Origin of the sequence: Bacillus sp. S14(2024) (assembly GCF_050473785.1) — a bacterium.
Classification (GTDB): domain Bacteria; phylum Bacillota; class Bacilli; order Bacillales; family Bacillaceae_G; genus Bacillus_A; species Bacillus_A yunxiaonensis.
In genome coordinates this window covers 2,287,149-2,402,491 of the sequence record NZ_JBFLUP010000006.1, presented here as the reverse complement: position 1 = coordinate 2,402,491, position 115,343 = coordinate 2,287,149, and the positions used below count along the sequence as shown (strand labels likewise).

Here is a 115,343-nt window from a genome sequence, read left to right as displayed (position 1 = left end):
CGTTAAGGTAGAATTACCAAAAGGAAGCACATTACCAGAAGTAGATGCAGAAGTTCAAAAAGTGGAACAAACTTTAAAAGAAAATCCAAAGGTAAAATCGTATTCTTCTAGCTTTGGTTCCACTATGACTCCTCAAAGTGATGATGTGTTCGACCAAGGAGGAGGATTTATTCAAAGTCCAAATGTCGCGAATCTCTCTGTTGCATTGAAAAATGATAAGGATGCAGATTCTGTTATTCAAAATTTGCAATCTCAATTGCCGCATCTTTCCGATAAAGTAGCCTATACCGTAACTAGTCAAAATATCTCTGGTGATGATTCACAAATGAAACTATTGCTGACTGGCGCAGACCAAGTTACACTCGATCAAACGGCTCAAAAGGTAAGAACGGAGTTAGCAAAAATACCTGGATTAAGCGTAGATGGAAAAGTAGATTTAACAAATGGATTACCTAAATATAAAGTAACTTTAAATCGTTCAGCTATTGAACAACAAGGTGTGAATGTTGCCGACATCCTAAAAGTAGTAAACAGATATATGGCACAAGCGAAGGATGCAACGATTACCATTGATCACAAGAACCTTCCAGTAGACGTATATTTAGATCAAATTGCTTCTGGACAGGATTCAAAGGTTCAAATCAATGCTTCGCCAAGTGATGTAATGACTTCATTAGGATCTGAAACGTTCCAAACGAAAAATGGAAATAGTGTAAGATTTGACCAGCTAGCAACGATTACAAAAGATGCATCTCCGTCTACAATCAGTGAGCGAGATGGCCAACCATTTTCTACCGTTACAGCTCAAATTACTTCAAATGACATTAACAAAGTTTCAGGCCAAGTAGATCAAACACTGCAAAACATGAAGCTTCCGAATGGTGTAAGTTATTCTATAGGTGGTATATCAGAACAAGTCAAACAAATGATTTTTGATATGTCCGTTGCTATAGCGTTCTCCATTTTGTTAGTGTTACTGATTATTTCATCAGTATTTAAAGGTTGGAGAGCTCCATTAGCTGTGCTACTCAGCATCCCTCTTGCCTTAAGTGGTGTCGTAGTTGCACTAGTGCTATTCGGCGGGGAGTGGAACTTAGCGGCCTTAATTGGGGTACTTATGTTGACGGGAATCGTGGTAACGAACGGAATTGTATTAATCGACAAAATCGAACGAAATCGAAAAGAAGGAATGCCTATTAAAGAGGCTGTTTTGAATGGTAGCCTTTCAAGGATTAGACCAATTTTAATGACAGCAGCAGCAACAATCCTTACTTTGTTACCACTTGCATTTTCTCATAATGCGGATACGGTTATTTCTCAAACATTAGGTATCGTGGTTATAGGAGGAATGGTAACATCAACAATTAACAGTTTTATTATCATTCCAATTATTTATGAGTGGCTTCATAAGAAGTCCGCTCAAAGTAAAATAGAAGTAACAAAGGATGTTAAACACTTATCCTAAACATTATAGAAATACTGTCAATAAAAATAGATTTTTTAAAAGAAAATTTTGTTCCTCTAATTTAAAGAAACAAAAGCCTCAAAAACTGTAGTTTTTGAGGCTTTTGTATTTTAAGAATGTAATATCACAAAGAGATGAAAGTACTGGAACACTCCATTGTGAATTTTTCTTGCAAACTATGAGAACTACTTCCTCTGTCATTCAATTCATTTACGATTGGTAAAAATGTAAAAAATTAACTTATCAGTATTTATAATGAATTTTAAAAAAAGACCGTCTCATTGACGATCTTTTTAAACTACATCTCCCGTTACTAACATAGACTTTTTTTGAAGGCCATCGGAACGCAGGCTGTACGCGACTACTTTCTTCTTGTATTGTCTGAACACATCAACGTGATCATCATAGCTGTATACAGAAAACCGAACATCCTTTTTTCCCCTCTTAGTATCAATTACAACTGGAGTCCCACTGCTCTGTGGGGGAAAGTAATATTTATCTAAAAATAACGCTTCGTTAAAATGAGTAATAACTTTAATTTTTTCTTCATTTTGTAAGCGTTTTCCGTCGAATGTTACAGTGACACTCGCATCATCAAGCGTTGGATGCAATTCAAATTTGCTGACAAATGAGTCTACAACAGAGGTTGGAATAGATGTCACTATTATTTTAATCAAACCAAAAATAATCAACGAAACTATAAACCAGGTCGTCATATTTTATCATCTCCGTTACGTTTTAAAATAATATCATTACATAACTAATATTACCATAGTGCAAATAGTTAAATTTTGTACATTATGTGAATTTTGATAAGGTTATGAGGGAATGTCAATGGTAAATCATGGTTACGCCTATGGCCTTTGATATTTTAGGCATCGTATACAATTGTTCTTTGCCACACTATCATGCAGCTTAATTAAAAAATGGAACCTCCCGCTTAAACTAAAATTAATCTTATATAATCTTAGTTTGGCTTGATGTGCATTTAGTGCTATCCCTATATAAAGTGTTTTCTACATAAAAAAGCTTGCATTCATTTCATGCAAGCGATCTGAGATTCCTTATAAAGTGAAACTTTCATCAGTGGGGATTTTCTTCATCCCCCACTGATTATTAGCCCTAACCAATCGGGCGCATGCTAGCAGTTTATCTCCCACCGAACATTCTAGCCACTGGAGATGGACAATGCTTTCACCGAATTTTGAAGCGGGAGTATTACTGCCCGTTAAGACGGGGTAAATTAGGCTATTTTTAATTGGTAACAATTTAACAATGCAAACTCCCTTTCAACCAAGGACGTTGCCGATAGAAACCAATCGGTATCTGGATTAGGCTCGTTTTTTCTTCTGAACTTATCTTATAAATTTCATCGCACACGTTAACATCGAACCCAAGAAGCGGGTGTCCTCCTAGCCCAAGGGCAGAAGCTGCTAACAATAATTTTTGTACAAGGATGCCTGCTTCCATCTGTTGAATGCGATATCCTCTATATCCAAGTGCTGTTTTGAGATGATTTTTATCCCCTACTACATGTAGACAAAGCGGCACTTGGAATAGATTCACATTGTGGAATGTCATCCCGCTTTGCAGTAAAAGTCGATAATCTCCAAGCTGTATTTGTCGTAATGTATGAGCATCACTGTCATAATGATAAACGCCGTTTGGGATACCTTCAACGCCAAATACACATACATACATTGAGACTCGGGTCATGCGTGCTTCGTACGTTTCATCCAAATCGTTTTGATAGGTAAAGGAAGCAGTTGCTTCATATAATAACTTAGTCAATTGTTCTTGATTTATTTTCCTAAAAGTAAAATCCATGTCCGGTGAAAATCGATTTTGGCACGCCGATGCTAAGTCGTAGGACATTCGCTTTATACGTGGAAGAACTAACGCTTGACCATCACGCATTTTATTTGTTTCACTCTTGATTTTTTGAAACAAACGTGTAGATTCAAGCATAGATGCTTCATTCATTTGAATCACCATCGGATACTCCGCAATCTTTCGTGATCGGACATAGTGATTATGATGAATAACTGGTAATTCTTCACATAATTGAGCAGCAGAGACTTCCTTATTTATAGCATCATCTTCATTATTAAACCGCGGGGTTACAGAATTTACCGATAGAGGGATAACTGCATACGCACTCTCCTCTTTTTCGGATAAACCAAGTAAATGATTGATGGCCCGGTCTAGAAATTGAAAATGCACGCTTGATGTGAATTCAAATTTTTTTGCCACTTCTAGCAATTGTCCTATTAACACGCCTGCATCCAATCCTTGCAGACGATAAGAAAAGTTATGGTATTTAAAGAAGTTTTTCCAAAACATTGTCGATACAAAAACAACACCAAAACAAGTGGATATGTCACAACTATTTCCAAGAGCCCGCGTTACATAGGAATCAAAATGACCTTCTCTTATTAACACTAAGCGGTGGTGTGCCACATCATAGTGATAAATCCCAACAGGCACATTTTCTGTCTTTAAATATATATACAATTCATTTGGATATAAGCCTCCACCCGAGGGAACAAATCTCCGATACGACTGCATAAAATTTATTTCTGGTGTTGGTAAGGTTGACTGACAGAATTGAGTAATCCCAAATACGTACCAGAGAAAATGACCGATTTCGCGAAGATTTGGTTCTGTTGATAATTCGAAATTTTCAAGTGTCAGTGTTACTTCTGAAGATAACGGAATTCCTGGTAAGCCCCGATAAAGCTTATATGAAAGTGGACCGTCTTCCCAATCCACCTCCCAAGTCGAAGATGTTGATTCGTCGGTGTTAAAATGTAAATTGTTTAAAAATGTCTCTAAACTCATCCTTCTCCCTCCTAATCATCACTTACGCAAACGGATGCGGATGTGGATTGAGTTGTTCAAACGTTAGCGCTTGCTTCGTATACCCAAGTTCCATTGGTACCCGTAATACTCTCTCTAGACCTGTTAAGCGCGTAAGATGGTGCCCAAATGTCATTGGCAACATTCCTGGAATGAGTACTTTCACACAATGTAATCCATTTCGCATTATTTCTGGTGTTGTCTGATCTACTACAATCACATCGAAGTTTAACTGGTGCAACAACTGAAGCATTTCTCTTAAATCATCTGTCAAATCCGCATGTCTCGTTTTCTGTTTGAATGCCTCAGCAAATATTTGTAACGGACAATTCTTATCTAGCAAAAACTGAAACCGTTCTTCTGCTTCTGGCAAACCGCATACCATAGGATGGTCAGGCATTTGCTTCACGAGGGAAGGATTATGGAACATCTGTACATATTTCTTACGATTCGCCTCAAATTCATTATCAAGCGTTAACATCATGCCAGCTAATTCATATATTGCACTTTTCGTTGCCCGTACCGGATCTAAATGAGCTCCAGCTGCACAGATAATATTTATTCCCTTCTCCTTTCTGTTTTTTGCCAGTGCCCAGATACTTGGAATTCCGTGCTCCATGGTCGAGTTAAACAAATGTATATCATATCCCCCTACTGCACGCACGCGTTCTATCATCAACTGCAACTCTTGATCATGGACAGAAGAAAGATCAAGACGCGGGAGAGGAAGCTGAGCATACCAAGTTAACAAAAATGAATCGCGCTCAATTATTTCCAAAATGCCATAAAAAATTGCTTCCTCTAAACTGCCACCCAATGCACAACCATTGGAAGTTTCATAAACAAAACCATCTCTACCGCCTAAACTATAATAAGCAAGTAGTTCTGGAACTAAAATTGGACGTTCTTGCAAAAATGAATAACCCCATACCCAATTCATTGGACGATCTGGATGAAACGGTTTAAATGGAAAATTAGGCTGCATATATTGTTCCTTTGCATGTACACCCACTTCAAGGGGATTAAGTGCTTGATGAGCTAAATTACGGAATGTGTCCTGAATAACTGTACGTTTCCCCCGAGGTTCTAGACCGCAATATCGTTCTAATCCTTCTAAAATAGCCGTTAATTCACTAGTTGCATATGAATGGGTACGGCCAGCTGTTACTTCATTTCCAAAGAGAAACGGAAGATTTACAGTTACCTCCGCAAATGGAGGTGTAAGGTTATACATTTTAGCATTTAAAAACCCAGTTTCATAATCTAGATAATCCTTGGCTAATACTTTACTAAGTTCAGAGATCGAACGACAACGATAATCATTTAAATTAATCTTCGGGCTTGATTGTAATGAAATCTCGGCTAAATTTGATGAATCATTAAGCAATTGACTACAATTCGAGCATAAAGGATGAGGTAGAAAAAAATGATATGAGCTTTTCAATGTTTGTAAATTAACGAAAAACATGTGACCTTCTGATCGTGCATGATCATCTTGCAAAATGCACCGTACTTCTTCTAACAAAATATGCGTCATCTGTAATAATCCATTCCTTGATGCCCATGTGTCTCGAGGCATTTCCTTTTTTGTTGTTAGGCTCTGTGATATCTTCCACATCTCTTTAGAATCATTTCCTGCGAAAGTACGGCGTATATCTGCACATTGGGAACACCCTGGTGTACCGGGACGAACTAGTGGACCTATTATTCCTTCTCCGAATGAAACGAAGGCTCGCAGCCAAGGAATATTCGTTGATTGAAGTATACGTTCTGCTTCTACATGAAAAGAAGGATTCCAAGTATCGTGTAATAGGAGAACTAAATCAGTTGTTGCGGGTATTTTTAGATCAAAGTCAGTGTGTTGATTGATTTCATATTGGACAGATAATTCTTCATATACGTGATTTGCCAATAGTCCCTCTCCAATAATTAAAATGGAGGTGCTCATTGGGATTCCTCCTCTCCCAATAATACTCCAAATATTCCTGCAAATTCCTCCTTCCAGACTGCTTCTAGCGTTATTTCAAATACACAGAGCCGTTTTCCGTTCTGTTTTAGTATCTGTTCAGCAGATTGTAATATTTCTAATTGTGTCTTGTCTTCGTAAGAAGAAATAACGAAATGCAATGGCGTTTTATCTGGTAATAAAACTGATGAAGACTCTAATGCTTGTGATGTAAGACAATCATCACAATTTTGTGCTTCTATAAGTGCCTGCTGTAATGCATTTCGCAGTGCAATAGTTATATCGAATCCTACACTTCCGTACCAACGATTATTCGTGCCGACCCATATAACAGGAAAATCGAAAATGGGTTCTCCAAAAGCGATTGTGGGTGTTCCTTGCAGAGTGGTAAGTGCTTGCAAATAAAAGCGGCAGCGCTCATCTTCTATTGCGTCTAATTCTACCCGAGAAATAGCAATATTTTGACTCATTTGTCTTTTATGAAATTCTTCATTCAAACACTTTTGTAATCCTCGTAAAACACATTCTGAAATTGTTTTTCCGGTTCCAATTCCTATAATCTTTTGTGAATCTGTCATAGTTTTCTTTATTTGCGGATGTTCGGAAAGTTTTGAAACAAGTAAGCTAGCCATTTGTGACATATAAGTCTCAACTCCGGCTAATCCAGCTTCGTACCTTGCTTCCATATGTGTTAAACCTGTACAAATCATATCTGGTAATAATTCAGCAGGCCCTTCTGACAGCGGATCAACTGCTTGAATACGACATTGAGCCAATGGCAGCTGTTTCAAGTCCCCTGCTTCCCAAATATGAAAAATCCCTGCTTCTTTTGATACAAGGTAATTCAAGTTCGGAATAGATTCATTCAATTCGTTTTTATTTGCGTTCTGTTTGATTCTCGTATGGAAATCCCGAACCCATTCAATTTCCATTTTCTCAGTTACTAAAGGATGAGGCAGAAATGAATGCCAGTTTCCTTCCAACGTTTCGGAATTTAGCAGAAAAAATTGATTCGTTTGGGTGGAGCTCGTTACATCTGTAACATTCTTAAACAGTTCAAATACAATTACATTTGCTAACATTGCTTCTGTTGTAGAAGAAAAAGTGTGTTCTTGAGAAGTTTTAGAAAATGCAGACTTGTGTATACGTCGCCAAGCTGATTCCCAGCAAGCATCACTTTCTGGGTGTACGAGTGGCCCGGCTAATCCGACTCCTTGCATATATATTGCGGGGATGAATATCTTTTTTTCTTCTTTACAAATGGAATGAAGAATTTTTAATTCCTCTATGTCTTCTTCTTGTGTTACATACAAAATTGTATGAAATGGCTGCAAAGCCCTTTTTAAAATATTTACTTTTTCTTTTTGCGGAAAAATTTCTTCGACCCTCACTTCGGGGTCTGTTTTTTGGGCATGTTCTATTAATTCTTTTATTCGTCTCTGATTGGTTGATACTGGATCAGTAATCATCATATGAAATTTCGGTAACCCAGATTCAAGTAATGCGGAAATAAGAGAAACAAAAAAAGAACCAGAGCCAACAACCAATACTTTCGTTTGGCGATAAGATTGAAAACGATATGCACCTGAAACGCCGAGGTTATCTAAAAATTCAATTTGAGATGCATATTTTTGGAGAATGTTTTCTGGTAATTGGTGTGGATGATCTTCACTTATATCTGTTGCAAATTCATTTTGGTACAGTATTTCTGCTATTTCAAATACTCGCTTTCGATACGGCTCAGATAAGCCATCTGTCAAATTTCCTAATGTGTATTCTCCATTGAACATTGGTATCAGTTTTTCAATCCATTGGTTGATAGATTTCCCTTCCATTCGGAAAGAACTGGCATTATTTCTAAAATACACTTCTCCTTTTGGATCAGAGAGAAAAAAAGTATCTCTTTTCATTTTCAAACGTGTAGAAGCGTTTAATTTTGTCATTGTACTCCTCCTTCTCTGTTCATTGTTCTTGAATAAGTGTGATAACTTCCGTCATAACAATTTTATGTATCCTATTTTTTCTTATGTCAAATGGAAAAGTGAAGAACAGTTCAAGAAAAGTGTTTCTGCAACAAAAATCATGTAGCAACACTTTTCTTGAAATAAAATTTCCGTTAACAAATCAATATTAAATAAACCAGAACAATGAGCATCCGAAGCAACCACCACAACCACCGCATCCAAAGCATCCAAATCCTCCGCAACGACCACATCCTCCGCAACGGCCACATCCTCCGCAACGACGAGTATAGTCCTCATCAATATAGTATGAATATGGAATTTGGCTATCCCAGTATACGACATTTCCAGTTTGATAATTATTCAGATTTAACGCTTGTAATTCATGTTGAAAATTATTCATTTCATAACCCCCCATGTAAATAATTAGCAAGCCATAATAAAAATACGTCCTGTAATAGGTAGGACAATAGTTTTTTGAATGCACTCTTCAACAAAGTATGACCTATAATTAGGTATTGTAACTTGTTCAAATGCCTAATTTGGGGTTATATAAAAATAATTCTAAGAGTGTGAATATAAAAATTTCCCGAAATAAAATAAGGAATATAAATATACCAATATCAAAAAACAAGTATACAGCAAATCGTTTGGAGTATTAGAGGGAGATTATAAAGGAATACATTTGTTTTCCTTGTCTGTACTTTTTCGAAAAACAAAAAAAACACAGCTTATGTGTGTTCTCAAGTCTATAATTTCATTAACAATGTTTTTATATCATATTGCTTTAAGCACCAATTATATTTATCTATAATCTGTTTAGAAACCGCAGCTAAATCTACTACTTCTTGAAATCCGTGTTTACTATAAAAAGGTTTTAAATGTTCATATGGAATACAATATACATTTTGAATTTGAAGTTTCAATTAAAAAATAGAAATTAAATAAAGCATACTCCGTCCCAGCAGAATCCGCCGCCACAACCACCACAACCACCACAGCCACCACAACCGCCACATCCAAAGCCAATGCATCCAAAACATCCAAAGCATCCGAATCCGCAGCGACCAAATCCTCCACAACGACCGAATCCTCCGCAACGACCGAATCCTCCGCAACGACCACATCCTCCGCAACGGCGAGTATAGTCCTCATCAATATAGTATGGATAAGGACTTTGGCTATCCCAGTATACGACATTTCCAGTATGATAATCATTCAAATTTAACGTTTGTAGTTCTTGTTGAAAATTATTCATTTTATAACCCCCATGTATTTTTTTAGCGAGCCATAATGAAAATACGTCCCGCAATAAGTAAGGCGATAGATTATTGTGAATGCACTCACCAACAAAATATGACCTACAATTAGGTATTGTAACTTGTTCAAATGCCTAATTTGGGGTTATGTAAAAACAATTCTAAGAGTGTAAATATAAAAATTTTCCGAAATAAAATAAGGAATATAAATATATCAGTATCGAGAAACAAGAATACAGCAAATCGTTTGGAGTATTAGAGGGAGATTATAAAGGAATACATTTGTTTTCCTTGTCTGTACTTTTTCGAAAAACAAAAAAACACAGCTTATGTGTGTTCTCAAGTCTATAATTTCATTAACAATGTTTTTATATCATACTGCTTTAAGCACCAATTATACTTATCTATAATCTGTTTAGGAACCGCAGCTAAATCTACTACTTCTTGAAATCCATGATTACTATAAAAAGGTTTTAAATGTTCAAATGGAATGCAATAAACATTTTGAATTTGAAGTTTCTGAGCTTCCTTAATAAGAAATGCAACGATACTATCAGCAATTTTATTTCCTCTATAGTCTTCTAACGTATATATTCCACCCATTTCAAAATTGTTTTCATCAAATTTTACTAACCTTCCTAAGCCGGCTTTTTGACCATTAAAATACGCAATTCCAATCTCTTCATTATCTAAATGTGATGGCGCAAAATTAACCTTTTTATATTGAAAATTAATCCATTGTAAATCATCTTGGCTCGCCTTTAGTATATATAGCATTGTGTTTACCTCCGAGATATAAAATCATTTCAAGCTACTTCCAATCATACATTTTAATACTGTATATACCCCAAAAGCGTATTGTACGCTTTTGGGGTGATTTTTTACTCTATATTTCGATTCATTGAATGATGTACTGTAATATCCTTTTTAACACTTTTAATCGGTAAAAACGTTCCAATACATGCAATACATGCACAACCAGCAAATACAAATGGTAATGTATGAACAGCTAAGAATGATAGTGTTCCGAAAATAGCAAGATCCAATATCGAATCTAGTATAGACAGTAACGAAATCGTTGTTGCTCGTACATGAGATGGAATAATGTCATTACTAAGCTGCGAATAAATCGGATATCGAATGGCACGTACAAACCGTAAAATAAAGAACGCTCCTAATACGATCCACAGTGTATTTCCATAAAACGTTGATAAAAGCAGCCCTAAAACAGCTAAACCACCTGTTACATTCATTAATACTATACGTGAGAATTTGCTAGTAAGCCATCCGATTGATATTGAAGAAAAGTATCCAAGGATGGCAGCTAAAGCGTACATAATACCAATTGCAAATACAGGAAGACCTGCGTTTGTAAATAATGGTTGGTTAAATGTATCATATACTGCACTTGCCGGAATGAACACAAGAGAGACGTTTAAAAACATAACGAGTAATTGTGGTGCTTTACGAATTACCTTTATTCCTTCGATTACTTGTGAAAAAGATTCTTCCCTGTAAGATGATAGTTTCTTTGGGCTTTTAATAAAAAATAATAAAACAAGTTCTATCAGATGAAATAATATTCCGAGTACAATTAAAATTGTAAATTGTTCTTCGCGTAAATCTTTAGCAAAATACGAACCGAAGATTACTGCGATTAACATTGAAATAAAGCCTGCGGATTGGATTTTCCCCATTACTTTATCCATTAAATGGTGCTCGTCTGTTTCCTTTAATGACTCATAAATTAACGCTTCGTCTGCACCAGAGAAAAATGTAACCGAAAAACCGTTCAATAAACTATATAGACAAAATAGCCATAGATTATCTGCAAATAATAAAATAGAAATACTAAACGTTTTTATGATAGAGCCTGTTAAGAATGACAACTTTGCACCGAATCGATCAGCAAAAATACCTGTTGGTAATTCTCCAACAAGTACAGCCCCACTCCAACACATGAGTACAACAAATATATTTGTTGCTGTTAAGCCTCTTTCCATATAAAAAAGTGTCATTACTGGTTGTAAAAAACTAATCGTCCCAAAAAATTGCACCCAAAATAAAATTTCAATGTTATGTGACGCGATTGTTCGTTTCTTCAAATGTTCTCCTACTTTCCACTATTCATTTTTTATGATGTTTTTCGGAAGTAGGAGTGTTATCTTGCGTTAGTTGATATTCACTCCTCTTCCTTCATTAGAAAATGTTTTTAGTGTTTTTTGCATGTTAATTCCTCCTTCAATATAGATAACTTTATTATAACAATATTCCCAATATTAAATAAACTGTTTTTTAATATTGAGAAGATTGTACGAATATGTAAAGTGGTATATAATAGAAATCAATAAATGATTATTTTAGGTATTCCTAAAATAAAGGAGCGATACATATGAAAATTACTATTTATTTTGGAAGCCATGAAGATCAAGATGTACGTACAATGGATTGTCATTTAGACGTCGAAGATGCAGAAGAAATTGTATCTATTTCTTAATATAAATATACATAATTTATAAGGGGAAATTACTCACCCCTTTTCTTAGTTAAGATGCCTTTTTGAGGCATCTTTTTATTTATCCCGCTATTCGTGGGCAGTAAGACTCCCATCTCAAGATTCAAGATAGGTGGCGATAACTGCTGGCATGCGCCCGATTGGTGAGAGCTTTCCATCAGTGGAGAAAACTCCTCCACTGATGGAAGTTTTACTTTATTTTTAAAGATAAAACATTTACTTTTTAACCAGTAAATAGTACAATATTAATATAAGAACAAATGTTCGTTTTATACTCCCTCTCCCCTATCGGATGGGTATTAGGAAGGATGGATTACATTGGCTCAAAATAAACGCAGAGGAAGAAAAAAGCATACTCCTACCATTTCAAATACAGGCTTTATTGGCTCTGTGTTTATCGATACATTGGAATTACAAAAAAAATCATATTATTTTTCCCGTAAACGACTACACATTGCACATCATGTATTAGATGGTCTTGTACAAGCAACAAGTTCTCTTTTTGCTGAACATAATGTTGCTGCTTATTTATCATGCGTGTATTTACATAAACAAAAGAAAATTGGTTTCGTTCTTTCTACGAAACCTTTTAAAGAGTCTGAAGGCATCGCTTATTTTAAAAATTACTTAATTGAAAAGAATTTTTACAATGGAAAGATAGAAGAAGTAGATTACCAAGAAATTTTTAATACTGGTTTTATTGGGGTTGTTTTTGCAGATTTATCTAGCATTGATCGCTTTAATTTTGAATTTGAAATGAGTCTTTTATCAAAGTTAATGAAAGACATGATTATTCCAGTTAAAGAGTTATTTTTACGTAATAAAATCCCAGCCTATATTTCTACGGTTGAATTGGAAGAACAAAATAAAATGGGATTTGTTTTATCTGTGAAGCCATACGATGAGCGTGCTGAAGCTGATTTGTATTTTGAGATGTATTTGAAAGAACGTGGTTTATATGTTGGTGATGAAGAAGAGGACATTGACAAGATTGTGATTCGACAAAAAGTTGAGATATTATAACAAAAAGGATGGCTAATATATTTTTAGCCATCCTTTTTGTTATAAACTATTTAAAGTTTTCATTTTCTAATACTACAACATCATCATTTGTAAGTCTTCCGGCTTGTTTCGTATATTCTACAAGCCTAATAATATTATTACAGGCTTGTTTTGCGCCGAAAACTAATAATGGTACACCAATAAAATCGATTTTTAATCTTCTTGAAAATAAACCACCAAATGTCATAGCGATTGGGACAGTTGGTGATGTATTAGAGAATACAATTTTTTCATGGTTTTGATATTTATCTTGTAATAGCACACTTAAATTTTTTAAAGCTGGAACGACAACTTTAGATGCACCGTGGCCAACCGTATAAACAGGATCTCCATTTTCATCTCGTCCATGAAAAATGATTTTCCCCATATCAGAGGTTTTTAATTTATTGAAATAATCAACATTTAATATTTCATCTTTCATAAGTTTTCGATCAGTCGGCAGCTTATTCAAATGGTACGCTGCTGCTAATGAAGTTGTATGTGTTCCGCCATAGTCAGTATAGATATAGATCATACTATCATCCTTTAAATTGATGTATATTATTACTAGTATGACCATTTATCTATATACTAAACTTTTTCCAAATAGTAGACACTGTATGTCAAATACAAATGCAAACAGAAACAAGAAAAATACACTACATGTAAATGGAATCTATTTAGGTGATAAGATAAAAGGATTTGGATAAGTAGGATTTGTGGCAGGATTTACAAGGAAAATGATGTACGTACAAGATATCAACGGACAATATATACAAAACCCATCTAAATCTTATAAATAGGTAAATATATCAGATATGGAATGTATCCACCACAATAACAATTGGTTGTTCTTACAAGTGAGTTAGGCTGTGCCTAATAAAAATTCATCCCTACCTTACCGCTGAGCTACTGCCCGTTACGCGTTTGAAGATGGGGATGAATTTCGAAAATATGTTAAACTCCGATTTTAAATAAAATCCAGTTTCAGATCACTCACATTGTGTGATCATACTTAGACAGCAACGGAATTCGTTTTGTTATTTTAGCATAAATCGTAAACAATAACTGTGCCAAAGGTTCTATTTTACTTGTATATTTAATAACTAAAGCGCTTGTTACGAAAGTTAAAACAGCTCCTCCTATAATATCTGCTGGGTAATGGACACCAACATATATACGTGAAATCCCAACCAATATAGCCCAAAGTAAAGCGATATTTTTCCAAGCTTCTCCACGTAAAAGCATTGTAAATGCGATAGAGAATACAAGTACAGCATGATCACTTACAAACGAAGAATCATTAGCGTGTGATACTAATTGGTGTACATGGTATGTGACAAATGGTCGTGGATGATAATATACTAAGTGAATCACAGCATTTACAAGTAATGCTATACCAAGAGAAAGAACCATATACAAAGCTGTATATTGCTTACGAATAGCGGCTTCTTTTTGCTTGTTGCTAAACCATAAAGAAAGCAGGAAAATAATTGCAACAAAGGGCGCGCTCTTTGTAATGAATATCATCCCTTTATCTAGAAAAGTAGACGACCCTGCCCAACTATTGATCCAGTGAAATATTGTGTAATTCATATCAGTTTCTCCTTACTTAATTAAACATGTTATTAATTATTGTTGATTTACACATTATACACTAGCTATATGAAATACGCTTTAATTTTTTCTCATCTTTTTCTCATTTTTCTTCTGTAGCTTAACAATTTTCATGCTAGTCTTTCTCTCCTATATAACAAAAGCGGAAGATATCGTATATATCTTCCGCTTTTGTTATATATTTTTTACACAATAAAACGATAAAGTAACCTTTGTTCCTACTTGTTCTTTACTGTCTATCATGATACGTCCATTGTATTTTTCAGTAAGGCGCTTTGCAATGGAAAGCCCTAATCCATTTCCACCTTGTTTCCGGCTTCTTGCTTTATCAACTCGATAAAAACGATTGAGTACATATGGTAAGTCAGATTCAGGTATGCCTACTCCATAATCTATAATGGTAATCTTAATTTTATCTTCTTCTACCTCACTTTTCAAACAAATTTGTTTTTCATGTTCTTTTGTATATTTTATAGCATTATCTAGTATGATGACTAAAATTTGTTCGAGATAAGAAGAAGGAATAGAAACATATGCATGATTCGCATGTAACTGTCTATTAAATTGAAAGTCAGCATGTAACAATTCGAAATTTTGTGTGACTTGTTCTATTACTGAATTTACATGTACAGGCTCTGCTGCAACAGGATATATTTGTTCAGATTCTGCTCGAGATAATTCTAATAACTCTGATACAAGCTTATTGAGACGATCTACTTCTTTTAAACTCGAATTTAGAGATTTTTGTAAGACATCAGGATCGTTTTTTCCCCAACGATTTAACATAGAGAGATGTCCTTGTATAATCGCAAGTGGTGTGCGTAATTCATGAGATGCATCTTCAACAAATTGCTTTTGTTGCGTGAAGGAAGTTTCTAAATTGTCCATTAACTCATTAAAGAGCAATCCAAGCTTGGCAAATTCATCGTTATTTTCACGAATCGGCACTCTTTCTTTTAAACCATTTGTCTTAATTTTATTCATCGTATCTGTAATGGCTTGAACACTTAATAAAAGTTGCTTTGCGAGAATTGTACCGCCTAAAAAGCTGAGTAATAATCCGCCGATACCAGCAGCTACCATAACGAGAAAAATCAGCTTCATTAAATGATCGAAAGCTTCGAAAGTTTGCCCAACTTCAATTGTGCCAGTAAATGTACGTGTTGTAATAGGCATACGCTGCACAAGTACATTATCTTCAAGATGCCTTGTCATAGAGGTTTCTGATTGATTGACATTCATTGGAACAACCCAGTTCGGATTAAAGTCACGGGAAACAGTGACAAGTACTTTTCCTTTTTCATCCAAAATTCGAATCATTTGATTTTTATCATTTATACTTGCAAGAAACTCTTTGCTATTTTCAATTGTATTTGCTGTGTGATTTGTATTCTCGTTATTGAAATAGGCTGCTATTTCTTTTACTTGCCTATCAATTTGTTTTTTTTCATAATTTAGCGTCCAATGGTCAATGATAACATACTGTAAAATATTGTATAAAAAGAACAAGATAAATAATAATGCACTTGACCATAGTGTTAATTTCCATTTTATAGGAAGATTTCGGATGTGTTTTTTTAATTGTTTCATCATCGCATCACGTATCCTACGCCTCTGACAGTTTGAATATAAGTTTCTTTGTCTTGGCTATTCAATTTATTACGTAAATAACGAACATATACGTCTACTATATTCGTCTCCACCACTGCATTGTATCCCCATACTTGCTCCAAAAGCATATCTCTTGTCAATACACGATTAATATTTTTCATAAACATCATCAGTAACTCGAATTCTTTATTTGTTAATTCAATGATCTCTTCTATTTTGTGCAACGTTCGAGATTCTACGTCGAGTTCTAAATCTTTAAATCTTAAAAGGAGTTTATTTTTATGTTCTTCTTTTTGATTCCGCCTTAAGATTACACGCATTCTTGCTAATAATTCTTCAATGGCAAAAGGCTTTGGTAAATAATCATCTGCACCGCTATCTAATCCAGTTACACGATCCATAATACTATCACGAGCTGTTAGCATTATAATAGGTGTCTCTTTTGTTGCACGTAATCGGCGACATACTTCTATTCCGTTAAGACCAGGAAGCATTAAATCAAGAAGAATAATGTCATAATTATGGTTAAGAGCAGTTTCTAATCCTTTTCGTCCATCATACACAACATCTACTGCATATCCTTCATATTTTAGTTCTAACTCTAAAAATTCTGCTAAACTTTCTTCATCTTCTATAATTAAAATTCGTTGCAATACTATCACTCCTATACGTAAAGGTGAATAAGTAATCCAATTCCAAATATAATGGCAACAATCTGGTGAGCTTTTCGATACTTTATATATTTTTTCTTGTCTTTTAGTTTGTGTAATAGAATCCCTGCTATCGCAACAAGAATTAATCCTATCAAGGTAAAAATTCCACTATAAATCCGAATCATATGACGGCTACCTACCATTAAAAAATATATACCATGACAAGTAGCAACTGAAAAAACTGCATATCCGATAAACATATGGTATTTCTTTAATAACATATAAAGTTCTTTTGTGTATTTTGCAACCGTTATTTTCCTTTTATGCAAATATAACCAAATATTACGAAATAACCATAAAGAGCCTGCTGCAATCGCTCCGTATTCTGCCAGAGAACCAAGATTTTTATTCAGACCTTTTAATACCATTTGATCTCCTACCATGAAATTCAACACTAATATTGTAACACTAAATGCAATAATACAAGACCCTATAATTTTTATAGATAAATGAAAAACTTGATTGAATAGACCTTTTGACATTTTCATCCCCTTCTCTCTGCACTTATGTAAAGTAATTGTTGATTTATATTTTAACCATAAAAAAAGAAAAGACCGTGAAAGAAAGATTAAAATTAGATGAGAAAGTGTATAATCAATAATTCCCTCCACTGCATACAGTTTTCATCAGATACTTTCCATGTGTGGGTTTTGGTATTATGACATATGACAATAAAATGCTGTCTATCCGTAGAAGAGGTATTTTTATGCAAAGCTGGTAGTTTGATTTGTCAAATAAAATAAGAGTAAAAGAATTTACCAATAGAAAAATAGATTCTTTTACCCTTATATAGATATTCACTTAAAATCACAAAACATTTTTTCTATTAAACAGATTGAGAAATTGGTAAATAAATTTCCACCGAGGTCCCTATTCCCACTTTACTTGTTATATGAATTCTTCCTTGATGACTTTCAATAATTTTATAGCTAATCATTAAACCAAGACCTGTTCCTTTTTCTTTCGTGCTATAAAAAGGTTCTCCGAGTTTTATAATTCTTTCTTCCGGAATCCCCATTCCCTCATCTGAAATACAAATCACTACCTCATTGTCGTTCATTTTTTTAGCAGTAATTATGATTTCCCCTCCATTTGGCATTGCTTCAATTGAATTTTGTAAAATGTTGATAAATACTTGCTTTAATTGATTTTCGCAACAATCAATATATAAGAAGTCAGGATATGTTTGGCATTCAATATTAATATTTGTCATAATTGCCTTTGTGTTAATTAATGACACAACATTTTCCAATATAAAACAAAGATTTTTCCTTTCGAAAGAAATAATCTCCGGTTTAGCGATTGATAAAAACTCATGAATGATAGATTCGATTCGCTCAATTTCAGAAATCATGAGTCGAAAATATTCTGTATCATGTCTTTCGCGAGTTTGTAATAATTGTATAAATCCTTTAATGACAGTTAGAGGGTTTCGCACTTCATGCGCAACTCCTGCAGCAAGTTGACCAACTGCGGCTAATGTATCTGATTTATTTAATAATTCCGCTGTCTTTTTCTTCTCTGTAATATCACGAACCATAACCATAACTTTATCTGTTAAAAGTGGCAAACATCTTGCCTCAAAAAAATAAGTACTATCATGCATTGGCAAGGAATACTCTACAATTTCCATAGAATATTTCTGTTGTATTTTTGCAATTGCTTCATGCAGCTCCCCAGCGACATCTGAAGGTAAAACATCTTGAAACTTTTTTCCCATAAATTGTTCGACAGGTACATAAAACTTTGATGGGCAGCCTGCTTTATAATCAACGATTGTTCCATCAAAATTTGTTAAAAAACATAAATCTGGAAGTGCTTTAAAGATTAATTCTAACTCTGAAGATTTTTCTATAAGTTCCTCTTCTACCTTTTTTCGATGCGTAATATCAATGCCAATTGCCCAATGGCTAAATCCAGGGACCGGGAACTCTTCTGATAGATTTGACCACACAATCGTTTTTTTATCACCGTTTTTACAAGTAAGCACCATTTCCCAACCCCGGAAGTTTTTACCTACCACAGAGAATTCATGTAGCTGTTGATTTCGGTATTCTTCATCGGGATAGAGTAATTCTAGTGCATGAGGATTTTTAACAATTTCAGTTGCGCTATAACCAGTTACTAGTTCACATTCTCTATTCCATACAACGAAAACACCTTCTTCATTACATGCATTAACTAAAACGGGCATGCTTTGTAAAATGGTATACAGATTATCAGCAGGTATTGATAGATTTTCCTTAAGTTGATGCAATTTACTAGTCATTAACGCTGCAAGAGATTTGAAATATATTGTGCAAGACTCAACATTATTTTTAGGAGAAAAAATGATGAAGGAACCAATAGCTTGTTCATTTATTATAATCGGAACATGAATTTTTATATGTAAATTTAAATCGATGGATTGTGTACCGTAATGAAATAATACCTCTCCATTACAATCAAGAAGCTGATGTGAAATATGTGTTAAAAGATAAAATTGTTCTGCTATTGTTTGTATTTCTTCAATATTAATAAGTTCCGTAAGCCGGTACATATTATACTCCCACCTCTACCTCAATAAATGTAATTTAAATGTATTTATATAAATTTTTTAATTATGTTTAATTTTTAATTTATTTAGCTTTTTTATTATACGAATTATATTCATTAAGGTACATAGAAAAAAAAAAGTTATTCAGAAATTTTTTGTTTTTCAATAGAATTGAGGAAGAAAGTGGATAAAAACAAAAAAAAGAGAACAAATTCCAACAAAAATTGTTCTCTTTTTCATCATTAACTATTTATATTATGTAAGACATAGCGGCGAAGAGCATAAGCAACACCGTGGTCATCATTTGAAAGTGTTTTATATCGACAAATTGCCTGGATTTCTTCTACCGCATTTCCCATTGCGATAGATACGTTAGCTTTCTCCATCATAGACATATCGTTTAAACCATCACCAATTGCAACAGTATGTTCCCTTAATATACCAAGATGGTTCGCTAACGTATATAAGCCATTTCCCTTTTGGGCGTGAATATGATTGATTTCAAGATTGTGCCAGTAAGATGCGGTAATTGATAATTCCTTATTATTGATGAATTGATCTTTCAATAACATTAAATTGTCCTTCTGATACGAGAATGGTAGTATTTTATGAATATGAATTTGCTTTGAAAATAGTGGTTTGCAACTTGCGATTTTATTGATTTCAGTATGCTGTAAATATAAAGCTGCTATATGCTTTAGTTCTTCTTTATCAGTAAGTAAATCAGATTCTATTATAAAATCCATCTCAAATTGAACCCTTGCTTCGCCATATTCTGGAACGTATACACCTTGATCGGTGTACAATTGATAAAACATATTTCTTTCTTCTAGGTAATCAACAATTTCTTTCGCATGTTCAGTTGCGATTGGATATCGTTGTAACATTTTGTTATTTGAATACAAAATTGCACCGTTTTCTGCAATGATAGGACAGTTTAAGTTTGCTTTTTGCAAAAGTTTTTGAACATCTATTATAGAGCGCCCTGTACAAATAGCTACAACATGTCCTTTTTTCTGACATTCCTTAATAGCGATAGCATTTTCTTCACTAATTACTTTTTTTGATGTAAGAAGAGTTCCGTCTAAATCAATTGCAATGAGTTTCATTCTATTCCCTGCTTTCATTTCTATATAACGATTGATATCGTTCTCATATCCGAGTGTATTTAACAACATCTTAGTTATAATTTATGAAACGCATTTCATGTCAAGGATTAAATGGTTTTTGTAATAAAATTATGAATATGTGCTAAATACATATTTATAATTTAAAAATCGTTAGAAAAGATATTTCTCTCGGCTATCAGAAAATAATCCATGTCTGTTTTGTTAAAATGAGGTTCATTTAAAGATATGAAACCCGTTATTTATTTGTTTTACAAAGTTGAATGGAACAACATATATAAGAAACAAGCAATATTACTTCAATGCAGTAATATTCTTTCTTGAAATAAAAAAATGTATAAAACTATGAATGAAAACGATATTTATTATCAATAATATAAATAATAAAAGGGTAACCCACATCATGGCTACCCCTAGAAAATTAAACTTCTGGTATAAAAGTTTTACAATCTGTTTCTTTACTATCAGATGCTTGTTTACCTGTATGACTTACTACATAAATAGCCTCTGCATTGCACTTATTCCCATTACCCCAGTACTTGCAGTTATTTACTTCACAAAGAACATCTTGAGCCATAGTATGACACCTCCTTTTTGTTTAGTATTAACAACCTAAAGGGGTGTCATACTATTTCATGTATATTCGGTTAGAAAGATAATGGTAATTCCTCTAATGATCTCATTAAATAATTACCACTCCACTTTATGTCCTCCCTTGTTCCTTTTATTTTAAGATTAGGCATTCGGTGTAATAAGGTAGGAATTGCAATTTTCGCTTCTAAACGTGCGAGCGGCGCACCAAGGCAGAAATGAATGCCATGTCCAAAAGAAAGATGACGGTTATTTTTTCTTGTAATATCAAAAACATCTGCGTTTGGAAATATCATTCCATCGCGATTGGCAGAGGCTAATGAAATGATAATCGCATCTTTTGGCTGAATCTTTTGACCATGTAATGTAAATGATTCCGCTGCCCAGCGCATAGTCGTTAATTCAACAGGGCTGTAAAAGCGTAATGATTCTTCAATTGCCGAATCAATTAAATCAGGATTTTGTCGCAGAAGCTGCAACTGATCAGGATGCTCAAGTAACGCTAACGTCATGTTTGTTATTAAATTGACAGTTGTTTCGTGTCCAGCAACGATAAGCAGCATAATCATCGAACTTAATTCTGGTGCACTTAATTTTGTTCCTTCGCTTTCTACTTGTATTAATGCACTTATTAAATCGTCTGAAGGATTTTCTCGTTTTGTATCTATTAAATATTGTAGATAGTGAACGAATTCACCTAGTTTTTTATCGACTTCAAGAATAGCTTCTGGCGTCTCTGGAGAATCAATGACTGCATGTGACCATATTCTAAATTTATCTCGATCTTCTTGAGGGATACCGAGCATCTCACTTATCACAATAATCGGCAGCGGGAAAGCATAATCGTTTACAAGGTTTATAGTGTGCTGGTGTTCTACTTTATCTAGTAAAGTATCAGCAATTGATTGGATACTATCTTTCAGTTGTAAAATCATCTGCGGAGTAAAAGCTTTTTGAACAAGGGATCTTAAGCGACTATGGTCAGGTGGATCAGAGTTTAGCATCTGTTTTCTCAAAAATTCTCCATTTTCTAGTGTAAAAGAGGCTTCAAATTCTTCTTTACTAAATACATTTTCAGCATTTTTCAGTAATCGTGCATCTTTCAAAAGACTCACTGCATCTTCATATCTTGTAATAAGCCAATTATGAGGATATACCTGATACACAGGATGAGATGCGCGTAACTCTTTGTAAATGTTATATGCTTCATGTTTAAATTTTGATGAAGTTAATTGTATTTCCGATAATGTATTACGATTCATTTCATTGCTTGAAGACATACTTCCAACCTCCATCTTTAGAAATATTTGGTGACCATAGCACCTAATGACCATTATAACGCATCGTTTTTTATAAAAGTTAAGAAAATTAAGACTAAATATTGCTTTTTATGTTGAAACAAAAACGGAGATGTTCATATATACATCCCTTGCTTATTGATTTATATAATGGACTACTCTAACTTTACTATGTTAGGTACATCTTCTCTATCATATTTTTTTGTATATGAATTCAGAAAATTACAATCGTACATTACTCTTTATATGAAAATAAAAAAAAGAGATGCCCACATATACATCCCCTTTCATTCGCTATCATTTTTCTTATTGTGCTAAGCGTACGCTATAAGACTGCATGGAATGTAAAGATCCTGTCACATGAAAAATCCCTTTTTGTATTAATGCTTTCAGGCGATATTCAATTTTATAGTATTTGCAAGGAAGGTTTATTACGGAAATCCTAGATAATATGGAGAAATGCAATGGAGAACAATGAGACAATTGTTTAAAGAATGGTAGATTTACATTTTCCTTCATTATTTTCTCATCAAAAACCAAGCTGGTTTATTTTTTGTCGTCCGATTCCCTTTCGCCATATAATAGAAAAAGATTTTATGTTCTATTAGTGGGAATAAAATTTTATTAAGCTCCCTACCGCCGATAATCCATAATGTTCCGCCGTGATTGCGTTTATCTAATATTTCAACATCTTGTGCTTTCAAATATGTCATAAGATCAAACTGCGTGGTTACTGCCTGCTCTTGCTGTGTATCTTGTTTTGATGTAGTCTCGCCTTTTTTATTTGTTAAGTATGAACCAAATAAAAACCAAGCTGGTTTATTTTTTGTCATACGATTGCCTCCTGCCACAAAGCGAAAAAATATGTTCTTTTCTTTTAATGGAAATAAAATTCCATTTAGCTCCCAGCCGCCAAGCACCCACAATGTACTTCCAGATTCACGTCTGTCAATTACATCTACACTGTATTTTTGAAGATATGTAACTAAGTCAAAAGTTGTGTCAGGTACTTGTTCTATTTTCTCTTCATTAGAAATAACAAATGGTGTTTCTTCTATTTTCTCTTCATTAAAAATAACAATTGGTGTTTCTTCTATTTTCTCTCCATTAGAAATTGCAATTGGTGTTTCTTCTATTTTCTCTCCATTAGAAATTGCAATTGGTGTTTCTTCTATTTTCTCTCCATTAGAAATTGCAATTGGTGTTTCTTCTATTTTCTCTTCATTAGAAATAACAATTAGTGTTTCTTCTTGTTTTATGACAGCGACATTGATTATCTCTTGGTGTTGCATCATTTGTACGAATATTTCTTGTATCGTTGTTTGAATGGATTTTCCGATCGTTTCTTCCACTGTCTTACTTAATAGTTCTGTTAATTCATCGCTACTAATTTCAGATGTCTTTTGTGGCATCTCTGGATCGCGATATTCCGGAGCTTTGAAGCTGAAATCGCCATATAACTCCATAAACCAAACTGCGATTTTAAAGACAGCACGATAGATTTGGATGGATTCTACGATACTACCATAATGCACATTATGAGCAGCTTTATTGCCGATATTATGAATTAAGCCAAAATAATTGCGGAACTTTTCATCTATAATTCCTTCATGAAATAGCTTATATATGCGCTCTATATACTTTATCTCATATCCACTTTGTAAATTTTCTTTATCCCAAATTTCATTTGCAACAGCTTCTCCAAATAGACGAGCTTTAACGATTGTTCCATGCGGATCATTATAAATGCTCTTTTCTATGCTATATGCAATATGAGCTAGGTTTGGATACTGCGGTTGCAAAAAGGCGAGTACATATTTTTCTTGCATGATGTCCTCCCTGTTATTAATGTATTTTTATTTATTTTACTATAAGATCGTTAATTATATATTTTGTCTTCATAAAAAATTTCGATATTTAATATACAATGAAAAAACCCGCATACCCCATTGATTATTACAGGGTATTACGGGTCTTTATAGTTGTACAAACATATTTTTTATGCATTATAACGATTTTTTCTTCGTTCGATTCTCGTTTGTCCTTGTATCGTTCCAGTATTGCTATGTTGTTCTGTTTGTGTTGTATGATAAGTTGGTGTTCTCTCTTCATAGTTTCGTTCATACGGACGAGTTTCTCTTTGTTTGGAAGATTTTTTACCGAACTTAAACATTTTAAATTTAATTCTTGGCAAACTTGGGATGCGAATTTTAAATGTAGGTCTCATTCGCTTCTTTTTTTGTTTAAATGCGCTTGATTTTTCTTGTCTATTATTACTGCTATCACGATGTAGTGCGTTTGCAAGTAATCCGCCAAGTAAGAAACCTGCCACTAAAATGACTAAATATAATCGTTCTGTTGTGAGTAAATTCATCATCCGTCCTAGAACGGCTAATGATTGTACTTGTTTCATATCCCACAACATTGTGCCCCATAATGCGAGTAATCCTAATGTAATTGCATACGTACGGAATCGGAATAAAAACGGGATCACAGCAATACATGCAGCAATTTTGGCATTCGCTACTAAAGAGCTGGTTGTTACGAATTGATTCCAAATGGTCAGTAAGAGTGTGATAAATGCCGTATAAGCTACCCAACTAAATATTCGTGAATGCATTTTTTTTGCATAATAACTTCCAAAACTAGTTAAAAACAATAATCCTCCCATAAATAATGATAATTGTAGAGGCATTTGTTTCATTATACCTGCAACTGGGAACAGGACACTGAGCACCATTAACAGTACATCAAGTTTTTTCACAATTCTCAATCCCTTTCAGCTTTCTTTCTAGCTTCTATATCATAATGGTATTTTTCTGTTTTGTATATGTACAACTAGTTAAACAATAACGTGTTTAAAAAATATCTTAATCCTACTCATACCAAAAAGTAAACAAAAAAACTCAATGATAATTGACAATAGATTACTATTTTTATATTAGGAAATGACAAATCCCACTTCTTCCAATTAGGCAGGATTTGTACATAATTGTATGTCAGGTTATAAAATATCTTTTCGATATAGATTGATTACGTCTTTTAAAGCTGCTGCTGCAGCTCCCTTTGGATTGGAAGCGCCGCCGATGGAAGAAACCGCTCCCATTGTATCCGTGTAAAAGGTAATGCCTTTTTCGGTTCCTATAACACTTGCTAGTGAATGGTTTGAATCTACTGCATGTGGTTGTACTTCAAGCCGCACTTCCCCATCATCGTCTGTATATGCTTTAGCTAGTAGTTTGAATTGTTTTCCTTGTTCTTTTGCTTTTTGTATATCTTGTTTTGATAGATTTTCTATCCCTTCAATGCTTATATCTTCAAGTGTATATTCTGTATGCAGTAAACTGTTCGATAGCAGCAATAACTTACAAGCACTATCCATTCCGCTTACATCTAATGAAGAATTTGTTTCAGCAATTCCTTTTTGCTGTGCTTGTTGCAACGCTTCTTCATATGAAGTGCTGTCTTCATGCATTTTCGTTAAAATATAATTTGTTGTACCGTTTAAAATGCCTTCAATACGTTCAATCTTGCATCCTGCTAAGCTGAATTGACCTATATCTAATGTAGGAAGAGCCGCTGCTGTTGCGCCGCTATAACGGATGCGAACATTTGCGAATCGAGCTGCTTCTTTTATTTCTTTCCATGAGGTAACAAGTGCCCCTTTTGAAATAGAAACAATATCCATTCCGTTTTCAATAGCTTGTAAAATATACTCCTTTCCTGGATTGCCGCTTTCGAGATTGGTTGGTGTAGATTCAATGAAAACATGACCATTCATTTTTTCGTTATGAACGGAATGTTGTTCTATATATTTATGTAAAGCTTCTGATCCCCCGCCTAGTTTAAGTAAAGTATCGATACAAAGCCCTTCTGGATGATATAATTTGAAATCACGTCCAATAATACCAACAAGGATTAACTCTAAACCGAATTCTTTTTGAATAAAGGATGATTTTTCATGAATGAGTTTTACAAATTCTTTTCCAACAGTGCCATATCCGGCAAGTATTAATTTTATCTGCATAGTATCCTCCGTAAATGTTTTCAATAGTTTATTAAACTCAATAAAGAGGATATACACTCTCACACCAAATGCATAATCCTCTTATTATTATAATATAGTTAATTTATCTTGTGTCTTCTGAAGTTTTCTTTTCCAATGATAAGTATAAAACAATTTGTGGTCCAATTGGTCCCATTCTACGGTGTCCTCTATCTTCAAATCCGACGGTTACATATAATTTTTGCGCAGGAATATTTCTTTCATTGACTGCTAACACAATTTCCTCTATGTTTGGAAAATATGTATATACATAATTCGGTAGTTGATATAATGCTTGTTTTGCATATCCTTTTCCCTGTTCTGTGTAATCGATTGAAAATGAAACAAGAAGTAAAGAATGTTCTTTATTTGTATATTCTTGTACACGATTACCAGATTGCAAAGCAAAAATACCGACTGGTTTGTCGTCAGCTAAAATGACGATAGGATTTCGGGTTGGATCTTGTTCTGCTTTTTTGAGTAATTCCATTGGATGAGATGTAAATTGCACTTGTTCTTCAGGTAAAGTAAACGCTTGTAATAATTCTTTAAATTCTTCCGTATATGGAACGAGTTGAATAGAATTATTCATTTGCATGACGTATATTCCTCCATTTACAAAAACATATGTTTTCTTTCATGCAAAATCATACAACATTTTCAGTAATAAATAAAATATTCAGTTTTTATTTTCGGAAAATAATCCCCGTGCTATAACACAGGGATTATTTTTTATCGTTTTAAATTTTGATTGGATTGATCAACTTGTTCTTGTTTTAGTTCATTTTGTTCACTTTTGTTTAATTGTTGATTATTTTCTTTAGTTGGATTGATCTGCTTTTTTTCAAATACATCATTTGGAACTTGTGGCATTACACGACCCACAATCGCTGCGAGTTCATCAAGAATGCCTTCACCAGCTTTTCCTTCTTTTATTCGTTTACCCATATCTTTTAAGCGTTGATACGTATCAATATCTGCTACAACGACTGCATTTGCTCCGAGTGGATCATGTTTTAAGCTTTCCGCTACTGAATATTTAATAGTCTCTACTCTAGAACGGTCTAGCTTTGCATTGACATCAATTCCAACAACTGCGTATTTGCCAAGTACAATTGCCGTCGCATCGTTTACACCCGGTACACTCGATGCTAGTTTTGTCAAGTGACCCGCTACTTTTTCATCTGATTTATATGTAACGTCTTGATTTGTTTCACTTTTTGTTCTAATTAATTTAGCATTCGACGTTGGACTTGGACTCGCTGCATTATCGTTCTTTTTTGTACTACAGCTTGCTAATAGAAGCAAACAGATACAAAAGTAAAAAATTTTTTTCAAAAGTGTCACTCCTATTCATTAATCAAAAACTTGTTCTACACTTTGTAATTTTTTCACTTTTTCTTCCATGCCATTATTGGCATTAATAAAGATTTGATATGTGTCTTTTCCAAGTGTTCCTAAAAATTCATAACATAGTACCTCTTTATGCAAGTCATTTACAATGACTGCTTCACGCTCTTCCATAACTTTTAAATTAGGATTGATTTTCTTCCGTGCATCCGCAACCGATAGTGTTGGTTTTGGAAATTTTAAATCTTTACGAGAAGCTAAATAGTCTTTTGCCGAAAAACCGACAATCGAACCGTCATCGAGCGCAATTTTCATTTGAATGGATTCTGGATATATACGCACGTTGTCCCGATTCGTTACGAATGTGAAAACACCGACAGAATCGTATTGAGAACTTTCATATAACTCCATGTTTTTAAATTTATTTTGTTTTAAAAAGGAAAGCCCCTTATCTCCTGCTTCTTTTAAGCCAATTTTTTGTTCTTTAATTTCCCGATTGTTGATAACCCAAATTGGAAAGCCGCCTTGTTCAGTAATGTCCATATTCGTTTCACTATTTGTCTTTGGATCCTTTACAGTAATGCTATAAAATTTTTCTTTTGCTCCCTTGCTGCTTTTTTCAACAGAAATGTTTTCAGATCCCCGTAAGCTAAGGAAAGATTTTGCGATATTTATTGCTTGGTCTTCCGAAATTTTTGGACCAGATATATGCGTCTCGCCTTTTTTTTCTTTTTCCAAACTTGTAAACGTTGGTCCAAAATGGCTTTGTGAGTAAGATTGACTGTTTTTTTCCACTGTTTTAAAGCCATCGATAATTGTGTTGTCAGCTGGATTATTATTAGAGGCAAGAGCTAGTTCAACATCCATCCAACGTAAGTTGTTTTTTAGGGCAAGATGCTGTACTTTGCGCAGTTCATCTTGAATATTTGCCGCATTATTATATAGCTGCTGGAGTGTATTATATTCTTGATCGTTTAATGGTTCTTTATCTAAATCGCGTATAGCTGTACGGTAACTGAAGTCTCCAATATTCGATAGAAATTCTTCTGTTTTATTAAACGGAAGCAATGTAAGCGGCAATTGGCCAATATCAGAGTGTGCCTGAGATGTGATGCGCCACACGTCAGCTAATGCAGGTGATAATGATGTTCGTGAATTCATTGCTAATGTTGTCCCGATTTTATCGTGTAATAAATCGACTTGATACGCTAAATCATGGAATGCCCGCTGGTAGTTATTTTCAGCATGAATTAATACCGCATTTTTCTCTTGGTGTTCTTTATACCCCCAATATCCTGTACCTACAACTCCAATTGTTAATAAAACGATAATGAGACCTCTAAACATATCTCATCCACCTCCTAACTATTTACAAAAAATGTGTCTTCCAATTTTTTTGATTTGCGGACGACCCCAAATCCATTTGCTTGTTGCTGTATCTGGATTAAAGTAATAAATCGCGCCTCCAGATGGATCCCATCCGTTAATCGCATCAAGTACAGCTTTTTTTGCTGTTTCATTTGGTGTTAAATTGATTTGTCCATCCGCAACAGCGGTAAAGGCACGAGGCTCATAAATCACACCTGCCACCGTATTTGGAAAAGACGGGCTGCTGACGCGATTTAAAATAACAGCTGCTACGGCAACTTGTCCGATATAAGGTTCACCGCGAGATTCTCCATATACAGCATTTGCCAATATTTTAATATCGTTTTGCGAATATCCATTTGGAACATTTGTACCTTTATTTGGCGCCGGTTTGTTATTTTGCTTATTTGCTGTGTTATTGGATTGTTTTTCGTATTTTGTAGCTTTAACGAGTTTTTGTTTTGTAGCTGGACCTGCAAGTCCGTCAACCGGTAACCCGAATTTTTCTTGGAAATTCCGAAGTGCCCAATAAGTGCCCCAACCAAAGACACCATCTACTTTTCCGTTGTAAAATCCAATATATTTGAGCCTCGATTGTAGTTCGGTTACATCTTCTCCAGAAGCTCCTCTTTGAATAACTTGATTGGAAAAAGCACCTACTTCCTTCTCATGGATACTACTTACTAACAAAGCAGTCGCCAATGTAACGAGTAAAAGCGGTACTTTGAAGAAAGCTTTACGACGCATAGTTCAACCTCCTTGAATATGACGATGATTTCAAGGTTATTTTTTGTAAATGATGCGGTTTTATGTAAGGAAGACAAAAAAAGGCAAATTCATATGAATTTGTTTAAGTGTAAACACTATGGAAAATGCTATAAAGTGAAACTTTAATCAGCGAGGGCCTACTGCCCAAAAGTAGCGAGATAAAGGAGCTTAGTATGAAACATTTACATACTCGTTTATTTATATGTATTGGGATTATTACAATAGCTTTACTTATATACAGACCTTTCTCCATCAGTCATGCGCAACCTCCATATGCAAAATGGGGAAAGCTTGCGGTGCAAAAGACAAAAGAAAAATATCCGCAAGCTGATATTATTGATTACCTTCATATTGGTAGACGTCCTAAAACAGTAAATATATCAGTAGAACAATTTAAGTTATGGTTAAGAGAAAACGGAAGAGAGTTCGGGGTATTTGTTGATGTAGAATTTGAAACAAAAACAGAAAAATTTTTAAACATTTATTTTAAAGAAACACCTAGATAAGAGAAAAGAAAATACTGTAACAGAAGAACAAATGTTAGATAGAAAAAGCAGGTTTGTTGTTTTACAATGCGATTCGTATGAAGTGAAACTTCCATCAATCGGCCCTTATTATCCAAAAGTAGCAGATAAAAAGGACGGGCAAAACCTGTCCTTTTTAGTACGTTTCTTGTAAATGTTTTACAAACATTTTAAGCGGCACTAAGCCTCGCTTTGGCATTTGACTACTAATGACTGCAACTAGCTCTAATTGAGGAACAATAATAATATATTGTCCGCCATATCCCATCGCAAAATATGTATGGTATGGCATATTGAAGTTGCTTGGATCTAATACCCACCAATGATAACCGTATGCTCCAATATGTTCGTATGTTGTAAATCTTTCTTGATGGGATTGCTCAATCCAGCTTAAAGATACAAGTTGCTGTCCGTTCCAATATCCATTTTGTAGACATAACAACCCGATTTTCAGCATGTCTTCTGCTTTCATTTTCATGCCAAAGCCGCCGACAAAAATTCCCTGTGGATCTTGCTGCCATTCATAGTCAGTAATATGTAAAGGATCAAATAGATGTATCTTTGCAAATTGTTCCGTCGTCATGTTAGTTGTCTTTTGTAAAATATAACTTAACAAATGTGAAGAACCTGAATTATAATTCATTTTTGTTCCGGGCTGATTCATCAAGGGCTTCTTTAAAATATAGTCTATCCAATGATCGGACTCAACAAAATCATTTGGGAAAACAACACCATTTCCAAATTCCTGCCATTCCTCACCCGTTGTCATCGTTAATAAATGGTATATAGTCAGATCTTGTTTTTCTTTCGGTATATTTGGAATCCACTCTACAATGGGTGTATGTATACTATGGATATAGCCTTTTTCAATTGCAATGCCAATTAGAATAGAGATAATACTTTTTGTTATCGAATTAATTTTATATACATTTTGTGCACATTGCTCTGTTTTATAATATTCTGTAACGATTTCACCCTTTTGATAAACGAGAAAAGCATTTACTTTCCTCTTCTTAAATGCATGTTCTAATTCTGGTAAGCTCAATAGAAACTCCTCCATTACTACTTATCGCTAATTTGACTATTATAACGGAATTTAAAATGAGAAACAAAAAAGAGTAGATTTTTTCTACTCTTTTTATATGTATTCATATGAGCGGTTTGTTTAAGGAAACGGCGGAATTTCAATTTAAAAATATGTAAATAAGCATAAAAGCTTTTTCATTGAGAAAACTTTTATGCTTATTGTTTAATCATTTATAGTTTTGTTCGAATAGTCCAAAGCTCTGGGAAAAACGATTGGTCCAGTACACGTTTTAAATAAGAAACGCCTGAAGAACCGCCAGTTCCCATTTTATGTCCAATAATACGTTCTACAGTTTTCATATGACGGAAACGCCACTGCTGCAGCCAATCTTCGATATCGATGAGCTTTTCAGCCAGTTGATACAAGTCCCAATATTTCTTCACATCTGAGTATACTTCTAACCACGCTGCTTCTACTGTTGCATCTGCTTCATATGGTTGCGTAATATCGCGCTGAAGCACACTTGGGTTAATTGGAAATCCTTCTTTTGCAAGTGTTTGGATTGCAACATCATATAAACTCGGCGTATGAAGTGCCTTATAAAGACGAGCGTGCAATTCTGCATCTTTTTCATAGATTTTCAGAACATGTGGCGTTTTATAACCAAGCGCAAATTCGATCATTCTATATTGATAAGATTGAAATCCGGATGCTTGACCGAGTGAATCACGAAATTCAATATATTCAGCTGGTGTGAGCGTGGCAAGAATATCCCATGATTGGATAATTTGCGATTGAATTTTTGAAACACGTGCAAGCATCTTAAAAGCAGGTGCAAGATTTTCATTTTTGATTGATTCAATAGCTGCTTCTATTTCATGTAAAATTAATTTCATCCAAAGCTCGCTCGCTTGATGAATCACAATGAATAACATTTCGTCATGATGATCAGAGAGTCGTTTTTGGCTTGATAGTAAACTATCTAATTGTAAATACTCTCCGTATGTCATGTTATTACGAAAATCTGTATGAATTCCTTTTTCGATAATTACTTTTTCATTTTCTTTCATATGTGGACATCCTCTCTATGCAGTGGCTCTTTTTATAATGGTTTTATAACAGCACGAACCGGGCTGCCGTCTGCATCTGTTAACAAAAGTGGCAGAGCGATAAGTTCGTAGTCTCCGTCTTGTACATTTTCTAAAACAACATTTTCTAAAATGTGAATGCCGTGTTTAAATAATTCATGGTGTGCTGCTAGCTCTTTATCATCAAGCGGATCAACAGATGGAACATCTACACCGATTAAGCGTACACCTTTTTCATGAAGATAGGGTGCAAGATCAGCACGTAAATACGGAATTGTTTCAGGAAATACGTGTGGATTTGTTTTTGATGAAGTTCGCAATAATAATCTACTTACCCCTTCTAAATCATGCATTTTTAACTCTTGTGCTCCGATGCTTTCATAACCTGTTACATCAATAATTCGAGCTGGGCCAATGTAGATGTTAACGTCAAGATCACTTACTTTTTTACCATCATTATCAAAGTGAAACGGTGCATCAATATGTGTACCCGTGTGAATGCTCATTGAAATTTTCCCAACATTAACAGATCCGCTCTGTTCTTTTGTCCATGACAATTCATAGGAAAAAGGCGTATCGCCCGGCCAAGTGGCAATATCATTGTTGAGAGGTTGAGAAATATCAATCCACTTGTTTTCTTTCATCCTTATGCCACAACCTCTCGTTTATTTTCAAATTGTTTATACTGCTCTTCCACCATAATCTTCTTCAAAATTTGTACGGCATTCCATACTTCCTCATACGTGTTGTATAAAGCGACAGGAGCTAAACGAATACCATTTGGTGCACGAAAATCAGGAATAATTCCATTTGCTTTTAGTGCTTTACAAATACGTGCTGCTTCTTTATGTTCTAAATAAATATGTCCGCCTCTTTTTTCATCTTCTAACGGATTACCAAGTGTAAAACCCATATCTGTTAATTCATGTTGTATTAGGTTTATCATATAGCGTGTAATATGAAGGGATTTTTGTCGTAATCGCTCCATGCCCGCTTCTTTAAAAATTTCTAAAGAACCGATAAGCGGTGCAACACTTAACACATGCGGTGTGCCAATTTGATATGCACCGGCATGCTCAGCTGGCGTAAGTTCGTGCTCCATATCAAACTGTTTATCTTTTCGGGAACTAAACCAGCCTGCTAATCCTGGTAAACGATTGAAATGCTTTTTATTCACGTACAGGCCGCCAACTCCACCTGGACCGGCATTTAAATATTTATAATTACACCAAACTGCAAAATCGACATCCCATTCTTGAAAGTGATGCGGAATAGAACCGATGGAATGACAAAGATCAAAGCCAATATGAATACCACGTTCATGTGCTTCTTTCGTAAGAAGCTTCATATCTAAAATTTGTCCGCTTCGATATAATACGGCCGGAAGTACAATGAGCGCAATATCTTCTGTCATTGCAGCAATAATATCTTCTTCATTTAACATTCTTCCATCTCTGCTTTTCACTTGAACGAGATGTTCGGCAGGATCTAGTCCTTTTAAACGAATTTGGCTTTGTAATGCATAAATATCGGATGGAAATGTTAATTCATCGGCAAGGATTTTTGTTTTCCCTTCCTTTGGTTCATAGAACGTAGCGACAACTTGATGTAAGTTTGTTGTCGTGGAACCGGTTACAATCACTTCTTCAGGTGAAGCGCCAATAAGGGGTGCGCTTAATTCTCCTAATTGCTCGGATAAGAAATACCATGGATATTGTCCTTCTGTCCAACCATCAATGCCGAATTGTTTCCATGAATCTAGCAATGTTAATAAAGACTGCTCAGCTCGTTTTGATAAAAGTCCAAGTGAGTTTCCATCTAAATAAATTGTTCCTTCTTTTTTATAAAACTCATGTTGAAACGATGCAAGTTCATCATAAAGGTCACATTGACGAGCATACTCGTAAGATGGTTCAAATGGTTTTGAATACATTCTATCACCTTCTCTTTAATTTTCTTTCAATTCTAATTAGTAAAAATATATCATTAAAACTGACATAGCGTCAATGACATAATGTCAGTTGACATTATATCATTGTTTCACCTAGAATTAAGTTAAATTTTCTGATATTTCAGTATGAAGGTGTGGTATATATGAGCAAAGATGTTTTCTCAGCTAGAAAACAGCGTTCACTTGAAACAAAAAAGAAACTATTATTAGCTGGTCGTGAAGTATTTATAGAACAAGGTTTTCAAAAAACAACAATTTCCCAGATTATAAAAAAAGCAGAAACGGGATATGGGACAGCTTACGTATACTTTAAAAATAAAGATGATTTACTTATTGTATTAATGGACGATGTGATGAACCAATTTTATACGATTGCAGAACGGAATTTTCAACCAGTAACGAAACAAGAAGCTCGTAGTATGATTCAGCAGCAAGTACATGCGTTTTTACAAATGGCGGAAATAGAAAGACAACTATTACAAGTTGTTGAAGAAGCGATTGGTGCTTCTGACGAAGTTCGGTACAGATGGAGTGCTATTCGAGAACGATTTATTGAACGAATTGTTCAAGATATTACGTATTCACAAAAAAGTGGTTTAGCACGGAAGGATTTAAATTGTTTTTTAGTAGCAAGAAGTTGGTTCTTTGCAAATGAAATGTTTTTATGGGAAATCGTTCGAAATGAACGAAATTTTTCTCTTGAAGATATTGTACATACATTAACGGAAATGTATATGGGTGGACTTTATTCATAAAAATTCATTTGTCCGTACAGTTTAGGTTATTTTAGGGAATACAAACATTTTAGTAGTATTTCCCTGGCAAGCGCATATTCTGACATATAAAAAGAAAATTCCCTAAAAATCTACTTTTTAATGTGAGGATATAAATATGTCTATTTAAATAATCTATTGAATTCCCCTTCCTCCTTTCGATATGATGAAATCAAACTGAATTTCGATAGAAAGTGAGAAACAAATGACAGAAAAAATCGCGATTATTACAGGTTCATCAAGCGGATTTGGGCTTCTTACATCATTAGAATTCGCTAAAAAAGGCTATCTTGTCATTGCTACGATGCGAAATATTGAAAAACAAACAGAATTAATTAAACAGGCTACATCGTTGCATATAGAACAAAATATAAAAATTCATCAGTTAGATGTAACTTCTAAAGAGTCTATTGATAAATTTACAGCTTTTATAAACACTCTTGGACGAGTAGATATTCTGATTAACAATGCGGGCTATGCAAGCGGTGGTTTTGTAGAGGAAATTCCAATGGAAGAATACCGTAAACAATTTGAGACAAACGTGTTTGGAGCTATCGCAGTAACAAAAGCTGTTCTTCCAATTATGAGAAGACAAAAACGAGGAAAAATTATTAATGTTAGTAGTATTAGCGGGAAAATGGGTTTCCCTGGTCTCTCCCCTTATGTTTCTTCTAAATATGCACTTGAAGGTTGGAGTGAATCTCTTCGTCTAGAAGTAAAACCGTTTGGGATCGAAGTTTCATTAATTGAGCCGGGATCATATAACACAAATATTTGGGAAATCGGACAAAAACTTGCGGAAGCTACTTCAGGATCTGAGTCCCCTTACAAAGAATACATGAAGAAAATTGAACAACATATTCATAACGGCAATGAGACTTTAGGAAATCCGAAAGATGTTGCTGAGAAAATAGTAGCTATTGCTGAATCGCAGCATTCAACTTTACGTTATCCAATTGGAAAAGGAGTAAAGTTAATGATTTTATTAAAGAATCTACTGCCGTGGAAATGGTGGGAGTTTCTCGTTTTAAAACGTTTTAAATAGTTTCAAAAAGAATACATAATCTTATCACTACTAAATTATAAAAAGTCATAAAAATAAGGGGTGATACATATTAGCCATGTATAATACGTATCGCCCTTTTAATTCTTGTTTTACATAGAATCAGATGCTTAAAAATGCCTTAAGAGTTAGAATAAACATTTCCCGAATAGTTTTATTCTAAAGACTCAATCTATTTTTTTGTATAAAATATTTTTTTATTTTCAGCAACTCCCCAAAGATAATGAAATAAATCTTCAAATGTCTTGTTTTGCTTTGTCCAATTCTCATTATATTTAATGATTTTATCAGAGGTTACCTTATTTTCCCTCCATACCTCACCGTTTGTATGTACATTTTGTGTAAATGCCTGCATTTTATCTATTGCCTGAACAAAACTTGCTTCCTTCGTTTCATTTGCTTCGTATTCATTCCAAAGTTCGTGAAATTCAACTTCTAAATCATCTGGCAATTCATTAAATAACTTTTTGATTGCCTCATCTTCTCGTTGTTTCTTATCTATTCTAGCCAAAGAATCGTGTGCATAGGTATCACCAGCATATATTTCACCAAGATCGTGTATTAATATTAATTTTAAAGTTCGTTCTAAATCAAGCTCCTCTTCTATTTCTTTATATAATAAAAGAGCAAACATACACATATGCCATGTATGTTCTGCATCATTTTCATGACGATTATTATTAGAAACTTTTGTTTTTCTTTCAATTGATTTGAACTGATCTATTATCCGTAAAAACTCTATTATTTGTCCAATTCTCTTTTCCATATTTGCTTATTCCCTTCTTCAAATACATTTTTAATCGGTATTAACGGTACAAATTAACTTTTCTAACACTTCCGCTACACCATCTTCATCATTAGAATTAGTAACGAAATACGCCATTTCTTTTAGTTCATGTATTGCATTTTCCATAGCGATTGGAAAACCGCATGCATGGAAAAGATCTAAATCGTTCCAATCATCACCAAATGCCATTATGTTGTTCATCGGAATATGATTTTGAACACAAATATCCATTATAGCTTGTTTCTTAGAAACATCTTTAGCCATAATTTGAATTAATGTTCCTGAATCGGTACATACAGTGCTTACTCTATGCTCAAATTGTTTATGTAATTTCTCATAATATGGATATTGCGTGATTAATAATTTTGAAGCCTTTATTATTTTCAAATCATCTAACGAAACTACAATTGGATTTACAACTGCGTTCATAGCTTTACTGTAATCTAACGTTTTATTGCTATACCACGTATCTTCTGATTCAATAGACAAACACGCTTCTGAATGATGAGCAATCACATATTCAATAATTTCATTTGTAACAGTCGATTCAATCGGATAATGTTGCCTGTACTCAGATGTGTTGTCAATGATTAAAGCACCGTTGTAATACACAATTGCTCCTATCTCTTGGAGCTCTTGAGGAAGAAAAGCTTTTACTGAACGCGGGGGTCTTGCTGTTGCAAAAATAACAGTTATTCCTTGTCTATAACATTCGAGTATAGCTTGTACATTTCGTTTAGATACTTCTTTTTTTGAATTTAGTAAAGTACCATCTAAGTCTAAAACAATCCCTTGAATATTTGAAATAAGATCCATGTGAACATCTCCTTGTCTGAAAATACTTTTTCATATTCTATATACGGCATAGAAATCCTCCCCTCTATTTACTTGAATCTAATAATAAAATAAATTATATTGACAAAAATATTATTTTATGTTATATTTAAATATTTTAGATTGACTAACTTTTAAGAGGCGTGATAAATTAACTTATGTAGTAATCAACTACAATCCAAACACCCGTAATAAGGAGGATTTAATCCATGAACATTTCAAATGGAGTAGCAATGCTTGAATTAAAAATACAAGGTTTCGTTTTGCATCCCACACTTATCTGGGACAATGAAACAGCTATTTTGATCGATACCGGTATGCCTGGACAGTTAGATCAAATTCGTACTGCTATGAATGATGCGGGGGTTCCTTTTGAAAAATTAAAAGCTGTCATTGTAACACACCAAGATTTAGATCATATAGGAAGCCTTCCTGAAATACTACAAGCGGCTACTAATCAAATCGATGTGTATGCACATGAACTTGATAAGCCATATATCGAGGGAATATTCCCGCTTATTAAAACAAATCCTGAGCATATGAATAAAGAAGCATGGGCATCTCTTCCTAAAGAAATGCAATTCTTATATAAGAATCCACCTAAATCGAAAGTAGATCATTCTTTAGAAGATGGACAATTGCTTCCTTATTGCGGAGGCATACAAGTAATTTATACACCTGGACATACTCCAGGGCATGTTAGTCTTTATTTAAAGAAAAGCAAAACTCTTGTTGCCGGTGATGCTATGATATGTGTGGATGGTTCTTTACAAGGACCTGTTCAGAGAACAACTTTAGACATGAATACAGCGCTTGCTTCTCTGCAGAAATATTTAAATTTTGATATCGAATCGGTCATTTGCTATCACGGAGGCATTTGTATAAATGCTCCAAAAGAACAAATTCAAAATCTTGCAGAGCGAGTTGAGTTATAAAACATGATAATTATGTATAAGATGTGTGACTTATTATACTTAAGAAAGTAGTATAATTGAAGTTTTAGATACAATACCTTCAAAGAAAAAGCCTCTTTAATTGAATCTTAAAGAGGCTTTTTCTATCCATTTAAACTTCCTACAAGGGGGGCATTTCTCTATAAATTAGGCTTATTGAGGAGCTTTTGCTTGAAGTAACTTCAGCCCCATACCAATAAAAATCATCCCTGTTATTTTATTTAGAACCATTCCTATCTTTTCGTTTCCTCTTAGTTTTTTTGTAACATAAGAAGAAAAATAAGCAATAAATAGACACCACAATAATCCAGTAATGGTAAACGTAAGTCCTAAAATAATAAAAGAGATAGGACTAGAAGCTTTTGTATTTATAAATTGCGGGAGAAAAGCAATGAAAAATAAAGCTACTTTTGGATTCGTAAGACTTGTCAAAAGTCCTTGTACATATATTTTTCTAATGTTTAGTTTGCTTGATACGTTAGCTTGAAAATTTACATTCGTTTTATCAACAATCATTCTAATCCCTAAATAGACTAGATAGATAACACCAATAATTTTAATAACATTAAACAATACAATAGATTTTGTAAGTATGATAGATAATCCAAAAGCAACTAACAATGTATGAACGAGCGAGCCAGTAATAATACCAAAAACAGAATAAACACCTGCTTTTCTGCCTTGTGAAATACTTCTTCCCACTATATACATTGTATCTGCACCAGGAATTAAATTTAAAAGAATTCCTGTAATTAAAAATACCTCATAATTTATTATTCCGTACATTTTGACACCTCTTTCTATTTTTTGGTGCCCTTATTCATAATAAAACAAATTTTATAAAAATAACAGATTTTCACACTGTATTTTATTCCTTTTCTTTCGCTATGATTCATAATACCGTTACACGACAAAATTTCTTGTAAATGTCAGCGGTAGTCAATTTTTCTTAACATATATTCTTACTAATTATAATAAAATGTACCATAATCCTATATAAAGGGAGGCATTATCTTTATGAATAGAGAATTTACAGGTAGAGGAAAACAGAAAACAGAAAATACATCTAGTATGGAAAATATACCTAGCACAAAAACTAATAAAGAAAACTTAACAGAAGCAGCTATAGTATCTGCAGGAAAATCACCATCGACGGTTCAGACACATGTGCATGAATTTGTTGCTAGTACTAAACTGGCAGAAGAAGGAAACGATAGGCATAATCATCGTTTTGCTGGATTTACAAGTGAAGTAATTCCAAAAGGAGATAATCATGTACATATAATAATGGTTAATACTGACTTTTTTAATCATCATCATAAAGTCGCAATAGAAACAGGCCCTGCCATCCCTGTTGCCGATGGAAAACATGTACACTATGTTAAAGGAACTACTACATTAGACGACGGACATGTCCATGAAATAGAATTTGCTACTTTAATTCAAAAACCTCTTATATAAAAAAAACGCTGATGATAAAAAGTCAGCGTTTTTTTTGTATCCTTGATACATGTAAAATCAACATAACGCGCGTTATGGGAAATACATATGGTTGCTCAATTAGCACTCGTTAACTTAATAACATCATTCATTCCCTTCATTTAATGAATCGTTTTGTTCATTTTTAGATCTCTTTAGTACAAATTTCTGTTATTGAAACCAACGAAAAAACTTCCATATAAGGAGCAAGAAAATCGTGTATCCGAAAAAGGAATACGAATGATGCCATGCTTCGCTATGAGTGAACCATCCTAATCGCTCCGCAAACCGCTCAGAAATGCTCATACAAAGTCCAATCAAAATAATAAATAAGATTTTTAAAAATGAAGGTAACATTCTTGCAATCCGTAAAAAGAACAATGTAAAGATTGGTAATATCAATAATGTAAACGCGACATTAATTGTAAATATATGCGGGAACGGTCTTACTGGAAAGTCATACATTTGTTTACTGACAAACAGTAAATCTAAATATGTTCCAATTAAACAAGAGAAAATGATAGTAGCCACAACAGCTTGAAGGTTACTCCTCCCCTTCTTCTTCTCGGAGCAGGACATTTTTTTTGACCAGTATGGCAAGTTCGATTTTTTCAAGCGTTTTGCAGTATTCATTATAAATCTTTCCATCTGCACTTTCTCCCTTATCGATTAAATAGTCCATGATGCGCCAGTCTTCAAACCAGTCTTCACTTTCCGCTTCTTCGTGATTAAGATCTTTCCATGCGTATATTAATCGCGGGCTATATAAACGATTTGCACCTTTTCTTAATTGGCAGTTCTTTATTCGACGCTCATAGAATTCACGAGAGAATGATTCGTTTACATCATAAAATAAATGTGGCCAGTAGTCTTTTCGTGAACCAGTATGTGGATGATCATGAGCCCAATTTATTACTCTTTGTAAAACGTCCTCATGTCGAAACAGCAGTGAGTATAATCGTTTTCCAAGCAAAATCCGCTCATGCAGTGAGGTGAAATGTTTCACCGTATCACCGAATAGTAATGTTTTTTGTTTGGTCTCATCTTTATAGAATGGAAAAAGAATATGATTAAAGCGAAAAAAATCATAAAGTTTGAATCCAATACTACTTAGTACGGTCTTTTTAAAATGGGGATTTTGAACAACCCTTTTTTCTAAATAGCTTTGTTCATTAATGACGGTAGCAATGGCTAATGTATAGTGGTCACCTGTGCTCCAGAAATAATTCCATATTGTTTCCATAAACGTTGATACATGGAGAAAAGGTAGAAGATAAAACAGGCTTTTAGATTTTTTCACACTTTGTTCGTATAACAAAAATTGTGGATACACATCCTGAAAGATTAACCAGTTTCCTCTTTCTAAAAAAGAATAGAAGGTAAATTGATCTTTTTCTGATAATAATCTTGTATATAACTCACCTTTTAAATCTGTCATATTCCAACCGCCATTACGTGATACCATATGTCCCAGCAATGCCCAGTGTATTTCAGGATATCGGAGGTAAAAGCGAAAATAAGCATGCGTTCGCGTCACATTATTTTTGTTGTGTTGTCTTGTTTGCTCTTTAATTTGATGAATTAGCACTGTTTCTTCTTCTGTTAACTTCCATGTTTTAACGGTAAGTTGCTTTTTTTCACTTTTTTTCTTTAATTCACTTTTCACATCTAAAAGAGAGTGCGGAATTGTCTTGGAAAAGTCGTTCCATTTCCTTTTCCGATCATTATGGCGCATTCCTCTCCCTCCCATTAACATAAATGTCCTTCTATTAAAGACGGATAGATTCTGGAGATACATATTAGATAATCAATTTTCTAATCTACTAATAAGGCTTTTTAAAAATATTTTAACAAAGCTACTATCAATATTTTATTACGAACGTTAAGAATACATGATGATTGTTTTTTCATTAACTTGATAACGATAGATACAAACCATATGTTAGGAAGAAAAGAAGGCAAGCATAAAATTATGCTTGCCTTCTTTTATATTCTTCTTTAAGAATACTATATATTTCTAAATCAACGATTCCTTTCCCAGACCATAAAGTAGCCTGCCTTAATAACCCTTCTTTTGTAAATCCATTTTTTAAAAGTACTTTTTTGGATAGGTCATTTTCAGGAATAACTTCTGCTTGAATTCTATTTATATGAACGTCCTCAAATAAAAATTTTACGATTGCATGAACCGCTTCAGATGCAATACCTTTTCCCCAGTATTCTTCAGCTAAAAAGTATCCGATTGTGACCATATTTACCTTCCGATTAAAATCCATTGCTTCAATGATTCCAACTAATGTATCAGTTTCGTTCTTTTGGAAAATCCCCCACTTAATTCTACTTTGTTTATTATAGTCTCTCTCAAAGTGTTGAATCATCTTACTTACCGTCTTCACATTATGTTTTGGTATAATTCCGCAGTATTTAAATACTTTATCGTTACTATAGATTACATATACGTCCTGTAAATGGGCATCTTCAATTTTCTTTAATATTAAATTTTGAGATTCTAAAACTGGAAATTCTTCGAAAACTATTTCTAGATCCATATTAATCTCCTTCTTCATATGTATTAAGCTCTATTTTGAAATATTTGATCGCTCGGATAAGTAGCTGGTAAAGTAGTCATATAATCCCAACTAATAATGGTCGCACTGTCTTTTCCATGCTGCTGATGTACATGCTGTAGTACTTTTTCGATTTGATCAGTTAGCTTAGTATTCTCTTTGTCTGCATAGAGATCATTATATAAGTTAAATGGATTTTCATAATAACGTTCCTCGCATTCTAATAGACCATCTGTTACCATTACAATACGATTATGTCCTGTACGTAACTCTCGAACTCCAGATGAATAACAAGGAACTGGTAACGAAAATGTATTGATGAAGCCAATCCATTCATAGAAATTTCGTTGGTTAAGGGTGTACTGGCCTAATTTATGTAATTCATCATGAAACAGATACACCAAACAGTCCCCGATTGATAGCCACCAGAGATAGTTTGCTTTTCGTACACAAATTAAGCAAGCCGTTTCTCCTTTAACACGCTGACAAGATTGTTTAAATGATTCAGAGCGAAAAACAGATAATATATGAGTTTCTACTGATTTAAATACTGTCTCTATCGGTTCAGCTAACAAGGCTTTTAAATTAGAAAATTCATTTTGTAGTGTTTGTACTAATAATGCTGTACTTTCCGCACTATAATGAGCATCTAAGATCATAGCAAGTTCCCAATCTTCATGTGCCCATACTAATACTCCGTCTTCGTTCTTTTTAGCACCAGCAGTTTTGTTTCCACCATATCTCCCGATTATTACATTGCTGCATTGATCAATTTTTACTTGATCAATACACATCTCTTCATTCCCTACCCACGAAAACTGTTGCGATTTATCCATTATATTCATATTCATTCACCAAATACATTTTAATCCTTTCACATAATTGTTTGATTTCTTTTTCTCTCCCTAGAGGTGCCCCTGGCCAAGTTGCAACTTTTGTTGGAGACCAAAATTCTTGTGGAGTATTCGGATAACGCGGGATAAGATGCAAATTCACCAGTTCCATTAAAAGAAAAGAATCCTGCTGGAAAATGTGACCCAGCTAGATTTCGGTTGTTAGGTAAAATAACTGTAAGTCCTGAACAAACATCTGTGTGTAAAATTGTTTTGTGACCGACGATTACACCTTCTACATCAGTAATTGCGTTACATGTTCCTGGTTTCAATTTTCCGATATTAATATCTAAATCTCTTAATCTTTTCCTTTGCATTACAAACCCCTTAAATAATATGTATTTTATATTTCAATATTGAAGAATATATAATATTTTCATTTTATTCCATTAATTGAGAAAATTCAATTTAAAAAAAGAGGTTATTGAACGAGAATGTTCCAACAACCTCTTTGCAGTATTAACCGATGATTCCGTCTACAATACCATATTTTTTTGCCTCTTCGGCGCTCATAAAATAATCCCGTTCCGTATCATTCGCTATCTTTTCAATAGGCTGCCCAGTTTTATCGGCAATGATTTGATTGATATGTTCTTTCAACTTCAAAATTCGTCTAGCGGAAATTTCAATTTCGGTTGCTTGCCCTTGCGTTCCGCCGAGTGGTTGATGAATCATAATTTCGCTATTTGGTAAAGCGAATCGTTTCCCTTCTGCCCCTGCCAGTAGCAATAATGCTCCAAATGAAGCCGCTAAACCGATACAAATGGTTTGTACATCCGGTTTAATATAATTCATCGTATCTAAAATCGCAAAGCCAGCAGAAGTAGAACCGCCAGGACTGTTTATATAAATAGATATGTCTTTCTCTGCATCTTCTGCTGCGAGGAATAACAACTGCGCAACAACACTGCTGGCGACTTGATCATTAATTTCTTGACCAATCATAATGATTCTATCCTTTAATAATCTTGAATAAATATCATACGAACGTTCTCCAAGTTTTGTTTGCTCTATAACATAAGGAATCGTATTCATGAAAAATCCCTCCACCATTTTAGTTTAAGCAGCACATGAGAAACAGTTGTAAAAAGATTTTTGGTGTAATAAAAGTAATGGTTGTTGTAGCGAAATTCGTGAAAAATATAGCGTTGGTACAAGTTTTACCAATAATTCAGGTGTTTGTTGCTGAATTGCTTTTACAAGTATTTCAGTTTCTTCTTCCATGTCTTTTGAAGGTACAAAGCGTTCCTCTTCTTTTATCGTTTTCAATTTATTCCGTGTTCGAAACAATGAAGCTTTTACTGCTCCTTCTGTCATAGAAGTAATGGCCGCGATATCAGCTAAGCTATATTCAAACACATCTTTTAATAAGAAAATGACAGTTTGCATTTCATTTAAACAAGATAGTATTGTTTCAATTAAAGCATATAATTCAGCAACGTTTGCATGCGGTTCATAAGAAGCTTCTTGAGTATTTTCTCTTTCACAAGTTTTTATTCGCATTTGATCCAGCCATTGATTACGAGCCACTTTGTATAACAACGTTAAACAAATACTTTGGTTCCATTCCTCATTCGTATATTTCTTCAATACTTTACATATCGTTTCTTGTGCGAGATCTTCTCCGTCCCATGTGCTTTGTGTTAAAAATGTACAATAACGCTTTAGTTCTGCATAATGTTTAACAATAACAGATTTATTTAATTGTTGAACATCCGAATCGGATTGTGAAATCAGCTTTCTTTTCGTATTCAAAGTGATCACTCCTTTTAAGCGCGCTTACTTAATAAACGATTTAACAAAGAAAAAAGTTACGGCATTTATAAATTTTTTATAATCATTTTTTCACTAATGGAACTTTGTATAGTCTTATGTTTACCTTATACATGACAAGGTGATAATTATGTTATTCATATTTTATATAAGGAGGAAATAAAATGCCAAAAATAACCGTTCCAGGAACAGGAACTTTTGAAGTAGAAGCGGGAACAAAATTAGTATTAGCACTAGAAGATAATGGTGTAAATATTCTTCACCGCTGCGGTGGAAAAGCAAAATGTACAACTTGTCGAGTGGAAATATTAGATGGTGATTTTTGTGAACCAAACAAGGTTGAAAAGCATGTATTTGCGGAGAAAGGTATAGAAGATCACTTACGTTTATCGTGCCAAGTGTATGTGAATGCAGATATGACAGTACGTCCTGTCTTAACAGCGGAGACTTCCGGAATGGATGTAGGGCCAAGACCAGCTGAATGATTTACGATGAGGAGGTACTATGTTGGATACAAAGCGCTTAGCTGGTGAATACGCTGTTGATTTCATAAAAGAAGGTATGACAATTGGGCTCGGTACGGGTTCAACTGTATATTGGACAATACAAAAATTAGGAGAACTTGCACGAGAAGGTCTAGCAATTCGTGGTGTACCTACTTCTAAACAAACAGAACAACTTGCAAAAGAGTTACAAATTCCTTTAGTGTCTTTATCTGAAGTAGATGAACTTGATTTGACTATTGATGGAGCAGATGAAATTAGTAATGATTTACAATTAACAAAAGGCGGCGGCGGTGCACTTCTTCGCGAAAAATTAGTCGCAACTGCATCAAAACAGCTTATTATCGTAGCAGATGAATCTAAATTAGTGTCCCGTTTAGGGGAATTTCCGTTGCCTGTTGAAGTTGTTCCTTTTGCAGCAGAGCATACAGCACAGAGAATCTGCACATTAGTAGGCTGTACAACTACTTTACGTCTTCAAAATAATAAACCTTACATAACAAACAATGGAAATTTCATTGTAGATTGTGCTTTTCCTGAGTTCATAGCAAACCCAATTGAAACACATCAACTTTTGAAAACATTAACAGGTGTGGTTGAGACAGGATTATTCATTAACATGGCTCATATAGTTGTTATTGGTAAAAGTAATGGTGTGAAAAAATTAATATCTCAGAACAAATAGATGTAGCCCTAAAGGTACTAGTATAAAGTACTTTTTTGAGCTACATCTTTTTAATTTCTGTTCTAGTTTGATTAAACATCTATCCTTTCTTCATACAATTCTCTTGGAATTTGTTGAATTAAAGGTGAACATGTCCCTGAATAAAAAATCCGTAAGTCATGTAGAGAACGAGTACATCCGACATATAACAATTTAGCATCTTGTTTTGTTTGTTTATAATGAGTTGCATCTACATCGATAAGTAGTACTGCGTCAAATTCTAATCCTTTTGCTAAATAAACAGGAACGACTGAAATGCCGCCTTCATATTTACTTTGATTGGCTTCTATTATATTTGTAGAAATACCAGCATCTGTGAGTTTTCCGTATATCTCACGGCACTCTTCCTCAGTTCGCCCAATGATAGCAATCGTTTTTACATGTTGTTCTTGCATGGTCTTTACAGTAGATAAAACAGATTGAAATTGATCATTTGTCGAGATCATTTTTACACTTTCACCGCTGCGAAAAACAGGATTGGCAAGCCCTACTGGAATATTGGCATTTTGAATGACTTCATTTGCAAAGTGAATAATTTCCTTTGTTGAGCGGTAACTTCTCGTTAATTCGTAGTACTGGGCATTTTGATTAAATACTTCTTGAAACTGTTGCCAATCATGAATACCTTGATATTCATGAATAGCTTGTGATAAATCACCTAAAATAGTAAAGGAATTTCCAAGTGTTATTTCTTTTAAGATGGAAAGTTGAAACGGAGAAAAGTCTTGTGCTTCATCAATCACAACATGATGAAATTTTTGCCCAGGTTTTATTCCCTCTAAATAGTGATGAATATAGATAAGCGGTGCTAAATCTTCTAGAGTAACCTCTTTTTTTCGGCAATTTTTTGCTGTTTCTTGTACAAGTTCAGCCGGCAACACACTTAAAATATCTTCTTGTTTCATTAACATACTGTAAAAGGATAGCGCATTCATCTTCGGCCAAAACTTTAAATAGCTATTAAGTCTTTGCGTTGCTTGTTTTTTTAGTTGCTTCCTTTTATTTGTGTCTGATATCATCTTGAGTTCCATCTCAATCCAACGTTTCATACGAGCAACAATCCGTTCTCTTCGCTTTCCTAACGGATAGTGTTTATATTCTGTTTCAAACCACTGCTTAATTACCTCTCCTTGTAATACTGAATAGTCCCAAGGCTCAAAATCTTTCGTTAGCACGATACTTTTTTCGTAGTTGCACAGACTCTGATTGATAAACACTTGAAAGTCCATGGACCCTTTTAATTTACCAGCCGCTATCTCATCTTTGTCCTTTTGAATAGCGAATGCTTGTTGTAATTGTTTATCAGTACTGTGTACAGAAACACTATTTTCTAAAGTATGTAATGCCCAATCTTGAAACGTAGTTTGATGAATATCACCAACACCAAGCTCTGGTAATACGCTGGATATATAATCAAGGAATATACTGTTAGGTGCAAAAACTATCATTTTCTCAGCGCGAAGCTGCTCGCGATATTGATAAATTAGAAAAGCAAGACGATGCAAGGCAATCGTTGTTTTTCCACTACCTGCAACACCTTGAATAATGAGAGGGACATTTTTTTCTGCACGGATAATTTCGTTTTGTTCTGATTGAATCGTTGAAACGATATCTTTTAACTTGTTATCTTTATTTTCTCCTAAGCGATAGAGAAGAAAATCATCCGCTAGTGATAGATCATCACTTCCTCTTACATATGTATCTACAACTCGTTCTAATGCTTGCTTTCGAATAGCAATGTTGCGTTTTAAATGAACAAGTCCTTCAACGATTCCTTCTGGAGAATCATAAAAAGCTACATCCTCTCCTCCAGTAAATGAATAAAACATACTTGCAACAGGCGCTCGCCAATCAACGACAATTGGTTGCTGCGTTTCTTCATCAGAAGCACCAACTTTACCAATATAGACAGGTTTTTGCTGTAGCTCTCCTTCTTCTTGAAAATCTAAGCGTCCAAAATAGGGCTCCTGACTGGCGATTCGAAGTCTTTGTCGGCTAGATTCTCGCATAGTTTCAAGCACTTGTTCTGTAAAGTTTTCTCCATGATAAACTGGAATATTCTCTAGCTTATCCAATTGGCGATTAATTTTCGAAAGCGTATTATTTAATTTCTCTAGCTCTTGTTCATATATTTCGTTCACGTCCGTAATTCCCTCCTATTCGTTGAAATTTTCAGTCGAATATTAATTCTATTAAAAATGAATCCTATAAGTCAAGTGTTTAGAGAGACTTTCTAAAAAAATCTATATTAACTCCTTAATCCACGCTGACGAAGGAAATTGTTCTTTTAGGGCACTCGTTAACCATAACTTTTGTTGTTCATTCATATATGGTATATATGCCTTAAAATCTTGTTCATCTTTTATTCTGCCCTCTTTTGCTTTAAAGAGCAGCTGCCATTCAGGGGCAATAAATTTACGTCCAAGTGCATCTTCATGAACAAAGTGCTTATAATCCATCCATATATTTTTATTTTTTCGAAATAAAACTTTGTCATTTTCCTTATCTGTTAATAATATCTCGATGAAATCTTGTTCTTTGTATAGATGTAAACCATATCTTGGAAGAGCTATATCTTCTAAGTTCAAACATGGAACGACTCGCCCCTCTTCGGGAATTGCTACATAAATGTCCCAATCAGAGAAATATGTAAAGATTTCTTCAGCATGTTCTCTAAAAATACAAATATCTATGTCTTCATGTGTTCTCGTTACTACTCCTATTCCTAAGTCAATAGCCCATCCCCCTGCAACAAACCACGGATGTTTGAAATTTTTCATGATTTCAACAATAAAGTTGAGTTGTTTCGCTTGAATCATAGTCATTCAACTCCTTCTTCTCACGATATTTTTAGTTTAAAATAAAATTCAATTGAAAAATTGTCTAAACCAAAAAGAATCATATAAGTGCTTTTGCAAAATCAAAAGGAGCTATTTTTCCGAGAATAGCTCCTTTTGAAAACCACTAAATTATTTTTCGGGAGTTTACTAATTCTGCACTCCTTTATGTTCAATAATGCGCTTCATCGCTTGAATTTGTCCTAAGTGATTTGCTTCATGCATTAATGAAAGACCGGCTAATTCTCCAAAGGTTCCAAGTCCCATAAATGGTTTTTCCAGCGTTTCATTTAACTGTTCAGCAGGAATTTGTTGAAGACGAACTAATTGATCTTTCAACTCTACGATGAGTTTATCTACAGTAGGTACATCTCCTTTCCAATCAGCCGGCTTTGTGCCGTTTCCAAATAACTCGATATAATTTGCAGGAAGATGCGTCGTTTTATGTGGAAAACCGAGCATAAACTGTTCAGTAACCGTTAATACATGGCCAATATGCCATTGGATCGTATTGTTAAAACCACCTGGCTGTACATTTGTTATTTCCTTCGAAAGTGATTCTACGTTTTTAATAAAATAACCTCTTGTCATCGCAAATTGTTTAAATATTAGTTTATTCATACCTTACGCCCCTTTCAAATCCCTTTTATTCATTAACGTATTAAAAATCTCGACAAATCAGAAGTGACATGAAATAAAGATCGATTATATTCTATACGAATCATTCATATCATGTAAAGCGGAATGACTTCATGCAAATTATCATTTGTTCATTTGTATTTAAGCATGAATCATAAAATAACTACACTAACTGTTTAATCCATTCTAGTGAAGGCATTTGCTTTTTTAAGTTGTTCTGATTAAATCATCGGCATGGTTTCTCTATCTATCTGTGTATATTTATGAAAAAAGGAGAGGGTTTTCCCTCTCCTTCCATTACCCATCCTTATATAATAATTTACGATAAGATACCCAATCACCTTCTACAACCTGATGCTGCAGCATATCTTGCTTTTGTGCTATATATACATAAGCTTCTAATATCTTTTCGTTTATATAGATAGCTTGTGTAATTCGATTGTATAGATCTTGTTCAGAGTCCCCTGTATATTCTTCTAATTTATCCAATTCTCTTAATACAGCATCTGTTACTTTATATACTTCCCCATATACTTTCTTATCCTTTGAATGAATCATCGCTGGATACCCTTCATTCGTATCAAATAATGAACCGTATGTCCAAGATTCGTTTGCAATACATATGGAATCTTGTAAAAAATGAGCGTTTGCTTCATTTTTTCGCAGCGTTCCATATACAAAAACATAATGCATATTCTCATCCCTCACTATCACTCTGTTATTTGTTCATTTGTAAATAAGCACGAATCATAAAATAACTAATATTATCCGGAAGCTGTTCTTTAATAGCTTTTAATCCACCTTCAGCTTGCTCTACTGCTGATGCAATCATAGATTCATATTCTTTCGGAACAAAGCTTGGCCAATCCACTTCCATTCCTTCTTCAAAACAACGAATTAAATGATTTTCTACAGTTTGCATGGACAGTTCGCGTACTTCAGCGATATGAGAAAGTGCATCTCCCTGTTTATACATTTCATATGTAACATGATGAGAATTTTTCATTGCCTTTTTCGATTGCTTTCGTTCTGTTATAACTTCTGTCGTAATCATCGCATCTATATCAGGATTCTGTTCGAGGAAATTTGTGATAACTTGTAAAAATATATTACCGTATTTCTCAAGTTTATGCTCACCTATACCTTTTACCTGTAGCATTTCTTCTCGTGTTTTTGGCAGTTTTGCGCACATATCTTGCAATGTTTGATCAGAGAAAATGACAAACGGTGGTACTCCTTCTCCTTGTGCAATTTCTTTACGCACATGACGTAACTCTTCGAATAGTGGATGATCTTTCACAATTTGTTTTGTTTCTATTCGTTCTTTTTGGAAAATAAGCTGGTTACCAAGTAGAACGTCTTTCCCTTTTGTTGTTACTTTTAATGTAGGATACGTCCCATGCTCAACTGCAATGAGTTCCTCTGATATCAAAAACTCAATAAATTCGCTAACGTCTTTCATGCTTCTGTTTGATAACAATCCATATGTCGGTAACGTATGGAAATTAAATTCGATTACCTTTTTATTTTTTGATCCAGTTAATACTTGCGCAATCATTTGCTTACCGAAACGCTGATTTGTTCGAATCATACAAGATAGTACCATTTGTGCTTCCTTTGTAACATCGACACTATTTCGATCGTCTGTACAATTGCCACAGCGACCGCAATCTTGTTTTGGTTCTTCGCCAAAATATTGTAAAATAAATGATTGCAAACAATTTTCTGTATGGCAGTAATCTGTCATATGTTGCAGTTTCTCTAGTTCATTAGAAAATCGAGAAGCTCCTGTTGACTGGTCAATTAAATATCGCTGTACTTGCACATCTTGCGGAGAATAAAGTAGGATACATTCACTATCTAAGCCATCACGTCCAGCACGTCCAGCTTCTTGATAGTAACTTTCCATATTTTTCGGAAGTTGATAATGAATCACGTATCGAATATTAGATTTATCAATTCCCATTCCAAATGCAGATGTTGCAATCATTACATTTACTTCATCTCGTAAAAAACGTTCTTGCTGTTCATTACGATCGTTATCATTCATACCAGCATGATAACGTGCTACAGAAACGTCTTCTTTATTTAGTTTTTCATAAAGTTGATCGACAACTTTACGTGTCGCTGCATAAATAATACCCGCTTCTTTTTTATTTTGACGAATATATCCTGACAAAAAGTCATCACGGTCTTGTCCTTTTACAACAGAAAACGATAAATTTTCTCGTTCAAAAGTCGTTATAATCGTATTATGTTCTGCTATTCCTAAAGTACTGCAAATATCTTGTCGTACTTGCGGCGTTGCTGTTGCAGTCAATGCAAGTACGATTGGCTGTACTGGAAGATAATCGAGTACACGATGAATATGTAAATAACTCGGACGAAAATCATGCCCCCACTGTGAAATACAGTGTGCTTCATCAATTGCAATTAACGGGATTTTCATATCAATCAGTTGATCAATAAAATCAATAGAATCAAGACGCTCCGGTGCAATATATAACAATTTATAATGTCCTTGTTTTGCCAGCTGAATGCGCTGATTGGCTTCGGTAATTGAAATAGAGCTATTAATATATGTAGCTGGAATTCCATTTTGCGTTAAAGTATCAACCTGATCTTTCATCAGTGAAATAAGCGGAGAAATAACTAATGTTGTGCCCTCTAATACGAGTGCTGGAATTTGATAACATAAAGATTTCCCGCCACCTGTTGGCATAATACAAACCGTATCTTTTCCATCTAATATATTTTTAATTGTTTCATCCTGCCCTCTACGGAATGACGAGTAGCCAAAATAGGAAGCTAAAAGTTCTTGTGCTTTTGTAAACAAAAAAGATTCACCTGCTTTTCTTAGTCTTTCATTTATTAGTATTATACCATTAGTCAAAAGTCATTGTACTCTCTACTTCTCTCCAACACTTCGCATGCTTACGAATAATTATTAACAACTCATGTAAAGCTAGAGAAAACCATTTTTAGCAATAATATTAATAAAAAAATGACTACTATCAAAATTATCATTCGCTATTTGATATGATTATTTCCATTGTTATCTACGTAATAACCATAATTTTTGAAAACAAATTACAGATTTTCCAAACGGTAAAGCCCATGCAGGACTTTAGTCCGCCTTTAGGCATGGAATGAAAGTGAGGTTGGATACGGAGTGGTCTTTTGACCATAAGGTTTGGGCTACTTCAAGTATCCAAAATATACACCTCACTATTTTTATGTCTTATCGTTGCAGTGTAATTAACAAACTAATACAATAAATGTATGAACGAATATAGAAGAACAAACACAACAGTATCTTTGATTCACTATCATTTTGTTTTTTGTCCTCGATACAGGAGAAAAATATTCCTTCGTGCTGATGTAGAGGAACGCTTCAAACAGTTGATACAAGAAATATGCGAGGAATTGGAAATCGTTATTCTTGCTTTAGAGTGCGACGAAGACCATACACATATGTTTTTAAACGCGCTACCAACATTTAGCCCTGCTGATATTATGGCAAAAATAAAAGGAGTGACTTCTAAAAAGTTGAGAGAGGAATTTCCCCATCTCGGGCACTTGCCAAGCCTATGGACACGTTCCTATTTTGTATCTACCGCAGGAAATGTATCAAGTGTAACGATTAAACGCTATGTTGAACAACAAAAAACAAGGGGGTAAAATTTATGTCGCAAACCATAACAGTGAAAGTCAAATTGCTTCCAACGACAGAACAGGCCTTCATTTTAAGGTCTATGGGGAAAGAGTATATCTCTACGATAAACATACTTGTTTCTGAAATGGTTGCGGAACAGAAAAGCACGAAAAAGACTACAAAAGATGTTCCTGCCAACCTTCCAAGTGCAGTTAAAAACCAAGCCATTAAAGATGCGAAAAGTGTGTTTCGAAAAGCGAAGAAAAGCAAATACACGATCATTCCTGTTCTCCAAAAGCCTGTTTGCGTATGGAATAACCAAAACTACTCGTTTGATTTCACTCACATCTATCTGCCTTTGGTGAAAGATGGAAAAGTAAAGAAAATACCTATTCGTGCATTGTTAGTGGATAAGTTAAATCGCAATTTCGATTTGTTAAAACATAAATTAGGTACACTTCGTATCACCCAAAAATCAAACAAATGGATTGCACAAATTTCTGTCACGATTCCTACAAGTGAGAAAGCAGGGACGAAAATAATGGGTGTTGATTTAGGTTTGAAAGTTCCTGCCGTCGCTGTAACTGATGATGGAAACACTCGTTTTTTTGGTAATGGCAGACAAAATAAATATGTCAGCCGTTCATGCAAGTCTCAGCGTAAAAAGTTAGGAAAATTAAAGAAGTTGAACGCTATTCGCAATCTTGATGATAAAGAACAACGATATATGCAAGACCATAAAGTAAGTCGTGCTATCGTACAATTTGCGGTAGAAAATAATATTTCTGTTATTCGCTTAGAACAGCTAACGAATATCAGACAGACGACAAGAACAAGTCGTAAAAACGAAAAGAATCTGCATACTTGGTCATTTTATCGTCTATCTCAATTCATTAAATACAAGGCAAATCTGCTTGGCATTCAAGTAGAGTATGTGAACCCTGCGTACACTTCACAAACGTGTCCTAGCTGTTCCAAAAAGAACAAAGCACAAGATAGAAAATATACATGTTCGTGCGGGTTTGAAACACATAGAGATAGAGTGGGTGCTATGAATATTCGATATGCACCTGTGGTTGATGGTAAAAGTCAATCAGCATAGGGAACTATATGTTCTGCCCTATGAGGGGTGATGGCACACCCTAAACTTGCACGTCAGCGATACCAGAAATGGACTTCGCCTATGGTAGTAAGAATCCCACTGACGTTAGTCAGCTTTCCACTTTAGTGGTGGGAGTGTCAAATTTAACATATATCGATATATGTTATTAGTATCTTTTTTATACCGCATTAATAGGCAGTAAGACCTCCACCTCAAAATTCAGCAAAGGCAAAGAATTTAGTTGAGAGATGTGCTGCCCGTAAAAGTCCGATTGTTGAGGGCTGATTAAAGTTTCACTTTATATTTATAGGAGGCAACATATTGATTAACGCAATAGGTATCGCTTTTATTCTTTCTAATAAGCCTGAAAAGAAGAAAAAAGTTTATCTCAATGATAGATTTGCACTAATAGACATTATTGAATCTAAAGATGTATATGATTCTGAAGGTAACCCACTAGTAGAGCTAACATGTAAATATAGCATTTATTTGGATGAAAAATACTATTGTAAATCTCTCGAAGACTATACTGGACAAGTATTCCCTTTCCTAAAGGAAAAAATCGGAAAAGGTCTTGTTAGAAATTTAAATTATTATTCTTCACGTATTGATATATACGATAAAAAACCACCGGTTAAAGAGATAAGAAATCTTATGAAGCAAGTAATAAACTATAACTAACAGTTATATATACAAAACATAAAACTGCTCTTCTTTTTATGGGAGGGCGTGAGCAACTAGCCGTGCGTAGGAGCGGTCAGGGCCTTTTTCTACCACATGCCATGTTTTAAACAAAAGGAGCAAGCGAGTGCAGGGCATATTGTATTCTGTATAGCAGTGACATATGTGTTGGAACATTAAAATGGATTTATACAGTTATGATCTTAATGATAAAATAAAGGGGTATCCCTAATGTCCCTTTATTTTTCAATAACTAATTATTAATCTTCCTCATAGATCAAATTCTTTTAACTTTTACTGAATCTCGTTATGATCTTCAACTGCCTTCTTCAGCCTCTGCAACATATATCCAATCCCTTTACAGCCTTCTAATGGATAAGAAATAATTTCTTCTGGGTATAACTTTGTCACTACTTTTTTATGCTTCTTGCCTGCAAGCAGAACAATTTCATCAAAGTCTAGCAAGTCTTTATCTATCATCTGTTTTTTTAGTTGTTCTATATTAATAATCTCACCACTTTTCGAATTAAAAGCAAGATCATAGTTTTCTTTTACTATATCGGTTGGCAGTAAAAATCCATGCTTTGCGGATAAAATAACCCAGTGTGTAAAAAATTGAGAAGCATACGCTTGGCACGCCTTTCCGAATGGACTAATGTACACTTCTTTTGCTTCTGTCGGCCCTATATCAGGGAACTTATCCCAAATCTTCTTTTTCCCACATGGAATTATGCATAGTCTTCTCATTGTTACCTTCTTACCTCTTTTCTCTTTCAATCCTAGATAATCTGCTTCATTTCTTCATTATTACTTTTAAATATGACATAGTAATTAGCAATAAAATCATAGCATTTTTCATTCACAGATGAAAACATCTGTTTTTTCTTTTCTTCCTACCTAATTTTCATGTTTCCTATATGAAACATGAAAGTAACAGACCTTAATATCCAAAATTTTATGCTTCCTAAAAACAAAAAAAAAAAACAAGCAGACTGTATATCAGCTTGTTCTTTCCTTTTCGTCCTATTCTTCTCTTATAGAGTTTGGAATGTTTCTGTTAAAACAGGAACGATTTGTTTTTTACGTGAAACAACACCTTTTAAAATAGCTGTGTTGTTTTCTAATGTTACGTTATATGCTTTCTCAACAACTTGTGCTGCTTGACCAATTGCAAGGCCAACAGAATCATTTGTTAAGATATCTGTTACAACGAATAAGAATAGGTCTAAACCTTTCTCTTCTACTACTGCAGAGATTACTTTTTCTAATTCTGCTTGGTGTACAAGAACATCATTTGTATCAACAGCGTTTACTTGTGCGATTTCAACTTTTGCATCTCCCATTTGGAATTCTTTTGCATCCAGGGAGATTAATTGCTCCATTGTTTTACCGCTTAAATCTGCACCCGCTTTTAACATTTCTAAGCCATAGCTTTCTGCATCTACACCAGCGATTTCCGCTAGTTCACGAGCTGCTGCTACGTCTTGATCTGTGCAAGTTGGAGATTTAAATAATAAAGAATCTGAAATGATTGCAGATAACATTAATCCTGCAACTTCCTTACGAATTGCAACGCCGTTTTCTTTGTACATTTTATTTAAAATTGTAGCTGTACAACCAACTGGCTCGCAACGGTAGTATAAAGGATCGCTTGTTTCAAAGTTAGCAATACGATGATGGTCGATTACTTCTAATACACGAACAGATTCGATATCATTAGCACTTTGTTGACGCTCGTTATGGTCAACTAAAATAACATTGTCCACTTCGTTTGCTACTGTCTCAACAAAACGCGGTCCTTCTACCTTAAAATGATCTAACGCAAATTGAGTTTCACCGCTGATTTCACCTAAACGTACAGGTTCAGCATTCATTCCTAATTCTTTTTTCAGCTCTGCATAAGCAATTGCAGAACAAATTGCATCTGTATCTGGGTTTTTATGCCCGAAAATAAGTACTTTTTCCATGATTTCCACCTCTTCATGAAAAGGATATCTTAAAGAAGCAAATATGACAATATTTTAAACACATTTTTTTATAAATAATTGCACTTTCTTCTAAACATTTCATTCTGAAACATAAAAAAGCAAAGGCATCTCCCTTTTCTTTTTCTCTTCCTTATAAAGTTTCTGTATAATTATTTGTCATTCTTTCTCTTGGATCTTTTGATAAAAATAGTACAATACCGAATAAAACTTTTATTACACCATCGGCAATTGCAACATACATAAATGAAAGATTAGAATCAATCAGTCCAAATAATGTGATTATGATTAATGGAATAGAAAGATAAATCATACTTTTCCCGTGAAGGATCGCGAATGGAATAAAATGAATACCTGTTGCAAGTAAAGCTCCCAGCCAAATCATACGATAGTCATTCGTTTCAAAATATCTTCCTGAAATTAATCCCATAAGAACAAATAAAAGAACTATTGATAGATTCCCAACTTTAGATTGAAATTTAGATAGCGGTCCAAATGAAAGCTTCTTTCTTACATATTTATTCCGTAAAATGAATAGAAAACCTGTAAAATAACCAGCCCCAAAAACTGCGGGATGAACTAAAAATTCCCCACCGACAATCGTGGCTATAACAATAACGACTCCAATCCATATTAACCATAAACCAGCGATTCTTTTATTTAAAAATTCTAACTTTCCTCCTTTCTCATAACCTAATTTCATTGCCAATTTCTCGAGCACTTCCATCATTCATTCCCCTTGCTAATTTTTATATAATTTCAATATAAAATTATATAGTTATTATATATTTTTCACCAGATATTTTTTAATTTGGCTATGTTTGAATACACAGTTGCCATAAAGCATATTTTCGAATATGTAAACTTATTTTATCTGTGAAAAGGAGGTTTACGTACATGCCCTATATAAAACTTGATAATGATGTGAATATATATTATGAAGATCAAGGTCAAGGAACGCCGATTATATTCGTACATGGGGTTTGGATGAGCAGTCGCTTTTTCCATAAACAACTTCCTTATTTTAGTGAAAACTACCGCGCAATTTCACTGGATTTGCGAAGTCATGGTCGTTCTTCCCACGTTCAATCTGGGCATACCATTGCAAACTATGCTCATGATTTACATGCCTTTATTGAAAAATTATCTCTTGAGAACGTTGTGTTAGTTGGCTGGTCTATGGGAGCATTTGTTGTTTGGGAATATTTGAAACAATTTGGAGAAAGTAATGTGAAAGCCTCTGTTATCGTAGATGAACTAGCTTCAGATTTTAAATGGCCTGATTTTTCAATTGGAGCATTCGATTTCTCTGATCTTATTCATATAATGCGAGAAATACAAATGGATCGAGTTGGTTTTTTGAGAGGATTTATTCCATTAATGTTCAAAAACCCTCTCTCTGAAGAGGATTTTGAGTGGATGTTAAAAGAAGTGACAACTATCCCAGAGTCTATAGCAAGCGCTATTTTATTTGACCAATCTGTCGTGGACTATCGAGATTATTTAAATCAAATTACCACTCCTACTCTACTTTGTTTCGGGAGAGAAGAAAAACTTATTCCTGTTGCAGCAGGTGAACATTTACACAAACATATTAAAAACTCTCAGCTGATAGTTTTTGAAGAGAGCTGTCACTGCCCTTTTTTAGAAGAAGCAGACCGTTTTAATAAAGTAGTAGAAACTTTCGTTCAGTCGTTAGATGACAATAATGCACCATGATTAATATGTTCCTTCGATTCGTTTTAAGCAATGAGCAAAAAACTCCTTCATTCTGAAGGAGTTTTTTATCTTTCAATGCTTCTGTCGGTGTAGTTCTTCCATACATTCCTGTACAAGTGTAACAGCTTGGCTCATTGCAGCTCCGCCAGCAAATGCAACTGCCACGCCGCACGCTTCTAGCACTTCCTTATCAGAGCATCCTTGATCAATACAACCTTTTGTATGATAAATTGAGCAATATTCATCTTGCATAGCTAAACTAATACCTAATGCAATTAACTGCTTTTCTCTTTTTGTTAACGTCCCTTCTTGGAAACAAGCTTGTGTAAAAACATTATAAGCTTCAGCAATTTCAGGAATTTGTTGTGTAAACTTTCCTAACCCTTCTTTATAATGTTGTAATGATTGGTATGTTGAACCTTGTTGTTGAAAATCCACTATATTCCCTCCATTTTTTCAATATGTACTACAACTTAGTATGCACGAAAAAAAAGATGGTATCCTAATTAATCATCATTTTTTTCGTGCATACTTTCTCTTATACGCATAAAAAATAGCTGTTGAGAATAGTTACATCTCAACAGCTATTTTTTATATTACTCATTTGAATGATTTAAATTTGCCAAAGCGATAATACCTTCTTCATCATGTAATTCAAGCTGTAATCTTGCTGCGAATGGATTAATATGATATTCCATATCAAGCCATAGGCGAAGTGCCTCGATTAAATTTGCCTGAATTAAAATTTGCTGACGACCATTTACTTCTACTTCAGCTGAGAAACCATAATCGTCATCATACATCAGTTCCACAAGAACTTGTTCTGGAGCAACTTGACGTTTTTGTGCAATATATACACAGAGTGCATTAATCAACTCTTGTTCGGGAATTTTTATCGTTTCCATGCTGCTTCTTCCACCTGTTTCTTACGTTGATTTTTAAAGTATTTGAATGCGCGAACCGCTAACATTACAATACCAGCCATTACAAGCATATTAACCATAAATGCTAATACAGAACCAAGAGCTCCCATGTTAGCAAATAAGCTACCCATTAATAAACCACCAATACCACCAAGTAAAAGACCTTTCATAAAGCTTCCTTTATTACTTTTTGGTGCTGTATTTGTTGCTTTTGTTTTTGAATCTGTCGTTTTATTTGCATTTACATTAGAATCTTTTTTCTTTAAATCCACTGTTGATTTTTGTGTTTGTCCTGAACTTGGAGTATAAGATTTTTTACCAGATTTGTAGGTTTTTGCATAAGCACTATCTACTGAACTACTAGCGGCGAAGACAAACATAAATGCAGTCAATATTGTTACGATTTTTTTAAACATATAATATTCATTCTCCTTCTACTATAAGTAATAATATCTATCCTTCTCTTAAAATATGAAAAGATAGTTGAATCTTAAAGTTAATTAAAAGGTTCTTATGAACTTATTATATGAACTTTCAAAAGAATAATCAAGGATTATTTCTTATAATTACTATATTCTTCAACCACAGGAAAAATCATGAGAATACAATTGACTTTATATAAAACAATACATAATATAAGTTCATAAGAACTTTTATATTATTGGAGGTGAAAAGATGGAAACATTTCATCTCACACGAAACGAAATGGCAATGCTCCTCCTATCTCTTAGAGGATGGAATACAAAAAAACCTCTTGCAATTTTACAAGAGGCCTGGGCAAAGTCACATAAAGAAGATATTGAGAGCGGTCAAAGTTTTACAGCCCTTATTACAACAGCACTAGCACCTATATTTGAAAAGCTTATTAAAGTAGAAGAAACGGATATTGGACTCTCTTTAAATGAAATTGTAGCTCTTGGAAATCAAATTGAAAACACTAACTTTTCTATTACGGCACTGCAAAATTGGGTGAAACGTGATATAAAAGAAATGATTGGTTCTCCGCAAAAAGGAAAAAAATATTCAATCGAACAAGCTGCCTTATTATTTATTGTAGAAGATTTAAAAACAGCGCTTGATTTTGAATCTATTCGAAAGTTATTAAAACTGATTGTGAATGATCCAGCAGATCGTACTGATGATTTAATTAATCCTGTTCAATTATATGTTTTTTACTCTTCTCTATTTGAAGAACTGAATCAACAAGGTTTCGCTCAATTCAATGCAACGAATACGATTCATACTATTGAACAAATCATTAAAGAAAAAGCTGATCAATTAGCAGCTAAAATTGAACATATAAACAAAGAACAACGCGAAGCAATTCGAAATGCAATTGTAATTGCAACATTATCTGTTCATACTGCTTATGTACAAAGATTAGCGAAGCGCTACGTATCAGCTACTTTGTTTTTACAACATTTAAATTTGAATTAAACTTCTATCCAGCCGCATATAACCAAAAACAAATGTTATCGGTTATATGCGGCTGGATTATTTGTTCGCCAAACTATGATACCGCTTATCATATATAGAATTGAAGCGACATAAAAAATAGTTCCAATGGTTAAAAAATCAACTAAATATCCTGTTAGAATAATAGCTATTCCTGCTCCTAAGGATGTCCATACGTGATATTTTCCGATTTCATAACCAGCCTCTTGACGTTCTACCTTTCGGGCAAGCGATGTTTTTTCTGCATTTTTCTGAATAGCTCCCAAACACCCCATCATAATTTGTAAAATATAAACATGCCAAACTTCTGTAGCAATTGGAAAACATAGCATCATAATAGCCATTGACCAAGAATATATGATTAAGAGCTTTCTATCACCGAATCGATCGGAGATTCTACCAATCAGAGGGTAAACAAGTGCTGATGTTAACGTAAATAAACCATATGCTCAGCCAAATTGTGAAAAACTATTTCCTACATTTCTAAGTAGTAATACATAGAAAGGAAATACCATACTTCCTGCCATCATAATGAGACTTTGTGAAACTACAAATCTTGTATATGTCATTGACCATACTCCTTATAAAATAGATTAACAAACCGTTCTTGTGGATCATACTCCCTCTTTTTTTGAAAGAATTCGTTTATACGGAAGTAGGCATCTTGTAATTGCTGTTTATCTGTATAAGGATAATATGGCAAATAATAGCTTCCATTATGTTGTAAAGTAACGTTTACCATCTTCTGTATCACTTTTTTCGTCTTTTGTATGTCTTCTTTAGAGCGTCCTTGATTGATAAGCAGTACAAGAGCAAACATATCCTCTTTCGCATATGACAAAACCGCGCTATCGTTTTTTTTCACATATCGAACAGTAATATTAAGAAGATTTAGTTCTTCCTGTTCTAATACCTTTCGCAAATCATCAATATACGAAGAAAAGTGATCAGCAGGAATAAAGTACTCTTGTAAAATTTCTGTATAATTCGGATTTTCATATTCCATGAATGCACTATCTGATCGCATTACATTGTTACGAGTTTTATAAGACCCATTCGTACGTTCAAAATATTTTTTTTGGATATTCCAAAACATCGTTTTTCCCCAATCACTGTACCTAGATAATCCAAGAAAAAACTTTGGCAGGGCAACATTTGTCTCTTCTTTTAAAGTACTATACCGCTCTCGCTTTTCTTGATTCGTAACGAAAACATAATTTGTCACATACATCTCACGTAAAAATGAATCTGGTGCGACAGAAATACGAGCTAAATGCATGCGCACCCCTTCATCACCTTCAACATGTTCCTTGAAATAGGAAACATATTGATCATAGTCTAACGTTTTCGTTCGTATTTGATACAGTTCATCTTCTGTTAACTTCAGCGTTACATCTAAGATGACTCCAAATAAACCATACCCTCCAATTACTAGAGAGAATAGTGCTGAGTTTTCATTTCTACTTACATTTTTAATTGTGCCGTCTGCCATTAACAAACGAAATGAATCAACTGTATCTATAAGTGCATCATGCCGAATATCCCTTCCGTGTACATTCGCACTTAAAGAACCACCAATAGTGAAGATGTTTTGTGACTGCATAACTTGAATGGAAAGGCCATATGGATTAATAACTTTTTGAATGTCATTCCACGTTGCACCGCTTTGCACTCTTATTCTTTTTTGTTTCGGATTGAACTCCAATATTTTATTATAATTTTTCATATCTAATACAGTACCATTCGGATAATATGTATGGCCGCCTTGAGTATGCTGCATCCCCGCAATAGAGAGTTTTTCATTTGAAGTATTTGCATCTCGAACTAATTTTTGGAGCTTCTTTTCATCTTCAACACTCTCTATTCGCTTAACCTTTGTAGGAAGTAATCGTCCTGAATCTGTTATAACAGGCTGAGTTAGTTGCTGCTTATACGTATGTACTGATACAGTTAGCAAGGTAATGTATATGGTTAAAGAAATTATTATTTTACCTTTTTTCAATTGATCCTCTCCTTTTAATAAGGGTGTAATATTACACTTTTGTTGAAATTATATCATTTGTTTTTAGGTAAATAAAGTAAAACTTTAGTCAGTTTGGGTTTTCTTCATCTCCCACTGACTATTAGCCCTCACCAACCGGGCTTTTACGGGCAGTTTATCTCCCCCCTAACTTCTTTAGAAAAGCGGAAGCGGCTTGCTCAGAATCGCAGGGCGAAACGACCGGAGATTCTAGCCGCTAGAGCCGGACAATGCCTTCACCGAATTTTGAGGTGGGAGTATTACTGCCCGTTAATGCGGGATAAAGCGATATTTTCATTAGTAGAGGTATCTTTTTTGTTTTCTTTAAATCTTTTAACCAATGAATAGTGGGATAAATAAAAAAATCGGCACTTTATCGTAAAGTACCAATTTCCTCAAAATACCTATTTCTTTCTTCAGTAAATTAAAATTATGCTCTTCTCCATACCGTACCTCTTTTTTCATACTCTAGTCTTCTTTCAACTAAATAAGCTACTTCAGAATTTACAAATCGTTCAATGAGCCATAGAGCTAAATCAATACCGGAAGTCACTCCTCTTGCTGTAATAATATCATGATCATCAACAATTCTAGCACTTAACACTTCACAACCGTATGATTCCATTTCATTTTTAGCAAGATGGTGCATAGTAGTTTTCCGTCCTGCTGTAACTCCTGAAACAGCCATTAACATTCCGCCCGTACAGACACCAGCGATAATAGCTCCCTGCTTATAAAATTTAGCGATCAATTCAGGCAATATACCTTTATCTGCTTCTATTCTTGCTCCCTTCTCCCCTCGATGGTTCCATCCGCCACCAGGTACGATTAAAATATCTGGACAATTGTTTTCACTAAGAAAATCATTCACTTCAACTGTTAAGCCATAAAAGCCAGTCACCGAATTCAAATTTAATGTAACCAGTTTCACATCGAAATTTGCTCCGAACTCATTCGCACGTTTTAATACCTCATATGGTCCTATGGCATCTAGTTCGTCAAACCCATCAAATAATACAATTCGAATATTCATCGTTGGCCCCCTAACTGTAAGCATCTGCACCACCCATATTAAATGAGTTAACAGAATAATAACATAATTTTTTCTCTATCAATGTTTATAAAAAAATGTTATTTACACTTTCACCGCAAAGGTTTGTAACATCAGCGATTCATTATTTTTGACGAACTCTTATACAGGATTTTAGTCAATCTATATCGAATTTCTAAAGGGCTTTATTTTTATAAGGAGGAATTTATCGTGATGAACTATTTTTCTATAATTAGTGATTTAGTGTTTATAGACCGCAAACATTTGTTTACAGAAACAGATATTATACTGTATCATCCTGGTCATTTCCCTGAATTGAACGAACTTGTTGCAAAACATTGCTCTCAAGAAGTTGTAAAATATATTTTCATTCCTTCTATTTTTAATACGTTTCTACAAGCGAATGAATTTGAATATCATAAAGAAATATTAATTCAATTAGGTGTTCCTCATGAGAAAATCCAAACGATTACAGGAGATTTTTCTAATGTAGAAGGTGTAATAAAAAGTGCGTTTAACATGATTAATAATCAAAAAGTAACGAATGTATTACTCGCTGGAAAAAGCTTTTTTTGTAGAAGATTTTTGTTACTCGCTTCACTATATGCTGCGGAAGATAAAAAATTGGATGTTCTTCCACTACAAGATTCACGACAAATTAATCGCGATACTTGGCACACAAGTGAAAAAGGAAGACAAAGAATCATGAATGAAATTAAACAATATAACGAAATTACCGAAAGACATTCTTTACTTTTTCACTCAAAATCTAACGCATAAAATTATTATGTAAACTAAATATAGGGGTCCCGCCTTATGCCTATCAAACTAATAGAACCGGCTGTCCCCAAAATAAAAATTTTATTATTTAACAGTTATTTATGAGAATTTAGCTCATTTTTTGTTTTGGGGAACAACCAATTTCTTAACTTGATGCTGATATGGCGCTACCCCTTATAGCGATCTTCCCTCCTTCAGAGACAGCTGCAATGGAGATGACTTTTGGTTTTTGATTCACAATGCACCTCCCCAAAAATGCTACATACCAAAATTACTACAATCCAAATAGATCTGCTGATTTAGGACAGGATTTCTTACATCGAAATGTATTTGAATTTAAAAAATGAATATCCTATATAGTTAGTTACCATAACATCACTTATAGGTAGTTACTCTATCTAGAAACCTAGAAAAGTCACTTCAGAAAAAATCTGAGGTGATTTTTCATTCACATAATCCGTATTATCTGAAGTTAATAAAGTATGTTACAATCTCTCCTTTAAGAACGTTTCCATAATATCCTTCTTGAATCTTTTATAATCAAACTGAAAAGCTACATTATGCGTTTTATAGCCTGGATTAGTCACAAAACGAAAGTCTGCAATGCTTTGACCAAATCCTTCTCCTTGATCAGGAATTACTTTAATGGGTACTCTTGAAAAGCTAACAGCCTCTTGATTCAGCAAATACCACACTGTTACAAAATCATGCATAGGACTTCCGCTTATACCGGGATTAGACTTGGAGTAGAAATTATAATAATAGTCTAACATAGGTTTGATGATAAGTCCTGCAAGATCCTGTGTATTCCGATGAAATGCATCGATTTGCTGGACCATTTCGGGTGTAATAATCGCATGTTGAGTTACATTTAACGGAATAATTGTTAAGTTCTTCGCATGCTGCAGAATTAAGTTTGCTGCATAAGGGTCCGCGTAAAAGTTAGCTTCAGCAACGGCAGTCACGTTACCTGGATAAAAAAAAGCTCCGCCCATGCAAATGCATTCCCTTACGTTCCGCATTGTTTCTAAATTTAATACAAAGGTCGTAGCTAACGAAGAAAGTCTTCCCAAATTGATAATTGTAAGATCTTCTAAATTTGAATGTATAATTTGATAAATATCATTTAAGGGATACACTGGATAAGAAATTTCAGGGGGAATGATAGGTCCTAATCCGACTTTTCCATGTACCTCAGGGAAATACTGAACCAATATACCTGTCAACGGTACAGAAGCACCAAGGAATACAGGTATCTCTTCTCTTCCCGCAATGTACTTCAAATAGTTAATATTTCTTATAGCATTCTCTCTTGATACATTTCCATAATCAGCGACAATCCCTACAAGTTGAATATCTTTACGAAAAAAGGTATACAGAATAGCAAACGCATCATCAATTCCCAAATCTGTAAACAGGAGAACCTTTTTTTGCATATATTTTCCTCCAAAATTTATAGAATCCTATTTTCACTAAGGACGTAGTGAGTTGGCCAGGCTTGTACGTATATATTTTATGTATTCCTAAAAAGTGAATTCTATTCATATGTAGTTATCATAGAACCACTTATTAGGATAAAAATGTAACTACCAAAATCTAAAAATAAGTCCAAAGTATTCTTTGCTTCTTTGGGCTCATTTTTATTCGTAAAGGTACACTTTTAACTCATTGCTACTAATTCCAATTGAGACTTTGATTTAGAGATAACTTTTGAGACACATTTCAAGCTATTTTCAACTTATCTTAGGTTGAATTACATTTGTCCCAAATACCCTCGCTTTTGAAATCGGATAAACCGCTTAGAGTTGTAAAATCAACGTTTTTTATGTCGAATTTTACTTAGCGTATATTTTCGTTAAAATGTGGACAGTATCCCATACCTATCAAGCTAATATTTTGAAGTAATCCAAAGCGAAAATTTTATCTTTCCACAATTGTCTATGAGAATTCAGCTCATTTTTTTATTTTGGGGAACAACAAAACAAAAAAATGAGCTGAATGGAGATGCATCAGGATCTCTTAAAGATACTTACACCATGAAAAATAAAACATTCGGTTATATTCTGGTAAGCAGCAAGGACCAAAACGTTGATCGGCAACTTAATGAAATGCTTGAATTGGGAATCAGTGAAAGGGATATTTTTATTGATAAAGAGAGTGGAAAAAACTTCGATCGACCTCAATATAAAGCATTAAAACAGTGTTTACGCGAAGGTGACTTGCTTTATATAAAATCTATTGACCGTTTTAGCCGTAATTCAAAGGAAATAAAAAAGGAATGGGAAATCATTACTTCGAAATAAAAGCTAACATTAAAGTAATTGACATACCATTGCTGGATACAACACAACATAAGGATACTTTGAAGGCATTTGTTTCTGATTTAGTAATACAGGTTCTTTCTTTTGTTGCTGAAAAAGAAAGAGAGGATAATAATAAAAGGCAACGGGCAGAAATTGAATCTGCAAAGGCAAAAGGTAAACATTTAGGTAGACCTAAAATAAACCTAGAATCATTAAATGAGAAACAAAAAGCAATTTTAAAAACAAATATACTCTTGAGTCTAGTTAATATTCTTAAGTTGATGGGCATGTGGTGCTACCTCTATACAGAAAAATTAACCCAAATATATCCAAATGGATTTAAGGGGCCTATGAATCTTTGTATAGATTTTTATATGTTATAGATATAAATACATTATCACTTATATAAAACCCTCTAAAAAAGGAATCTGAAAGGTCGTTTTTTAGAGAGTTTGGATATTTTTGTATATTAAAAGACTTATCTACATGATAAGTCTTTTAATATTTCATTGTATGCCGATCTAATTTTTCTCGAATTGCCGAAGTAATAAACTCCTCTATTGAAATTGTTTCTTCATTTACAATGTTTGAGATAGACTGATACTCAGATGAAGATAGTACAATGCTTTTTGTAACACTATTGCTGTCTAAGTAAATACTATTATTTGGACGTTTTGCTATTTTTCCTTCTATTATATATGGCATAAGAGAATCGACCCACTCTTGCTGAAATTGCATAGGAACTTGAATGAGTGATTGACGAATTTCAACAATCCAGAAATTGTGTTCTTCTGAAATCCGAAGATTTCGTGGTGATACATATTGTAATAAGAAATCAATTCGCTGAAAAATATCACTGCGTAAGTTGTGTGTTTTCAAAAAACGAAACTTCACAAATTTTTGATGATGACTCCTCGGTTTATCTGATAATTGATATGCTGGCAAAAAGCCACTTTCTTTCACATCTTGCAGTGTCATATCATTCCCGAATTCATCTGTTACTATAATGTTTCCCCTTTTAGGGATAGACGTTATACGCGCAATTGTATTTCCCTGTATAAATTTTTGAAATAAAACAACATTATATTTTCTAGAATATGTATAAAGAGCATTTGCGTCATCTAATCTTTCAACTAATTGTTTTACTCCTTCCTCTTGCACAAATTTTGTTTCTTTATTTCGATGTATTTGAATTGTATAGGATAATTCCCCTTCTTCAATCCATTTACATAATTGATACATACTAACATGAAATTGTTTACTTGCTTGGTTTAATGTGATTCCTTCTGTATGTAACTGCGATTGTAATACAGTAACCTCTTCTCTTCGAAACAAAAAACTGCCATCTAATCGCCATGTATCCTTATTAATTGGAGTTAATTTATTTTCTTTCATTAATTTTTTAAATGTGAAACTTGTAATACGTAAATACTCTTTTACCTCGTTTGTATCCATATATTGTTCGTATGTATGATCGTACATGTAAATAAATCCTTTCTATATAAAACTAAATAGACTTTAAAAGAAAAACATAACATAATGTAAATTTATTATATCACATATAAATACGAAACTATAATTATACTATAAACATACGTAAGTTCTTTTTATTTTAAAATTAACTTTTCTATTATTTCAATTAGACTCATAATATATAAAATTTATAAATCAATTTTAAATCTTAGAAAATGTGTGATTTTCTATAGTTGAGAATCAATGTTGTATTTTATATAAATACACTTTAAAATAAATTGTATATACATTTTATTTTTTTAAATTAATAATATATGTAAAATAAATAAGGATTTGATATAATATGGCATTTCATTTATTACCAATTAATAATCATAATTCGTTATTATACAATAAAAATAGTAAAGAAAAATTTGCAAATACTATTGCAATATGGAATGAAGATTTTTTAAAACAAGCTGAAGATCGAAAAGAGAAAAACGAGCGTGAGGATACATATTCATATGAAGATTTTTCTGATGAAGAGATTTTATATTATTATTTAAATCGGCAAACGCATTTTGATAAAGAAAAACGAGTAAAAGACACATCTCGTCTTCTTTATTCTAGAGATTTATCACAGTTTTATTTTTTTATTCGAGAACATATAGAATTTTTACAAATGGATGTGGAGAATTTCATTGAAGGTAAAGTATGGATAAATTTAAGAAAAAGACATATTCGTAATTATCAAAAGTGGCTTGCTGAAGACGCAATTTCTTATCAATCTAACGAAGCATATAAACCAGCAACGATAAGCCGAAAACTACGAATTACTCGGTCCTTTTTAAAATGGCTATATGAAATTGAATTTATTAAAGAGCCTGTATACATTGACATACTGAGTACAACAATAACGAAAAAACATAAACCAAGAAGAGAATTATCTTATGAAGAAGTAAAGCAATTACTGTCATATTATAAAAATAATCCTATCAATTATGCTCTGCTTTCAATATTAGCAACAACTGGACTACGTATTGCGGAGGTTGCACATGCGAAGTGGGAAGATTTAGAGTATGATACATTGCGTAATCGTTATTATTTATATGTAAATACGAAAGGTGATTCTGAACGAATTGTACCAATTAACAAAGCGGTATTTGAACGGATAATTGCTTTTCGAATCCGCCGCCGTTTGCCAACTGAGTTAGGAATTAAGCATGGCGGTACCATTTTTCAAACAAAAAATCATACAGCATATAAAGAAAATTATTTGTCTCAATATATCACCAAAATCATAAAAGAAACTAATTTATCATTTACAAAAAATGAAAAAATAACCCCTCACTTCTTTCGGCATTTTTATGTGCAGTATTTATATGATTATAAACAATTACCACCACATATCATTGCAGCAGCTGTTGGTCATAAAGATGATCGTACAACAAAAGAAAATTATTTGAAGCAGCGATTAATGAAAGACCATGATGCAGGAAATTTAATTTATGAGGATGAGTTTTAACTACAAAACAGGAAGAGCATATTTTGCGAGCTCTTCCTGTTTTGTAGTTTACAATAATTGAATTATATTAAACTATATCTATTTTGCTTACGTCCTTTTCCACTCTCTTTAATTATATATGATTTCATAACAAGCGTTGTTAAAGAATCTACTAATGTTTTATATGATAGATTTGATAAAACAAGTAAATCATTTGTATATAATATTCTATGTTTTTCTAATAGTAATAAAATGAGTCGTTCCGATGGTTTTAATGTCTCATCACTTTCAAGAATAAAATCAATATTTTTCATGAACATACACCCTTAAAATGAAATTTAAACGCCATTATATCAATATTTATTATGTTAAAATTATATAATAAATTCAATGTTTTGTCGTGGAAAGTCTTTATAAGTAGATACTATTATAATTATTTTTTTAATGAAGTTCTACTCTTTTATTTGTAAATCAAATGAAACTTCATATCCACAATCATTAATTCTAATTATGTTTCCTTTTTCTTGAATGTGTTCATTTCTTTAATAAGTTGATATCCTAAGCAGTGTTTTAATTTAGCTTTCATTATTGACTCACTTGTTTGTGCCTGCGCGAATATTTGTGGAAGATTAAAAATAAAGTGAAACTTCCATCAGTCGGGGGCTTACTGTCCGTTAGTGCGGGATAAATAAAAACATCGCGGTACGCTCTATTAAAATTTATTTCGATATTTTCTCATATAATATAGTAGTTTTATAATAATCATGTAAGGATTTGATAATAATGGTTTTCGGAATAAAAATAAAATGCCTCTTATTTTAAGAGACATTTTATTTTTACACTTCATTTAAGAAAAATATAGCTAATGTTCCTGGGCCAGCATGAGCTCCAACAGCTGCACCAATCGAATTTACTACAAATACTTTACATCCAAATTTTTCAGTAATCATTTCTGTTAGTATGTTTACACTTTCTAAATCATCACCGTGTGAAATTCCAATTGTTTGATTTTTAAGATCTTTCCCTCTTGTCTCCATAATATCTACTATACGCTGAAATACTTTCTTCCGGCCACGTATCTTTTCAAGTGGAATAAGTTTTCCATCTTCTACATTTAAAATAGGCTTAATATTTAACAAGCCACCTATAAATCCTGCTACTTTGCTTACTCGTCCACCGCGAACTAAATATTGTAAGTCTGCAACAGTAAATATGTGTTCCATATGTTTCGTCATGAAAGCAATACGGTTTAAAATTTCTTCTTTTGTTGCTCCATCTTTTGCCATCTTTGCAGCCTCTAATACTACAAGTCCTTGGCCAGTTGATGCACATTTTGTATCAATAATGTCTAATGAAAAATTAGGATACGCTTCTTTTACTTCTTCTCCTACAAGAACAGAAGATTGATACGTACCAGAAAGTTCAGAAGAAAAAGCTAAATAAATGCATGTTACATCTTGCTTTGCGTATGTAGTGAATACTTCTTGAATCGTTTCTAAAGAAGGTAATGATGTTTTATATACTTTCCCTTCTCTCATATTTCGAAGTAGGTCGATAGGATCTAACGTTACTCCATCAAGAAATTCATTCTCTTGCTCATCATATACACGAAGCGGAATCATCTCTATATCATAAGTTTGTAGTAATTCTTTTGATAAATCTGCCGCACTATCTGTAATGATTTTTATTGTCATTGTTCGTTAAACCTCAATTCTTTTTATAAATATACAAAAATACGATTAGTCCCATTTAAATTATATATGCATTGCATGGATTAAGAAAGCGAAAAATCTTATATAAAACATTTCTGTTATATTGTATTCATGAAGAAAAACAGCAATGAATTTTTTCTAATATAAATAAAAAAATGTTTTTTCATTTATAGCCATAATTACTATTTCATGTTTTTCATGAAAACCGTTATAATAATATATAGCCTCTTAGATTAAGAAATAAAGGAGAATAAAATATGTCTAAAATTAAAGTATATCAACCAAAAGAAGAACATGTAGATGCAGTAAAGAATATAATTGATGTTGAGGAATTAAACCCAACAGCTACTGATTTACAAAATTTATATGCATGTGTATTAGAAACTGAAGATATGTCTTTGCCTGAATCCTACATTGAAGAAGATATTTTAATCGACTCTGTTGAAGGTATGGTAAATGCTTCAACAAGTAAAATTAAAAACTTAGGCACATACGATGTAATTGAAGTACATAACAAAGGTAAAAAAATGCAAATTTTATTACTTGCAGATGAAGAATACGAAATTATTTCAGAATAATTTCAGTTTGTTAGTTAGGAGTCATTAAAATAAAAAGGCTCTCTTCATAAATAATATGAAAAGAGTCTTTTTTCGTTAATTTTCACTTACATTCTTTACTTCCTTCTTTGTATTACGGATGACCATCTTCTCATTTCCCATTAAGAATATAAATAGAAATGCTAAACCAGCTGGAACTAATGCCCACATGAATGTATGAACGATTGAGAAGATTAATACACTAAATAACAAACCAGCAACGACAAAACCAAGCTTACTACCTTTAGCAACCATATTATAGTCCTTCCTCTATATGATTATATTTGTTTATATTCTTTCACAAGTGATTGAGCTGCATTTTTATAACTTTCATGATATTCTACTACACTAATTTCACATCCTGGACCAATCGTAACATTGTTACCTCGAACAACATCAGCTTTTGTGTATTCAAGATAAATATCATCACCTTCAATTACACGAGTTTTAAGAAATCCTCCATGTTTTGAGAAAGGAAAGAAAGATGATTTTTTTCGAACTGTAATCTTCTCGCCTCCTATTTCTTCTACGTTGCTGTGCTCATATCTTAGAACAATATTAATTTTTCCAGCATTCAACATCCCTGTAATAGTGCAGCCCCCATTTAGATTAAAATTCTCTGCCTCTAAGTTTCCTTTCACATTCATTCCACCGGCTACATCAATTTCTTCACCTGTAAAATTCTCACCAATATCAAACGTTCCTCGCACTTTTGTACGTGTTACATCTGCCATACCGCCAACTTCAAGAGTACCGTAAACTTTTACATTTTCTGAATGCAAATCTTTACGAACTTTTGTTTCACCAAACACAGTTACTTGGCGTGTCTTTATATTCCCTTGAATCTCACTCGTTCCATACGTTTTAAACACATCACAATCAATATCATCTAAAATTGTTCCTTCTCCGCGAATCTTGACGTTATTGTAAACACCACCTGACGAATTACCTGAGCCATTTAAACTGAGATTATATTGTTCTTTCATGTAATCATCCTCTTCCTATTAAAAATTTAAATTTTTCTGCTTTCATTTACTTTGGCGTTTTTATCAATATTACAAACTCCAGTGTATTCAACAAGATTTATTTCACAATCTGGTCCAATCGTAACATTGTTACCACGAATGGTATGAATGTTTGTATGTTCAATGTTGATGTTATCGCCCTCTATAAGCTCTGCTTCCAAGCGAGGAGAAAACATTGTTTTGAAAAGCCAATTTAAACCTGATTTCTTATATCTTATGTTAATCGTTTGACCGCCTATTTCTTTTGCCTTACATTCTCCATGAATATCAATTTGAATTTCATCTGCACTCAATAATCCACCCACGATGAATTGTCCTTCTGATGTGAAGGTATCTACCTCACAATTACCATCAATAATAGCTTTACCACGAATGTTTATATCTTCACCTGATATATTTCCAGCAACTGTCCCTTTACCCGAAATTTTCATTTTCTTTACAGTTGCATCCTCATATATACTACCGCTTCCTTCAATACTCATATGTTGAGCATCTATTTTTCCATTTATCTTTCCTGAACCACTTATTTTTATTTTTTCAGCTTTCAAATCTCCATTTACATGACCAGAGCCATTACATTCAAAATCAATGCATTCTAAATCCCCATTTACAATTCCTCTTCCGTTTAATTGGACATTACGAAACTGCCCTCCGTTCGCTGTTCCATAACCATTAATTAATAAATCATTTGTTTTCACTACTATCCCTCCATCACAACAACTTCGTTTTTAATTCTTCTGTACAATTCATTAAAGGTAAACGAATCACAATTTTAGTACCCTGATCAAAATAAATATCCTCTACGCTCGAAAGTAAGAAACATGTTGAAACACCTAGTTTTCGAATGAAAATAAGTTCGCCATTTTTATTCTTCATCGTTTCATAGTGTTCATTTAACACATGTAACACCATTTTCCCTTCTTCAAGGCTAATCTCTCCAGACTGAAGAATTTTTTCTAAAATATAAACGAAAAGAATTTTTGAAAAACGAAATTCAGCTATTTCTTGATGTTGCTCTATAAAGAAACGTACAACTGGCTCTGAAGCAATCCCGCGTTGTATAATCCCTTCCTTACTTAAACTAATCTCAGTCACATTTGGTGAAAACATGTTTGCTAAATCATCAAGAGACAAATTCTCTTTCATCGTCTGAATTTTTTCGATTCTATCTAAAATTTTTTCTTTAGGAAAAAATGTCTCTTGGCCAGTAAATGTTGATTTTCGCACAAACCAATCTTCTGGTATTAAATTTTTTCTTTTCCACCTATAAAGCTGACCATAAGAGATTCCCGTAAGATCTAACAAATCTTTTTTCGAAATTAAGTCCTGATTCAAAGTTTTGCTCTCCCTTCTTTTTATTCAATGTAACATAACATTGTTACGCTGTAAAGGCGCATTATTCCATCTTTATGAAAAATAGAATAAAAATCAGCGCTATGCTTAGTACAGTTTTATCTAATCTATCTAAAAACCCATCATTTCATCGTATGACGCTTGAAGAAATGATGGGTTATGAGCACTTTGTTTCACTACCTTGTTACGTTATGTAAATATTTAAACCATATATGATAAAAATTAATCCAGCCCTGGGAGTTAATTGCTACATTTTGTATGCCCTCATGTGTATGTATCGTCATATAATTTCGATACAAAGGAATTATATGAATACACTCTAGCAGCTCTTCTTCCGTTTCCCCTAACAATTGCATACGCACACTCCGATTTTGTTCCTTAAATACATGTTTCAACTTCTCATTTAAATTGAAAGAGCTATGCTGATGGAGAAAACTATTTGTCGTTAGCAGTAAATATAGATAACTTAATTCAGCGTGTTCACTTATTGTAGCACTATCATGAATCAGATCAGCTTCTTGTATTGTTCGAAGTGTAAGAAGTTCATGTGCATCTAAAAAAGATAGTTCTATCTTAATTCCATACTTGGCACATTCCCTTTGAACCCAATGTGAATCCTCAACATGATCTTGATCTTGGAAGGTATATAAATATAATGTTTCTCCTCTATACCCACTTATTTCTAATAGCTCTTTAATTGAACTTTCTTTCTTTATTTCGATTGTTTTTCCTAATAACAGATTCGTTGCTACTTCTCCACGTTCACCTTTTAAATCGTTTAATATTTGCATGCCGTTGATAATTTGTTTTAAAGCTTGCCGAAAGGCTATATGTTGCATTGGACCTTGCTTTTTTGTATTGAGTGTAATGTATGTTACGTTCGCTTCTAATTGAGACGTTTCTTTTTGAACGCCCTTTCTATCATGGTGTAAAGAACCTAATAATACTTCATAACCACCATAACTACTTATATCTTGGGAATACCAAAGTTCAATACGATCAAGAAATGGGCGCTCGCGAAAATACAATGGATTTACTTCTAAAATAAGTAATGCATCATCATTTTTAACAAGTTTGAATGGACCTGTTCCATTTAATATGTATTGCTCATTCTCCTGTGATTCAGAAATAATAGAACAATGTTCCCCTCCTAAAATATGTAAAAATAATTCATTTTCTGTTTGTAAATGAATTTCAATTGTATATTCATCTACAATATGTATTTTTTCAATATCTTGTAGCATCCAGCGATAAGGATTGTCTTTTGTACTTAAAAAACGTTTGAACGTATACTTGACATCATGTGCAGTAAACGGTTTTTGATTATGAAAACAAACGCCTTTTCGAAGATAAAATGTCCATATTTTATGTGTATGATTGTATTCCCAATAAAAAGCGAGACGTGGTTCTATTTCATTTGTCGTTTCATTGTAATGAACGAGTGTATCACAGACATGCTTAACAATATGGCATTCAGATCGAAGCGTAACATACATAGGATCAAGGCATATAATTGGGCTTATGCGCATGTTTAATCGTAAAACATCGATTCTTCCTTTAGGTGACTGTTCAATATGATATCCAAAAAGTGTGTCAATCCATGTTTGAAATTGTTCTAATATGCACGGAAAATACTCTTCATATGTTTGAATAAAGGTTTTGCCGCTTTTAATTTCACCTTGTTTTACAAGTTCTTTTCCTTTTTCATAAATAAGCAATGCGGGATCTTGTAAAAAAGCGATTTTAGATCGATTTCCTCTTCCCCGTCCTGGTAACCAACTAATCCATTGTATTTCTTCTAGTTTTTTTATTGTGAATTTGCTATTTCGATCAGTACAATATAATGTTTTCGAGATGTCTTGCAGCGATATTTCTATCTTTTCACCAAGTTCTTTCCCCTTTGCATACTGAAGCCAAAGCTGTATGTAATGATCCAAAATTACCATACATATCCCCCTAAAAGATGAAAAATTTCTTTGCTTCATTCTACTCTTTTTCCTCTTTCCTTTCCATCATAAAATTTCCATATAGAAAGGAGAGAATGAAATGATGATATTGACAAAACGTTATTGCAAACCTATATGGATTCGGTTAGTTGGAGAACTGCTAACGAGTATAACAGGAGCAATGCTCGCACTTATTTTTATCATATATGTGAACAAAGCCTTAAACGGAAACGCCTTGTTTACCATGTTGCTTTTTGGATTACAACCGCTTAGTGAAATTCTATTTACACTTTTTGGTGGTAGTATTACAGATCGCTTTGGCAGAAAAGTAATTATTTTAATTGGATTACTCTTACAGGCATGTGCTATGACTGGTTTTATTTTCGCGGAATCTGTTATACCATTCGCTCTCTTCTACATTATGAATGGTCTTGGACGTTCTCTTTATATTCCTGCGCAACGAGCACAAATTGCTGATGTAACAGAGAAAGAAAAGCAAGCTGAAGTATTTGCTCTCATTCAAACAGTTGGAGCCGTCGGAGCCATCATTGGTCCAGCGATTGGATATCTATTCTACAAAGATGATCCAACCATTCTTTTTATTTTAGAAGCTGCTGCTTTATTTCTCTATTCTGTTCTTGTATGGACACAGCTCCCAGAGACTGCTCCACTTCTACAATATGATGAACAAAAAACTACACCTACGAAATGGAAGCATTTTCTCTCAAAACATTATAGCGTATTTGGACTTATGGTTTTTATGCTGCCTATTAGTTTTTTCTACGCACAAATGGAAACGAATTATCGTCTTTATGCTGAAAAGGAATTATTCACTAATTTTATGTTTGTTTTTACCTTTATGGCTACATGTAAAGGGATTATGGAGATCGTTTTGCAAGTAGGAGTCGTAAAATGGGCGGAGAAATTTTCTATGCAAAAAATTATTGTTATTTCTTATATTTGCTATACGATTGCAGCGATTGGTTACGGCTACTCCAATACATTATGGTTACTATTTTTCACACTATTAATTTTAACAATTGGAGAAAGTATAGCGTTAAATCATCTGTTACGCTTTGTTTCAGAATTAGCACCGGAACATATGCGAGGAATTTATTTCTCTATTTACGGTACGCACTGGGATATTTCACGAATGCTTGGTCCAGCGGCTGGAGCGTTATTATTACAACATTTTAGCGGGAGTTTCTTATTTAATATTTGCGCTGTATTTCTTATTATCGGGGGCATCAGCCAATATTTCTTTATAAATTATATTCTTAAACAAGACAAAACAAAAAGGCTGTCCGCATAAGGAACAGCCTTTCTTATGTAATTAAGCTTCAATCTCTTTTCCATCTTCAACAATATGATACAGCAAGTGAGCTAAATGATGAATTGGACCATATTCTTCCTCTTCTTCATCTGTTTCACCTTGGAATTCAAGATCATTTAAATATAGTGCTACAAATTGATAAAATAGCTTTAAATCGAAACCGTAGCAAGCGATAGGTTCTTCTTGATCACCTTCATATTGAAGCATTAAATATTGCTCATTACCTTCTGTATCTTCTGCATCAAAGAATACAAAAAAACCAACATTTGTATCTAAATCAAACAGATGACGAGTTCCGCCTTCTGTTGCTTTATTAAAGTCATCTTCATTTAATTTATAAACAGTCGTTGCTTTTGCATTGTCTTCTTGATGAAAATTAACTGTAAAATTTTTCATGTTGACACCTCCAAATGGTATGTTCCTAGCATAACAGATTTATTAACATAACACAAAATAAAGTGAAACTTCTATAAGTAGGCGGTTTTTCTACTTATGGTTAGTTGAACCAATCGGGCATCAACAAAAAAGACTGCCTACTTGAAGTAAACAGCCCCATTGTTTCATTTTTTCATCATGCGAAGCAAAAAGCTAACGATAAAGATAAGTATAAGGGCACCAATTAAAGCTGGTATAATGTAAAAGCCACCAATAACTGGCCCAAACTTTCCAAGTAAAGCTGTACCAATCCAAGAACCGATGATGCCGGCAATTATATTACCAATAACACCACCAGGAACATCTTTTCCAACAAGTAAGCTAGCAAACCATCCTAAAATGCCGCCAACGATTAATGACCATATGAATGACATAACGTTATTTCCTCCTTATAACTATATACAGAGTTATACATGAAACAAATACGAAATTACTTATCATTCATTAGTTTTACTACATTGTTATGGAACTATGCATAAAAATATGCATATAAAATTGTTATTCCGTTAAATCAATAACAATATCTTCTAAAACAAAATTCTTCTCTCCTCCAGATTTTTCTGGTACTTGAATTTTCTTTTCTTTTCCTCCTGTCATTTCTACTCCGCCGTGATTATTAGGAGTATGGATTCGTAAGTTAACATGAGGAGTTATGATTAGTTTTGTTGCACTTTTATCAAGCTTTTGGAAAGTTTTACTCCAGCTTATGTTAAATGGATCTGTACCTCTTCCCCCATTTCCTTCACCCGAATATCGATTTCCTAAATCATCTTTAATTTCTAATTCCACATCTACATCATCCCATTTTTTTCTAACTTCCTTAGAAACCTCCTGGTTGTAGTAAACAATGAATGACATCGGTGTTATTGCTAATTTCTCCATATTTACTTGTACACCATCTTTTTTCGAACTTCCAATAATTGGTTTTTCCTTACTGTTTATTGCTTTTAAAGTAAAAGCAAAATTCCAGTTTCCTTTTATCTCTTTCTTCTGATTTGGAATTGTTATACTTTCTACATTCCATCTTACATTTATAGAATCTTTTTTGCTTTCATTATGATGAGTAGCTGTTACCAAACCTACATACTTCTTTTCAGCAACCTTTGAAATTCGAGCGCTGCCTGTCATCCCATCTGTCCCCATTATGTCTAAACTATCCAATAAAATAGGATCATCACCTAAATCTTTCTCACTTTCTATAGAATAGGTTAATGATACTGTTTTCCCATCAAAAATCGCATCATTGATAGTGACTTTAATGCCTTTATTTTCTTTTGTCATATTCATTTCAGTAGAAAACTCTTTATAACGATCATATAGACCCGTTCTCCCATTATCTAAAAATCGAAAAACATCACCTATTATAGGTAAACCCCCTGCATAAGTAGGAAACGCTAATCCGAAAGTTGTAGCTGATAAACCAACAATAACTGCAGCTGCGGCGATTTTCATTTTCCAACTTTTTGTATTTTTCTTCTCATGTATGGATTGTTTTAAAGCACGTTTCACTTTCGCCTTTTCAAATTCATTTACTTCCATTTCCTCAAATTCTGTTTCATCTATATTTATATCATTTAATAACTCATAAATATCCTTCATACTACACTACCTCCAAAGTTAAGATTTGTAGCATTTTTATGTAGCTTCTTTTTACCTCGATAAATCCGATTATCTATAGCCGCTCTAGTTAAACCAAATTTTTCTGCTATATCTTCCGTCTTCAAACCTAGAAGAAACTTCATAATAAAAATCTCTCGATCAACAGGCTCTAACTGATTAATTAACTTTATAAGTTCATTTCGATTTTCTATTAAAATTAATTCATCTTCTACTGATTTTTCTGCATTCAAATCCATGTAATTTTGAGGAAGTTCTACATTTGTAACACTTTTTCTATAATAATCAATTGCTTTAAACTTAGCGATGACACAAATCCATTTTTTAAAATCCACTTGATCTCCATGGAACTTTTTTGAATTATTCCATATGGAGAGAAAAATATCATTTACACATTCTTCTATGACACCATTATTTTCAAGCGGGGCAAGGATTTTATAAGTGATCCCTTTTATTAATGGCAAATACGTATCTACTATAAATTCGAGCGCGTCTTCTTTTTGTCGCTGTAATCGCCGAATAAAATTTGTATCATTAGACTTCATGCAACAACTCTCCTTATGTTTTTATAAAAGCTTTTACACTTTATATAACGTTTTAAAAAAGATTTTCTCTCACGTTTACTGTGAATTTTTTCATTTTCTGGATATGTACAACTCTTAACTTAGCAACTGGAGGCAAAAAAGAAATATCGATCGTTTACTGATATTTCTTTCTAAAATTTTGATATTAAACTTAAAGGAAATTATAAGAGGATATATGAAAGAAAAAGAGGATAAGATATTTTACTGGTGTCCGCTCTTTTTATTATAAGTATGTACATTAAAATACAGAGATCACTTACACTAAATACGAAGTGACCTCTGCATACATATCTTAAATCTTTGTATTGTTCCCATATTCTATCGTTGAAAAATAATGCGAATGTGATTATTTTTTAAAGAACTTTTCTCTTTCTGTAGAAATCCAAGGTTGTAAATTAGCCTTATATTCTTGCATTAATCGATTCACTAGTACATCATGCCATATGTAATTTTCCAATAAAGACACATGTACAGGATCGTCTGTATAAAAGGCATTTCCATTTTGTTCTACAGGATGACCATAAATCATTTCTTTACCGTCAATAGAAATAATAAACCACTTTTTTTCTCCGATATTGTCTACGTAATCGGTCTTACGATGTAGCACTAGACCTGGCAATGGATTCTCAACCTGAAAGACAATTCCCTTTAGACTACAAATCTTTTGCATTTCTTTTAAGTCGTCTTCAAGTTGTTCATACATAGCATCCCAAATAGATACAATGATTCTGCGCTGAGCTCGGCGGAGCAGAATGCGACAAAATGAAAGAATAGTTTCTTCTCCTTTTATAGTTGTAACATGCGGATCAGCCTTAGGTCGTTGACTCTCAAATATTTTTAATTCTTGTTGTACAGATGTATATGTATCTTCCCACTTTTGTTTAATTGATTCTAGAAAGACATCAACAGGTAAGGGAGAATATTGTGCAGCTTCATTTACCTCTTCTTTCATAACTACACCTATTTTCTCTAATCCTTCTAATACTTCATAAATACGAGCGCGGGGAACACCAGATTGTTTACTTACTTGGTAAGCGCTTGATGCTCCTAAATATACTAGAGCTACATAGGCTTTCGCTTCGTATTGATTGAAACCTAGCGACTGAATTTTTTGTAAAAGTTTCTCCATAATAACCTTCCTATATAAGCGTTTAAATAACAATTAGTAATTTTATCCTTCTAAAACTAATAGTATCGTTAAACAACAATTTAGTAAATGATTTCTATGGTGTTTTGAATTGCTAACATCTAATTAAATTCAATTGTTCAATGTTTCCTATTAGCCATTATTTTCAAATTTTTGTTCACAAATACATCTTATTTTGCTAATATATTAATAGTCACTACTTTAATAGTGACTAACGAATCGAAGCTTCGAACTTGAAAGAAAACAAAATTATAGGAGTGATTCATATGGAAGATATAAACTTATACACACTAGTTTTTTTAGTGCTCTCTGGTTTTTTAGCTGCATTCATCGATTCTGTAGTTGGAGGAGGCGGGTTAATTTCTATTCCAGCCCTACTATTTACAGGCTTACCACCTTCAACGGCAATTGCTACTAATAAATTAGCAAGTTCAATGGGATCTTTAACAAGTACAATATCATTTATTAAATCAGGAAAAGTAAATTTCCGACTCGTATCTAAATTATTCCCTTTGACTGTTCTTGGTTCGTTTTTAGGTGCGTACATTGTAAAACACATTTCCTCACAAGTATTACAACCATTAGTTCTAGTGTTGCTAATTGCAGTTGCTATCTACACAATTTTAAAAAAAGATTGGGGAAAAGATTCTAAATACGAAGGAATGGGCTGGAAAAGAGGACTAATCTTTGCTGTAACAGTGTTTACTATTGGTTTTTATGATGGATTTTTTGGAGCAGGGACTGGTTCGTTTTTGCTATTTTCCTTCTTGATCATCGGGTTTGATTTTATTCAATCAGCTGGAAATGCAAAAGTTCTTAATTTTGGTAGTAACATTGCAGCTCTCATCATGTTTTTATACTTAGATGTTGTGAACTTTTCATATGGAATTCCGATGGGGATTGCTATGATTTTAGGAGCTCTCGTAGGATCCAACTTTGCAATAAAAAAAGGGGTATCGTATGTAAGAATATTATTTATTGTGGTTACTCTTTTTTTAATTGGAAAAAATATTTTAGATTACATACATCTTATTTAATTTATTCAATGCAAAAGTCGCTATTTCTTTTAAATGGAAATGGCGACTTATTCATGGGATTATAAAATTAAGATATTGATTTGTGTACATTCTCTACATTACTCCTTGCGGAAACGAGAATACATTTAGCGGATCATATTTCTCTTTCACTTTTCGTAATTTCTTTGCATTTTTGCCATAGTAAGCTTCTTCATAATTTTCCAAACCACTATAAGGGAAGTTCACAAATGATCCTTCTGTTATTGATTCTATATATTTAAAACTCTGTTCCATCCATTTAGTATTATCTTTTGCAAATTTTTCATCCTCCCATATAGTTTGAATCCCCATTATATACTTGGTATCTCGATAATAAAATGCTGTTGCTTCTTTAGGCACCTCTTTTACTTTTCCACCAAATGCATATAGACTTACTGCTGCAAAAATACTTCCTGCTGCTCTCTCTTGAATGAGGTCAACAATAGCATTGATTTCTTGTTCATCATACTCCTGATATACAAATCTTCCTGTAGATTTAAACATCTCTGATTCTGGATAAGATGATTGTGCCTTTGTAATAGCTTCAAAAAATGTTACATATTCTAAATCCATTCTTACGCCATCTATGTTGATTAACATTTGTAAAATTTCTTCTGCTTCTTCTGGCTTACCATAAAATATTCCTCCACCATAAATCGCTCTTTCCTCAGTTTCCGAATTATATATACTGGCACCAAGCGTCATTCTGTTATCTAAATTGATTATCCACTCTTGCCATTTATTCAGAAATTCTCTGTGTGTTTCTAATAAAGCATCTGGCCAATATATTTCAACTAAAGTCACCTTATCTACTTTTGCTGGGAGTTTAAATGTCATGGATACAATAACTCCAAAGTTCCCGCCACCAGCTCCGCAGCATGCCCAAAATAAATCTTTATGAGATTTTTCGTTTGCAATAATCAATCTCCCTGTATAATCTATTAATTCCAGTTCTAGTAAACTATCACATCCAAGTCCAAGGTATCTGCTCGAATATCCCCATCCGCCTCCTAATGTGTACCCACTTACCCCTACAGTCGGACAAGTCCCTCCAGGAAATGGATACCCTTTCTCGGAAATAAAATCATAGACTTGCTTATTCTTTACTCCCCCTTGCACTTTTAACGTATGCTTATTCTCATTCAATTGCATGCGATTCATTCTACTTATATCAATAACAAGAACACGATTCCCAATAGAATATCCTTCATAATGATGTCCACCTGATCGAATCCGGATTTCTATGCAATTTTTTCTTGCCCAAATAATCGCGTTACTCACATCCCATTTTGTATAACAATACACAATAACTAAAGGGAATTTTTGATTTGCTTGATTCCACTCTTGTCTAGCTTCTTCATATTCTCGATCATATCTTGTAATTACTTCACCTGTTAACCCTTGGTAACTCATTTCAGACATGATAAACATCCTTTACCTATTCCAAATAGAAGTTGTTTTCTTTTCAAAATAATATATGTCTTTTATCCATTCTGTGTTCGTCGTATCTACACATGATCATGTTGGATTTAGGCTCTCATCGGCTATTCATCAAGTTAATAAGTTATAAATATCGTTTTTCTTTCTTTTGCAAAATAAAATAACCAGCCCTACATAGGCTTGGTTATTTTGTAATTCCTTATTTTGTTTGTTCTTTTTGCTTATATGTTAAATACGCTAAAACACTTTTACTATTTGTATATTTTGGGTTATTTCCTTTCCTTGGTTCACGAGAATGCGTTTTTTCATATCCGGGTACCTCCGGCATATCTTTTAAAAATTTCATAACTTCAGCTTCTGTTCCTTCAATACGTACACGAATCATTGTTATTGCTCCTTGTTTATATATTCCACTCTACCAAGTATATCGACTACTATAAATATCGCAAGTATGAATTATCGTTTTAGAGTAGATGATTTTCTAGCAACAAACAATGTCATTTCTGTATAAAAAGACTGTACTTCACTCTTTTCTATCGTGATATGAAACCATTCTTGTATTTCTTTAGGAGCTTTTGTCATATAGTGTGTTAATTCATGTCTTTCATTTTTAGGAACATTCATCATATCGCACCACCATTCAAACTTAAATTCTTTATCAAAAGTGGTATATGATTGCACCTGTAAACCATTTCTTTCTAATAACGATATCCATTCTGTTTTTTTATAAGCACGATGGTGACTTGGATCACGCTTTTTCTCTAAAAAGTTATAAAAAGCATCGTACTCTTCAATTTCCGGAGCGACATTATCAATAAGAAGAAATAGACCATCTTTTTCTAGCGTTCGATGTACTTCTGTAACAAACTGATTAACATTCGAAAAATGATGCGCAGCAATACGGCATGTAATTGTATCAAATGATTCATTTGAAAATGGTAATTCCTCTGCGTTTCCTTGTACAAATGAAACATTTGTATGTCCATTTGAACGAATAAATTGTTCCGCTTTTTCTAACATGTTCTCCGTCAAATCAAATGCAACGACATCTTGAAATAAAGAAGCTAATGCATTTGCAACGTGTCCTCCACCCGTCGCAATATCAAGAAGGTGATCATTCTTATTGTTTCGAATGTTTTCAATGAGAAATTGTAAATCCTTTCCCTCTGCATGAATTTGACTCGTTACATATTTCGCAGCATTTTGACCAAATTGGTTCACAACTAACTTTTCATTATTCATTCATATCAGCTCCTTAAATCGCCTATTCCTTCATTAAGTTATATAAACAGCTATTAATTGATATACGATTTCATGTCCTAATTTCCCTATTAATTATATATGTTAATGATTAATCAACCTATTTCAATCTTTCTCTTAGCAATGAAAATAACTTTCAAATCAAAAAAATTGAAATTCTTCTTTTAAACCCTTAATATATACTCTGACTCAAAAAATAAGACTGTAAATGAAATAAAAAGGAGGCTTTATATAAGATTTTTACTACAATTAAAGACTGAGAGGTTATTCTATGTGGCGCAATAAAAACGTATGGATTGTTCTCACTGGTGAATTTATTGCCGGGGTAGGTTTATGGCTTGGAATTTTAGGTAACCTAGAATTCATGCAAAAGCATGTTCCATCTGATTTTATGAAATCAGTTATTATGTTTATTGGATTATTAGCCGGAGTCCTTGTTGGTCCGATGGCAGGAAGGTTTATTGATCAATACTCTAAGAAAAAAGTACTTCTATACGCAGGGTTTGGCCGTGTATTAAGTGTTATTTTTATGTTTTTCGCTATTCATTACGAAAGTATTTTATATATGATTTTATTTATGATCGCTATTCAAATTTCTGCAGCTTTTTATTTCCCTGCACTACAATCTGTTATCCCGCTTATTGTTCAAGAACATGAATTATTACAAATGAATGGAATTCATATGAACATTGGAACAATCGCTCGTATTGTTGGTACCTCACTGGGCGGAGTCCTTCTTGTTGTAATGAGTTTAAAATATATGTATGCTTTTTCAATGGCTGCATACGCACTATTATTCTTTTCTACCTTATTACTAAACTTTGAAGATACGAAAACATATATACCGAATAAAAAGAAATCACAAAATACGAGTTTTATGGAAGTGTTTCACATTTTAAAAGAAGTCCCTATTGCATTTCGTGCTTTAATTTTAAGCATTATCCCGCTTTTATTTATCGGAGGTTTTAACTTAATGGTGATTAATCTTAGTGAAATGCAGCATGATACAACAATTAAAGGCTTTATTTATACAATTGAAGGTTTATCCTTTATGCTCGGTGCATTTGTAATTAAGCGCTTATCAGAACACGTTTCATCATATAAGTTACTGTATATCTTTTCATTTTGCATTGCATTCTCTCACTTATCTCTCTTTTTTAGTAATATAAAATGGATGACACTTATATCTTTCGGTATGTTTGGATTTAGTGTTGGCTGCTTCTTTCCTGTTATGTCAACGATTTTCCAAACGAAAATTGATAAAAGCTACCATGGACGTATATTCTCATTTCGCAATATGTTTGAGCGTGTAATGTTCCAAATCGTCTTACTCGGAACAGGTTTCTTCTTAGATACAATCGGATTACAATATATGGTACTTATCTTTGGTGTCATTTCACTACTTATTATTTTAATTTCATTATTACAGCAAAAACAACCAAGTAAAAGTACTTCTCAAACAACAAATATGTAAAAGCCATCTCAAATTAGAGATGGCTTCCATTATTATGAAAGCAGTTCACCAAAGTCACCCGTTTTGATATTTCCACTGTTTGCTTCATCCGTATCAATATGCATATCTAATGCAAATGAATCTTTCACACGAATTAATACTTGATGAAAAATTAGCGCTCGGTCTCCACCTACTTTAATATTCACGTATTGACCATCTCTCACTTGAAAATGTTCTGCATCTTTTGATGTCATATGAATATGGCGCTCAGCAACAATTACTCCTTTATCAATTTGAATTTCACCGTTCGGACCGATTACTGTAATACCAGGTGTTCCATCAATGTTTCCCGACGAACGAATGGGTGCATCAATTCCAAGTTTGCGTGCATCTGTCTTTGAAATCTCAACTTGTGTAAATTTGCGAACTGGCCCAAGAATTCGTACTTTCGCAATTTCTGATTTATCGGTCTTAATTGTAACTGTTTCTGCTGCGGCGAATTCTCCTGGCTGAGAAAGTTCTTTTGCTACTGTTAACTCATGCCCTTCTCCAAAAAGCTTTTCTAACGCTTCCTTCGTCACATGAATATGGCGATTTGATACACCAATAGGAATTTGCTTCATCTTTATTTCTCCTTTTATCAATATCTATTTTCTATTGTTACCTGATTTATGAAAATTAGTTATTGGGAGTCATAAATGTTGTGAAGAAAATTGTAATAGATGTATGTAATGAATTTTTTGAAGTGCGCTGTCTTTTTGAAGTATTTATATGAATAAGGCATCTATATTCTAGTATAAATTTTAGAGGGTTTATATTATTTTTTATTAATATTCATAACAATCATACAGTAAATGAAATTTCGTTTTCATTGCTAGTTTTGTATTTTCGTAAAAAAATGTTAAAATGTAAATATGTGTGTTTTCAGAAAAATAAAAGAATATGAATACTAAGAACAAAATCTAATGACAACAGTAGTATTTTTAGGAGGGGTTATCCATGAAGTACACGCTAGCAACAAGAATGAAAGCATTTCAATCTTCAATTTTTAGTGAATTAGCAGCCTATAAAAAAGAGAAAATTGCAGAAGGTCATGAAATTATTGATTTAAGTATTGGAAATCCAGATATGCCTCCAGCTGATATTGTGAGAGAAACACTAGTGAGTGCAACAAACGAAAAAAAGAATTATGGATATACATTGACAGGTACACAAGAATTTCACAATGCTGTCACAGAATATTATGAGATTAATCACCATGTCACTTTAAATGCCGATAACGAAGTATTATTATTAATGGGATCACAAGATGGACTTGTTCATTTACCGATGGCTTTTGCTAATCCAGGTGATATTATCCTTGTTCCAGATCCAGGTTATACGGCATATACAACAGGACTTGCAATGGCAGGTGCAACTCCGTATTTTATGCCGTTACAAAAAGAAAATGATTTTCTTCCTGATTTACATACGATTCCGAAAGAAGTTGCCGAAAAAGCAAAAATGATGATATTAAACTTTCCAGGTAATCCTGTACCGGCAATGGCAACAGAATCATTTTTTACTGATGTAATTGCTTTTGCAAAAGAATATAATATTATCGTAGTTCATGACTTTGCTTACTCTGAATTTTATTATGACGGACAAAAACCTATTAGCTTCCTATCCGTTCCGGGTTCAAAAGATGTTGGTGTCGAAATCAACTCTCTATCTAAAAGTTATAGCTTAGCTGGTAGTCGTATTGGCTATATGATTGGAAATGCAGAAATTGTAGAAACGCTTAAACAATTTAAATCAAACATAGATTACGGTGTCTTTCTTCCTATTCAAAAAGCCGCAACTGTTGCTTTGCGAAAAGGTGCTTCATATTGCGCAGCAAACCGGGCGATATATCAAAAACGAAGAGATACATTTATTAATGGACTAGCTGAAGCGGGCTGGCATGTTGATAAACCAGCAGGAAGTATGTTCATATGGGCAGAAATTCCAAAAGGATGGACTTCTTTAGAATTTGCATATGCATTAATTGATCGCGCTAATGTCGTTGTCACACCTGGTCATGCGTTTGGCCCACATGGCGAAGGCTTTGTTCGCATTGCCCTTGTTCAAAATGAAGAGAAATTAAAACAAGTAGTTAACAACATTAAAAATAGTGGTATTTTTTCTAGTGAGAGTGCAGCCAATTTAGTAAGAAATTAATTACCTTTCCCCTGCTCTTTTTTTCGAAACAGGGGGTTATTTTTCATAAAAAGAATAAAAAAACACATGCCATAGCTGTTACAGTTTTCCTCTCTTATCTTGAATAATATAATCAGGAGGTAACGCATGAACAAAGTTAACATTCAAAATGTACTGCCGCACCGATATCCTTTTTTAATGGTTGATCATATCGTTGAAATGGAATCCGGCAAGTCGGTAAAAGGATATAAAAATGTAAGTTACAATGAATGGTTTATTACAGAATCACAAACGACAATGCCAAACATGTTAATTGTTGAAGCGATTGCACAACTCGGAGCATTCGTCAGCGTGGAAAATACTGCTGGGTTAGGATTTCTCTCATCACTAGAAGGAGTAGAATTTTTAGGATCCGCTGAGCCCGGTGATCGATTAGACCTATATTATGAAGTTATTCGAAATAAACGTGGATTTGTTCTTGGAAAAGGACATGCCGCTGTAAATGGAAAGACAATTGTAAACGTTGATAAATTGTTAGTGTATAAAGAGTCTATGTAACACTAGAGCTAAAAACCAGATTTATAAAAGGTAGAACAGTGCTGTTTAAACTCACTGTTCTTTTCTGTTTTTAAAAAGAGAAATAGTCTCCAAAAAAAGTTGCTAATCCTAATGTTTAAGTTGATTTTAATTGATTTTTTACGAAGGTTTGCTTCTTTTTAACATGAATAGATAAAGAACTATTGAGCAAGTAATCTCACTCTTAAGACCCTTTCGCGCCATAATCCTTAATAGTTAATTTTACGCTGTATTTGATTGGAACCTCACTAAATGTTTTATCCCAATCTTTTTTAACTTTTTCCCATGTTTTAGGATACTTAATTCTTAATCTGTTTCCGAAGCCAGCAACGTCGACTTGATATTCTTTTTGAATTTTCTCCAGTGTATGTTTCACTAATCGATCTACTTCTTGCGTAGCCGCTTTTTCTGCCCTTTTTAGAAACTGATTTTTAAAAGGTGTACCTGAAGCAACCCAGTTTTCAGATATCCGTCCCTCTGATTCCATTTTTACATCAAAAGAGATTTTATTTCCTTTAACGTGAGGAGTAATCGTGCTTTTCATAGATACGACCTCATACATAATCAGCTGTCTTGTTTTTTTATCAACACCTTTCACTAAACCACCTTTCCCCTTCCCAGATATCCATGTTAAACCTTCCAATTCCTTTTCACTCAAAAAGCCGCGCAGTTTTTTTGTCTTTCCTTTGATTACCGCAGCTCCCGAAAATTTTACTTCCCCATTTGACGAAATCACATTTTGCAAAAGAAAACTAGATTCTGATTGCATTTTTCCTGGTAACTTAGCAAGCGGAACAGGAGGTAAAATCCTTGATGTTCTATATTGATTATCTACAATCCCAAATAACCGAAACGCCGGAATTTCTCCTGGTTCATCTGTTTCTAGCGTCTTGCTAGCTCGCCCCTTGCTAATTAACATGAGGCAACTTGGTCGAATCTCGTTATCACGAAGATAAACATCAAGTACCTTTTTCAAACTATATGTGCGTGCGAGATCTGCACTAATAACCATCACTTTCGTGTGGTGAAAAATTACAGGACGATCCCTTCTTAATGCAACTTCACGAATCATTTGGTGGAGAGAATCGCCGGTTTCAGAAACATTCTTGTAAGATTTTTGTTGCGTTCCTCCACCTTTCCCTCCACCACTGGATAATTGGGGTTCAACAAATTGATAGGTCGATGTTATAATATTCTTCTTTGGATACCCCCCGCCTTGTTTTTGTAGTTTTTTCTCAATAGTTGACTCCTTTCCCTTATCAAATGCCAGACCTACCTCAAAACCCAGCTCTTCAATTTCGTGACTGCTCCAGCATCCTGTGAGAGATAGAAGTAAAAGAACCCACAGTAATATCAAGAGAAACCGTGTATGATTAAGAATTTGTTTCATTCTTTCTCTTCCTCCATTTGAAGATTATGAGAAGAGGCAGTGGCAATGCACCGAATAATAGCAAAGCAGCATTACCAATCATATCCCCAAATTTAAATAGATCATTGGTGTTTTTGGGAATTATAGAAATAATATAAACAATTGGAAGTAACCCATACAGAAACGAATGAATGTCCTTTTTAAAGAGTTGTGCCAACCCCAAAGCAGCAGCGTAATAACAGATTGCATAGGTTGAAAAAATTTGCATAATCCATATTACAAGTAATAAAGATTCAAAACGTTCAAATATTAAGCCTGGGATTTCAAAACTTCGCATGAGATCAATCGTTGGCCATGTTCTCGTTATCACTCCATCCACAGAAAATGCTCCGATAACCATCACAACTGTAATCACATAAAAAATAGAAGGAATGAGAGCTCCAACTAAAACAACCTTTCCGGCCTTGTTTGGCTCTTGCATGAACGCCAAAAGGAGCAACATAATTTCAAATCCTGAAAATGCAAGCGTTGTTGTTTTTAACCCTTTTAGTACTGGCATAATTCCTAATCCTAGTACTGGACGAAGATTATCTATCTCAAATATTCCAATACTCATGAAGGCAGTCAGCAAAAAAAGGAAGACCGTAATTGGAAATATAATTTCAAACAGACGAGCCATTGGGTTTATGCCGCCTAACATCAAATAAAGACTCGTCCACATAAATGTCATGATAATAGCCCAGCCAGGGGTTCCTTCCAGTAAAAAAAAACTCGTTACTTCTTCCAGTACTCTAACTTCAAATGAGGAAAGGGTAAAAAAGTAACCTATTATAAGTAGACTGATTACACCGCCTATCCATTTTCCTACAATGTCTTGGCTGTATTGATAAAATGTTTTTTCAGGAAATTGCTGGCTTAATTTGACCATAATCAATCCTGCAACCATCGCTATTAGCCCGCTTAAAATAACAGTTATCCAAACATCTGGTGTCTTTACTTTCTCCCCAGCTGCTCTAGGCAAGGTGAGAATACCTGCTGCAAGTACATAATTAATAAGAATAACAGCTGCTTGAGACGTCTTAATTCGATCTTTAGGTTTAGTAATCATCACTGGTCACTTCCTTTTCAAAGTAAGCTATCCTTTTCGTATTGGATCTTTTGGATTTAGCATCTTCGGACGACGTTTCATCATTTGAAATGGCATGCGAACCATAAAGTCTTTCCAATCACTTAATCGATAAGGAACAGCCGGACTGACATAGGGTACGCCAAAACTCTTAAGTTTCACCATATGACTACTTAGGAAAAGAAAAAACAAAATGACCCCGTACAATCCAAACATGGCAGCGCAAAACATGGCTACAAAGCGAAGAATGCGCAGTGGAATCGCTGTACTATAATGTGAGAGCGCAAAGGAAGAAATGGCAGTTACTGCTACTACTATGACCATAATCGGACTAACAATCCCTGCTTCTACCGCAGCCTGTCCAATGATTAATCCACCAACAATCCCCATTGCCGAACCAATTGGTTTTGGCAAACGCAGTCCGGCTTCCCGTAAAATTTCGATAGCCACTTCCATAAGCAGTGCTTCTATAATTGCAGGAAACGGAACACCTTCTCGTCCTCCTATGATAGATACGGCTAGCTTGGTCGGAATCAATCCAGGATGAAACGAGATAAAGGAAATATACAAGGCCGGTGTAAAAAGAGAAATGATAGCTGCTCCAAAACGTAATAGACGGATGAGCGTGCCAGGAATCCAACGTTCATAATAATCTTCGGGTGACTGCATCATCATACTAAATGTAACTGGTACGATCAAAACAAAAGGTGTCCCGTCCAATAAAATTGCAACCCGACCTTCCATTAGCGCAGCGATGACGCGATCAGGGCGCTCCGTACTCTGCGCTTGCGCAAAAGGACTAAAATAATTATCTTCGATGAGCTGCTCTACGTAGCCTGATTCCAGTACATTATCAATATCAATTTTCTGAATTTTTTTCTTGACTTCTTCTACTAATTCTGCGTTAGCAATTTCTTTCATATAAGCGACAACTAGTTCTTTTTTTGCCCGCTTTCCTACTTGAAATTTTATTAACGATAAGCCTTCATTTTCACCATGGCGTCGTAAAAGAGCGGTATTATCGCTTAAAACTTCTGTGAAACCTACCCGTGGACCTCTGACCGATACTTCTGATATCGGTTCTTCAACATTCCGCGTTCTCCCTTTCGTTGTATCAAGAATTAACACATCTGACGATCCATCAATCAAAAGTGCCGTTGAACCTGTCAACACTTTTGACATCAAATCTTTTATTTTATGGACTTCTATTACTTCACTAATAGAAAGAATTTGATCTTTAATAAACTCTTTTGAAACTGTACCTTTCATATAAGATGAATCACGTTTGTATTCTGCATTAAAATCGAGCATCAATGATTTCAGAATATGTGTGTTGATGAGTTCCTTATCTGACAATCCTTCCACAAAAAAGATTGCCGCCTGAATACCTGTACGCCCGATGTTAAACTCCCGAAAGTGTACATCTGAGTTATAACTTATTTCTTTCTTTACAAGTTCTAAATCCAAGGTGAAATCGCCTGTAAAATGTTCTGTTGAGCCTTGAAAAGACTTATCTTGCTGCTTATCTTCATATGTATTGGTTGTTTTTATCATTTGTCCGATCTTTGATTTCTGCTCTCGCATTCTCATCACTCTTTCTCTTAAAAAGCATTGTGTACATTTTAATTAAACTACAATCTAGTACGGTGCTAATTTCAGCAGGAATCAAAGCATCTTGCTTAACATCACAACAATCCAACACCAACATTACTTCCTAACGAAAAAAGAAACATTATAGCGAATTTTTTCCATGTTGAGAGGATATTCATCCATAAAGGATCACAATTTTTCAGTTTATCCCGCTATTCCCCCACCTTAAGATTCAGAGAAAAGCGAAGAAGATAGGTGGGTGATGAAGATTACCCAATATCACTTTATTATTTCCAATATTTCATGGTATATGTGATTCTTCCCCTGTTTTTCATAAATTAACTAAAAGCTTCTCACAAAAATATTCGCCTATTTCTCTTTTTGTTTTTCTTCCCAAGACTTAAATGAAAAAGGAATTCCAATCATTTGCGCAGTCAAATAATCATAGGATACTAAATCTTTTTTTGACAACTCTTTTAAAGAATGTTTTCCCATCGCCCTTAATCCCATTTTCATTTCTTCTGTACTTGATATTAAGAATTTCTCCGCTGTTTTTACCCCTTCTTCGATCTTAAATTGATCTCTGAATTTCCCTTTATTCCAAACAACTTGTGTAGGCGGTTCAAATGGAAGTGATTGCAATACTTGGCTATGTGCGACAGTAAATAGCATGACAGACCCCAAATAAACTGCATCGGCACCAAGTGCAAGCACTTTTAAAAAGTGGCCAGGTGTAAAAAGTCCTCCTGATGCAATTAAACTAACTTGTCCTTTCATATTTCTTTTTTCTAAATGATTTGCAGCTCGGACAACCGCATGCAATGTTGGTATTCCAAAGTCATCAGATAAAATGGGCGGCGCGCCGAATGTGGCTGCTTGTCCGCCGTCAATTGTAATAAAATCAACACCTATGTCAATTAAACGATCGATATCTTCTTCAATTTTTCCAGCTGCGCCAATTTTCACGCCAATGGGAACACCGCCCGACATGTCCCTAAGTTCCTCAATAAGTCCTTTAATATCCTCTAGAGTTTGATTTTCAAAAAAATGTTCAAAAATCACTGCATCTTCATTTTCTTCAAGTCTCATCACTTCACGAGCTCGGCCAGTTAAATTATTAGGTGAAATTTTCTCTCCCATCCCCATTAACGCGCCTTGTCCAAACTTAATTTCAATCATGTTAGCACGCTGAATAACGTCTTTTTCCTTTGACCATGATGTTTTTGAAAATTGTAAAATATACATTCCCGCTTGATCTAACTCTTCAGGTAAGATTCCACCTTCACCAGAATTAATTGCTGTTCCTGTGTTTTTAGCGGCTTCCGCCAAAGCAACCCTCACTCCTTCATTAAGGGCTATCCCATAGGCCATCCCGCTAATCATAAGCGGAATTTTAATTTCCAATGGCTTTTTTGCTTTTGGTCCAATTTTTACGTTGACATCTACCTTTTCTTCCCCATCAACTGGGAACGGTGTTGTCTGTGCAGGAATAAATGTAATCGGATCAAGATGCGGCCAGCTTTTTGAAGAGCCGAGTGGACGATGAAGAATATCGCCTGTTTCTGCACGCAAGCTATTTTCAAGTACATTTTGAATGCCCATATGCCGAAAGCCTGGTATCATCTCGATAAGATTTTCTTGATAGCTGTCGGTTAAAATGATGTTCCCCATTTGTTTCACTATGCGTTTCAGCAACCAACGCCAACCAACAAGCATGAATAAACAAAGGAAAAATAGCATCGTAATCATTGAAAAAGCTAAATAATATAAAAGATTCGACATATATATTTCTCCACTATCACTTAAATTAAATTAAATAGTTAATAACTATAATCATTTCCCACAAAAAGAAATTTATGTTATTTTTATAATTAATTCTTCATCGGATAAAAGTTATTGCAATGGTGAAATCAAGTTCAAAATAGAGGAAATGTCTACGTTTTCCTGGAGATTGATAGATTTGCTAATTTAATTAATTAAGTTAAACGTTTAAAAATGCCTAATATTTAAAGTAGCAATTTGTATTAAAGTCTTTGCAGGAGAATAAATTAGAAGAAGATATTGAAATAAGTATAAAAGTAAGAGTGACCTGTTTCATTCTTTCACCTTAAAATAGACACCTTTGATGGGTAGGGGTGATTATATACGTTATGGATGGAATATATCCCCGTAAATTGCCATCTGTATCACTAATTTCTAAATTTCCAGAAATCAATGTACGGACATATGTTCAATTACTCTTCCTCGAACGAATGAATCCAACTAAAAATCTTTGAAATTACATACGGAATGAAAAATACGATAAAAGCTTGCCCGAAAACTTTCCACTCCGGAAGATAGGAAACAATCATTTTCCACATTTTAATCATCCTATATCGGCAGTTGACACCACAATTTTTTAATCTAATCGGAATTTCTTACATATTATTATGTCTTATGTGCGGAAATTTCATCCTAAAAAACACTCCATTTGTCTTGAATGAAAAACAGTGTAACCTTCAGCTGCCATATAAAAATGTATGCTAAACAGAGATCACGCTATAAATCATGATCTCTGTTTGTATGGTTATTTATCCTGCGTATAAGTATGTGCCTCGACTGTTGATAAAAATGGGCTGATTTCATTTATAAAAAAAATATATAACTCGTGCATAGCACGTGTACAAGCTGTATAGAACAGTTTACGTTCACTTTCTTTTCTATATTGTTGGTTTGAAGCATTATAAATAATAACAGCGTCAAACTCTACACCTTTCGCTAAATAAGAAGGTACGATAAGTACACCTGAATCGAACGAAGTTGTTTCTTTTTCGATGAGATGAATTTGTACATATTGCTGCAGTATGTCATACGCTGCTTTACTTTCTTGAGCAGTTTTACAAATAACTGCTATCGTTTTGTGACCATTTTCTTTCAAGTTTTTAATTCGATTTACAATTTTATTATGCAGTTCCTCTTCTTTTTCTATTTTTGTTATAACTGGTTTGCTTCCCTCACGTTGGAAAGGTTCAATAGAATCTCCCCCTGAAATAAGTTGTCGTGTGAATTCAATAATTTGTTTCGTCGAACGATAACTACGTGTAAGCTCAATGCACTCACTTTTTTCTTCTCCATACAAATCATATAATTGAGAAAATTCATTTTCAGCGGCATGTGCATGTATTGTTTGGTTAAAATCACCAAGTATTGTCATCTTACTATGCGGAAATAATCGCTTCAAAAAGGTAAACTGAAAAACAGAATAATCTTGAGCTTCATCAATAAATATATGCTCTACGGATGTATTTCTTTGCAAATCCTCCAGCTGATCTTTTATATATAAATAAGGTGTCGCATCCTCATACGCCATATAATAGCGCTGTATGCGTTCTACCGTTTTTTCGCATATTTCTTTCCAATTTGGTGGTAAACCATTATTATCTGTAAATTGCTTTGCAAACGACGAATCTGTAAACAACTGTAAATAAATCGCAGGCGTATTAATGAATTGAAGTCTCTTTACACGTTTACGAAGTGGTTTAAAACGTTCGTTCACAATCATTCCAGCTAACATTTGTTGTTCACGTTCAAAATCATCGAATGTATTATCACCATACTGCTTCTCTTGTTGAAGTTTCTTATGAACTTTAGCATACATTTCTTTATCTAATAGCTGTATTTCTTCTTCAACCCAAAGTTCTTTTCGTTCTAGCCGCTCACTTTTCTTCAGTTCTTTTAATAACCACTCAGAAATTAATTTTATTCGATTAGGAATTCTCATAGAAACAGGAAAAGAATAAAATTTCTCTTTTATTTCTTCCTTCGAAATTAATAAATTTCCGCGAAATTTCACATCTTTAAAAATCATTCCCTCTTTTCTCAAATATGTCAAATAGTTATCTACAACTTTCACGAAAGGTGCACTTGCTTTATATCGAATTCCTTGCATACGTACTGAGTATTCTGGTTCTTCCATCCCCGTAAGTACATATTCGATTTGTGTGAACGGATCTTCTACATCAAAAATCTTATCTATATGCTCCTCTACATACTCTTGAAATGTTGTCTGTTTCATATTTTCTTCTCCTAATTCAGGAAGAACAGTCGAAATATAGCTATTAAACATTGAATTAGGAGAAAAAAGAATAATTTGATCCGCATGTAATGTATCTCGATATCGATATAGTAAATAAGCCACACGCTGCAATGCAGCCGATGTTTTTCCGCTTCCTGCTGCTCCTTGCACAATAAGTAAACGACTCGTTTCGTTACGAATAATTAAATTTTGTTCTTTCTGAATCGTAGCAACGATACTTTTCATTTGTGTGTTCGCATTCTTCCCTAACACTTCTTGTAATAATGCATCACCAATTGTTACTCCTGTATCAAACATACTTTCCATTTGACCGTTACGAATGATAAATTGTCTCTTTAAAGTTATTTCTCCTGTAATGATTTCATTTTGCACCTTATATACAGCCAATCCCAACGAATAATCATAATACAGACTGGATATAGGTGCTCTCCAATCATAAACAAGAAATTGTTCTGTACTTTCGTCAAAAAACGAATGAATGCCAAGATAAACCTGATCTGTACTTCTTTCACTTTCTTCTAGAAAATCAATTCTCCCAAAATACGGAGATTGCTCTAGTCGTTTTAAAATCGTAAGCTGCTTATCTGCATGATAATGACTCCGTTCTCTTTCAGCTAGCAATTCTGCTTGTTGCTTAATACTTGCTACAGTTTCCACAGCCTCTTCAGCATTATCAAAGTTAACTGTTACATCACTCCAAAAGTTTTTCCGAATATTAACTACCTCTTTTTTTCCACTACTCACATATTGCTGAAGAACATCTTTATCCTCTTTAATTCTCTTTATTACTTCCTCTATTCGTTGCTGTTCTCTCTTCCGCTCTTGTTCATACTGTTCCATATTGTCACTCCTTATCAACCAAAAAATTTGACCAAAAGTTTGACAAACACAGTTATTTTTTGATAAAATAATATTGGGTAATTATTGAAACAAACCCAATATTACCCTGTTGTCATTTTTCCATTGTAACATATACATCTTTCTTAGTTCAACGAAAATAGCTACAGTTATCAAACAATTCCACTCTGTAAGAGAGTACTAAATAAAATTCCAGACATTTTACACATTAAATAGATTACACTAAATAAAAAGGTCGATTTCCTGTAAAGGAAATCGACCTTTTTATTTAGTGTAGAGAAACTTTTCTCCACAGTCTCAAAAAATACCTTTTATACCTTGTTCCCGCTGTACGAATGGATAATAAGATTTCCCACTCATGCACATTTTACTTTCACTGAATTTCAATTACTCTGCTATTTCCGTTCTTTGCAATTTGTACTTTTGCATACAGTCCCTCCCCTTTTACAAGGGTAACGGGAACTTCACGCGTACTTCCTATCGTAATATACCCGTAGTTCATATATCCTTTTATCCAGATGCCTTTTTCTTTCGGGTAGTCATTGATCTTTATTTTATCTATTCGATAACTCTCTCCCTGTCCTTTTTTCAATTTTATAAATACAGGTATTTTTGTTTCTTTTTTTGTGTCACGATTCAACATCATTTCGTTCGCTTCCACTTCTATTTTGTAAAAAAACCACACTTTTTTCGTTTGCGCTGATTTCTCAATTGGATTTTCTAATTCTAATAACACAGTATTGCTGTTATAATAGTTCCATTCTTGATGTGTAACAGTACCTAATAAAATAAAAGTAGAAAGTATACCTACTAACCATACATATTTTTTCTTGTATGTTATGATATTCTCTTGTTTTTGCGGCTGTTTTGTTTGTAACAATACAATCCCTGCAAGAAATAGCATCCAGCTTAATCCATAGTTTCCAATGTAATTTGTTTCATACATAATAAGATTCGTAAACAAATAAATAACGATACCAATCCGTTTCATTACAGAATCCTTTACATATAGCATTCCTAACACAAGAAGTAATATATATCCACAATGTGCAATTACAATAAACCAAAAATCTGCACCTTCGTATTTCTCTAACAAATAGAAAAATATATACATCATTCCAAATCCTACACTATTTCGTAATAAAAATTCATTTTTTCGTGCAATCGCAAAAATAAAAAATCCAATATGAATGAGTACGAGATAACCCATACTTGTTGAATAGTCCGCACCTCTCATACACTCACTTAGTATAATTCCTTCCAATAACCACCATAAACTATGTTGTTCTGCCTTATGTTTTGCGAACATCCAATACGCAAAAATACAACCAGCATACAACACTCCCCATATGTAATGATGATTTGTTACAAGCGTTGTAATTCCTGCCATGATAGCGAAGACAAATAAAAAGATACGTAAAAATTTTGCTGTTATTTTTTTATATCCCCATATTCCTAGCACACTTAGCATAGCGCTTATAATCATGATTACGCTGCTCTTTCTTAATGTTTCCCATAAAATAAAATAGAGACTCGCAAGGAAAAGAACACTTCCTATTGAGCTTACTAAAACATACAGCACATATTCTCCTATTTTTCGATGATTTGTTTGTGTTTGATTCTTTTTTTCTTGCCAAGTAAAAAATTGCTGCGAAATTACAACAAACAAAACGACCAATCCCATCAATATATAAGAGATATTCATAGTTAAATTTGTAAATAGATTGGTGATGTCTATCAATGCATACAATGACCACGCCGTTAAGATTGCACCAGTTGTTATTCTATATAAATTTCCTTCTTTTAACCTTTTAAATATAATAACGTACATGGCTGTCATGAGGATCGCACACACTACTTTGATCCAATAGTTAGGCTCTCCTCCTTCGTATAAACTTACAAGGTACACCATCCATAATCCTAATAAACTAGTTGTGTAAAATAAATAACGCCCCGGCATTTTCAGCTCAATTCGGTACCATATAAGGGAAGCGATAGTTATTATAATAGATTGCCATTTATCTGAAACAGTAAACCACTTCATTTCATTTATCGTTGATAAAAAGAAAAGTAATGCTCCGCCTCCAAGCACATACCATTCTGCTTTTTTGTCTGTTACATAAAGATATAACGCTGGAAGTAACCAACTAACAGAGAGCCATACTTCTTCGTTTTCTACACCGTAAATATTTCGAAGCATCCAACATGACCACGCATAAGCGAGATATAAAGTTACACGCATTCCTCTTAGAAACAACGTGTTTGCACACATTACATTTCTTATCGCAAAATACCACACTATTCCAATGATAAGTACCCCGATTACAGCTAAGCTTTGATACACGGTAGCCCATGAGTAGCGCATAGTCATCGTTAAAATGATATAAGCACCAAGTAGCGACCATACTCCAAGTATTTTAAAAATGTCATCTTTCCAACCTTTCATCCCCCATCCCTCCTTCTACAAGTGTATTCTTTATATACGTATTTTTCACTTTAATTTATATATTTTTCCAATTTATTATTTTTGATTAAAACATATAGGGTAATACTATAAAGAAAATAAAAGGATCAAGGTTTCTCTTATTTTTATAGAAACCTTGATCCTTCTCAACACTTTATTCTAAAAGATTTCAACACGTAGTAACTGTCCTTTATTCTTTAAATATAATAGCATTTACATCAGTTCTAGTATGGTCTTTATCACGACCTCGGGATTTTCCAACTGAATCGAATGACCATTCTCTGTTTGAATATGCTTTGTACAGTTTGTTAGTTGGCATAAAAGTTGCTGTTGCTCTTTCCATGTTGGATCTGAATTGTTAGAACTAATCACGATTACTGGCAAGTTTTCTCGTAAACTATTTGCTCGTTTTACTTGTTTTGCTGACTCTTCACTATACAGCGTCTCTTTATAGACAGCTTCATATGCTCCAGCAGTGTATCCCACATGTTTTACGTGATTTTGAACTTGCGCCGGAAGGCTCCTGCCTCCTACTGGCATCTTTAATAAACGCGGCAAACCAATCGCAGAAGTAATATATCCTAATCTCATCTGTTTTACACTTTTTACGTATTGTTGTGATCTCTCCTCGTTCATTTTCTCCTTTAAATATCGATTTTCATGTACAGCATCAACCAATACAATTCCTGACACCTCATCAGGATATTGACTTGCAAATAAACGCATATTTAGTCCTGCAAATGAATGTGCTACTAAAATATAAGGAGGAGCAATTTGCATTTTTTCTAAAACAATTTTCAAATCATTGACTACTTCTTGACTAGTCGATAAACCACTTCTCGTATCACTCCAGCCATATCCAGCCCGGTCAAAAGAAACCACCCTTGTAAACTTTGATAATTCAGGCTGGACAAGACACCAAGCTAAGCAATTACCACTTAATCCTGCATCTAAAATAACAGTCGGATTTCCATTTTCTTCACCAGAAATCATAGTATGAACATTACGGCCATCTATATTTACAACACTTCCAGGCTCTTTCGTTGCATTCTTTTTTCTTATGTACATATTTACAGCTGTAAACGGAAATAGTACTGTGCTAATTGCTGTTTTTAAAAGCGAATCTGCTTGAAAACTCATGACAATGGTTGTGCCTCCATCCAATTTTTCAATAATTGTTGTTCTTTTTCAAATGCTAACCCTGCTTTTCGTTCTTCGGTTTCACTACGCAACTGTTCCCACTTCCAAATATCAAAAATCGTTTCTTCAAGTGAGCGAAATGTCAGCCCCGTACTTAACACCTTATCAATATTAAATGAACCGTCACCTCGCCAAGGTTCTTTCTCTTCTGGAAGAGCAAATTCCTTGGGTATCCATAACGGCATTTCAGTCCAAGGTGCTACATTGTTCTCAAGTAAAAACTTTTCACTTACCCAAACAAATTCTGAATCACTATTTGTTATACCTTTGCAACTTTCTAATAACCGCTCCATTGTTAATGGATAGTCTGGTCCCGTCACATTATAAATTCCTGTAATATTTTGTTCAATCATGTTAACAATCCAAATCGCCAAATCTTTCACATCAATAAATTGTATTTTTCTTTTGGGATTTCCTGGCGCTAATACTCGGCCACCTTTTGCGATTCGTTTTATCCAATAAGGTAACCGATCTGAATAATCATTTGAGCCGACAATAAGTCCCGCTCTTACAGATAGTACTTGACCCGGCAAATGTTTCTCAGCTTCTATTTCGCATAATCTTTTTAAAGGACCATAATACTCGTTGTAAGTAGTCCCTGCCGCACTCCGGTTAATTTCTGCTGCTTTTTCTTCTGATAAAGTTTGTACTTCATAATCTTCTGTAATTCCCACTGGAATCCAATCTTTATATACAGACAGACTAGAGATGAAGGTATAATGCCGAACATGATTTGCTAACATAGATGTGGACTTCACTACAGTTCGCGGAGCAAATCCGCACGTATCAACTGCTGCATCCCATACTCTTCCCTTCAGTACATCTATGTCTCTATCTCGGTCACCGATAAGCACTTCTACTTTTTTATCTTTGAAAATATCATTGTTGTTGCCCCGATTCAATATAGTCACTTCATGGCTTCTCTTCAATGCTTCTTCAACAACAGCTCTTCCCAAAAAGCGTGATCCACCTAAGATTAATAATTTCATTCCCATCCCTCCTCACACTAATAATTCGTCATTTTCGATAACATTTCCCTTAGAAGTTATGCGATTTCATCAAAATTCAAAATTTTTATCCTATTTTTACATTTCAAGGGTTTACAAAAGTTACCTAATTGTATATACTTACTTAAGTAAGAAAAAATTTCCAAAGGAGGTCGAATGAAATGATGAAAATAAGTGTTTATGTAGCATCTGTCTCACAATCAAATATATATTCGACCACCCAAATGGAGAATTGAAAATCGCCTTTATTATGATTTAAATAATTCTGCCACAGGAGGTCGAATGCCTTCCTGTGGCTTTTTCACGCCTTGCCGCAGGAGCACTTTGCCTTCCTGTGGCTTTTTTGTGCGATTTTCGCCTTCTTACAAATTTATTCACTCGAGAGGAGTAAACAGTATATGACATTTCATGTATTCTTTTTAACGATTACGATTCAAAAAACACGTCTATCTAAAGAAGAAATTGAACATGAACAACGTGTTCAAAAGATCATGGACGAAGTAAAAGATCGTCAAATTTCGTTTTATAACCACCTTTAATTTTTTAATAACAAATAACGATGAAAGGAGATGTTTAGAATGTTTTTGTCAAAGCAGCGAATTATGATTTGGATTGTGGAGGTAGACTCTGCATAACAAATCATAATCTTTTGCAAGAATGGTAAATAAACGAAGATAAGTATTTAAAAACAATACAGCACGATTGAAAATTATCTTTGTCATGTTTGTAACATACAGCAAAGCAGTTTGCAAAATTTGAAAAATCTACTGCTGGAATAAAGTGAAACTTCCATCAGTGGGTTTTTCTTCATCCCCCACTGGTGGAAAGCTCTCACCAATCGGGCGCAGCAGTTATTCCCCACCTATTCTTTGAATCTTGAGATGGGGATCTTACCGCTCGCGAATAGCGGGATAAAATCATACTATTAGTACTAAAAAACAAGAAGACCAGCTACAATATGTAACTGGTCTTCTTTCTACTTCTTATTTTTTTTCACTTTAAAAAGCCTTACTAAATTTAAAACGATTGTTTTCGTCACAGCATACGCTGGTACAGCTAAAATCATCCCAATAATTCCCGCAAAATTTCCGACACCGAGAATTAACACAATAATCGTTAACGGATGAATGTTTAATTTTTCACTCATGATTCGCGGTGATAGAATATTACTTTCAAATTGCTGAACAATCGTTACAACAACAATAACCCATAACGCTTGCACCGGTGATACAAATAGTCCAACAATAACCGCAGGCGCTGCCCCAATAAATGGACCTAAGTTTGGAATGATATTCGTAAGTGCCGCCACAACTCCTAAAATAAAAGCATAAGGCATCCCGATAATTAAATAACCGACAAATGTGAAAGCTCCAACAAATAAACAAACAAGCGCTTGGCCTTGAATGTATGCAGCAAGGGTTTCATTCATCTCTTTTAAGACACGACGCCCTTCTTCATGATACGACTCTGGTAAAAAACGAACTGCTGCTCCAGGAAATTTATGTCCATCTTTAAACATATAAAACAAAATAAATGGAACTGTGAAAATAACTAATGCAATGTTTGTAATAATACTAACTAATACAGTCGCACTCGCTGTAAGCGTATTTGGTATATCTTTCAAATAATTAAGAGCATTCTTTTCTAATACTTCTAATGAAACATAATCTTGTGTTGTAAGCCATTGAAATAACCTATGATTTGATAAATCTGTTATGTATTCTCTCCCAACCTTAATATAAGTTGGCATGTTCTTTACTAAATCCATTAACTGATGAGAAAGAGTTGGAACCACAACACCGACCGAAACGGCTATTAATGCAATAATGAATACGTACAGTAGCAAAATAGCTAAACTACGCGGCACTTTTTTGTTCTCTAAAAAAAGAAGAACTGGATTAAACATAAAATATAGAAATAAAGCAATTAAAATAGGGAAAAACAATGTGGAGATAAAAATACCGATTGGCTGAAATAAAAACGATATTTTTGTACAGATAAAAATAATCGTTACAACCATCAGCACTTCTAATGTCCAAAAATGAGCTTTCGATTTCAAAAAAAAGCCTCCTTTTACATTTCTCCTCTCATTGTAACAAATCAAAACAAAATTTTACATGCTATTTCTTCGTTCTTTATTCCAAAACATAAATAAATACACTACAATAAAGACATATAAAAATTTGCAACTAAAAGGTGATAGCTATGACGATGTGCAGTATATGTAGAGAAAAAGAGAAACAACATGCAGAACAATATGTTATTCCAGAAGTGTTATGTGGATATTACTATATCAATACAGTGTGTGAAGCATGTCATGAAAGAATAGTAACAAATGTAGATCGTCCATTAATTAGCCATAAATTAATTCAGTATAAAATAGATCAACTTAAACATCAAATTGATTCCCCTCTTCTAGATATATATGATGAAGAATATACAAATGACGAAGCTGATAGCGACGAATTTCAATTTTCAAATTCTCTTATTATGAAACTATGCAAAAGACATGATATCTCACTTCATGATGAAATATGGAAAGAAGAACGAGTAAAAAAAGTTGCTGGTTCCATTCAACGCGAATTACTGCTTGATAATCGCAAGTATAAGATGAGTTTATTGAAAATGGCTTATTTATTTGCTGTACATACAATAGATGGTTATTTTCATGATCCAGATGCAGTTGCCATTTCTAATATTTTATTTAGTGTAGATTTTATCGAATTAAAAGATAGAAATATTGTACGGGATTTAAGCAAAAGTTCATTGTGGAACACATTAAATACCGACTGCGAAAATCATTATTTTATTTTATTAAGCGATAAAGATGGCTTATTCTGTTTTATTCGCCTCTTTGATGTGTTTGATGTCGTTGTTCATCTTTCACAAAAAACATATGACCTTCCATCGCCAATTGTTGGTGTAAATGATACAATCAATCAAGAGTTTTACAAAAAAAGTTTAAAAGAATATATGAACGGATTATTTAAAACAACAAGCGGAACTCGATCTTAAAAATCAATCGATGCGATTATAAAAATAAGAACATACGGTCTCCTTCCTTACATAAACAGGATTATGCTATAATAACAATGAAAAGAGCAATACAACCACATAAATAAATCAAATTAGCATATGAATAGAAAAAGACTAGTGTGCGGCAACACACTAGTCCCATATAACTCAGCAGAGTGGATTATTCATTATCCTATTTGTTTCTTATGAATGAAACAACCCACCTTCTATTGGCGTAGAGTGGGTTGTTATTTTTTGAGCTTGTCAATTAATAACACAACAAACGTCAGCAATGCAATGAGAAAAAGACCACCTTGCAAAAGTAACGAAAGTTCACTCAAATTATCACCTCCCTTCATTAGAGAAGTGATAATAGAACAACCACCCTGGCCATGAGTTACTCTTTCATTTTATCATATTCTTCTAATTTTTACGATGAAAACCGGTAAGCTTTATGCATGCTGGTTTTTAATTGTGTTGAAAAATAATAAATGTGACATACTATGAAAAAAAGAAGGTATTCACATGCAAAGAAGGATAAAAAAGGGAATAAAACGAATCAGTCTCGTACTCCTCATTGTCCTAGCAGGAGGAGTGATTTGGTTGTACAGTACAAGTGCTGGTCATAAACTTCGCGAAATGATCGGAGGATCTATTCTGTCATCACAGCACCCACAATTCGCAAGATTACTTTTGTCAAAAGATGAAATCCAACAATTGGAAACTGCTATTTATGCACCGCCCACCCAAAAATCAAAACTTCACAATTTTTTGTTTTCTCGTAAAAAACAGCACTTATCTGTAACTGTTGAAACACACGAAGACCCACATTTCACAGCAAAAATAATGAAGGTTAACGATCCAACTACCGTTCATTTAGTAAGTTCCAAATATCATAATCAAGGACAACCATTATCTGATCTCATTGAACAAAATGGGGCTATTGGAGGTATCAACGCAGGGGGATTTAAAGATCCAGGAGGTGTTGGGCGTGGCGGAGAAGTCATAGGGATTGCAATTTCTGATGGCATTATTCGTTCAGAGCCTGGATTTAGTCGAGATGCACGTAATGTTGTTTGCGGATTCACAAAAAAAGGACAATTCATTACAGGAACATACTCCATTAATGAGTTAGAACATATGAACGTAACACAATCAGTTACATTCGGACCGCAACTGATTGTAGACGGAAAAGATATGGTGACGGATCACATTGAAGAAGCATATGGCTGGGCGCCTCGAACAGGAATCGGACAAGATTCACAAGGGAATGTAATAATGATTGTAACAGACGGAAGATTTTATTGGAACAAACACCACCGTGGTGCTTCTATGAGAGATATGGTGTCTATTTTCCAAAAATATGGATGTATAGATGCGTTTGCCTTAGACGGTGGAGGTTCTTCAACGATGATTTATAAAGGGGAATTACAGCTTAAACCTGCAACTGAAACATCCGTAGGAATGCGCTATCTTCCAAATGCATTTGTAATCATCCCGAAATAACAAGTACTCTTAAAGAATGTTGTTTATTCAGTACTCTTAACTACCGGCTGAATGTTTCATTTTTCGGCCGGTAGTTATTTACTTGTAACTCTACCATCTTATTTAAAGATTTCATTTAAACGCTCTTTATAAAATGTAATTGCTTTTGCATATGTTTTAACACTTTCCGTTTTCATTGCCACATCTAGCAGGAGTTTCATCGCTTCTTCATGAGATTGTACATTATACTTTGCCAATGATAAAAACACTTTCATGACATCATCATCTGGATAACGTTCTATTCCAGCTTCTAATACAGCAATCGCTTTATCATATTCCCCAACACAGCGATATGTACTCCCTAAACCGATATAAGCCCCGCGTAAGCTTTCTCCTTCTAGTCCCTGCTCAATAGCTCTCTCATAATATAAGCTGGCTTCCGTTTCCATTCCCATCGCATCATGCGTCCATGCACATTGATACAAGACTTCTGGATCTTGCGTAAAGTTTGTTAAACCTAACAATATCTCTCTTGACTGAACAAATTTTTGCTCGTTGCGTAGTTGTATTGCTTTTTTTAGTAGATTTTCCATCCCCTTGCCCTCCTCATTTCACTCGATATATCTATGTATAATTCCCAGCATTACTTTTTAATAATATATATTCCCGCTTATTATGAGTGATGAATAAGCAATTGTTCTCTTTCAGAATGAATCGTTGCGATTTTATCAATCAAAACTTTTGCTGTCTCTGCTTTATCGTTACATACTTGCACGTCACCATCTTTAGAAATAATGTAGTGATTCGTTTCATATGTATATAGTGCATCTGAAGCATTCGCAACCATAAAATCTGCTTGTGAACCTTTCATTCGAGCTTGAGCTCTATTTACTAATTCTTGTTGATTTACACCGCTTTCTAATTTAAATCCAGTTAATACAACATTGGGATCCCATTGTTTAATTTGTGCCAATACCTTTGGGGCTTTCTTAAAATGAATAACTGGCGGCATATCACTTGATAACTTACCTATTTCATTCATTATATTTCCGTCTCGATCGACAATTTTATCAACAATCCAGTCTGATCCAGCCGCTGCCATAATAACAATATCTATTTTTTCACGTGTAATTATTTGCTTCATTTTATCTTGCAAATCGATAATTCCCTCAAAAGAATAAGATGAAAGATTATCATCTGTTTCAGGTTTTTCTGCAAAATAACCGTGTAAATATATAACCGAAGCTCCTACTTTCAAAGCTTCTTCCGCGAGAAGTCTTCCCATTCTTCCAGTTGACAAATTTGTATGTCCCCTAACTTGATCCCACTTCTCTAAACAGCCACCACTTGTAATTAGTACCTTTTTCTCCTTCATGTTCTCCATCCTTTAATTACATATTTTATTCTTTTGCTTTTGTGTCAAAAACCACTCTGTTCCAAAATCGACAGCTTTTTGTTGTTTCATCAATTTACATGATGCATTTCCAATCGTTCCATATGTAACCATTCCTGTTTCATCAAATGCCTTTCCTAGCGGCTCAAAATCATCAGAATCATATTCGAATTCCTCATACTCTTTCCATATACGAACTCCATTTTCAATAATCGGTGCCCCAATTTGTACTTTATCTCGATATTGCGCACGAACTTCAGATAAATGAAGTGATGTATTGGAATCATGATCCACCCCAATTAATAATATATATCCATCTAAATCATATATTTTTTGTAAAGGTGACAGTCCTCCAAAACTAGGAGAAAGTTCGTGATTTTCGGTAATTTGTTCTGCATTCTTTCCCCATGCTGCAAAACTATGTAAAGGATGATTACTTCTCTTTGTATTTGGATAAGTACGAAAACATTCCACTACTTCTCCCATACTTCGCGTTGGTGTTGTTTTTGGATCAAAAGGCGGTACATTGTCACGAATAATTTCCCACCAACTTTCCGGAACCGGTGGCATTTGCCAATTTTTCGGATCAGATAAATCACTCGTTTGTGTCGGCATAACAATTGTTCCTTCTTCTGTAACAATTTTCATTAATGCTTCTACTACAGCCAAAGCACCTCCACTCACCCAGCCTATAGAACTAAGGGATGAGTGCACAATAACGGTCATTCCTTCTGTAACACCTAACTTCCGCAAATCATTTGCAATTGTATGAATTGTATTTGGTATTTTTGTTTTTGCAATAATATCGTTTATATTCATAAAAAGCCCTCCATGCTATATGGGAAATATAATTTCTTATAAATTTCATTTCTATATTATCATATTTTTCTTAATATTTAACAAAAACAAATAGAACAACTTGAAATACATAGTTGTAATTCATCAGATACAGAAATAGACATACAAAAACGCCATCCTTTCCTATGATACTACAGAAAGAATAGCGTATTTTTTTATTTTAGGGGATATTTTATTTTGTTAGCTTGCTGGCGATGTGGTGCTATCCCAACGAGGCTTGAACTTGATAAAAGGAAAAAGGAGAACACATATTTCTCATGACTAATATGTATTCTCCTTTATTTTTAGGGATATTTATGATTTAGGTCTTGATAATGTTAAAGTCCAAGATATAGTTGACGGAAATGGGGCTGATAGTAATAAATTTCTTATAATCCTTATTTTTATTCATCATATATTATTCATGACGATCATGGTCTTTTGCTATAGCTAAAGCACTAAAAGACAGTGGGCCGACAACAGCAGCCGTTGTACCTGGAGTAATATTCTCGGCAGTTACACGATACTTATGAGAACCAGCTTTTACATTCGTGTCTATAGCTTGAAATGTTACGATATAAAATTGTTCTGAGTCAGCAGATTCTATACCTTGTTGAGTCGTAAAGATTTCTTGATCATCACGAAAAACTCTAAACACAATTTGAGCGATACCTGTAATCCCTTTTATACCAACAGTGAAAATCAGTTCCACATGATTTTCGCGTGCATGTTTTTTCGGAATATGAACTTGTAGCTCTGCCAATTTAACTTTTTTTGGAGATTGTGGAATAGTAAAAGCTTTTGCTTCATTTACCTTACGAAGTGGCTCTGTTGCTTGGTAATCAACAATTCGAAATATTATAATCACCTCCTCTATCTCTATTTTAAAATATGTAATAGAGATAGAGTTTGCTTGGATATCTATCATTCTTTCTGTTTTTTATAGTATAAAAACATCAGTTGAGCCAATTGAATCTATTTCACTTTTTTATGTATATTTCTTATAAAAATAACACCATATACTCTTCATCCCGATATATTTCACCAGTTTTCAATGCCTTTTTTTCTACACCATACGTTTCAAATCCAATTGAATGATATAATTCTTTTGCCGAAATATTGTCAGAAACAACCGATAAACCAATTTGTTCTATATTTAAAGCCTTTGCTTTTTTCACGATTTCTTGTATTAGATTTCTTGCATATCCCCTCCCTCTACTTTGAGAACTTACATACATTCCTACGATGTGTCCTTTATGACGGAGTGCTGCTCTTGATTTTGTTAATAGTGTTACAATTCCTACTAGACTATTCTTCTCATCAAAGGCCCCGAACGTATAGTTATCTTCTGCTTGTAAATTTTGTGCCGCTTGTTTGATAGGTTCTTTCTTTTGCATTGCTTCTTCATATGTAGTGACGTATGCCTCTGGATTTTTCTGCAATGCTTCTAAACGTAAATTCCAATAATTTTCCGCATCAGTTTCAGTTAAGATTCTAATCATTGTTTCGTCTCCTTTCTTACATATAAAATGAAAGCCTGCCGATAGAAAAGTTGAGCAAAATTAGACATTTTCCTTTTATATTATTAAAAACATTAAGTTTACATAATATTATTATATAAAACTTTTTTTATTAAAACGTTTATCACTCTAATCCATAGCTTTCTAAAACAACTTCCATGTTTAACTTTCTCATCATGAATTTCTCTGGTTCTGTAATTTTCTCAAATCCATACTGCTCGTATAGCGTATGAGCATCTTGGGTAACTAACATAAATCGTGTACCTTTTAGCTTTGGATGTTTTACTATCGTCTCAATTAACCACTTGCTTAAACCTTTTCCTCTGCACGCAGGAAGAATAAATACATCTGCTAACCAAGAAAAGCGAACAAAATCTGTGACGACTCTTGCAAAACCTACTTGTTGATTCGTTTCACTATCATATACGCCATAACAAAGTGATGAGTTTCGAATTGTTTCTACAATTAGTGCTTTGTGTATCCCCTTTGCCCAATAAGAATCGTTACAAAGAAAATCATGGATAGTTTCAATTTGTAGCAAGTCTTTATTGGTTGAAATATAATAACTGTTATTTTTCTCTACATATAAATCAGTTTCCTTCATTTCAAGTTCCCCCTTATTTTACAAAGATAAAGGTAAATGTAAGTATTTTGGAATAGAGTCTAGAAACTCTGGTGTATATTTCAATGTAATAGAATAAGAATACTGTTTAAAATGTAATGTATTTTCTTTTTTCTGTACTTTTTGTATAAACTCTAGATCTGGAGTTCCAAAGGTAATGCTCATTGATGGCATTAAAGCTCTCATATCAATTGGAATCCACGGTCTTCCTTCTTTTACAACAACTACATGTGCAGTTCCTGCAATTACAAAATTGAATATATCTTGGTCATGTATTGTTTTCATTTGCAATGTATTTTTCAACCATTCTCGAAACATAGGAACAGACGGAACTGGAAATCCAACTTCTCGAACATACATAACTTGCAAAGGACCATTTTTTTGTACAACCTTTTCTTGTACATACTCGTGTGAAATAATCTCAAGAATATTTCCATCACTATCTTTAAAGTATACTGCTTTACTTATCGGAGAATGGTGCGTAATTTTTTCTCCTTGTTTATTTTTTAAAATTTGTACACCTGACTGTATAAGCCACAATGCAATTTCATTAAATAGTGAATATGGCACTTGAAAAGCAAAATGTGTTGGTACAATTGGTTCTAATATTTCTTTGAAGCTAATTGTTGTAAAATGAGTAATTTGAAATTGAATATAAGTCTCTGTTTGTTTTACAATAGGAAATTGCAGGATATCGGCATATACTTGTTTAACACCCTCAATAGATAATGTCTGTAATTCTATATTTGAAAAATGTGTAATCATATAGCATCCCTCACAAAATTAATACTTTCACTACTAGTGTATAAGATATATATAGTAAAAGAATCCACTTAACGGGGGATAATATATTTACTACTTTTGTAGCATAGACATATTCACCGATAGATTTTCAATATTCCTCTCTCCTTTTTCTATATATAACAAAGTGGCTTCCTTGCTCTAAGGTATATTTCCAATTAGGCGTAACTTGCAATTATACACAAATATATAAAAACAAGGCTATGCGTGACTATACAGGAAACATAAACAAATATTACGCCCCCTATTTATGACTTCATCAAAGATTTTATTGTTTTTTACTGTATTGACTGTCACTACTCCGTAACATTTCAAAAAAATCTTCCCTTAATATACTAAAACGATAACGATCAATAAATTCTCCGTATCTCAGTCGATCTTTTCTCATTAATCCTTCACGTACAAATCCAGCTCTTTCATAACTTTTCATCGCTTTCGTATTATCTGCATCTACTCGCAGCCAAATTTTTTCTAAATCGAATTGTTTAAAGCCAATTTGTAGCATTTGGGATAAAGCAGCCATTCCGTATCCTTTTCCCCAATATCGCTTATCACCAATCGCAATTCCTAGCTCTGCATTTTTATTTGTTCTATCAAAATTTTTCAAATCTACCCATCCGATATGCACACCTTTTTCGGAACAAATTGCTCTTTGCTCATATCCATTTGTTCGTTTCATACACATTTCAATCCATCTTCGTGTATCTTCACGCGTAAATGGCGGATATTGATCTGGAACCACTAAATGCTTCGTTACTTCCTTATCTAATGACCACTGATATCGGTCTTCTATATCATCTAATGATAATTCTCTTAATCGAATATTCGGTAAATTCATTGTGTAATTTCCTCTCATTTTGTATATGTATGTACAACTAACTCTCCTATATCTTTGAGTACTCGTTCTAGCTGATACCACTCTATATTTTCCTCATATGCATGAACAAATCCAATACACATTAACACTCGATCTTCTAAATATAAATAACCAACATCATTACAAACTTTTTCAAGCCCACCAGTCATATGTAGCCATTCATATTGAGTTGGAAATTGGAAACCATCCGGATCTTCTTGTTCTTTTAAAGATTCAAAGATAAGTATATTGTCCTTTTCAGTCTCATATAAACATTTCA

115 protein-coding genes and 3 pseudogenes (2 of these 118 cut by a window edge) are annotated in these 115,343 nt (G+C 33.9%); 28 read left to right on the top strand and 90 right to left on the bottom strand.

The window, feature by feature from the left end; all coding sequences use genetic code 11:
- Positions 1-1,465 carry the 3' end of an efflux RND transporter permease subunit gene (locus AB1279_RS12515; RefSeq protein WP_429759071.1) on the top strand. Its footprint begins 1,658 nt before the window's first position, so only the last 1,465 of its 3,123 coding nucleotides appear in the window; the start codon falls outside the window, past its left edge; its stop codon occupies positions 1,463-1,465.
- A 293-nt stretch (positions 1,466-1,758) separates the two neighbouring features.
- Here the strand turns inward: AB1279_RS12515 and AB1279_RS12510 are convergent, their stop codons facing one another.
- The 8 genes from AB1279_RS12510 to AB1279_RS12475 form a co-directional block, all read right to left on the bottom strand.
- Entirely contained in the window at positions 1,759-2,181 is a 423-nt protein-coding gene (locus AB1279_RS12510; protein ID WP_429759069.1) for a YfmQ family protein, read from the bottom strand.
- 553 nt (positions 2,182-2,734) lie between these two features.
- Positions 2,735-4,306 carry a SagB family peptide dehydrogenase gene (locus AB1279_RS12505; protein WP_429759068.1) on the bottom strand — a complete coding sequence of 524 codons (1,572 nt, stop codon included), beginning with the start codon at positions 4,304-4,306 and terminating at the stop codon, positions 2,735-2,737.
- 22 nt (positions 4,307-4,328) lie between these two features.
- Positions 4,329-6,272, bottom strand: coding sequence for a TOMM precursor leader peptide-binding protein (locus AB1279_RS12500; RefSeq protein ID WP_429759067.1), 1,944 nt, complete (start codon positions 6,270-6,272; stop codon positions 4,329-4,331).
- On the bottom strand, positions 6,269-8,233 hold the full coding sequence (locus AB1279_RS12495; protein ID WP_429759065.1) for a putative thiazole-containing bacteriocin maturation protein: 1,965 nt from the start codon (positions 8,231-8,233) through the stop codon (positions 6,269-6,271). Before AB1279_RS12495 ends, AB1279_RS12500 begins: the two co-directional genes overlap by 4 nt.
- Before the next feature lie 187 nt (positions 8,234-8,420).
- Positions 8,421-8,654, bottom strand: coding sequence for a heterocycloanthracin/sonorensin family bacteriocin (locus tag AB1279_RS12490; protein WP_429749696.1), 234 nt, complete (start codon positions 8,652-8,654; stop codon positions 8,421-8,423).
- Positions 8,655-9,191: 537 nt separating this feature from the next.
- A complete protein-coding gene (locus AB1279_RS12485; RefSeq protein WP_429759063.1) occupies positions 9,192-9,509 on the bottom strand; it encodes a heterocycloanthracin/sonorensin family bacteriocin in 318 nt (105 codons plus the stop codon).
- A 346-nt stretch (positions 9,510-9,855) separates the two neighbouring features.
- Entirely contained in the window at positions 9,856-10,287 is a 432-nt protein-coding gene (locus AB1279_RS12480; RefSeq protein WP_429759062.1) for a GNAT family N-acetyltransferase, read from the bottom strand.
- 104 nt (positions 10,288-10,391) lie between these two features.
- Positions 10,392-11,615: an MFS transporter gene (locus tag AB1279_RS12475; RefSeq protein ID WP_429759061.1), complete on the bottom strand. Its 1,224-nt coding sequence runs from the start codon at positions 11,613-11,615 to the stop codon at positions 10,392-10,394.
- Between the two features lie 728 nt (positions 11,616-12,343).
- Here AB1279_RS12475 and AB1279_RS12470 point away from each other — a divergent pair.
- Positions 12,344-13,048: a hypothetical protein gene (locus tag AB1279_RS12470; protein ID WP_429759060.1), complete on the top strand. Its 705-nt coding sequence runs from the start codon at positions 12,344-12,346 to the stop codon at positions 13,046-13,048.
- A gap of 46 nt (positions 13,049-13,094) precedes the next feature.
- Here AB1279_RS12470 and AB1279_RS12465 read toward each other — a convergent pair whose 3' ends face one another.
- The 16 genes from AB1279_RS12465 to sleB all read right to left on the bottom strand — a co-directional run bounded on the left by AB1279_RS12465 (position 13,095) and on the right by sleB (position 30,069).
- Entirely contained in the window at positions 13,095-13,601 is a 507-nt protein-coding gene (locus AB1279_RS12465) for a DUF3189 family protein (protein ID WP_429749688.1), read from the bottom strand.
- A gap of 461 nt (positions 13,602-14,062) precedes the next feature.
- The gene (locus tag AB1279_RS12460; protein ID WP_429749687.1) at positions 14,063-14,662 is read right to left on the bottom strand and encodes an undecaprenyl-diphosphatase; all 600 of its coding nucleotides are present in this window, start codon (positions 14,660-14,662) and stop codon (positions 14,063-14,065) included.
- A gap of 195 nt (positions 14,663-14,857) precedes the next feature.
- Positions 14,858-16,276, bottom strand: coding sequence for a HAMP domain-containing sensor histidine kinase (locus tag AB1279_RS12455; RefSeq protein WP_429759059.1), 1,419 nt, complete (start codon positions 16,274-16,276; stop codon positions 14,858-14,860).
- Complete coding sequence (locus tag AB1279_RS12450) at positions 16,273-16,947, bottom strand: response regulator transcription factor (RefSeq protein ID WP_336480709.1); 675 nt, start codon at positions 16,945-16,947, stop codon at positions 16,273-16,275. Before AB1279_RS12450 ends, AB1279_RS12455 begins: the two co-directional genes overlap by 4 nt.
- 11 nt (positions 16,948-16,958) lie before the next feature.
- On the bottom strand, positions 16,959-17,489 hold the full coding sequence (locus AB1279_RS12445; protein WP_429749683.1) for a hypothetical protein: 531 nt from the start codon (positions 17,487-17,489) through the stop codon (positions 16,959-16,961).
- A gap of 344 nt (positions 17,490-17,833) precedes the next feature.
- Positions 17,834-19,546 carry an ATP-binding protein gene (locus tag AB1279_RS12440; RefSeq protein WP_429759058.1) on the bottom strand — a complete coding sequence of 571 codons (1,713 nt, stop codon included), beginning with the start codon at positions 19,544-19,546 and terminating at the stop codon, positions 17,834-17,836.
- Positions 19,547-19,785: 239 nt separating this feature from the next.
- The gene (locus tag AB1279_RS12435) at positions 19,786-20,652 is read right to left on the bottom strand and encodes a Cof-type HAD-IIB family hydrolase (RefSeq protein WP_429759057.1); all 867 of its coding nucleotides are present in this window, start codon (positions 20,650-20,652) and stop codon (positions 19,786-19,788) included.
- Between the two features lie 439 nt (positions 20,653-21,091).
- Entirely contained in the window at positions 21,092-21,247 is a 156-nt protein-coding gene (locus tag AB1279_RS12430) for a DUF1540 domain-containing protein (protein ID WP_336480712.1), read from the bottom strand.
- A 70-nt stretch (positions 21,248-21,317) separates the two neighbouring features.
- The gene (locus tag AB1279_RS12425; protein ID WP_429749678.1) at positions 21,318-22,541 is read right to left on the bottom strand and encodes a cytochrome P450 family protein; all 1,224 of its coding nucleotides are present in this window, start codon (positions 22,539-22,541) and stop codon (positions 21,318-21,320) included.
- A gap of 536 nt (positions 22,542-23,077) precedes the next feature.
- Positions 23,078-24,388: a hypothetical protein gene (locus AB1279_RS12420; protein WP_429759056.1), complete on the bottom strand. Its 1,311-nt coding sequence runs from the start codon at positions 24,386-24,388 to the stop codon at positions 23,078-23,080.
- A 170-nt stretch (positions 24,389-24,558) separates the two neighbouring features.
- Positions 24,559-25,323 carry a DUF3959 family protein gene (locus tag AB1279_RS12415; RefSeq protein WP_429759055.1) on the bottom strand — a complete coding sequence of 255 codons (765 nt, stop codon included), beginning with the start codon at positions 25,321-25,323 and terminating at the stop codon, positions 24,559-24,561.
- Between the two features lie 240 nt (positions 25,324-25,563).
- Positions 25,564-26,586, bottom strand: coding sequence for a homoserine dehydrogenase (locus AB1279_RS12410; protein WP_429759054.1), 1,023 nt, complete (start codon positions 26,584-26,586; stop codon positions 25,564-25,566).
- Between the two features lie 103 nt (positions 26,587-26,689).
- Positions 26,690-27,202, bottom strand: a complete 513-nt coding sequence (locus AB1279_RS12405) for a GNAT family N-acetyltransferase (protein WP_429759053.1) — start codon at positions 27,200-27,202, stop codon at positions 26,690-26,692.
- 134 nt (positions 27,203-27,336) lie between these two features.
- The gene (locus tag AB1279_RS12400) at positions 27,337-27,942 is read right to left on the bottom strand and encodes a YhcN/YlaJ family sporulation lipoprotein (protein ID WP_429759051.1); all 606 of its coding nucleotides are present in this window, start codon (positions 27,940-27,942) and stop codon (positions 27,337-27,339) included.
- Positions 27,943-27,960: 18 nt separating this feature from the next.
- Positions 27,961-29,301, bottom strand: a complete 1,341-nt coding sequence (ypeB, locus tag AB1279_RS12395; RefSeq protein ID WP_429759049.1) for a germination protein YpeB — start codon at positions 29,299-29,301, stop codon at positions 27,961-27,963.
- An 18-nt stretch (positions 29,302-29,319) separates the two neighbouring features.
- Entirely contained in the window at positions 29,320-30,069 is a 750-nt protein-coding gene (sleB, locus tag AB1279_RS12390; RefSeq protein WP_429759047.1) for a spore cortex-lytic enzyme, read from the bottom strand.
- A 194-nt stretch (positions 30,070-30,263) separates the two neighbouring features.
- On the opposite strand from sleB, the gene AB1279_RS12385 reads away from it, so the two are divergent.
- On the top strand, positions 30,264-30,596 hold the full coding sequence (locus tag AB1279_RS12385; RefSeq protein WP_429749664.1) for a YqzG/YhdC family protein: 333 nt from the start codon (positions 30,264-30,266) through the stop codon (positions 30,594-30,596).
- 154 nt (positions 30,597-30,750) lie between these two features.
- Here AB1279_RS12385 and AB1279_RS12380 read toward each other — a convergent pair whose 3' ends face one another.
- From AB1279_RS12380 to kynU, 4 genes are all read right to left on the bottom strand, one after another.
- Complete coding sequence (locus AB1279_RS12380) at positions 30,751-31,674, bottom strand: serine hydrolase domain-containing protein (RefSeq protein WP_429759045.1); 924 nt, start codon at positions 31,672-31,674, stop codon at positions 30,751-30,753.
- 197 nt (positions 31,675-31,871) lie between these two features.
- Entirely contained in the window at positions 31,872-32,711 is an 840-nt protein-coding gene (gene kynA / locus AB1279_RS12375) for a tryptophan 2,3-dioxygenase (RefSeq protein ID WP_429759043.1), read from the bottom strand.
- Positions 32,712-32,743: 32 nt separating this feature from the next.
- On the bottom strand, positions 32,744-33,373 hold the full coding sequence (kynB, locus tag AB1279_RS12370; RefSeq protein WP_429759041.1) for an arylformamidase: 630 nt from the start codon (positions 33,371-33,373) through the stop codon (positions 32,744-32,746).
- Positions 33,374-33,375: 2 nt separating this feature from the next.
- Complete coding sequence (kynU, locus tag AB1279_RS12365) at positions 33,376-34,662, bottom strand: kynureninase (protein WP_429759039.1); 1,287 nt, start codon at positions 34,660-34,662, stop codon at positions 33,376-33,378.
- 161 nt (positions 34,663-34,823) lie between these two features.
- Here kynU and AB1279_RS12360 point away from each other — a divergent pair, with 161 nt between their 5' ends.
- Both AB1279_RS12360 and AB1279_RS12355 read left to right on the top strand, forming a co-directional pair.
- A complete protein-coding gene (locus AB1279_RS12360) occupies positions 34,824-35,435 on the top strand; it encodes a TetR/AcrR family transcriptional regulator (protein ID WP_429759037.1) in 612 nt (203 codons plus the stop codon).
- Positions 35,436-35,658: 223 nt separating this feature from the next.
- Positions 35,659-36,498 carry an oxidoreductase gene (locus AB1279_RS12355; protein ID WP_429759035.1) on the top strand — a complete coding sequence of 280 codons (840 nt, stop codon included), beginning with the start codon at positions 35,659-35,661 and terminating at the stop codon, positions 36,496-36,498.
- Positions 36,499-36,688: 190 nt separating this feature from the next.
- Here the strand turns inward: AB1279_RS12355 and AB1279_RS12350 are convergent, their stop codons facing one another.
- Together AB1279_RS12350 and AB1279_RS12345 are read right to left on the bottom strand one after the other, a co-directional pair.
- Positions 36,689-37,282 (bottom strand): HD domain-containing protein, encoded by a 594-nt coding sequence (locus tag AB1279_RS12350; RefSeq protein WP_429759033.1) that lies wholly within the window; start codon positions 37,280-37,282, stop codon positions 36,689-36,691.
- Positions 37,283-37,312: 30 nt separating this feature from the next.
- Positions 37,313-38,119, bottom strand: coding sequence for an HAD family hydrolase (locus AB1279_RS12345; RefSeq protein WP_429759031.1), 807 nt, complete (start codon positions 38,117-38,119; stop codon positions 37,313-37,315).
- A gap of 227 nt (positions 38,120-38,346) precedes the next feature.
- On the opposite strand from AB1279_RS12345, the gene AB1279_RS12340 reads away from it, so the two are divergent.
- The gene (locus AB1279_RS12340; RefSeq protein ID WP_429759030.1) at positions 38,347-39,072 is read left to right on the top strand and encodes an MBL fold metallo-hydrolase; all 726 of its coding nucleotides are present in this window, start codon (positions 38,347-38,349) and stop codon (positions 39,070-39,072) included.
- A 171-nt stretch (positions 39,073-39,243) separates the two neighbouring features.
- Here the strand turns inward: AB1279_RS12340 and AB1279_RS12335 are convergent, their stop codons facing one another.
- Positions 39,244-39,876: a LysE family translocator gene (locus AB1279_RS12335; RefSeq protein WP_429759029.1), complete on the bottom strand. Its 633-nt coding sequence runs from the start codon at positions 39,874-39,876 to the stop codon at positions 39,244-39,246.
- A 231-nt stretch (positions 39,877-40,107) separates the two neighbouring features.
- Here AB1279_RS12335 and AB1279_RS12330 point away from each other — a divergent pair, with 231 nt between their 5' ends.
- Complete coding sequence (locus AB1279_RS12330; RefSeq protein WP_429759028.1) at positions 40,108-40,551, top strand: YmaF family protein; 444 nt, start codon at positions 40,108-40,110, stop codon at positions 40,549-40,551.
- A gap of 189 nt (positions 40,552-40,740) precedes the next feature.
- Here the strand turns inward: AB1279_RS12330 and AB1279_RS12325 are convergent, their stop codons facing one another.
- The 8 genes and pseudogenes from AB1279_RS12325 to AB1279_RS12290 all read right to left on the bottom strand — a co-directional run bounded on the left by AB1279_RS12325 (position 40,741) and on the right by AB1279_RS12290 (position 45,784).
- Entirely contained in the window at positions 40,741-41,148 is a 408-nt protein-coding gene (locus AB1279_RS12325; protein ID WP_429759027.1) for a CBO0543 family protein, read from the bottom strand.
- Positions 41,114-42,304 carry a DUF2515 domain-containing protein gene (locus AB1279_RS12320; protein ID WP_429759025.1) on the bottom strand — a complete coding sequence of 397 codons (1,191 nt, stop codon included), beginning with the start codon at positions 42,302-42,304 and terminating at the stop codon, positions 41,114-41,116. The genes AB1279_RS12325 and AB1279_RS12320 overlap by 35 nt, the downstream gene beginning before the upstream one ends.
- A gap of 235 nt (positions 42,305-42,539) precedes the next feature.
- A complete protein-coding gene (locus AB1279_RS12315) occupies positions 42,540-43,118 on the bottom strand; it encodes a GNAT family N-acetyltransferase (protein WP_429759024.1) in 579 nt (192 codons plus the stop codon).
- Between the two features lie 23 nt (positions 43,119-43,141).
- Entirely contained in the window at positions 43,142-43,987 is an 846-nt protein-coding gene (locus AB1279_RS12310) for a protein phosphatase 2C domain-containing protein (RefSeq protein WP_429759023.1), read from the bottom strand.
- Positions 43,965-44,132: pseudogene (locus AB1279_RS12305) on the bottom strand (HIT family protein); the annotation flags it as partial. The pseudogene AB1279_RS12305 and the gene AB1279_RS12310, both read right to left, overlap by 23 nt.
- A gap of 22 nt (positions 44,133-44,154) precedes the next feature.
- Positions 44,155-44,346: pseudogene (locus AB1279_RS12300) on the bottom strand (P1 family peptidase); the annotation flags it as partial.
- 142 nt (positions 44,347-44,488) lie between these two features.
- Positions 44,489-45,064 (bottom strand): ATP-dependent Clp endopeptidase proteolytic subunit ClpP, encoded by a 576-nt coding sequence (gene clpP, locus AB1279_RS12295; RefSeq protein WP_429759021.1) that lies wholly within the window; start codon positions 45,062-45,064, stop codon positions 44,489-44,491.
- A gap of 24 nt (positions 45,065-45,088) precedes the next feature.
- Positions 45,089-45,784 carry a sigma-70 family RNA polymerase sigma factor gene (locus AB1279_RS12290; protein ID WP_429759019.1) on the bottom strand — a complete coding sequence of 232 codons (696 nt, stop codon included), beginning with the start codon at positions 45,782-45,784 and terminating at the stop codon, positions 45,089-45,091.
- A gap of 182 nt (positions 45,785-45,966) precedes the next feature.
- On the opposite strand from AB1279_RS12290, the gene AB1279_RS12285 reads away from it, so the two are divergent.
- Together AB1279_RS12285 and rpiA are read left to right on the top strand one after the other, a co-directional pair.
- Positions 45,967-46,287: a 2Fe-2S iron-sulfur cluster-binding protein gene (locus AB1279_RS12285; protein WP_429759018.1), complete on the top strand. Its 321-nt coding sequence runs from the start codon at positions 45,967-45,969 to the stop codon at positions 46,285-46,287.
- Between the two features lie 22 nt (positions 46,288-46,309).
- Complete coding sequence (gene rpiA / locus AB1279_RS12280) at positions 46,310-46,990, top strand: ribose 5-phosphate isomerase A (RefSeq protein WP_429761378.1); 681 nt, start codon at positions 46,310-46,312, stop codon at positions 46,988-46,990.
- Positions 46,991-47,061: 71 nt separating this feature from the next.
- Here rpiA and AB1279_RS12275 read toward each other — a convergent pair whose 3' ends face one another.
- The 5 genes from AB1279_RS12275 to recQ form a co-directional block, all read right to left on the bottom strand.
- Positions 47,062-49,170, bottom strand: a complete 2,109-nt coding sequence (locus tag AB1279_RS12275) for a HelD family protein (RefSeq protein WP_429759016.1) — start codon at positions 49,168-49,170, stop codon at positions 47,062-47,064.
- Between the two features lie 102 nt (positions 49,171-49,272).
- Positions 49,273-49,854 carry a nucleotidyltransferase domain-containing protein gene (locus tag AB1279_RS12270; protein ID WP_429759014.1) on the bottom strand — a complete coding sequence of 194 codons (582 nt, stop codon included), beginning with the start codon at positions 49,852-49,854 and terminating at the stop codon, positions 49,273-49,275.
- Positions 49,855-50,016: 162 nt separating this feature from the next.
- On the bottom strand, positions 50,017-50,487 hold the full coding sequence (locus AB1279_RS12265; RefSeq protein ID WP_429759012.1) for a DinB family protein: 471 nt from the start codon (positions 50,485-50,487) through the stop codon (positions 50,017-50,019).
- Positions 50,488-50,802: 315 nt separating this feature from the next.
- Entirely contained in the window at positions 50,803-51,198 is a 396-nt protein-coding gene (locus tag AB1279_RS12260) for a gamma-glutamylcyclotransferase family protein (RefSeq protein ID WP_429759010.1), read from the bottom strand.
- Between the two features lie 25 nt (positions 51,199-51,223).
- The gene (gene recQ / locus AB1279_RS12255; RefSeq protein ID WP_429759009.1) at positions 51,224-53,341 is read right to left on the bottom strand and encodes a DNA helicase RecQ; all 2,118 of its coding nucleotides are present in this window, start codon (positions 53,339-53,341) and stop codon (positions 51,224-51,226) included.
- Positions 53,342-53,787: 446 nt separating this feature from the next.
- On the opposite strand from recQ, the gene tnpA reads away from it, so the two are divergent.
- The 3 genes from tnpA (at position 53,788) to AB1279_RS12240 (ending at position 55,943) form a co-directional block, all read left to right on the top strand.
- The gene (tnpA, locus tag AB1279_RS12250) at positions 53,788-54,186 is read left to right on the top strand and encodes an IS200/IS605 family transposase (RefSeq protein ID WP_429759007.1); all 399 of its coding nucleotides are present in this window, start codon (positions 53,788-53,790) and stop codon (positions 54,184-54,186) included.
- A 5-nt stretch (positions 54,187-54,191) separates the two neighbouring features.
- Positions 54,192-55,262: an RNA-guided endonuclease InsQ/TnpB family protein gene (locus AB1279_RS12245; RefSeq protein ID WP_429759006.1), complete on the top strand. Its 1,071-nt coding sequence runs from the start codon at positions 54,192-54,194 to the stop codon at positions 55,260-55,262.
- Positions 55,263-55,583: 321 nt separating this feature from the next.
- A complete protein-coding gene (locus AB1279_RS12240) occupies positions 55,584-55,943 on the top strand; it encodes a cytoplasmic protein (protein WP_429759005.1) in 360 nt (119 codons plus the stop codon).
- Positions 55,944-56,237: 294 nt separating this feature from the next.
- Here the strand turns inward: AB1279_RS12240 and AB1279_RS12235 are convergent, their stop codons facing one another.
- The 3 genes from AB1279_RS12235 to AB1279_RS12225 all read right to left on the bottom strand — a co-directional run bounded on the left by AB1279_RS12235 (position 56,238) and on the right by AB1279_RS12225 (position 58,658).
- Positions 56,238-56,690 carry a DUF6884 domain-containing protein gene (locus AB1279_RS12235; RefSeq protein ID WP_429759004.1) on the bottom strand — a complete coding sequence of 151 codons (453 nt, stop codon included), beginning with the start codon at positions 56,688-56,690 and terminating at the stop codon, positions 56,238-56,240.
- A 287-nt stretch (positions 56,691-56,977) separates the two neighbouring features.
- The gene (gene ppaC, locus AB1279_RS12230) at positions 56,978-57,910 is read right to left on the bottom strand and encodes a manganese-dependent inorganic pyrophosphatase (RefSeq protein ID WP_429759002.1); all 933 of its coding nucleotides are present in this window, start codon (positions 57,908-57,910) and stop codon (positions 56,978-56,980) included.
- A gap of 151 nt (positions 57,911-58,061) precedes the next feature.
- Complete coding sequence (locus AB1279_RS12225; RefSeq protein ID WP_429759001.1) at positions 58,062-58,658, bottom strand: DUF6609 family protein; 597 nt, start codon at positions 58,656-58,658, stop codon at positions 58,062-58,064.
- 167 nt (positions 58,659-58,825) lie between these two features.
- Here AB1279_RS12225 and AB1279_RS12220 point away from each other — a divergent pair, with 167 nt between their 5' ends.
- The gene (locus AB1279_RS12220; RefSeq protein ID WP_429759000.1) at positions 58,826-59,647 is read left to right on the top strand and encodes an alpha/beta fold hydrolase; all 822 of its coding nucleotides are present in this window, start codon (positions 58,826-58,828) and stop codon (positions 59,645-59,647) included.
- Between the two features lie 72 nt (positions 59,648-59,719).
- On the opposite strand, the gene AB1279_RS12215 is transcribed toward AB1279_RS12220, so the two are convergent.
- The 3 genes from AB1279_RS12215 to AB1279_RS12205 all read right to left on the bottom strand — a co-directional run bounded on the left by AB1279_RS12215 (position 59,720) and on the right by AB1279_RS12205 (position 60,986).
- Positions 59,720-60,085 carry a carboxymuconolactone decarboxylase family protein gene (locus AB1279_RS12215; RefSeq protein WP_429758998.1) on the bottom strand — a complete coding sequence of 122 codons (366 nt, stop codon included), beginning with the start codon at positions 60,083-60,085 and terminating at the stop codon, positions 59,720-59,722.
- A 158-nt stretch (positions 60,086-60,243) separates the two neighbouring features.
- On the bottom strand, positions 60,244-60,552 hold the full coding sequence (locus AB1279_RS12210) for a YxcD family protein (RefSeq protein WP_429749614.1): 309 nt from the start codon (positions 60,550-60,552) through the stop codon (positions 60,244-60,246).
- Positions 60,540-60,986, bottom strand: a complete 447-nt coding sequence (locus tag AB1279_RS12205) for a hypothetical protein (RefSeq protein WP_429758997.1) — start codon at positions 60,984-60,986, stop codon at positions 60,540-60,542. Before AB1279_RS12205 ends, AB1279_RS12210 begins: the two co-directional genes overlap by 13 nt.
- 259 nt (positions 60,987-61,245) lie before the next feature.
- Between AB1279_RS12205 and AB1279_RS12200 the strand changes: the two genes are divergently transcribed.
- Positions 61,246-62,007 carry a DUF1836 domain-containing protein gene (locus AB1279_RS12200; protein WP_429749610.1) on the top strand — a complete coding sequence of 254 codons (762 nt, stop codon included), beginning with the start codon at positions 61,246-61,248 and terminating at the stop codon, positions 62,005-62,007.
- Between the two features lie 35 nt (positions 62,008-62,042).
- Here AB1279_RS12200 and AB1279_RS12195 read toward each other — a convergent pair.
- The 3 genes and pseudogenes from AB1279_RS12195 to AB1279_RS12185 form a co-directional block, all read right to left on the bottom strand.
- Positions 62,043-62,594 (bottom strand): annotated as a pseudogene (locus tag AB1279_RS12195) (MFS transporter).
- Positions 62,591-64,027 (bottom strand): FAD-binding oxidoreductase, encoded by a 1,437-nt coding sequence (locus AB1279_RS12190; protein ID WP_429758995.1) that lies wholly within the window; start codon positions 64,025-64,027, stop codon positions 62,591-62,593. The pseudogene AB1279_RS12195 and the gene AB1279_RS12190 overlap by 4 nt, the downstream one beginning before the upstream one ends.
- Positions 64,028-64,475: 448 nt before the next feature.
- Positions 64,476-65,078, bottom strand: coding sequence for a DJ-1/PfpI family protein (locus AB1279_RS12185; RefSeq protein ID WP_429758993.1), 603 nt, complete (start codon positions 65,076-65,078; stop codon positions 64,476-64,478).
- A 228-nt stretch (positions 65,079-65,306) separates the two neighbouring features.
- Here AB1279_RS12185 and AB1279_RS12180 point away from each other — a divergent pair, with 228 nt between their 5' ends.
- Positions 65,307-65,876: a hypothetical protein gene (locus AB1279_RS12180; RefSeq protein ID WP_429758992.1), complete on the top strand. Its 570-nt coding sequence runs from the start codon at positions 65,307-65,309 to the stop codon at positions 65,874-65,876.
- A gap of 485 nt (positions 65,877-66,361) precedes the next feature.
- Here the strand turns inward: AB1279_RS12180 and AB1279_RS12175 are convergent, their stop codons facing one another.
- Positions 66,362-67,312 (bottom strand): nucleoside hydrolase, encoded by a 951-nt coding sequence (locus tag AB1279_RS12175; RefSeq protein WP_429758991.1) that lies wholly within the window; start codon positions 67,310-67,312, stop codon positions 66,362-66,364.
- 600 nt (positions 67,313-67,912) lie between these two features.
- Here AB1279_RS12175 and AB1279_RS12170 point away from each other — a divergent pair.
- Both AB1279_RS12170 and AB1279_RS12165 read left to right on the top strand, forming a co-directional pair.
- Positions 67,913-68,179, top strand: a complete 267-nt coding sequence (locus tag AB1279_RS12170) for a recombinase family protein (RefSeq protein WP_429758990.1) — start codon at positions 67,913-67,915, stop codon at positions 68,177-68,179.
- On the top strand, positions 68,155-68,562 hold the full coding sequence (locus tag AB1279_RS12165) for a hypothetical protein (protein WP_429758989.1): 408 nt from the start codon (positions 68,155-68,157) through the stop codon (positions 68,560-68,562). Before AB1279_RS12170 ends, AB1279_RS12165 begins: the two co-directional genes overlap by 25 nt.
- Before the next feature lie 115 nt (positions 68,563-68,677).
- On the opposite strand, the gene AB1279_RS12160 is transcribed toward AB1279_RS12165, so the two are convergent.
- Positions 68,678-69,661 (bottom strand): DNA-binding protein, encoded by a 984-nt coding sequence (locus tag AB1279_RS12160; RefSeq protein WP_429758988.1) that lies wholly within the window; start codon positions 69,659-69,661, stop codon positions 68,678-68,680.
- A 334-nt stretch (positions 69,662-69,995) separates the two neighbouring features.
- On the opposite strand from AB1279_RS12160, the gene AB1279_RS12155 reads away from it, so the two are divergent.
- Positions 69,996-71,156: a tyrosine-type recombinase/integrase gene (locus AB1279_RS12155; protein WP_429758987.1), complete on the top strand. Its 1,161-nt coding sequence runs from the start codon at positions 69,996-69,998 to the stop codon at positions 71,154-71,156.
- A 62-nt stretch (positions 71,157-71,218) separates the two neighbouring features.
- Here the strand turns inward: AB1279_RS12155 and AB1279_RS12150 are convergent, their stop codons facing one another.
- Complete coding sequence (locus AB1279_RS12150; protein ID WP_429761376.1) at positions 71,219-71,449, bottom strand: hypothetical protein; 231 nt, start codon at positions 71,447-71,449, stop codon at positions 71,219-71,221.
- Positions 71,450-71,971: 522 nt separating this feature from the next.
- Positions 71,972-72,829, bottom strand: coding sequence for a DegV family protein (locus tag AB1279_RS12145; RefSeq protein WP_429758986.1), 858 nt, complete (start codon positions 72,827-72,829; stop codon positions 71,972-71,974).
- Between the two features lie 275 nt (positions 72,830-73,104).
- On the opposite strand from AB1279_RS12145, the gene AB1279_RS12140 reads away from it, so the two are divergent.
- Positions 73,105-73,425: a hypothetical protein gene (locus AB1279_RS12140; RefSeq protein ID WP_429749594.1), complete on the top strand. Its 321-nt coding sequence runs from the start codon at positions 73,105-73,107 to the stop codon at positions 73,423-73,425.
- A gap of 75 nt (positions 73,426-73,500) precedes the next feature.
- Here AB1279_RS12140 and AB1279_RS12135 read toward each other — a convergent pair whose 3' ends face one another.
- The 5 genes from AB1279_RS12135 to AB1279_RS12115 form a co-directional block, all read right to left on the bottom strand.
- Positions 73,501-73,698 (bottom strand): hypothetical protein, encoded by a 198-nt coding sequence (locus AB1279_RS12135; protein WP_429761553.1) that lies wholly within the window; start codon positions 73,696-73,698, stop codon positions 73,501-73,503.
- A gap of 23 nt (positions 73,699-73,721) precedes the next feature.
- On the bottom strand, positions 73,722-74,429 hold the full coding sequence (locus tag AB1279_RS12130; RefSeq protein WP_429758985.1) for a cytoplasmic protein: 708 nt from the start codon (positions 74,427-74,429) through the stop codon (positions 73,722-73,724).
- Between the two features lie 26 nt (positions 74,430-74,455).
- Positions 74,456-75,172: a polymer-forming cytoskeletal protein gene (locus tag AB1279_RS12125; protein WP_429761375.1), complete on the bottom strand. Its 717-nt coding sequence runs from the start codon at positions 75,170-75,172 to the stop codon at positions 74,456-74,458.
- Between the two features lie 7 nt (positions 75,173-75,179).
- Complete coding sequence (locus AB1279_RS12120; RefSeq protein WP_429758984.1) at positions 75,180-75,803, bottom strand: YhbD family protein; 624 nt, start codon at positions 75,801-75,803, stop codon at positions 75,180-75,182.
- A 194-nt stretch (positions 75,804-75,997) separates the two neighbouring features.
- Complete coding sequence (locus tag AB1279_RS12115) at positions 75,998-77,767, bottom strand: ABC transporter substrate-binding protein (RefSeq protein ID WP_429758983.1); 1,770 nt, start codon at positions 77,765-77,767, stop codon at positions 75,998-76,000.
- A 100-nt stretch (positions 77,768-77,867) separates the two neighbouring features.
- On the opposite strand from AB1279_RS12115, the gene AB1279_RS12110 reads away from it, so the two are divergent.
- Entirely contained in the window at positions 77,868-79,079 is a 1,212-nt protein-coding gene (locus AB1279_RS12110) for an MDR family MFS transporter (protein ID WP_429758981.1), read from the top strand.
- Positions 79,080-79,100: 21 nt separating this feature from the next.
- Here the strand turns inward: AB1279_RS12110 and AB1279_RS12105 are convergent, their stop codons facing one another.
- The 5 genes from AB1279_RS12105 to AB1279_RS12085 all read right to left on the bottom strand — a co-directional run bounded on the left by AB1279_RS12105 (position 79,101) and on the right by AB1279_RS12085 (position 82,865).
- Positions 79,101-79,496, bottom strand: a complete 396-nt coding sequence (locus AB1279_RS12105) for a cytosolic protein (RefSeq protein WP_230576506.1) — start codon at positions 79,494-79,496, stop codon at positions 79,101-79,103.
- Between the two features lie 164 nt (positions 79,497-79,660).
- Positions 79,661-79,909, bottom strand: a complete 249-nt coding sequence (locus AB1279_RS12100) for a GlsB/YeaQ/YmgE family stress response membrane protein (RefSeq protein ID WP_429749579.1) — start codon at positions 79,907-79,909, stop codon at positions 79,661-79,663.
- Between the two features lie 124 nt (positions 79,910-80,033).
- Positions 80,034-81,134 carry a DUF4179 domain-containing protein gene (locus AB1279_RS12095; RefSeq protein WP_429758980.1) on the bottom strand — a complete coding sequence of 367 codons (1,101 nt, stop codon included), beginning with the start codon at positions 81,132-81,134 and terminating at the stop codon, positions 80,034-80,036.
- Complete coding sequence (locus tag AB1279_RS12090) at positions 81,131-81,697, bottom strand: sigma-70 family RNA polymerase sigma factor (RefSeq protein WP_429758978.1); 567 nt, start codon at positions 81,695-81,697, stop codon at positions 81,131-81,133. Before AB1279_RS12090 ends, AB1279_RS12095 begins: the two co-directional genes overlap by 4 nt.
- Positions 81,698-82,082: 385 nt before the next feature.
- The gene (locus tag AB1279_RS12085; protein WP_429749575.1) at positions 82,083-82,865 is read right to left on the bottom strand and encodes a TrmB family transcriptional regulator; all 783 of its coding nucleotides are present in this window, start codon (positions 82,863-82,865) and stop codon (positions 82,083-82,085) included.
- 284 nt (positions 82,866-83,149) lie between these two features.
- Between AB1279_RS12085 and AB1279_RS12080 the strand changes: the two genes are divergently transcribed.
- On the top strand, positions 83,150-83,920 hold the full coding sequence (locus AB1279_RS12080; protein ID WP_429758976.1) for a TSUP family transporter: 771 nt from the start codon (positions 83,150-83,152) through the stop codon (positions 83,918-83,920).
- A gap of 93 nt (positions 83,921-84,013) precedes the next feature.
- Here the strand turns inward: AB1279_RS12080 and AB1279_RS12075 are convergent, their stop codons facing one another.
- The 3 genes from AB1279_RS12075 to AB1279_RS12065 form a co-directional block, all read right to left on the bottom strand.
- On the bottom strand, positions 84,014-85,360 hold the full coding sequence (locus tag AB1279_RS12075) for an FAD-binding oxidoreductase (protein WP_429758975.1): 1,347 nt from the start codon (positions 85,358-85,360) through the stop codon (positions 84,014-84,016).
- A 217-nt stretch (positions 85,361-85,577) separates the two neighbouring features.
- Entirely contained in the window at positions 85,578-85,763 is a 186-nt protein-coding gene (locus AB1279_RS12070) for a DUF3970 family protein (protein ID WP_429758973.1), read from the bottom strand.
- A gap of 71 nt (positions 85,764-85,834) precedes the next feature.
- Positions 85,835-86,620 carry a class I SAM-dependent methyltransferase gene (locus AB1279_RS12065; protein ID WP_429749567.1) on the bottom strand — a complete coding sequence of 262 codons (786 nt, stop codon included), beginning with the start codon at positions 86,618-86,620 and terminating at the stop codon, positions 85,835-85,837.
- Between the two features lie 289 nt (positions 86,621-86,909).
- Here AB1279_RS12065 and AB1279_RS12060 point away from each other — a divergent pair, with 289 nt between their 5' ends.
- Positions 86,910-88,112: an MFS transporter gene (locus AB1279_RS12060; protein ID WP_429758972.1), complete on the top strand. Its 1,203-nt coding sequence runs from the start codon at positions 86,910-86,912 to the stop codon at positions 88,110-88,112.
- A gap of 32 nt (positions 88,113-88,144) precedes the next feature.
- On the opposite strand, the gene pduL is transcribed toward AB1279_RS12060, so the two are convergent.
- The gene (gene pduL, locus AB1279_RS12055) at positions 88,145-88,714 is read right to left on the bottom strand and encodes a phosphate propanoyltransferase (protein WP_429758970.1); all 570 of its coding nucleotides are present in this window, start codon (positions 88,712-88,714) and stop codon (positions 88,145-88,147) included.
- Positions 88,715-89,090: 376 nt separating this feature from the next.
- Between pduL and AB1279_RS12050 the strand changes: the two genes are divergently transcribed.
- On the top strand, positions 89,091-90,290 hold the full coding sequence (locus tag AB1279_RS12050; protein ID WP_429758968.1) for an LL-diaminopimelate aminotransferase: 1,200 nt from the start codon (positions 89,091-89,093) through the stop codon (positions 90,288-90,290).
- 126 nt (positions 90,291-90,416) lie between these two features.
- Positions 90,417-90,827, top strand: a complete 411-nt coding sequence (locus AB1279_RS12045; RefSeq protein ID WP_429749562.1) for a 3-hydroxyacyl-ACP dehydratase FabZ family protein — start codon at positions 90,417-90,419, stop codon at positions 90,825-90,827.
- Between the two features lie 202 nt (positions 90,828-91,029).
- On the opposite strand, the gene AB1279_RS12040 is transcribed toward AB1279_RS12045, so the two are convergent.
- From AB1279_RS12040 to AB1279_RS12025, 4 genes are all read right to left on the bottom strand, one after another.
- Positions 91,030-92,235: a Ger(x)C family spore germination protein gene (locus tag AB1279_RS12040; protein WP_429758967.1), complete on the bottom strand. Its 1,206-nt coding sequence runs from the start codon at positions 92,233-92,235 to the stop codon at positions 91,030-91,032.
- Entirely contained in the window at positions 92,219-93,322 is a 1,104-nt protein-coding gene (locus tag AB1279_RS12035; RefSeq protein ID WP_429758965.1) for a spore germination protein, read from the bottom strand. Before AB1279_RS12035 ends, AB1279_RS12040 begins: the two co-directional genes overlap by 17 nt.
- 27 nt (positions 93,323-93,349) lie before the next feature.
- Positions 93,350-94,930 carry a spore germination protein gene (locus AB1279_RS12030; protein WP_429758964.1) on the bottom strand — a complete coding sequence of 527 codons (1,581 nt, stop codon included), beginning with the start codon at positions 94,928-94,930 and terminating at the stop codon, positions 93,350-93,352.
- 369 nt (positions 94,931-95,299) lie between these two features.
- Complete coding sequence (locus AB1279_RS12025; protein WP_429758962.1) at positions 95,300-96,712, bottom strand: FMN-binding glutamate synthase family protein; 1,413 nt, start codon at positions 96,710-96,712, stop codon at positions 95,300-95,302.
- A 353-nt stretch (positions 96,713-97,065) separates the two neighbouring features.
- On the opposite strand from AB1279_RS12025, the gene AB1279_RS12020 reads away from it, so the two are divergent.
- Complete coding sequence (locus tag AB1279_RS12020; RefSeq protein WP_429758960.1) at positions 97,066-97,206, top strand: DUF2071 domain-containing protein; 141 nt, start codon at positions 97,066-97,068, stop codon at positions 97,204-97,206.
- A 290-nt stretch (positions 97,207-97,496) separates the two neighbouring features.
- On the opposite strand, the gene helD is transcribed toward AB1279_RS12020, so the two are convergent.
- The 4 genes from helD to AB1279_RS12000 form a co-directional block, all read right to left on the bottom strand.
- The gene (gene helD / locus AB1279_RS12015; RefSeq protein WP_429758959.1) at positions 97,497-99,845 is read right to left on the bottom strand and encodes an RNA polymerase recycling motor HelD; all 2,349 of its coding nucleotides are present in this window, start codon (positions 99,843-99,845) and stop codon (positions 97,497-97,499) included.
- A gap of 391 nt (positions 99,846-100,236) precedes the next feature.
- Complete coding sequence (locus tag AB1279_RS12010) at positions 100,237-102,309, bottom strand: hypothetical protein (protein WP_429758958.1); 2,073 nt, start codon at positions 102,307-102,309, stop codon at positions 100,237-100,239.
- Positions 102,310-102,540: 231 nt separating this feature from the next.
- Positions 102,541-103,467, bottom strand: a complete 927-nt coding sequence (locus tag AB1279_RS12005) for an alpha/beta hydrolase (protein WP_429758957.1) — start codon at positions 103,465-103,467, stop codon at positions 102,541-102,543.
- Positions 103,464-104,516, bottom strand: a complete 1,053-nt coding sequence (locus AB1279_RS12000; protein WP_429758956.1) for an NAD-dependent epimerase/dehydratase family protein — start codon at positions 104,514-104,516, stop codon at positions 103,464-103,466. The genes AB1279_RS12005 and AB1279_RS12000 overlap by 4 nt, the downstream gene beginning before the upstream one ends.
- Positions 104,517-104,932: 416 nt before the next feature.
- Here AB1279_RS12000 and AB1279_RS11995 point away from each other — a divergent pair, with 416 nt between their 5' ends.
- Positions 104,933-105,073 carry a YrzI family small protein gene (locus tag AB1279_RS11995; RefSeq protein ID WP_429749543.1) on the top strand — a complete coding sequence of 47 codons (141 nt, stop codon included), beginning with the start codon at positions 104,933-104,935 and terminating at the stop codon, positions 105,071-105,073.
- Positions 105,074-105,510: 437 nt separating this feature from the next.
- Here the strand turns inward: AB1279_RS11995 and AB1279_RS11990 are convergent, their stop codons facing one another.
- Positions 105,511-106,593, bottom strand: a complete 1,083-nt coding sequence (locus AB1279_RS11990) for an AI-2E family transporter (protein WP_429758955.1) — start codon at positions 106,591-106,593, stop codon at positions 105,511-105,513.
- Positions 106,594-106,739: 146 nt separating this feature from the next.
- On the opposite strand from AB1279_RS11990, the gene AB1279_RS11985 reads away from it, so the two are divergent.
- Positions 106,740-107,549 carry an HNH endonuclease gene (locus AB1279_RS11985; protein ID WP_429758954.1) on the top strand — a complete coding sequence of 270 codons (810 nt, stop codon included), beginning with the start codon at positions 106,740-106,742 and terminating at the stop codon, positions 107,547-107,549.
- 248 nt (positions 107,550-107,797) lie between these two features.
- Here the strand turns inward: AB1279_RS11985 and AB1279_RS11980 are convergent, their stop codons facing one another.
- Entirely contained in the window at positions 107,798-107,890 is a 93-nt protein-coding gene (locus AB1279_RS11980; RefSeq protein WP_098308626.1) for a putative holin-like toxin, read from the bottom strand.
- A 184-nt stretch (positions 107,891-108,074) separates the two neighbouring features.
- On the opposite strand from AB1279_RS11980, the gene AB1279_RS11975 reads away from it, so the two are divergent.
- Entirely contained in the window at positions 108,075-109,055 is a 981-nt protein-coding gene (locus AB1279_RS11975; protein ID WP_429758953.1) for a phosphodiester glycosidase family protein, read from the top strand.
- A gap of 98 nt (positions 109,056-109,153) precedes the next feature.
- Here AB1279_RS11975 and AB1279_RS11970 read toward each other — a convergent pair whose 3' ends face one another.
- The 9 genes from AB1279_RS11970 to AB1279_RS11930 form a co-directional block, all read right to left on the bottom strand.
- The gene (locus AB1279_RS11970) at positions 109,154-109,627 is read right to left on the bottom strand and encodes a tetratricopeptide repeat protein (RefSeq protein WP_429758952.1); all 474 of its coding nucleotides are present in this window, start codon (positions 109,625-109,627) and stop codon (positions 109,154-109,156) included.
- 80 nt (positions 109,628-109,707) lie between these two features.
- Positions 109,708-110,409, bottom strand: a complete 702-nt coding sequence (locus AB1279_RS11965; protein ID WP_336480800.1) for a phosphopantothenoylcysteine decarboxylase — start codon at positions 110,407-110,409, stop codon at positions 109,708-109,710.
- A 12-nt stretch (positions 110,410-110,421) separates the two neighbouring features.
- Positions 110,422-111,246, bottom strand: a complete 825-nt coding sequence (locus tag AB1279_RS11960) for an aminoglycoside N(3)-acetyltransferase (RefSeq protein ID WP_429758950.1) — start codon at positions 111,244-111,246, stop codon at positions 110,422-110,424.
- Between the two features lie 436 nt (positions 111,247-111,682).
- Positions 111,683-112,123 (bottom strand): exosporium protein C, encoded by a 441-nt coding sequence (locus AB1279_RS11955; RefSeq protein WP_429761374.1) that lies wholly within the window; start codon positions 112,121-112,123, stop codon positions 111,683-111,685.
- Positions 112,124-112,265: 142 nt separating this feature from the next.
- Positions 112,266-112,766, bottom strand: coding sequence for an N-acetyltransferase family protein (locus AB1279_RS11950; RefSeq protein WP_429758949.1), 501 nt, complete (start codon positions 112,764-112,766; stop codon positions 112,266-112,268).
- Positions 112,767-112,908: 142 nt separating this feature from the next.
- Positions 112,909-113,388, bottom strand: a complete 480-nt coding sequence (locus tag AB1279_RS11945; protein WP_429758948.1) for a GNAT family N-acetyltransferase — start codon at positions 113,386-113,388, stop codon at positions 112,909-112,911.
- An 18-nt stretch (positions 113,389-113,406) separates the two neighbouring features.
- Positions 113,407-114,171, bottom strand: coding sequence for a VOC family protein (locus AB1279_RS11940; RefSeq protein WP_429758947.1), 765 nt, complete (start codon positions 114,169-114,171; stop codon positions 113,407-113,409).
- Positions 114,172-114,475: 304 nt separating this feature from the next.
- Positions 114,476-115,045, bottom strand: coding sequence for a GNAT family N-acetyltransferase (locus tag AB1279_RS11935; RefSeq protein ID WP_429758946.1), 570 nt, complete (start codon positions 115,043-115,045; stop codon positions 114,476-114,478).
- 14 nt (positions 115,046-115,059) lie between these two features.
- Positions 115,060-115,343 carry the 3' end of a serine hydrolase gene (locus AB1279_RS11930; RefSeq protein WP_429758945.1) on the bottom strand. Its footprint extends 376 nt past the window's final position, so 284 of the gene's 660 nt are visible here — the last part of the coding sequence; its start codon lies beyond the right edge, outside the window; the stop codon is at positions 115,060-115,062.

Coding starts and splice junctions, on each gene's coding strand:
- AB1279_RS12380 (WP_429759045.1), bottom strand. CDS start 31,674: ATGGAGGAGTTTCTATTGAGCTTACCAGAATTAGAACATGCATTTAAG.
- AB1279_RS12225 (WP_429759001.1), bottom strand. CDS start 58,658: ATGATGGAAGTGCTCGAGAAATTGGCAATGAAATTAGGTTATGAGAAA.
- pduL (WP_429758970.1), bottom strand. CDS start 88,714: ATGAAGCAAATTCCTATTGGTGTATCAAATCGCCATATTCATGTGACG.
- AB1279_RS12200 (WP_429749610.1), top strand. CDS start 61,246: ATGGAAACATTTCATCTCACACGAAACGAAATGGCAATGCTCCTCCTA.
- AB1279_RS11975 (WP_429758953.1), top strand. CDS start 108,075: ATGCAAAGAAGGATAAAAAAGGGAATAAAACGAATCAGTCTCGTACTC.
- AB1279_RS12435 (WP_429759057.1), bottom strand. CDS start 20,652: ATGAAACTCATTGCAATTGATTTAGACGGAACTCTTCTTACATCAAAA.
- AB1279_RS12460 (WP_429749687.1), bottom strand. CDS start 14,662: ATGAATTACACAATATTTCACTGGATCAATAGTTGGGCAGGGTCGTCT.
- AB1279_RS12485 (WP_429759063.1), bottom strand. CDS start 9,509: ATGAATAATTTTCAACAAGAACTACAAACGTTAAATTTGAATGATTAT.
- ppaC (WP_429759002.1), bottom strand. CDS start 57,910: ATGGAAAAAGTACTTATTTTCGGGCATAAAAACCCAGATACAGATGCA.
- AB1279_RS12150 (WP_429761376.1), bottom strand. CDS start 71,449: ATGAAAAATATTGATTTTATTCTTGAAAGTGATGAGACATTAAAACCA.
- AB1279_RS12265 (WP_429759012.1), bottom strand. CDS start 50,487: ATGAATAAACTAATATTTAAACAATTTGCGATGACAAGAGGTTATTTT.
- AB1279_RS12220 (WP_429759000.1), top strand. CDS start 58,826: ATGCCCTATATAAAACTTGATAATGATGTGAATATATATTATGAAGAT.
- AB1279_RS12385 (WP_429749664.1), top strand. CDS start 30,264: ATGAAACATTTACATACTCGTTTATTTATATGTATTGGGATTATTACA.
- AB1279_RS12175 (WP_429758991.1), bottom strand. CDS start 67,312: ATGCAAAAAAAGGTTCTCCTGTTTACAGATTTGGGAATTGATGATGCG.
- clpP (WP_429759021.1), bottom strand. CDS start 45,064: ATGAATACGATTCCTTATGTTATAGAGCAAACAAAACTTGGAGAACGT.
- AB1279_RS12185 (WP_429758993.1), bottom strand. CDS start 65,078: ATGAATATTCGAATTGTATTATTTGATGGGTTTGACGAACTAGATGCC.
- AB1279_RS12325 (WP_429759027.1), bottom strand. CDS start 41,148: ATGTCCTGCTCCGAGAAGAAGAAGGGGAGGAGTAACCTTCAAGCTGTT.
- kynU (WP_429759039.1), bottom strand. CDS start 34,662: ATGTATTCAAAACCATTTGAACCATCTTACGAGTATGCTCGTCAATGT.
- AB1279_RS12130 (WP_429758985.1), bottom strand. CDS start 74,429: ATGAAAGAACAATATAATCTCAGTTTAAATGGCTCAGGTAATTCGTCA.
- AB1279_RS12235 (WP_429759004.1), bottom strand. CDS start 56,690: ATGAGAAGACTATGCATAATTCCATGTGGGAAAAAGAAGATTTGGGAT.
- AB1279_RS12420 (WP_429759056.1), bottom strand. CDS start 24,388: ATGCAAGAAAAATATGTACTCGCCTTTTTGCAACCGCAGTATCCAAAC.
- AB1279_RS12320 (WP_429759025.1), bottom strand. CDS start 42,304: ATGCGCCATAATGATCGGAAAAGGAAATGGAACGACTTTTCCAAGACA.
- AB1279_RS12070 (WP_429758973.1), bottom strand. CDS start 85,763: ATGATTCGTGTACGTATTGAAGGAACAGAAGCTGAAGTTATGAAATTT.
- AB1279_RS12330 (WP_429759028.1), top strand. CDS start 40,108: ATGAATAGAGAATTTACAGGTAGAGGAAAACAGAAAACAGAAAATACA.
- AB1279_RS12455 (WP_429759059.1), bottom strand. CDS start 16,276: ATGATGAAACAATTAAAAAAACACATCCGAAATCTTCCTATAAAATGG.
- AB1279_RS11950 (WP_429758949.1), bottom strand. CDS start 112,766: ATGATTAGAATCTTAACTGAAACTGATGCGGAAAATTATTGGAATTTA.
- AB1279_RS12105 (WP_230576506.1), bottom strand. CDS start 79,496: ATGAAAAATTTTACAGTTAATTTTCATCAAGAAGACAATGCAAAAGCA.
- AB1279_RS12095 (WP_429758980.1), bottom strand. CDS start 81,134: ATGAAGGATATTTATGAGTTATTAAATGATATAAATATAGATGAAACA.
- AB1279_RS12170 (WP_429758990.1), top strand. CDS start 67,913: ATGAAAAATAAAACATTCGGTTATATTCTGGTAAGCAGCAAGGACCAA.
- AB1279_RS12165 (WP_429758989.1), top strand. CDS start 68,155: ATGGGAAATCATTACTTCGAAATAAAAGCTAACATTAAAGTAATTGAC.
- AB1279_RS12115 (WP_429758983.1), bottom strand. CDS start 77,767: ATGGTAATTTTGGATCATTACATACAGCTTTGGCTTCAGTATGCAAAG.
- helD (WP_429758959.1), bottom strand. CDS start 99,845: ATGGAACAGTATGAACAAGAGCGGAAGAGAGAACAGCAACGAATAGAG.
- AB1279_RS12100 (WP_429749579.1), bottom strand. CDS start 79,909: ATGTCATTCATATGGTCATTAATCGTTGGCGGCATTTTAGGATGGTTT.
- AB1279_RS12490 (WP_429749696.1), bottom strand. CDS start 8,654: ATGAATAATTTTCAACATGAATTACAAGCGTTAAATCTGAATAATTAT.
- AB1279_RS12035 (WP_429758965.1), bottom strand. CDS start 93,322: ATGATTACTAAACCTAAAGATCGAATTAAGACGTCTCAAGCAGCTGTT.
- AB1279_RS12140 (WP_429749594.1), top strand. CDS start 73,105: ATGTCTAAAATTAAAGTATATCAACCAAAAGAAGAACATGTAGATGCA.
- AB1279_RS12025 (WP_429758962.1), bottom strand. CDS start 96,712: ATGTCGAATCTTTTATATTATTTAGCTTTTTCAATGATTACGATGCTA.
- AB1279_RS12410 (WP_429759054.1), bottom strand. CDS start 26,586: ATGCAGATAAAATTAATACTTGCCGGATATGGCACTGTTGGAAAAGAA.
- AB1279_RS12145 (WP_429758986.1), bottom strand. CDS start 72,829: ATGACAATAAAAATCATTACAGATAGTGCGGCAGATTTATCAAAAGAA.
- AB1279_RS12155 (WP_429758987.1), top strand. CDS start 69,996: ATGGCATTTCATTTATTACCAATTAATAATCATAATTCGTTATTATAC.
- AB1279_RS12505 (WP_429759068.1), bottom strand. CDS start 4,306: ATGAGTTTAGAGACATTTTTAAACAATTTACATTTTAACACCGACGAA.
- AB1279_RS11965 (WP_336480800.1), bottom strand. CDS start 110,409: ATGAAGGAGAAAAAGGTACTAATTACAAGTGGTGGCTGTTTAGAGAAG.
- sleB (WP_429759047.1), bottom strand. CDS start 30,069: ATGCGTCGTAAAGCTTTCTTCAAAGTACCGCTTTTACTCGTTACATTG.
- AB1279_RS11935 (WP_429758946.1), bottom strand. CDS start 115,045: ATGAATTTACCGAATATTCGATTAAGAGAATTATCATTAGATGATATA.
- AB1279_RS12500 (WP_429759067.1), bottom strand. CDS start 6,272: ATGAGCACCTCCATTTTAATTATTGGAGAGGGACTATTGGCAAATCAC.
- AB1279_RS12340 (WP_429759030.1), top strand. CDS start 38,347: ATGAACATTTCAAATGGAGTAGCAATGCTTGAATTAAAAATACAAGGT.
- AB1279_RS12000 (WP_429758956.1), bottom strand. CDS start 104,516: ATGAAATTATTAATCTTAGGTGGATCACGCTTTTTGGGAAGAGCTGTT.
- AB1279_RS12440 (WP_429759058.1), bottom strand. CDS start 19,546: ATGTACCGGCTTACGGAACTTATTAATATTGAAGAAATACAAACAATA.
- AB1279_RS12010 (WP_429758958.1), bottom strand. CDS start 102,309: ATGAAAGGTTGGAAAGATGACATTTTTAAAATACTTGGAGTATGGTCG.
- AB1279_RS12045 (WP_429749562.1), top strand. CDS start 90,417: ATGAACAAAGTTAACATTCAAAATGTACTGCCGCACCGATATCCTTTT.
- AB1279_RS12430 (WP_336480712.1), bottom strand. CDS start 21,247: ATGGCTCAAGATGTTCTTTGTGAAGTAAATAACTGCAAGTACTGGGGT.
- AB1279_RS11970 (WP_429758952.1), bottom strand. CDS start 109,627: ATGGAAAATCTACTAAAAAAAGCAATACAACTACGCAACGAGCAAAAA.
- AB1279_RS12135 (WP_429761553.1), bottom strand. CDS start 73,698: ATGGTTGCTAAAGGTAGTAAGCTTGGTTTTGTCGTTGCTGGTTTGTTA.
- AB1279_RS12355 (WP_429759035.1), top strand. CDS start 35,659: ATGACAGAAAAAATCGCGATTATTACAGGTTCATCAAGCGGATTTGGG.
- tnpA (WP_429759007.1), top strand. CDS start 53,788: ATGAACGAATATAGAAGAACAAACACAACAGTATCTTTGATTCACTAT.
- AB1279_RS12315 (WP_429759024.1), bottom strand. CDS start 43,118: ATGGATCTAGAAATAGTTTTCGAAGAATTTCCAGTTTTAGAATCTCAA.
- AB1279_RS11985 (WP_429758954.1), top strand. CDS start 106,740: ATGACGATGTGCAGTATATGTAGAGAAAAAGAGAAACAACATGCAGAA.
- AB1279_RS12445 (WP_429749683.1), bottom strand. CDS start 17,489: ATGTCAAAAGGTCTATTCAATCAAGTTTTTCATTTATCTATAAAAATT.
- AB1279_RS12090 (WP_429758978.1), bottom strand. CDS start 81,697: ATGAAGTCTAATGATACAAATTTTATTCGGCGATTACAGCGACAAAAA.
- ypeB (WP_429759049.1), bottom strand. CDS start 29,301: ATGTTTAGAGGTCTCATTATCGTTTTATTAACAATTGGAGTTGTAGGT.
- AB1279_RS12345 (WP_429759031.1), bottom strand. CDS start 38,119: ATGGATCTTATTTCAAATATTCAAGGGATTGTTTTAGACTTAGATGGT.
- AB1279_RS11945 (WP_429758948.1), bottom strand. CDS start 113,388: ATGAAGGAAACTGATTTATATGTAGAGAAAAATAACAGTTATTATATT.
- AB1279_RS12060 (WP_429758972.1), top strand. CDS start 86,910: ATGTGGCGCAATAAAAACGTATGGATTGTTCTCACTGGTGAATTTATT.
- AB1279_RS12480 (WP_429759062.1), bottom strand. CDS start 10,287: ATGCTATATATACTAAAGGCGAGCCAAGATGATTTACAATGGATTAAT.
- AB1279_RS12005 (WP_429758957.1), bottom strand. CDS start 103,467: ATGAGTTTTCAAGCAGATTCGCTTTTAAAAACAGCAATTAGCACAGTA.
- AB1279_RS12085 (WP_429749575.1), bottom strand. CDS start 82,865: ATGGAGAAACTTTTACAAAAAATTCAGTCGCTAGGTTTCAATCAATAC.
- AB1279_RS12425 (WP_429749678.1), bottom strand. CDS start 22,541: ATGTCTTCAAGCAATGAAATGAATCGTAATACATTATCGGAAATACAA.
- AB1279_RS12260 (WP_429759010.1), bottom strand. CDS start 51,198: ATGCATTATGTTTTTGTATATGGAACGCTGCGAAAAAATGAAGCAAAC.
- AB1279_RS12465 (WP_429749688.1), bottom strand. CDS start 13,601: ATGATCTATATCTATACTGACTATGGCGGAACACATACAACTTCATTA.
- AB1279_RS12350 (WP_429759033.1), bottom strand. CDS start 37,282: ATGGAAAAGAGAATTGGACAAATAATAGAGTTTTTACGGATAATAGAT.
- AB1279_RS12210 (WP_429749614.1), bottom strand. CDS start 60,552: ATGGAAACGATAAAAATTCCCGAACAAGAGTTGATTAATGCACTCTGT.
- AB1279_RS11960 (WP_429758950.1), bottom strand. CDS start 111,246: ATGAATATAAACGATATTATTGCAAAAACAAAAATACCAAATACAATT.
- AB1279_RS12285 (WP_429759018.1), top strand. CDS start 45,967: ATGCCAAAAATAACCGTTCCAGGAACAGGAACTTTTGAAGTAGAAGCG.
- AB1279_RS12310 (WP_429759023.1), bottom strand. CDS start 43,987: ATGAATATGAATATAATGGATAAATCGCAACAGTTTTCGTGGGTAGGG.
- AB1279_RS12110 (WP_429758981.1), top strand. CDS start 77,868: ATGATGATATTGACAAAACGTTATTGCAAACCTATATGGATTCGGTTA.
- AB1279_RS12405 (WP_429759053.1), bottom strand. CDS start 27,202: ATGCAAATGAATAATTCTATTCAACTCGTTCCATATACGGAAGAATTT.
- AB1279_RS12075 (WP_429758975.1), bottom strand. CDS start 85,360: ATGTCTGAAATGAGTTACCAAGGGTTAACAGGTGAAGTAATTACAAGA.
- AB1279_RS12245 (WP_429759006.1), top strand. CDS start 54,192: ATGTCGCAAACCATAACAGTGAAAGTCAAATTGCTTCCAACGACAGAA.
- AB1279_RS12160 (WP_429758988.1), bottom strand. CDS start 69,661: ATGTACGATCATACATACGAACAATATATGGATACAAACGAGGTAAAA.
- AB1279_RS12360 (WP_429759037.1), top strand. CDS start 34,824: ATGAGCAAAGATGTTTTCTCAGCTAGAAAACAGCGTTCACTTGAAACA.
- AB1279_RS11940 (WP_429758947.1), bottom strand. CDS start 114,171: ATGATTACACATTTTTCAAATATAGAATTACAGACATTATCTATTGAG.
- AB1279_RS12270 (WP_429759014.1), bottom strand. CDS start 49,854: ATGACTATGATTCAAGCGAAACAACTCAACTTTATTGTTGAAATCATG.
- AB1279_RS12495 (WP_429759065.1), bottom strand. CDS start 8,233: ATGACAAAATTAAACGCTTCTACACGTTTGAAAATGAAAAGAGATACT.
- kynA (WP_429759043.1), bottom strand. CDS start 32,711: ATGAAAGAAAATGAAAAAGTAATTATCGAAAAAGGAATTCATACAGAT.
- AB1279_RS12510 (WP_429759069.1), bottom strand. CDS start 2,181: ATGACGACCTGGTTTATAGTTTCGTTGATTATTTTTGGTTTGATTAAA.
- AB1279_RS12030 (WP_429758964.1), bottom strand. CDS start 94,930: ATGAGAATGCGAGAGCAGAAATCAAAGATCGGACAAATGATAAAAACA.
- AB1279_RS12040 (WP_429758967.1), bottom strand. CDS start 92,235: ATGAAACAAATTCTTAATCATACACGGTTTCTCTTGATATTACTGTGG.
- AB1279_RS12080 (WP_429758976.1), top strand. CDS start 83,150: ATGGAAGATATAAACTTATACACACTAGTTTTTTTAGTGCTCTCTGGT.
- kynB (WP_429759041.1), bottom strand. CDS start 33,373: ATGAAAGAAAACAAGTGGATTGATATTTCTCAACCTCTCAACAATGAT.
- AB1279_RS12065 (WP_429749567.1), bottom strand. CDS start 86,620: ATGAATAATGAAAAGTTAGTTGTGAACCAATTTGGTCAAAATGCTGCG.
- AB1279_RS12050 (WP_429758968.1), top strand. CDS start 89,091: ATGAAGTACACGCTAGCAACAAGAATGAAAGCATTTCAATCTTCAATT.
- AB1279_RS12335 (WP_429759029.1), bottom strand. CDS start 39,876: ATGTACGGAATAATAAATTATGAGGTATTTTTAATTACAGGAATTCTT.
- AB1279_RS11995 (WP_429749543.1), top strand. CDS start 104,933: ATGACATTTCATGTATTCTTTTTAACGATTACGATTCAAAAAACACGT.
- AB1279_RS12205 (WP_429758997.1), bottom strand. CDS start 60,986: ATGTTTAAAAAAATCGTAACAATATTGACTGCATTTATGTTTGTCTTC.